Below are 111,792 nucleotides of genomic sequence, written 5' to 3'. Positions count from 1 at the left end.
TGCCGTCGCTGCGCAGTTCCTTGATATAGCCCTTCTCCTGCTTGCCGGAACGCAGGAACTTGAACACTTCGTTCTTGTGGATAAGGCCCCAGTGCTTGTTGTCGATGATCGCCTTGAAGCCCATGGGCGTCTCGCCGGCGACCAGCAGATCGACCTGCTGCCCCACCTTGTAGTTGGCCGGCACCTTGTCCAGGTAACGGTCCAGACGTGAAGTCGCCGTAATGCGGCGGGTGCGTTTGTCCAGGTAGACATGCACCACGCAATAGTCGCCCGCACGCAGTGGATGCTTTTCCTCGGAGTACGGCATCAACAGGTCCTTGGGCAGGCCCCAGTCGAGGAAAATGCCAATGCTGTTGATCTCGACCACCTTCAGGCTGGCAAACTCGCCAACCTGCACCTTGGGCTTCTCGGTGGTGGCGATCAGCTTGTCTTCACTGTCCAGGTAGACGAAGACGTTGAGCCAATCTTCAACTTCAGTGGGCGTGTCCTTGGGGATGTAGCGGTTGGGCAAGAGGATCTCGCCGTCTGCTCCACCGTCCAGGTACAGACCGAAGTCCGTATGTTTTACCACTTGCAAACTGTTGTAACGCCCAACTAAAGCCATGTCCGAAAATCCTCGTTGCGAGGCCGGCATTCTACACCTGAACCGAAGACACCGCCCGGTCACTGAAGGTCTCTTTCAACCGTTCGTACCTGTGGGGTCGGCAAGAGAGCCTGCCTGTTCTATAAAGAAAGGGCATGCCCATGCAAGGATCCGCTCATGTACAGCCGCCTGTCCAAGTACCTGCGCCCTCTCCTGCTAGCGGTTCTCTGTAGTGCCGCACTGATAGCCTGCAACCGGATTGATCTGGCCTACCGCAACCTCGACATCCTCGTGCCCTGGTCGCTGAACGACTACCTGGACATGAACCGCGAACAGAAAACCTGGCTTAAACAGCGCCTCACGACACATTTGAGCTGGCACTGCCGCACCCAACTGCCGGGTTACCTTGAATGGCTCGATCGGGTGAAGGCGATGGTGGCCAGCAATCAGGTGTCCGAGGCGCAATTGCAGGCGCGCACCAACGAAATCAAGCACGCGATCGACAACGTAGCCAGGCAGATCACGCCTTCGGCGGTAGAACTGTTACGCGCCCTGGATGATGATCAGGTACGCGCCATGCGTCTGGCGTTTACCGAAGATACCCGCGAAAAGCAGGAAATTTACGCCAATACACCCTTCGATAAACAGATCGCCCAGCGTACCCGACGCATGGAAAAGCGTCTGACACCCTGGCTGGGTGAGCTCAGCGCGCAACAGCAGTTGCGGATCACCCAGTGGGCACACTCACTGGGCGCTCAGGGTAATGTCTGGATCACCAACCGCGCAGAATGGCAGGCGCAGTTCAGTGCCGCCGTGGAGCAACGGCAGTCTGCAGACTTTCCAGAGCGCCTGGAGCGTTTGCTGATCGACCGGGAACGTCTCTGGACCCCTGCGTACCGCCAGGCCTACCAACAGAACGAAGCCGCTACCCGCAGCCTGTTGGTCGACCTGATGGCTCAAAGCAGCCCCTATCAGCGGCAACACCTGGAGAAAAAGCTGGCACAGGTGCACCAGGATTTCAGCCAGCTCAAATGCCTGAAGGCGGGCGCCTGACTCACGCTTCGCGGCATTTGCGCCGGTACGGGAAGACGTCGATCACCTTGCCCGCACGGATCGCTTCCTGCAGGCCTTTCCAGTAATCGGCATCATAGAGTTCGCCATGCAGTTGGCTGAACAGGCGACGCTGGGCGCTGTCGGCAAACAGGAACGGCGGAAACTCTTCAGGGAATACATCCAGCGGGCCGATGGAATACCAGGGCTCCGAGGCCATCTCATCCTCCGGGAAGCGCGGCGGCGGGATGTAGCGGAAATTGACCTCGGTCAGAAAGCAGATTTCATCGTAGTCGTAGAACACCACCCGACCATGGCGCGTCACGCCAAAGTTTTTCAGCAACATGTCACCTGGAAAAATGTTCGCCGCCGCCAACTGCTTGATGGCCAAGCCGTAATCCTCCAGCGCGTCACGCACCTGGGCATCGTTGGCATTTTCCAGGTAGAGGTTAAGCGGGGTCATGCGTCGCTCAGTCCAGCAGTGGCGAATCAGTACGGTATCACCATGCACCTCGACGGTAGACGGTGCCACCTCCAGCAGTTCGGCCAGGCACTCAGGGTCGAACTTGCTCAGCGGGAAACGAAAGTCGGCAAATTCCTGGGTGTCGGCCATGCGCCCGACGCGATCAACACTCTTCACCAGGCGGTACTTTTCGATCACCGTGGCCCGATCGACACTCTTGGAGGGTGAAAAACGGTCCTTGATGATTTTGAACACTGTATTGAAGCCCGGCAGGGTGAACACGCTCATGACCATGCCACGCACCCCGGGCGCCATGATAAAGCGGTCATCGGTGCTGGCCAGATGGTTGATCAGTGCCCGGTAGAACTCCGACTTGCCATGCTTGTAAAAGCCAATCGAGGTGTACAACTCAGCGATGTGCTTGCCCGGAAGAATACGCTTGAGAAAGCCAACGAACTCGGCGGGCACCGGTACATCCACCATGAAATAGGAACGGGTAAACGAGAAGATGATAGAGACGTCCGCTTCATCGGTAATCAGTGCATCGATCTCGATACCGTGCCCTTCGCGGTGCAGTAGCGGGATCACCAAAGGCCATTGCTCGTCCTGGGTAAAAATCCGCCCGACCAGATAGGCACCCTTGTTGCGGTAGAGCACCGAGGAAAACAACTCGACCTGCAGTTGGGGGTCCTTGCACACCCAGTCCGGCAGGTTTTCTCGAAGTTGCACTTCAAGTCGCGCCAGATCGCCCTGCAAATCGGCATAGGGTACGTCAAACGAATAATCCGCAAAGACCTGCGCAAGCATAGCCGCCAAGTGCCCGTCAGGACGGTAAATGCGCGTTTGCGCGGCTCGCTCGTGACTGCGCAGCGAAGGCCGGGTGGTGTGAATGAACATGCAGCCATCGCTGATCAGGTCATGGCTGAACAGACTGCAGAAAATCGAGTTGTACCAGGTTTCGGAGAGCTCATCGTCCAGTCGTGGATCAATCAGGTCGATATAGGCACTCTTGACCAATGGCCAATAGGCGACATCCAGCAGCACCTCATCGGTAAACGCCTGGTGCAGGCGCTGGCTGACCTCGCTGACCTTGTCTTCGTAAAGGTTGATCCGTGCCGCCGAGGCGCTCTGCGTTTGCTGCCACTGGGCCTGCTCAAAGCGACTACGGGCACCGTCGGTAATACAGCGGAAATGCTCACGGTAGTCGTCGAAACCTTCGAGGATCATCCGGGCAATATCAGCGGCCGGCCATGGCTGGGGCATACAGGGACCTCGGTGTCGTGGATAAAGCCTGAGCTTAGGTCAGTCTCCCACAGGACGAAAAGACTCCTCGCACCGATACTTCGGCCAAAAGCTAGTAAACAGACCTGATTCAGCGCGCCGGTGTACTGCCCATCCCTGCGTATTACCAGATAGCGGACAACGCTACTGCAAGCGGCCCGCGCGAACGACATGATCCTTACTCAGGAAACCAGCGCAAGAAACAGAGCGAGGCGATCAAGCATTTACCGTAAACTCGCGGCCCGCACCAAGGACCGGAGACCCTCGTGAGCCCTATCGCCCTGACCCGCCTGCTGACCCTCGCTGCCGTGTGGGGGGCCAGCTTTCTGTTCATGCGCATTATTGCGCCAGTACTGGGCACTGTGCCCACGGCGTTCTTCCGTGTTTCGATTGCCTGTGCTGGGCTGCTGATGATCCTTGCACTGCTGCGAGTGGACTGGAATTTTCACGGCAAACTCAAGGCGTGCCTTGTGCTGGGCATGGTGAACTCAGGCATTCCGGCAACCCTGTACTCCGTCGCGGCGCAAGTGCTGCCAGCCGGCTACTCGGCCATTTTCAATGCCACCACGCCCTTGATGGGCGTATTGATCGGTGCGCTGTTCTTTCGCGAACCCATGACCCTGAGCAAACTCGCCGGCATTTTTCTCGGCCTGCTCGGCGTCGGCATTCTCAGTGGCGCCGGGCCGGTAGCCTTCAACCTGAACCTGCTGCAAGGCGCCCTGTCCTGCCTGGCGGCAACCACCTGCTATGGCTTCGCGGGTTTTCTTGCCCGACGTTGGCTCGACCACCAGGGCGGGTTGGACAGCCGCCTTTCAGCGCTGGGCAGCATGCTCGGCGCCACCCTGCTGCTGTTGCCCCTGTTCGGCTACAACGTCATGACCCAGCCACCGGCCAGTTGGGGTGGTTGGGAGGTCTGGTTATCGCTACTGGGCCTGGGGCTGGTCTGCACCGCCTTTGCCTACATCGTGTACTTCCGCCTGCTCAGCGAGATCGGCCCGGTCAAGTCGTCAACCGTGACCTTCATGATTCCCGCGTTTGGCGTACTCTGGGGAGCCTGGTTACTGGACGAACCGTTGTCTGCTGCCCACCTGTACGGTGGAGCATTGATTGCGCTGGCCTTGTGGCTGGTGCTCAAGCCCAGCGTGACCAGATAAAGACCTGTACCCGTCGTTGAGCGCATTGCCAGGCGCGGCGTAAGGCTGGCTGCCTGTACGCCGTGCCAGGCTCAGTTACCGCTAGGCCTCTTCAACCCTGCCTGACTGAGGCGCATAGGCCGGCTTGCGGAAGACGAACAGCAAGCCGATAACGATCAGCCCCATGCCCAGTACACTCAGCAATGCCAGTCGGTTGCCAAAGATCAGGTAATCCATGATGGCGGTCACCGCCGGTACCAGGTAGAACAAACTGGTGACATTCACCAGATTGCCCCCGGCAATCAACCGGTAGAGCAGCAAGGTGGCGAACACCGAAACCACTAATCCCATCCATAGCACCGACAGCAGCACGTCACTGCCCGGATCGATATGCAGCGGCTGAAAGGGCGCGAACACCCCACACAGCAGCAACCCTGCCAGGTACTGCAACGGCAGGGTACCCAATGGATTAGCGGTAATACGTTTTTGCATGATCGTGCCCAGGGTCATGCTCGCCAGCGCTAGCAACGCGAAACACATGCCGGCAAACGATACGCCTCCCAAGCCTATGCCCTGATAAACCACCATTACCAGCCCGGCCAGGCCCAGGCACAAACCAAACAGCCGATTCCAGGAGCGCTGACGCTCCATCAGCACGATGGTGAGAATCGGCTGCACGCCCATCACGGTGGCCATAACCCCGGGTGTGACGTGACCGTCCAGGGCCAACAGGTAGAAAATCTGATAAGCGCCAAGCAGCACGCACCCTGTTGAAATCGCCTGCAGCCTCGCGCGCCGGCCTTGCGGCCAACGCAATTTCAACAAGGGGCCAAGCAGCAGTAACGCTGCCAGGGCGATGACAAAACGGATCAGCAAAAAGGCAAAGGGGCTTGCGTGGGCCAGGCCCCACTTGGAAACAATCGCGCCACTGCTCCAGAGCAGGACGAACAGGCTGGTCGTGGCCGCCGCGGCCACGGATTCTTTCGAGATAACAGACATGAAATGCCACCTGTATTCGGGCAAGTAAGCCGAACGGTGCTGCCGCAAAAGGACAGTCAACCGCTTTCAGTAGTGTTCAGGCGTAATCGGGGGATGTCGCAGCACCAGCTGCTCAGCCCACTACGACAACCACGCCTGGGGGTGCTACGACACACCCTGGAACGCCACTGACAGGTGGTGGGTAATGGCTGATCATGGCCGGCTGCTGCGCGCCACGCACGACAACTACCGCGTCGGGCGCGGCAGCGTATGCAGTGACTGGACAGAATGCGGGCATGATCAGTTCTTCAATAGGGGGATTAACGGAAGGCACATGGCCTTACCGGGCCTGACTATAGTCAGCACCCGGTAACAGCGCAAGGGGTCAGAACAACCAGCGGTACAACAGGTAGGCAACTAGCACGGCCAGCACCGGGCGCATGACCCGATAGGCTTTTGGGTTGGCCCGTTTGAACTGCTTGACCTTGTTACTGATGACGTTACTGAAACGCTTGCTCCAGGCATACGCCTGGTTGATACCGCCAACACGCTCGTCATCGGTGTTCTGCGGTGCCGTGGCACGGCCAAGGAACGCACTGACACTGCGGTTGATGCGTGTCATCAGCGGGCTGCTGAGCGGCCGTTCGATATCACAGAACAGGATCACGCGCGTCGTGTCGGTTTCGTTTTTCACCCAATGCACGTACGTCTCATCGAACATCACATCTTCACCGTCGCGCCAGGCATACGCCTGACCATCGACGTAGATCCGGCAGTCGTCCGAGTTGGGCGTCGACAGGCCCAGGTGATAACGCAGGGAACCGGCAAAGGGGTCACGGTGCGGGTTCAGGTGGCTACCACCAGGCAGCAGGGCAAACATGGCGCCCTTGACGTTGGGGATACTGCTGACCAGTTCAACGGTCTTCGGGCAAAGCGCGTTGGCCGACGGCAGCGGCTTGTCGTACCACTTCAGGTAGAAACGCTTCCAGCCCTTCTTGAAGAACGAGCCGAATCCGGCGTCGTTGTCTTTCTCGGCAGCACGAATGTACCCCTCGTCGAAGAGGTGCATGGCCTCCTCACGGATCACTTCCCAGTTGTCCTTGAGCACATCCAGCTCCGGGAAACGGTTGCGGTCCAGGTAGGGCTTGGACGGCACCCCGGAAAACAGGTACATCAAGGCGTTGTAAGGGGCGAACAATGCCGAATGGTTGACGAACTGGCGCAACAGCGGCAAACGCGCCTTGCCGCGCAAATGTACATAGAGCGTGCTGCCGAAAAACAGCAGCAGTACACCTGCCTTGGCGACAAAGGAAAAGGTCATGCAACACTCCTTGGAATTTCGATCAGGCCATCGCTGCCGATTAATCGGCCATGATAAACCGATCCGGCCCTGGTAAAAACAACCAGAGCCGGACAATCACTGTTAAGGATTGTGCAACAAAGCGCGGCAGCGAATATTGCCGCGGATCAGGCAAACCGGCACAGGCAGCGGTATTACTGCTGGTTTTCCTGATCGGTGAACAGGTCACTGAACAACATGCTCGACAGGTAACGTTCACCGGAGTCGGGCAGGATGACCACGATAGTCTTGCCCTGCATTTCCGGTTTTTCGGCCAGGCGTATCGCCGCCGCCATCGCGGCACCACAGGAAATGCCACAGAGGATGCCCTCCTCCTGCATCAAGCGCCGGGCCATGGCCTTGGACTCTTCATCGCTGACCAGCTCGACCTGGTCGACCATCGACAGGTCAAGGTTCTTCGGCACGAAGCCTGCGCCAATACCCTGGATTTTGTGCGGGCTGGGCTTGATCTCTTCACCGGCCAGTGCCTGGGTGATGACCGGCGATACCATGGGTTCCACCGCCACCGACAGAATCGCCTTGCCCTTGGTCTTCTTGATGTAACGCGAAATGCCGGTGATCGTACCGCCTGTACCGACACCCGCTACCAGCACATCCACCGCACCATCTGTATCGTTCCAGATTTCGGGCCCTGTGGTTTTTTCATGAATCGCCGGGTTTGCCGGGTTATCGAACTGCTGTGGCATGAAGTACTGGGCAGGGTCGCTGGCAACAATTTCGTTGGCCTTCTCAATGGCGCCTTTCATCCCCTTGGCAGGTTCGGTCAACACCAGCTCGGCCCCCAGTGCCTTGAGCACCTTGCGACGCTCGATACTCATCGACGCCGGCATGGTCAGCACCAACTTGTAGCCACGGGCCGCCGCGACAAACGCCAGGCCAATACCGGTGTTACCCGAGGTCGGCTCTACGATGGTCATGCCAGGCTTGAGCTTTCCGCTGCCTTCAGCATCCCAAATCATGTTTGCGCCAATTCGGCATTTGACCGAATAGCCAGGGTTACGCCCTTCGATCTTGGCCAGAACGGTCACTCCGCGCGGGGCGATACGGTTGATCTGCACCAGCGGTGTATTACCGATGGAATGCGCGTTGTCAGCAAAAATGCGGCTCATGGCGGGGTCCTTTTGGCACCGTGCGAAAACTTCAAGGGTAAGCCTGCCCCTGAAGTGCGTCCAGCCCTCAAAAGGACAAACATCCGCCACATCAGTCACCAAGTGACGGAGCATTCAGAGACTGAATGCTCCGTCTGCGTTCCCAGCCAAGCGGGCAGCGCGTTATAGTCGGGGATAACCATTTTTCCACCAGGGGCCACGTACCCTTGGGGCTACGTTAGAGGATCGCTACATGAAGTTCGAAGGCACCAGCGCTTATGTCGCCACAGACGACCTGAAACTGGCGGTCAACGCGGCGATTACCCTGGAACGCCCGTTGCTGGTAAAGGGTGAGCCCGGCACCGGCAAGACCATGCTCGCCGAACAACTGGCCCAATCCTTTGGCGCCAAACTGATCACCTGGCACATCAAGTCCACCACCAAGGCCCATCAGGGGCTGTATGAGTATGATGCGGTCAGCCGCCTGCGCGACTCGCAACTGGGTGTGGACAAGGTGCACGACGTGCGCAACTACCTGAAGAAGGGCAAGCTCTGGGAGGCGTTCGAGTCCGAAGAGCGCGTCATTCTACTGATCGACGAAATCGACAAGGCTGACATCGAGTTCCCCAACGACCTGTTGCAGGAACTCGACAAGATGGAGTTCTACGTTTACGAGACCGACGAGACGATCAAGGCCAAGCAGCGTCCGATCATCATCATTACCTCGAACAACGAAAAGGAGCTGCCTGATGCCTTCCTGCGTCGCTGCTTCTTCCACTACATCGCCTTCCCTGACCGCGACACCCTGCAGCAGATCGTCGATGTGCACTACCCCAACATCAAGAAGGACCTGGTCAGCGAAGCACTCGATGTGTTTTTCGACGTGCGCAAGGTACCGGGCCTGAAGAAAAAACCCTCTACCTCTGAACTGGTCGACTGGCTCAAGCTGCTGATGGCCGACAACATCGGTGAAGCCGTGCTGCGCGAGCGCGATCCAACCAAGGCCATTCCGCCGCTGGCTGGCGCCCTGGTCAAGAACGAGCAGGACGTACAACTGCTGGAGCGCCTGGCGTTCATGAGCCGTCGCGGCAATCGCTGATCTGCCACAGACCAATCAGGGGCGACTGCCATGCTGCTCAACCTGTTCAATGAAATGCGCGCGGCAAAGGTACCGGTGTCGGTACGCGAGCTGCTTGATTTGCTCAACGCACTCAAGCAGGGCGTGACCTTTGCCGACATGGACGAGTTCTACTTCCTGTCACGGGCGATTCTGGTCAAGGATGAACGCCACTTCGACAAGTTCGACCGCGCCTTCTCGGCCTACTTCAAAGGCCTGGAAAACCTCGATCAACACCTGGAGGCGCTGATTCCAGAAGACTGGCTGCGCAAGGAATTCGAGCGCTCGCTCAGCGACGAAGAACGCGCACAGATCCAGTCCCTTGGCGGGCTGGACAAGCTGATCGAGGAGTTCAAGAAGCGCCTGGAAGAACAGAAGGAACGCCACGCCGGCGGCAACAAATGGATTGGCACGGGCGGTACCAGCCCCTTCGGCTCCGGCGGTTTCAACCCCGAAGGCATCCGCATCGGCGATGCAGGCAAACGTCAGGGCAAAGCAGTAAAGGTCTGGGATCAGCGCGAATACCGTAACCTCGACGACCAGGTTGAACTGGGCACGCGCAATATCAAGCTGGCCCTGCGCCGGCTGCGCAAGTTCGCCCGCCAGGGGGCGGCCGACGAACTGGACATCGACGGCACCATCGACCATACCGCCCGTGATGCAGGCTTGCTGAATATCCAGATGCGCCCAGAACGACGCAACAGCGTAAAACTGCTGTTGCTGTTCGATATCGGCGGCTCCATGGACGCCCACGTGAAGATCTGCGAGGAACTGTTCTCGGCCTGCAAGACCGAGTTCAAGCACCTTGAGTACTACTACTTCCACAATTTCATCTACGAATCGGTGTGGAAGAACAACCTGCGTCGTACCTCCGAGCGCACCTCCACCATGGACCTGCTGCACAAGTACGGTGCCGACTACAAAGTGGTGTTCGTTGGTGATGCGGCCATGGCGCCCTACGAGATCACCCAGCCCGGTGGCAGCGTCGAGCACTGGAACGAAGAGGCGGGCTACGTCTGGATGCAACGCTTCATGGAGAAGTACAAGAAGCTCATCTGGATCAACCCCTACCCCAAGAACACCTGGGGGTATACGGCCTCGACCAACATTGTCCGCGAGTTGATCGAAGACCGTATGTTTCCGCTTACCCTGCGCGGGCTCGAGGAAGGGATGCGGTTTCTGTCCAAGTAAGAGAACAACGCCCGGAACCACACCTGGCGATGGGCATTCACTCAAACTGACGCAGAAACGCCAGCTGCTGCTCGTATGCCTGTACCTGCAGCACCGGCCTGAAGGTGACGACGTTTTCAGGCAGGCACTGTGCCAGTCGTGCCAACGCCAACGGCGTCAGTGCGCCAAGGCGCGGGTAGCCGCCAATGGTCTGCCGATCGTTGAGCAGCACAATGGGCTGACCGTCCGGTGGTACCTGCACCGCGCCCAAGGGAATGCCCTCGGAAATCATCGGTTCTCCCTGGTACTGCAAGGCTGGGCCAAGCAAGCGAATACCCATCCGATCGGCGCGACGATCAAGTGCCCACGCTGAGTTGAACGCATCGAACAAGCTCTGGCCACTGAAGTCGCCAATCTGTGCGCCCAGCACCATATCCAGCGGCGCATTGCTGCGCAGGTCGGGGCGCTGCTGAACAGGGACTTCCCGCAGGCCTGACGCCACGCCCGTGTAGGTCAGGTACTCGCCCTCGGCCAAGGAAGCCCCAAAACCGTCCAGGCCACCCAAACCTTCACGTACCACGCAAGCACAGCTTCCCAACACCAACGGCGCGACAAAGCCTGCTGGCGCTGCCAGGTAAGCCCGCGCCCCCGACAACGGCTGGTTGAAGCGTAAGCGTTGGCCTTTTCTCATGGTGAAGCTGCGCCATGGCGCCAGCGCTTGCCCGTCGAGCCGCGCATCCAGGTCGGCACCCGCCAGCGCCAGGCAAGCATCCTGTTCTGCAATCAGGCTGAACCCACCCAAGGTAACTTCAACCACCGGGGCATCAAAGGCATTACCCAATAGCCAGTTGGCCCAGCGCATCGAGACCCAATCCAGCGCTCCGCCCTGAGTGACACCCAAATGACGCACGCCAAAACGCCCGGCATCCTGCAAGAGACACAATGGCGTGCTGGCCTCAATGATCAGTCGGCTCATACCTGCACCTCCAATGGCGTATCGTCACCACCCAGGCGCATGAACGTCGCATGATCGACGGACACAAAACGCACCCGATCACCAGGCTGCAACAGGCTGTAGCCCTCGCGATCACGGTCAAACAGCGCGCTTGGCGTACGCCCGATCAGGTTCCAGCCCCCTGGCGATACGGCCGGGTAGGCCGCGGTCTGGCGCTCGGCGATCCCTACACTGCCGGCTGCCACGCGCTTGCGCGGTGTTGCCAGACGCGGGCTCGCCAGGCACTCATCAACCAACCCCATAAAGGCAAAACCCGGCGCAAAGCCCAACGCGAACACCTGATACTCGCGCTCACTGTGCAGGCGAATCACCTCAGCTGGCGACTTGCCAGTGCGCTGAGCCAGCACTGTCAGCTCCGGGCCGACACTGGGGTCATACCACACCGGTATTTCATGACGCCGACCAGCACTGCCGGGGTCAGGCTGCACATGCGCCAGCGCCTGTTCAATGCAGCTGCGCGCCTCAGCGGGGGACATCTGCAGCAGGTCGAACTGCACCATCAACGTGGTGTAGGACGGCACCAGGTCCACAAGACGCCCGCCAAAGGCGGCCTGCAACCGCTGACGTGCCGCCAGCATCCAGGGCATGTTGGCTTCATCAATGACATCGAACAACCGCACCATCAGGCTGTCGACAGCGACCACTTCGATCCGCAGCTTCATGACGTCACCAGCGCATCGAGGGCCTGACGGATCTGCCGTACAGCCGCCACCGAGCTGTCGTTATCGCCATGCACGCAAAGCGTCTGGGCCTTGAGCAGCACCGGGCTGCCATCACTGGCCGTTAGCGCCTCGCCGCGCGCCAGGCGCAGCGCCTGCTCGACAATCCGCGCGGGGTCATGATGCACAGCCCCCGGCAACCGCCGCGACACCAACCGACCGTTTGGGTCGTAAGCCCGATCCGCAAATGCCTCGAACCACAACGTCACACCATACTCGCGGCCCAACGCCATTGCCTCGCTATCATCGGCAGTGGCCATCAGCATCAAGGGCAATTGCTGATCGTAGGCAACGACGGCCTCCAGCACCGCGCGCAACGTTCGCGGATCGGCCATCATGTCGTTGTAGAGCGCCCCGTGGGGCTTGATGTAGGCCACCCGGGTGCCTTGCGCCCGGCAGATCCCCTCCAACGCGCCCATCTGGTAGAGCAGCAGGTCGCGAACTTCCTCGGCGCTACAGGCCATGGAACGGCGACCAAACCCAACTAGGTCTGGATATGCCGGGTGGGCGCCAATGGTCACGCCATGGGCAACGGCCAAGGCCACAGTCTTGCGCATGATTCCTGGGTCACCGGCATGAAAGCCACAGGCGATGTTGGCGCAGTCGATAAAGGGCATGACCTCGGCATCCAGGCCCATGGTCCAGCTACCAAAGCTCTCACCCATGTCGCAATTGAGTAACAGGCGGCTCACACGCGTTGCTCCTTCGTCCATCTCTTCTGGCCCCTACCTTAACGCGCTTCAAGTTCTTTGCCGCGCGTTTCTGGCAAGCTCAATGCTGCCAGGATCACTACGCCATACGACACTGCGGCAAAACCACCAATTCCAAGGCTCAACGGGACTTTCTGGCTAAGCAGGCCGATCAGCAACGGAAAGAATGCCGCCAGCGCCCGACCAATGTTGTAACAGAACCCCTGCCCCGAACCACGAATGCGCGTCGGAAAGAGTTCGGTCAGAAACGCCCCCATACCGCTGAAGATACCTGAAGCGAAGAAACCCAGTGGAAAACCCAGCCAGAGCATCACACCATCACTGACCGGGATCTGGGTGTACAACAGCACGATCACGAACGAGCCGACGGCAAAGAGAATGAAGTTCTTTTTACGCCCCAACAGATCAGTGAGGTATGCGCTGATCACATAGCCGACGTAAGAGCCAAAAATCACCATGGCCAGGTAGCCACCCGTTCCCAGCACGCTCAGGCCGCGTTCGTTCTTGAGGAACGTTGGCAACCACGACGTGATGGCGTAGTAGCCGCCCAGCGCACCGGTGGTCAGCAGCGATGCCCGCAAGGTAATCGAGCGCATGCCCGGAGCAAAAATTTCGTAGAAGTGCGACGGTGCTTCTGCTGATTCAACCGCCTTGGCTGCACGGTAGACCTCAGGGTCCTTGACCAGGCGACGAACGAAAATCACAAACACCGCTGGAACCAGCCCGAGCAGGAACAATGCGCGCCAGGCATCTTCGGCTGGCAGCAACGAGAACAGCACAGCATAGAGGATTGCTGTCAGCCCCCAACCGATGGCCCAACCGGACTGAACCATGCCTACGGCCTTGCCCCGATCCTGGGCACGGATGACCTCACCGATCAGCACCGCCCCAGCAGTCCACTCGCCGCCGAAGCCGAAGCCCATCAAGGTCCGAGCGATCAGCAATTGCTCGTAGTTCTGGGCAAAGCCACATAGAAAGGTGAAGAACGCAAACCAGAGCACCGTCAACTGCAAGGTACGGACCCGGCCAATACGGTCAGAAAGAATCCCGGCAATCCAGCCGCCCAACGCTGACGCGATCAGGGTAGAGGTATGAATCAGGCCCGCCTCGGCAGTGGTGATCCCCCACAGCGCGATCAATGTCGGGATCACGAAGCTGAGCATCTGGGTATCCATGCCATCAAGGCCATAGCCGATCTTGCAGCTCCAGAATGTTCGACGCTCTTGCTTGTTGATGTTGCGGTACCAGGCAAATGGCCCGGCCACATCACTGCATTTGACCTGTTGCTGCACGCCAGATGGGTTCATGCTTGCCTCAGCTTGTTGGTATTGTTTTTAAGGCGACGCTCTGTGTCGCAGCCTGGCGAACATTTTTTGACGTCAGGCAGGTGCCCGTCCAACGAGAAAAAGCTGCGGTCTGGCATAAGAAAAATTTGATTGCCCTGCTTGAGCGAGCCTGCAATGAATCTCAAATTCCTCGAAACCTTCGTCTGGGTGGCCCGCCTGAAGAGCTTTCGCCTGACGGCCGAAAAACTCTTCACCACGCAGGCCTCGATCTCCAGCCGTATTGCTGCACTGGAAGCAGACCTCGGGGTGCGGCTGCTGCTACGTGACTCACGCGGCGTCAGCCTGACGCCCGAAGGCAGTAAGGTGCTGGAATATGCCGAACAGATGCTGGGCACCGCCAAGGCCCTGAGGCAATCGCTGGACAGCGACCGAGCCAAGGTCGGACGCATACGACTGGGGGTGATGGACACGGTCATTCACACCTGGATGAGTACCCTGGTGTCGGAGTTGATGGAGCATTACCCGCAGGTCGAAATCGAGCTGGTCGCCGACACGGCACTCAACCTGCGCGAGCAACTGCAGAAGGGCTTCCTCGATGTCATCCTGCAGACCGACCTGCTCCGCGAAGCCTCAATCCGCAGCCTCGACCTGGCGCGGTATCCCATGGGCTGGATCGTCGCCAGTCAATCGATCTACAACCGGGCATACACCTCACTGGCTGACCTGGCCCGTGAGCGCATCGTCACCTTCTCAAAGAACTCGCGCCCCCATCAGGAAGTCTTGAGCCTGTTGCAGGCGGAAGGCGTCAGTACGCCTCGGCTGAACTGCGTGAACTCCGTGGCCGCCATCACACGCCTGCTGCGCGACGGGTTCGGCATCGGCGCCTTACCGCCGGCACTGGTCAGCGAAGAACTGGCACGGGGCGAACTCAGCCAACTGCACCTTGAGCGACAACCGCCGAGCCTTGAACTGGTGGTAGCCTGGCAAACCGGGGTGCAATGGACGGACGAGGTCGTCGCCCTGTGCCGTAACGTGCTCGAGCGTTACGCCAGCCATGCCGGAGCGCAGCACATCGTGCTGGTTTAACGCCAGCTCGGCTGCACCGGCTTGCGCCGACCACCCAGCAATACCCAGCCGATCAATAACAGGAAACTCTCCAGCAGCAATGCCGGCAACAATGCGCACCCCAGGCCCCAGGCAATCGCCTCGGGAACCAGCAAGACCTGATAGCTGTAGCCCTTCAGCGTTTCGTCGCGCAACTGAGCATCAGCAGCCACCAGCACATGCCAGGTACGGGTCAGCCATGGCTCTTGCAGGATCTGCCATTCGCCCTCGAGCAGGCGGTTGCGGCCGAGCAGGCTATCGATGCTGTCTGCATCACTGTGGAACACCGGGTCGTCACTGGCCCGGTAATGCCGCACCAAGGCCTGCAGATCGCCGTTGAAGAAACGTTGAGCAGTCTGCTCAAAGCCCTTTAGCCCTTCACGCGACTCCAACAGATGGGCCTGCACCCGCTGGCTGTAGTCATTGATCAAACCGGGCACCTGCACACCCAACAGCAAACCGCAGGTGAACAACAACAGCCGCAAGTAGCTCCTGAGCATGATGATCCTTATTCCGTCCGGCCTTGAGCGATACATTCCCCGCGCCGCCAAAGCCCCCACTGCCCGGGCTCATAACGGTGCCAGGTTTCGTTCTCGGTCAGCGCTTCGGTGGCGATGACCGTGACAACATCATTGGGTGTTGTTTCAGCCTGAAAGTCGACGATCATGTCGACATCTTTCAATCGAGCCGGGCCGAAAGGCGCGCGCCGGGTGATATGCACCAGTTTGGTCGAGCAATAGCAGAACAGCCAGTCACCATCGCTGAGCAAGCCATTGAACACGCCCTTGCTGCGATACTCATCGCACGCAGCAACCAGCACCGGCAGCAGTTGCTCGACGTCGACCGGCTCCGGGAACGCCTCGCGCACGCGGTTAAGCAGGTCGCAAAACGCCGCCTCGCTGTCGGTATCACCCACCGGACGGTAGAAGGTCCTCAACGCCTGGAAGCCCGCCAACTGGCCGTTGTGGGCAAAGCACCAGTTGCGCCCCCACAGCTCACGAACGAACGGGTGGGTATTGGACAGGCAAACCTTGCCGACGTTGGCCTGGCGAATATGCCCGATGACCACTTCACTCTTGATCGGGTAGCGCTGTACGAGGTTGGCCACTTCCGACTCACAACTTGCCGCAGGGTCCTGAAACAGGCGCAGGCCGCGGCCCTCGTAAAAACCGATACCCCAGCCATCGCGGTGAGGACCGGTGCGGCCACCGCGCTGCATCAGCCCTGTGAAGCTGAAAACGATATCAGTCGGCACATTGGCGCTCATGCCCAACAATTCACACATGCTCGGTTCTCGCTTCTGAGGCAGGCGTTAGAGGCGTGGTTCAACCCGGACCGAACCACTGCTGGCTGGTGGCTCGTTACGGTAGCGGCCAGGGTCGGAGCTGGTGAACGGTTGGTCCTGCTCTTCAAGCGCGTTGGCACGCTGCTGGGCAGCCGCTTCGGCAGCTTCACGGCGAGCACGGGCGTTACGCTCCAGCGGCCAGCGCACCAGTACGAACAGCAGATAGGCGACAAAGGCAAACATGCCGTACATGGCCAGGTCAGACGCGGCGCGCAGCACATTACTACCCACCTTGAAGGCCAGGTCCAGGGCACTGATGGCAATGGCCGGTGCGAACAGGTCACGGCCAGGATCGACAATGGTCGGGGTGAACAGCAACACCGCGACGGCCACCCGCAGTGGCTCGCGCAGCCAGCGCCACATCCAGCGAGTCAGGCGAAACCAAACCAACAGGCAGCCCAAGGCAGCGAAGGCATAAAGGCCCCAGGCGAGCAGATAATCGTTCTCGGTCATGACGTCCGTGGCAAGCTAGGCAAATAGACGCTTATGATAACGATTTTTCCGCGTGCCGGCGCCCCCTGTCTGAGACGGCCTCGCCGCCGATCTGCCAAGAGAACTTCCAATGCCCACCGTTTCCCCCGTTTCCAACGCCCCCGTGGCCCACAAAGCTGCCGGCAGCGACCCTTATGCCTGGCTGCAGGAACGTGACACGCCTGAGGTCATGGCCTACCTGGAAGCCGAGAATGCCTATCAACAGGCGCAGCTCGCTGACCAGGCCGAACTGCGCGAACAGCTGTTCCAGGAGATCAAGGGCCGGATCAAGGAAACCGATCTGTCGCTGGCCTCGCCATGGGGACCGTACCTTTACTACACCCGCACCACCGCCGGCGACGAGTACCCCCGCCACTACCGCTGCCCACGCCCGGCTGACGACTCGCCGACCGTAGACGAAAGCCGCGAAGAACTGCTGCTCGACCCCAACAGCCTGGCCAATGGCGGTTTCCTGTCGCTGGGTGCGTTCAATGTCAGCCCCGACCACCAACGCCTGGCCTACAGCCTGGATACCAGCGGCGATGAGGTTTACACCCTGTACGTCAAAGAACTGAGCAATGGCGCCGTCCAGGCGCTGCCGTTCGACGACTGTGACGGCAGCATGACCTGGGCCAACGACAGCCAGACACTGTTCTTTGCCGAACTGGACGACACCCACCGCCCCTACAAGCTGCTGCGTCATCGCCTGGGCAGCACTCAGGCCGAAACGGTGTTCGAGGAGGCTGACGGGCGTTTCTTCCTGACCTGCTACCGTTCAAGCTCCGAACGTCAACTGGTCCTGCTGCTCAACAGCAAGACAACCAGCGAAGCCTGGGTGCTGGATGCCGATCACCCGCAAGCGAACTTCACGTGCCTGGCGCCACGCGTCGAAGACCATGAGTACTACCCTGACCACGGCCAACTTGACGGTGAATGGCATTGGTTTATCCGCAGCAACCAGCACGGCATCAATTTTGCGCTGTTCCACGCAGTGGCCGACAGCATCCCGACACGCGACCAGTGGCAGGTGCTGGTACCCCATCGCGAGCAGGTGATGCTCGAAGGTTTCAGCCTTAATGCCAGCGCCCTGACCCTGAGCCTGCGTGAAGGCGGCCTGCCGATCATCGAAGTGCAGCCTCAAGGTCGTGCTGCCTACCGCGTCGAACTGCCCGATGCCGCCTACAGCCTCTACGTGCAGGACAGCCTGGAGTTCACCAGCACACGAGTCCGCCTGCGCTACGAGGCACTCAATCGCCCGGCACAGGTCAGGCAGCTGGAGCTGGCAAACGGTGCGCAACAGGTCCTCAAGCAGACCCCCGTACTGGGCCCGTTCGATGCTGACGACTATGTCAGCCAGCGCCTGTGGGCTACCGCCGCCGACGGTACACGCGTGCCGATCAGCCTGGTTCAACGTCGCCAGGACGTCGGCAAGCCCGTTCCGCTGTACCTGTATGGTTACGGCGCCTACGGCGAAAGCCTCGACCCCTGGTTCTCTCACGCTCGCCTGAGCCTGCTTGAACGCGGCGTGGCCTTTGCCATCGCCCATGTACGTGGCGGCGGCGAGTTGGGCGAAGCCTGGTACCGTGCAGGCAAGCAGGAGCACAAAGGCAATACGTTCAGCGATTTCATCGCCTGTGCCGAGCACTTGATTGCCAGCAACGTCACCCATGCCGAGCAGTTGGTCATCAGTGGTGGCAGTGCTGGCGGCCTGCTGATCGGGGCGGTACTCAACCAGCGCCCGGAACTGTTCAAGGCTGCCATCGCCGAGGTGCCTTTCGTCGACGTACTCAACACCATGCTCGACCCGGATCTGCCATTGACCGTTACCGAGTACGACGAGTGGGGCAACCCTGAAGAGCCAGCCGTCCATGAGCGGATCAAGGCCTACGCACCGTATGAGAACGTCAAGGCTCAGGCCTACCCCGCACTGCTGGTGATTGCAGGCTACAACGACAGCCGCGTGCAGTATTGGGAAGCCGCCAAATGGGTGGCGAAGCTGCGGGCAACCAAGACCGACGACAACCTGCTGCTGCTCAAGACCGACCTGGGCGCAGGCCATGGCGGTATGAGCGGTCGCTACCAAGGGCTGCGCGATGTAGCGCTGGAGTACGGTTTTGTCTTCAAGGTGCTGGGCCTGGCGTAACGCCGTTTTTGACTGCCGCACCACGCCTGAGCAAAGCCGCCCATCGACCTAGTCCTTGGTCGGCTTGTCGACGTCTGGCGCGGGGGTCAGCCCCGGTAGTGGCTGATCTTTCGGCGGGTTCGGCAGCGGCATCGGTGGCAACAAGGGCGAACCGCTGCGGCTATCGCCAGCCTTGGGGATACTTGGTGGTGCCACCTGCGGGTATGGGGTCGGCGTTGGCGTTCCCGGCGCTCCCGGAACGGGCGCGATAGGCCGTGGTTGCAGGTCCTGGGCTGAAGCAGCCCCCAGGGTAGTCAGGACCATTACTGCTGCAATCAGATAGCGCATACCAGTGCTCCTTCGGGCCGTTTGTCTAAAGGCTACGCCTAAGACAGCAAATGCGCCTGCCCGATTCCCTTGGCAAACAGCTAAACTCAAGGGCATAACCGTAACAAGCCCGATAAAAAGGTACCTCCATGAGCTCGGCAACACCCTCCTCAGCCACCGCACGTCTGGACCGCATCCTCGCCGATGCCAAACGCGACCGTGAAATGGGCTATCGCGACAAGGCCCTGAAGATGTACCCACACGTCTGTGGACGCTGTGCCCGTGAGTTCTCCGGCAAGCGCCTGAGCGAGCTGACCGTGCATCACCGCGACCACAACCACGATAACAACCCCCAGGACGGCTCGAACTGGGAGCTGCTGTGCCTGTTCTGCCACGACAACGAACACGCACGCTATACCGACCAGCAGTACTTCAGCGAAGGGTCGACCAGCAGCCCGACGATCGCCAAGGCAACCCATAACCCGTTCGCCGGGCTGGCGAGCTTGCTGAAAAAAGACTGATCGTCCCCGCCTGTGCCGGCAAGCCCGTATAATCGTGTTTTTTCTCAAGGGCCCCGGCACGTGGCGAACAAACGGTACAGCTGCATAGGACTGTTCAACCCCAAATCTGCAGAAAACGTCGGCTCGGTCATGCGCGCGGCAGGCTGCTATGGCGTCAACTCGGTGTTTTACACGGGCAAACGCTATGAACGCGCCCGCGACTTCGTCACCGATACCAAGCGCGTACATTACGACATCCCACTGATCGGCATCGACGATCTGCAGAAAATCATTCCCTTGGGCTGCACGCCCGTTGCGGTGGAGTTGGTCGAGGGCGCCCGCCCGCTGCCGACCTACACCCACCCGGACCGGGCCATCTACATTTTCGGCCCTGAAGACGGCTCCCTCGACCAAAGCGTGCGCGACTGGTGCGAAGAAACCATCTACATACCGACCGAGGGCTGCATGAACCTGGCAGCCACTGTTAACGTGGTGCTCTACGACCGCATGGCCAAAGGCAACAACACCCGGTCCGGGCCGAAATTCAAGTAACGACTAGTCCAGCAATTTGGTTTGCAGCACCTTCGACGAACCACCCAGCACACTCTCGCTGAGCTGAACGAACTCCTGGGTGCTGACGCTGTTCAGGCGCATCATGGCCCGGCTCACGTCATCCAATGAGCGCTGGTTGTGGGTCTGCAAACGGATTTCCCGGTCCAGTGCCTGCAACAGCAGCACGGCGCGTGCAATGGTCGGCCCATCTACCTGGGCACCACGCAGGCTGGTGACCTTGGCTGAGGCCTTGGTCAAGCTGTCCTGCAGCACTTGATAACGGTCATCGGCCAGCCCACCGGAGCGGCGCAGCAATTCAATGCTGTAGTACTCGGCCAGCCCCTCACCTATCCAGTCACTGTGCTGGATGTCGTTGACCCCGGCGAAGGCCCGCACCAGCTCACGCAACAAGGGGCTGCTGCCGTTCTCGCTCACCAACGGCCGGCTGCTGTGTGAGTAGATCGAGTTGTTTGCCGCGCGCGTACCGCGCCAGAGTTGATCATGGCCTCCGACGATCAGCAGTTTGGGCGGATTGCGCGGAAACACGGCTTGCAACTGCGGCCACACGAACGTCAGCAGCGTCAGGGTATCAAGACGGCGCATACCCTGCCCTTTCGGGGCGGCTACCGTGACCTCGGTATCCCCGAGTCGGCTGCGACGGCTACCGATGTCGCCCGCCAACATCCACCCCGTCGGACGGTCAAACAACCTGGAGACCTGGTCGATGCGGAAGCGATTCTTGCCGATGCGTGGCCACGCAGTTTCGACACTCTTCCAGCCGCTGGGCAGTTCAAAGGTCAGACGCGCCACCAATTCGGTACCGTCCTGTTGATCCAGACGTGCGGGCGGTACCAGGTCATCGCCACGAAACAGCGCCCAGTTCGGGGTGATTCGACTGTCGTACATGCCGCCCTTGAGCCGGTGATCCAACTGCACCTTGTAGGTCAGGCTGGACTGGCCCGCCGCCGGCTGCCACAGGCCACGCCGACCGTTATCCTTGAGTTGCCATTGGCCTTCACCCTTGAATTCGCTGTAGTTGCCCAGGGTACCCAGATCGAAATCCAGGCTGCGCACTACGGCCCCATCGGCCAGGGTCAGGCTGACCAACGCCAGACCCGTCTGCGGCAATAATTGAACGTGATAATCCAGATCGACTTTCTTGGCCCAGGCGGGCGCACTCGACAGCAGCAGGGCCAGCAACCACAGGTAACGCAGACGCATAACGACTCCTTGCAACGACACCATGCCGCGCCCCAGCGCGCTTGTACGCCTCAACTGGCGCGAAAGATCAGATAGTCTTCCCAATCATCCTCAGCCACCGTCGTCTCGCTGAGCATTCGGCCAGACTGGGAAATACGCTGTTTATGCACCTGCTCGCGATCACCACACACCAGGTAGTGCCACTGCGGCAAGTCCTGCCCCTCGCTGACCAGGCGATACGCACAGGTTGGCGGTAGCCATTTGAACTGATCGGCCGTTCCCGGCGTGAGTTGGATGCAGTCAGGCACCTGCTCAAAGCGATTCGGGTAGTCGCGGCACTGGCAGCTCTTCAGGTCCAGCAGTTTGCACGCAATACGCGTGTAGTAGACGCTGTTGTCGTCTTCATCTTCGAGCTTTTGCAGGCAACACAGACCACACCCATCGCATAGCGACTCCCACTCCTGGCGGTCAAGTTGCTCGAGGGTTTTGCGCATCCAGAAGGGGGCGGCGTTAACAGCCATCGTGTCAGATTCCTGTTTCAATTCATGTGCAGCGGCGCGGCGGCGCCAGTCTAGGTCGTGTCATCACTCATTGCCAGACCGCTTGTCAGCGCTGACTCGGCACAGTAGCTTGAGCCTACTTGCCATTTCTCAATCCCGTCAGGAACGCCTACATGAGCGCCAATCCCCGTGTTGCCGACTATGCCATCAACGATCAGTTCATCCAGCGCTGGTCGCCACGTGCCTTCACTGCCGAGCCGATCAGCGAAGAAACCCTGCTGAGCTTCCTGGAAGCAGCACGCTGGGCGCCGTCGGCCTACAACTCACAACCTTGGCGGTTCCTTTACGCGCGCCGTGACACGCCAAACTGGGAGCGCTACCTGGGCCTGCTCAACGAATTCAACCGCAGTTGGGCACAACACGCGTCGGCCTTGGTGATTATTGCCTCCAAGACCACCTTCACCGCCCCTGGCGCCAGCGAAGAAACCCCGGCACTTTGGCATACCTTCGACACCGGCTCGGCCTGGGGCCACCTGGCCCTGCAAGCCAGCTTGAGCGGCTGGTACACCCATGGCATGGCCGGTTTCGACCAGGCCCTGACCCGCAAAGAGCTCAAGATCCCTGAAGGCTATGACCTGCATGCCGCCGTGGCGATCGGCAAGCTGGGCGACAAGGCCAGCCTTGCTGAGGGCCTGCAAGCCCGCGAAGTCCCAAGCCCACGCCGCCCGCTGAGCGAGTTGGCCGCCGAAGGCGACTTCAGCCTGTAAACACGGCGCTTGCCAGGTGTTGGGCAACCTTGCTGCCCAACACCTGCAGGACGCGATCCGTCAGTAGCCGCGGTTGAAATCCACTTCGCCGCGCAGCGCCTCACCGGCTCGGTAAGCCTTCAGGTTCTCAACGAACAACTGCACCATCGCCTCTGGCGAGGTCGGTGCCGAACTGTGACCTGTCAGCAACAACCCCAGGGCTGTCCAGAACGGATGGCGCGGCGGCAGAGGCTCCTGGCGACAAACGTCGATGACCGCGCCCGCCAAATGCCCCTTCTCCAACGCCTTGACCAGATCGGCATCCACCACCGCCACACCACGCCCGGCATTGATGAACAATGCATCCGGATTGAACCGGGCAAACAATGCTGCGTTGTAGAGATCATGGGTAGCCGGCGTATCTGGCAACAGGTTGATCACATAGTCAGCCTCGCCAACCAGCCGGCCGAGGTCGTTCAACCCCGCCACCTCGATGAACGGTGCCTGCTCACGCGCCTGGCTGGCAACGCCATATAGCTTGACGCCAAAGGGCAACAGAAACTCCGCAACCCGCTGACCAATGTCACCGGTGCCGACAATCAATACGCGCCGACCTTCCAGCGTACGTCCGGGTCGACCATCCCATTTACGTTCTACCTGGCTGACCAGCCGGGCCAGCACCTCACGTTCATGGACCAGCATGTAGGTCAGCACATACTCAGCCATGACCTGGCCAAAAATCCCTACCGCCCGCGTCAGGCGGTAATGGCGGGGCAGTTCATTGGCGAGCAGTGGCGTAATACCCGCCCAGGTCGACTGCAGCCATTGAGGCTGGTGCCCTTGGCGCAACAGGCTCGCCAACAGATCAGGTTGCCCTAGCCACACGGGGCAATCTGCAGCCTGACGCGCCAGCTCGGCGGAGTCACCACTGGTCAGAACCTCCAGGTCAGGAGCCCTCTCACGCAACAGACGAGCGTAAAGGGCATGATCCTGTTCGGCGATCAGAACACGCATGTTTTATACAACCTTGCAGAAGCGCTGAATGCGGCCATGCACGATGGCATGGGCCGCATTCAGGGGATGTTCAGGGCAGTAATCAGACGGGGTCGTTGCGACGCAGCAACTCTTCGGGCAAGTGCTCGATGTACTCATCTTCTGCGGGCGGCATCTGCAGGTGATAGCCCTGCTGATCGAGGTTTTCCAACACCTTGGCGATGTCCTCACGGGCCAGCTTGCGCTCGGGTGTCAGCACCAGGTCGAAGGCATGCAAAGGGGTTCCAAAAAACGGCAGCAAGCCATCAGGCACGCGCTCCAGGCCATCAGCCTTGAGTACGTAGAGGTACATTTCGTTCTTGCGTGGGCTTTTGTAGATCGAACAGATTCGTTTCATCGTTGTTCTCCGGCACCGGCGAGGCAGTCAAGCAGCGCCTGGCCCATCCGCTCGCGGCGCCAGCCGCGCAGGGAGTCGGGCAGTTGATAAGGGCCATTGGGAAAACCGCTCTTGAGCAGGGCTTCCAGGGTTTTCTTGCGCAGCATCAGCTCTGGGGCAATGCCCAGGCGCTCGGCTTCAGCCTGACCGATGGCACGCAGTTGCTTGAGCACCCCCGAGGCTTCGATTGGCAACGGCTCGGGCAAGGCCGGCGGCCATTCGGCGGGCGCAATGCTCGCGGCCTGTTTGATCAGACCGAGCAGGAACTCGCCATCCTGGCGAATGGTCCGGGGGTGCATATCCTCGATTTTCGCCAACGCCGAGAGGTTGTCAGGCTGGGTCCGGGCAAGCGGCCACAAGGATGGCTCACGCAGAATCCGGTTGCGCGGCAGATCACGCGCTCGCGCCTCTCGCTCACGCCAGGCACACAGCTCACGCATGACCGCCAGTTGCTGGCGAGACAGCTTCCAGGCCAGCTTGGCTTCGCGGTACAACTCGTACGGGTCGGTTTCGCGGCGCATCTGCGCAACCAGCTCCGCACCGTCGTCCAGTACCCAGGCGTACTTGTCATCCGACAACCGCGTACGCAGGCGCTCGTAAAGCTCAGCGAGGTGCACGGCATCTTCGGCCGCATAGCTGACCTGGGTTTCCGACAACGGACGCTGCAACCAGTCGGAGCGGGTTTCACCCTTGGGCAGGTCAATGCCCAACACGTCCTGAACCAGCCGCGAGTAGCCCATGGAGAACCCCAGGTTGAGGTACCCCGCGGCCAACTGCGTGTCGAACAAGGGCGCAGGCAAGCTACCGGTCAAGCGCATCAACACTTCAAGGTCTTCGCTACAGGCATGCAGCACCTTGGTCACCTGCTGATCCTCGAGCAGGCGCGCCAGCGGCTGCCAGTCACCAATCTGTAGGGGATCGATCAAGAAAGCCCGTGCCCCATCACCAACCTGGATCAAACCGGCTTTGGGATAAAAGGTATCAACCCGCATAAACTCGGTATCGAGCGCCACGAAGGGCAGTTGCTGCCACTGCAGGCAGTGCTCGGCCAGGCTGCGGTCGTCGCAAATCCAGTGAATATCGATGGCCACAAGGCTCTCCCACAAACAATGGCCCGCAGTATATACAACGCGGGCCACCGTCGGGAAACGGTACGACCGTCAGCGGCTCGTCACCTGGCGGCAACCGGCAAACAGATCAAGATCCGGCTTGTACACGCCACTTTGGACCTGCAGCAAACCGAGCATCGAATGGAACAGGTTGTCCTGGCTAAGCGGCTGGCTGCTGCTCTTGGCAAGGCAGGCCGTGTCGACAGCGAAACTGTGCTGATAACCCTCGGAGAACCACGCCAGCATCGGCACATGCTTCTGTTGCTCCGGTGCCAGCATATAGGGGGTGCCATGCAGGAACAGGTTGTATTCACCCAGCGATTCACCATGATCGGACAGGTAAATCATTGCGGTATCCACTTTGTCTGACTTGCTGCGCAGGATATCGATCAGCGATGCCAGGACATGGTCGGTATAGACCAACGTGTTGTCATAGGCATTGGTGATGCTTTCACGGCTACAGGTGTTCAGTGCGTTGCTCTGGCACACCGGCGTAAATCGCTCATAGGCCTTGGGATAACGCTTGTAGTATTCAGGCCCGTGGCTGCCCATCTGGTGCAGCACCAGTACGGTGTCCTGCTGCAGATTGTCGAGGGAAGCTTCCAGCCCCTTGAGCAGGATATCGTCATGGCACTCGCTGTCGGCGCACAACGCCGGGTCCTTCAGGTTGCTGACATCCTCGAACATCACCCGATCACAGGCACCTTTACACCCTGACTGGTTGTCACGCCAGCGCACGGCAAGCCCGGCACGCTGAAGCACATCCAGCAGCCCTTCACGGCTCTTGGCCTCACTGGCCGAGTAATCCTTGCGGGTCATTCCCGAGAACATGCAAGGCACCGACACCGCAGTCTCGGTACCACACGAGGTTACATTGTTGAATGCAATCAGGCCGGCCTCATGGCTCAACTGCGGGGTGGTGTCACGCCCATAACCCAGCAGGCCAAAATCTTCCGCACGAGCGCTTTCGCCAACAACCAGCACGGTCAACGACTTGCGTGGATGCTGCTGCCAGGATGATGCCAAATGCGCATCTTCACCATACTTGTGGAATGACTTGACCGCAGAACCTGCGCGCTCCCTCAACAAACCGACCGACGCCCCTACATAGTTGCTGGGCACAATCATCAGGCGCAGTTCATGGTGATTGCGAAACAGCGAAGAAAGGCCCTGATAATTGAGCAACGCAACACCACCGAGCGCCGCAACACAGCCCACGCTGACGACCAGCTTGCTGAGCAACTCACGGTGCCAGGCACGGTACTGAATCGGGGTCTTGATCAGCAGGAATGACGGCACACCGCCCAACAGCAAGACGTATGCAAGCCACTTCAGAGACAGTAGGTCACGTACTTCTGTCGCATTGGTCTCAACAGCGTTGCGCAACATGCCCACATCGATCAGCACACCATACTGATTCATGAAGTAAGCAACGCTGGCACTGATCATGAATAGCACAATCAGTACAGGCTTCAGCACAGCTTTGAAGGCCAGAAACGTCAGGATCAGATTGAAGGCGCACAGCAGCATCAATGCGAAGGCCATGCGCAGCAGCATGCCTTGCCCGTCTCCCTGAATAATCGTGAACAGGTGCTGCCAAAGCGTGAAGTTGAATCCGAACAGCAGATACAAACTAGCGATCAGTGTGACCCATTCTGGACGCAGCGGCTTTACCTTGAACATGAGACTTCGCTTGAAAAGTAATTCGAGAGAGTGCGCGTTGGCACGGCTTTAAAACTGCCGAAACTCTAGGCGCCGCCTCATAAAACTTTCGTGAAAAAGATGGCAACAAAGGGTTTGATGCCTTTTTGCCAGCCAGCCTCATACACGCCGCACTTCCTGCCAAGACAAGGCATTGCAGCGCATCAGGATCGAGAAATACGGCTACAGACCAGCCCTGCCACAGAACCTGGCAAAGACGGCTATCCTCATAACTCAAGCCCTTACTCAGTAGCCCGCAGAGGTGGAGACATGCCGGTTAAGCACGATTTGCTCGCAGACCTTAATCTGACCAAGGAAGCGTTCGATGCCCTCAGGAAAACCGACCCACAACTCGACCGACTGCATGAAAAGTACAATGCCAAGGATGCCGAAGTCGTCGTAGCAGAGGGCAATGGCGCCTCGGATGACCGGGTCACCCAGCTTCGCAAGGAGCGACTGAAACTCAAGGATGAGATTGTTGCTCACGTGCAAAAAGGCAAACCCAACTGAGTACGCAGGAGGGAAAGCCATTGTTCAACGTCGACTGACACCCGCTTTCTGATGGAGCGGCTTGAGGTAAGCCGCTCTCGATACGATTGAGGTCGCCATGCTGGCGACCTCAATCGACACCTTCGCCCCCCTCCTGATGCTGGATGGAGCAACAAGGGGGCTCTCGACCCTCCCCTTAGCGACAGAGGTGCTGCAACACCACCTCCAGAGGATGCCGCAACGTGCGGTCGGCCATGCGCTTGACCTGGCTGCGGCAGGAGTAGCCTGTTGCCAACGCCTCACCCTGCTTGTCCAGTTTACCGGCCCAGGACTGCTCAAAGATCGTCCGCGAGGTTTCCTGGTTACGCGCTTCGTGGCCGTATGTACCCGACATGCCGCAGCAGCCGGTCGCCTCGGTGACCAGTTTCAGCCCCAGACGAGCAAACACCTGCTCCCACTGCCGGGTACTGGCCGGAACGTTGGTCTTCTCAGTGCAGTGAGCCAGCAAGCGGAAGGTCTCCGGGTTGGAAACCGCCCGCTCAGGTAGCGCGTCAATCAACCATTCCTGTGGCAGCGCAACCTTCGGGCACTCACTCAAGCCCGGGACCTTCTGATATTCCTGCCGGTAGACCAGCGTCATGGCCGGGTCCAGGCCGATCAAAGGCACACCGCAATCGGCCAGAACCTTGAGTTGGCTGGCATTGCGAATCGCCGCCTTGGCGAACGCGCCGAGAAAACCCTGAACGTGCAATGGCTTGCCATTGGCACTGTAGGGCGCCAGGAATACCCGATAGCCCAACCGATGAGCCAACTCAATGAAAGACGCCAGCAACGGTGTTTCAAAGTAACGGGTGAAGGCATCCTGCACCAGCACGATACTGCGCTCGCGCTGCGCCGGCGTCAGTTCGCGCAGGGCCGGAACGCTGGCCGGTCGGACATTGCAACGGGTCAGTGTCGCCTGCAGGTTGTAGCGACTGATCAACGGGCTGTCGAGCATGCCGACATGACGCTCCAGCAGTCGGCTGACCCACTGCGAACCCATCACCCAGTTGTACAGCCCTGGCGCATAGGCCATGTACGGGATCGTGAACTCCAGCGAACCAATCAGGTAATCGCGCAGTGGCCGCTGATAGCGACCATGGTAGAGTTCGAGGAAGCGCGAGCGAAACTCCGGCACATTGACCTTGATCGGGCACTGCCCCGCGCAGGACTTGCACGCCAGGCAGCCAGCCATGGCGTCGTAGACCTCATGAGAGAAGTCCGCCTCACCCCGCTGGCGCGCCCGGTTGTTGCGCAGCCGGGCGGGCAACGTCTTGAGCCAGGAAGTTTTCTTTTTCGCTGCCGCCAGCACATCGATGTTGGCCGCCCCCTGCAGGCGCAACCACTCACGAATCAGCGAAGCGCGGCCTTTAGGTGAGTGCTGACGCTCGCGGGTAGCTTTCCAGGACGGGCACATGGCGTCGTTGGGGTCAAAGTTGTAACAGGCGCCATTGCCGTTGCAATGCATGGCGCTGTCGAAGCTCTGCCAGACCCGCTCGTCAATCTGCCGGTCCAGGTCACCGCGCAGTGTCACCTCATCAACCTTGAGCAGGCTCTCGCTGCTGTCCGGCGTACAGATCTTGCCGGGGTTGAGTTGGTTGTACGGGTCAAATGCGCCCTTGAGCGCCTGAAGCGCCGGGTACAGCTCGCCAAAAAAGCTCGGTACGTACTCCGAACGCAAGCCCTTGCCGTGCTCACCCCAGAGCAGGCCACCATAACGCTGGGTCAGCGCCGCCACGGCATCGGAAATCGGCTTGACCAGTGCCGCCTGGACAGGGTCTTTCATGTCCAGCGCCGGTCGAACGTGCAGCACGCCAGCATCGACATGCCCGAACATGCCATAGGCAAGGCCATAGCTGTCCAGCAAGGCGCGGAACTCGGCGATGTAATCGGCCAACTGCTCAGGCGGCACGGCGGTGTCTTCGACAAACGGCTGCGGGCGCACTTCGCCTTCAACGTTGCCAAGCAAACCCACCGAGCGCTTGCGCATGGTATAGACACGGGTCACCGCCTCAGCACCTTCGGCCAGGGTATGGCCCAAACGCTCGATACTGGTGTCAGCCTGCAGGTGTTTGACGAACGCCTGCACCCTGGCGTTCACTTCGCCCGGTTCATCACCACTGAACTCCACCAGGTTGATCCCCAGTGTCGGGCGCTCTGGGTCGGCAGGAAAGTACTCGGCAACGCTGTGCCAGACAATATCCTTCATGGCCAACAGCAACACCTTCGAGTCAACCGTCTCGATGGACAACGGCTTGTGGCTCAGCAACGCGTTTGCATCGCGCAAGGCGTCCATGAAGCTGCTGTAACGCACGTTGACCAGCACCGAATACTTGGGAATCGGCAACACGTTCAACTTGGCCTCTACCACGTAGCCCAAGGAACCTTCGGCGCCGCAGAGCACGCTATTGAGGTTGAAGCGTCCCTGCTCGTCGCGCAGGTGTGCCAGGTCGTAGCCTGTCAGGCAACGGTTGAGCTTGGGGAAGGTCGACTCGATCAATTCAGCCTGGGTTTCATGGATCTGTCGGGCCATACGGTAAACCTCACCGCTGCGCCCGGCCTGTGCGCAGGCCTGGTCCAACGCCTCATCATCGATGGGCCTGGTGTGCAATAGCTCGCCACCCAACAGCACGCTATGCAGCTCAAGTACGTGATCGCGAGTCTTGCCGTAGGTGCAACTGCCCTGCCCGCTGGCATCCGTATTGATCATGCCGCCCACGGTCGCACGGTTGGAGGTGGACAGCTCTGGCGCAAAAAACAGCCCATGGGGCTTGAGGGCGGCGTTGAGCTGGTCCTTGACCACCCCCGCCTGAACCCGCACCCAGCGTTGCTCGACATTGATTTCGAGAATGTTGTTCATGTGCCGCGACAAGTCGACAACGATGCCATCGGTCAACGACTGGCCGTTGGTGCCGGTGCCGCCGCCACGTGGCGTCAGCTTGACCTGCCGAAAGCGCGGCTCGGCCATCAACGCGGCGAAACGCGCCACGTCCTCGGCATCCTGCGGGAATACCGCCGCCTGAGGTAAACGCTGATAGATCGAGTTGTCGGTTGCCAGTACCGTACGGGTGGCGTAGTCGGCACTGATCTGGCCACGGAAGCCGGCAGCGCGCAACGCATCAAGGAAATCGGCATACAGGGTGGCCGGCGTGACACCAGTCAATCGGGCGATCATTGGGGATGGCCTCTTTTATATCGGTTTAATCATGAATACCTGCTAAAACGGTATGGCTGGCACACCATCAGGTAGGGGATGATGACCATGATCCCGGAGCTTCAAGCCAGACACAAACGGATACTCACGCAGCCTTCGATGACTTTTACGAATGAATTACCGCAACCTCACCCCATCCATGTCCCTGCTGCTGGCCTTTGAGGCCGCTGCCCGCCACGAGAGCTACACCCGCGCAGCCGCAGAACTGTCGCTGACCCAGAGCGCCGTCAGCCGCCAGGTCCAGATCCTGGAACGCCAATTGGGGGTGACACTGTTCCGTCGTGAAGGCCGCGCCGTCCAGCTCACCGATGTCGGGCGCCTGTACCAGCGAGAAATCAGCGAAGCACTGGGCCGTGTGCGCAGCGCCACTCTGCACGCGATTGCCCATCAAGCCGGCGGCGGCAGCCTGCGCCTGGCGACCCTGCCAACCTTTGGCTCCAAATGGCTGCTTCCGCGCCTGCATGAGTTCTACCGCAGCCACCCCGAGGTACTGGTGCATATCAATTCGCGGATCGAACCCATCGACTTTGCGACCAGCGGCATCGACGCTGCCATCGTAGTGGCGGCCAGCGACCTGCCGGGGCTGATCTGCCACCGTTTGCATGCCGAAGAACTGATGGTGATCCTTTCGCCAACCCTGGCCGCCACACGGCCCTGCTGGACACCCGAAGACATCAGCAAACAGGTGCTGCTCAGCGTTGCAAACAACCTCAACGCCTGGGGCGAGTGGTTCATCCACCATGGCCTGACGCATCAGGCCATGCGCCTGGGGCCGAGCTTCGAACTGACCTCGCACCTTATCCAGGCCGTGCGCGCCGACATCGGTATCGGCCTGGTACCCAGGATCCTGATTACCGACGAACTGGCCCGTGGCGAGCTGAGCAGCCCGGCACTGCCCTACGCCAGCTCGCGCAGCTATTACCTGGTGTACCCGCCGCGCAACAAGGCCCTGCCCGCGCTACAGGCGTTCAGGGACTGGCTGCTGGATAACGCCGACATGCAGCTTCAATAGATCGCGGGCAACCCGCCACCCTGGCCGTTGTCAGCTCCAGTTCTGGCAACTCATCGCACGCAACGGGTGACTCGGGCGCATATCAGCCTGTCCCAAGAACAGCAGCAGATTGATGCGCTGAAAGCAGCTACGCATCCATCCTCAGCCGGATCATTGCTAACGAGCGATGACGCCAAGGGCGCGAAGTGCAGGTGCGTGAGCAGAACCTGACACAAGCACTGGCCACCTTCGTCATCGGCATCATCGAAAGCGCCAAGAACAATTCCAAGATGGCTTGAACGACATGCACCCGCAAAGAAAGACCCTGCACAATGAGTTGCACGCCCGTCCGTCCCTGTATTTCGACGAGCCCGCGAACGTCTACCACCTGGCATTCCTCACCCACGAGGTGCCGTGCGACACCCTCCTGAGCAGCTTCTGCCGCGACCCCATCGATCCCGATACTGTTCAGGGCATCACCCAGCTAGAAGGTCACGCATTGAAATGGGAGCGGCACGCCGAGTTTCTGACCCTGACAGTGGTGGTCACCTCGTCCGACCCCGAGCCTGGCTGGAGCCCGCCGCCAAAGGCCCTCATGGACCGGGTTGCGCCTTACTTGCAGCACATGATCAACGCCGTACAAATTGTGGTACGCGCCGATACGTCCTTTAACGGTGACCTTTCCAGCTTCGGTTTCAAAGACCCCTGCGGCTCTTGCATAGGTGGCGGCGATGCGGTGGTGTGGAGCGACTTCCGCTTGAGCGAAGATGGCACCAATCGCTTTCTGTTCGTGAACAAACGCCTGAATGCGTACCGTCAAGGGCGCATGATCCGACGCCTGCTGGAAATCGAGACCTACCGCATGATGGCCTCGCTTTCACTCACCACCGCGAAAAACCTGAGCACTCAACTCAATACCTTCGACAGAACGCTGGTCAACCTCTCAGAGCGCAACGCCGGCGCCGAGACTGGCGATGCCAAGGCGCTGCTGGCCGACATCGCCAACCTGTCGGCACAAGTGGTCAGCAGTACCGCGAAAACCCGGCACCGCTTCAGCGCCACACAAGCCTATGCCCAACTGGTATTTGAGCGTTTGAGCGAACTACGGGAAAGCCATGTCGGAGACTGCCAGCGGCTCGGTATCTTCATCGAAAGACGATTCAAGCCCACCGTCAGATACTGCGCCGTCACCGAACAACGCCTGGATCAACTGGCCAAAAGCGTCGCCAACCTCGGCGACCTGCTGCAGGCGCGCGTACAAGTCGAAATGGAAGAGCAGAACGCGGAAATCCTCAAGAGCCTGAGCAATCGCGCGGATACTCAAATAAAGATCCAACGCGCGGTAGAAGGCCTGTCGATCATCGCCATCACCTACTACCTGCTGAGTCTGCTCAAGCTGCTCTACTCGGGCGCACACACCCTGGGGCTGGAGATGTCCCCGAAAGAAGCCATGCTGGCCATGAGCCCACTGGCCATCAGCATTCTCCTGCTCATCCTGATCCGGATAAAAAGAGCGAAGAGCGAGCATTGAAACCGCAGAAGGCCGTTGCACCGCAGCGGCCTGAAAAACCGATACCCAAAAGCACAAAACCCCTGAAAGCGTTAACGCTTTCAGGGGTTTTATGTACTTCATGTATGGCGGAGAGATAGGGATTTGAACCCTAGGTACTGTTGCCAGTACAACGGATTTCGAATCCGTCCCGTTCGGCCACTCCGGCATCTCTCCAGTGGCGCGCATGATACCAGCAGTTTGCCAAAAGGCAAAGCGCCTTGCGAAAAAAATTCGCGTGGTATCAGGCGCTTGCGTTAAAACGCCAGCTTACAGCGGTACGCCCAGGCGCTTGGCCACTTCTTCGTACGCTTCGATGACGTCACCGAGGCCCTGACGGAAGCGGTCCTTGTCCATCTTCTTGCGGGTTTCCTTGTCCCACAGGCGGCAGCCGTCCGGACTGAACTCGTCACCCAGCACGATTTCGCCGTGGAATACGCCGAACTCCAGCTTGAAGTCCACCAGCAGCAGGCCAGCGTCGTCGAACAGCTTGGTCAGTACTTCATTGACCTTCAGCGACAGCGCTTTCATTTTCGCCAGTTGCTCGGCAGTGCCCCAACCAAACGCAACAACGTGGGATTCGTTGATGAACGGATCACCCTTTTCGTCGTTCTTCAGGAACAGTTCGAAGGTCGAAGGCTCCAGCTTGATGCCTTCCTCAACACCCAGGCGCTTGACCAGGCTGCCAGCAGCATAGTTACGCACGACGCACTCGACCGGAATCATGTCGAGTTTTTTGACCAGGCACTCGTTGTCACCCAGCAGTTTGTCGAACTGAGTCGGGATACCCGCTTCTTCGAGTTTCTGCATGATGAAGGCATTGAACTTGTTGTTCACCATGCCTTTGCGGTCGAGCTGTTCGATACGCTTGCCGTCGAACGCCGAAGTGTCGTTGCGAAACAGCAGGATCAAGCGGTCAGCGTCATCGGTCTTGTAAACCGACTTGGCTTTGCCGCGGTAGAGTTCTTCACGTTTTTCCATGATGGGCTCCGCTTGCTAAGTTAGATGGGCCGGGCGATTTCGCGCCAGTCGAGCCCTGAATCCTGATTGGCCACCTGTAGCCAGCCCGGGTCACACCCCAAGGCGTCGACAAAACACTGCCGGGCCAGCTGTGGCTGGTTGTTCTTGCTACTGAGGTGGGCCAGCACCAGATGCTGCAGCTTGTGCCAACCCAACTCGGCCACCAGGCGCGCGGCCTGATGGTTGTTCAAATGTCCTAGATCACCACCCACCCGCTGCTTGAGGAAATAGGGGTAATGCCCTCTCGCCAGCAGATCACGGCAGTGATTGGCCTCGATCAACAAGGCGTCCAGATCCTGATAGTGAGTCAACAGCCGATCATCATACGAACCCAGGTCGGTCAGCACACCCAATCGCCGATGACCGTCACTGAACACATACTGCAGTGGCTCCAGCGCATCGTGCGCCACAGCAACAGCGGTAATACTCAAGTTTCCCACCTGCAACCGCTCGTCACCGGCCAGGAAGCCTGCGACCTCGACGGGCTTGCGCATCCCACGCAGCGTCCCACGGCTGAGGTAGACCGGTAGATTGTAGCGCCGCGCCAGCAAACCAACGCCATGAACATGGTCGGCATGTTCATGGGTAACGACGATGGCATTCAATTGATCTGGCGCTACGCCGAGCAGCGCCAGGCGCCGCTCGGTTTCCCGCAGGGAAAAGCCACAATCGACCAGCACACAGGTGTCGTCACTGGCGATCAGCGTACCATTGCCCTGGCTACCGCTTCCTAGTACGGCGAAGCGCACTTAACCCAGGTTGTCCTGAATGACACTCAACACACGACGAGCGACATCAGCTGGCGCGACGGTGTTGATGTTTTTCTCGACCGTAACCTGGACGCTGTCACCCACCTTGCTCAGGCGAACCTGATAACGCTCGGCACGAGCTTCACGCTCTTCCTTGCTCGGCTCGCTGCCCAACAGCTTGCCGAAGAAACCAGGCTCCTGGTCGTGCTTCTCGGCTTTCTCGGCCAGGTTGATGTAGTAAAGGCCCAGGCTGCGGTTGATGTCTTCGACACGCCACTCACCGTGTTCCAAGGCGCGGCCCACACTGGACCAGGCACGATCAAGGTCGGCGCCCAGGTTCAATACCGGGTTGCCGCTGCCGTCTTCGCTCAGGCTGACACGGCTAGGGGCATCGAAATCACGAGCAGCAAGCAGCGAGACGGAACCGCCCTTCTCGGCGCTACGGGTCATGCTGGCGAGCATTTCATCGACCAGCAGGGCATCAGCGGCGGTATTGACGGAACGCGCCGGGAAATCAACCTCGGCGGTGCTGCCGGCCGGACGCTCAGCAGTCACCACATAGACTTCACTGGTGCCCCGCTGCACACCCGGTTCGATGCGTACACGCGCACGCATTTCACTGTCACCGCTGGTGGCGGTGCTTGCCAAGCGTTTTGCCATGGCGGCCGACAGCTCGTCGGAACGCTGCCAGGTGGTCGTGAACTCACCGGTTTGCGGACGCTCTTCGGCAATACGGAAACCGTTGTCTTCAAAGAACTGACGAGCCACTGGCCAGACTTCAGCCGGTGCACGCTGGGCCAGTACCCAACGCGAGTTACCACTCTTCTGCAGGCTGAAGTCGCTGGCTTCACCCGCCGCCGACAACGGCAGCGGACGCGGCACGTCGAACTCGCCCTTGGTACTGCTGTCCGCGACGTTACGCGGGATCGGCAGCAGCGGGTCGAGACGCTTGGCACTACTGACATCCGGTGGCAGTTGCATCGGCGGCTTCTGGGTAGCCTCCAGATAGTCGCTGCCACGGTCACGGAAGTAACCGTCTTCACCCCACAGCCAGCCGCACCCGCTGGTGCTGGAGATAATCAAGGCAAGGGCGGAAAGACCAGCCAATCGCTTCATGCGGTGTACTTCCTCAGTTAAACCAGTACGCCGGACTGGCGCATGGCCTGCCGCAGCGTTTCATGACAAGGTTCGCTCAGCCAGGTCAGCGGCAGGCGAATGCCTTTGTGCATCAGGCCCATTTCCACCAACGCCCACTTCACCGGGATCGGGTTGGCTTCGATGAACAGGTCCCTGTGCAGCGGCATCAGTTTTTCGTTGATGGCACGGGCCGTTTCGGCATCGCCCTTGAGGGCGGCTTCACACAGGTCGGCCATTTCGCGTGGCGCAACGTTGGCGGTTACCGAGATATTGCCCTTGCCGCCCATCAGGATCAGCTCAACGGCGGTTGGATCGTCGCCGGACAGGACGATGAAGTCCTTGCTGACGCCATCCAGGATGGCCTTGGCGCGCTTCAGGTCGCCTGTGGCTTCCTTGATACCGATGATGTTCGGTACGGTCGACAGACGAATGACGGTCTCTGCCTGCATGTCGCAGGAAGTACGGCCGGGCACGTTGTAGAGAATCTGCGGGATGTCTACGGCTTCAGCGATATGCTTGAAGTGCTGGTACAAGCCTTCCTGGGTAGGCTTGTTGTAGTACGGCACCACCAGCAGGCAGGCATCAGCCCCGGCGTTCTTGGCGTTGCGGGTCAGCTCGACCGCTTCACGCGTGGAGTTGGCGCCGGTGCCAGCGATCACCGGGATACGCCCGTTGACCTGTTTGACTACAGCCTCGATGACTTTGATGTGTTCTTCGACATCAAGGGTCGCAGACTCGCCGGTCGTACCGACGGCAACGATGGCATGAGTACCGTTTTTCAGGTGAAAGTCCACGAGTTTGCTGAGGCTGTCCCAGTCAAGACGCCCTTGTGCATCCATGGGTGTGACCAATGCCACCATACTGCCCGCAATCATGAAACTGCTCCTGCCGGAAAAAGAGAGCGGTAATGGTACTGGCGCCATCGGGCTTGCACAAGCGAAGCAGGTGGCCGGAGCATTCCCCTCGGCAGCAGTTTTCGCTACCCTTCCCTCTTTGATCGGTACGCAGCAGCCCCCTGGCTTGCTGATGATGCACCTCGGCTGCGCCCTGACCCTCGATTCTGAGCGGCGGAACGGTATAAAGCACAGCCTCTTGCCACGTCACGTACCGACCGCTCATCGCTTTAGGAATGCTGCATGTCCACCCCCACCGTTCGCGAACAATTCCTTGTCATCAGCGCCCTGGGCCCCAATCCCATGGAGCTGACCAACATCCTGTGCCGCACCAGCAACGACAACCGTTGCTCTGTCGTAACCTCGCGCCTGACACGCCACGGGGAATGCAGCGCACTGGTGCTCCAGGTATCGGGCAGCTGGGACGCACTGGCGCGGCTCGAGGCTGCACTCCCAAGCCTGGCCAAGAAGCACAGTTTCACGGTCAATGTCGTGCGCAGCGCAGGCCTGGAGGTTCGCCCACTATCCTTGCCGTACGTCGCCTACATCAGCGCCGCCTATCGGCCCGATATCATCAATGAGCTGTGCCAGTTCTTCCTCGACCACCGGGTAGAGCTGGAGAACCTGACCTGCGATACCTATCAGGCACCGCAAACCGGCGGCACCATGCTCAACGCCACGTTCACCGTGACGCTGCCTGCGGGCACACAGATCAGCTGGCTGCGCGACCAGTTCCTGGACTTCGCCGACGCACTCAACCTGGATGCGCTGATCGAACCCTGGCGCCCACAAAACCCCATGTAAGGAATGCACCATGGCTGTTGAACTCGATCAATCGGTACCCGCTTTCCAGGCCGAGGCCACCAGCGGCAAGCAGATCAACCTGGAAGCCATGAAAGGCCGTCAGGTCGTGCTGTACTTCTACCCCAAGGACAGCACCCCGGGCTGCACCACCGAAGGCCAGGGTTTTCGGGATCACTACGCGGCCTTCCAGGCGGCCGACACCGAGGTGTTCGGCGTTTCCCGCGACAGCCTCAAATCGCACGAGAACTTCAAGTGTAAGCAGGCGTTCCCGTTTGAGCTGATCAGCGACAAGGACGAGGCGTTGTGCCAGTTGTTCGACGTGATCAAGCTGAAGAAGCTCTATGGCAAGGAATACCTGGGCGTAGACCGCAGCACCTTCCTGATCGACAAGGATGGTGTACTGCGCCAGGAGTGGCGTGGCGTGAAAGTACCGGGCCACGTTGAAGCCGTGCTGGCCCAAGCGCAGGCGCTGAACAAGGCCTGAAGCGCTATCGTCGGCAAGGCCGGCTCCTGCTGGAGCTGGCCTTGCCGGTGATCAACCCCGCCTGGCGTTACAGCAATGGCGCCACAGGCGGCTCCCGGCGAGGCCAGGCATCCAGCACCGCCTTGAACAGGGTCGCCAACGGAATCGCAAAGAAGATCCCCCAGAACCCCCACAGCCCGCCGAACAACAGCACGGCGCAGATGATTGCGACCGGGTGCAGGCTGACGGCTTCGGAGAACAACAACGGCACCAACACGTTGCCGTCCAGCGCCTGAATGATCGCGTACACCGCCATCAGGTAAATGAACTGGTCTCCCCAGCCCCACTGGAACAAGGCGATCAATGTCACCGGCACGGTCACCACCACCGCCCCGACATAGGGCACTACCACCGACAGACCGACCAGCAGTGCCAGCAGCGCCGCGTAGTTCAGCCCAAGGGCGACAAAGGCGATGTAGGTCGCGACCCCGCAAATCAGGATCTCGATACCTTTACCGCGAATGTAGTTGGCGATCTGCCGGTTCATGTCCTCGGCCACACGGGTCATCAAGGCCCGCTCACGCGGAAGGTATCCACTGACCCAGCGCGCGATGAGTTCACGGTCCTTGAGGAAAAAGAACACCAGGATCGGTACCAGCACCAGGTAGATCATGACGTTGACCAACAGTGGCAGGCTGGACAACGAGAAGGTCAGCGCCCACTGGCCGAACTTGCCGATCTCGCCACGCATCACTTCAATGGCCTGCAAGACCTGTTCGTCCGAGACCAGGTGCGGATAACGCTCCGGCAGCAGCAACAACAGCGACTGCCATTTGCCAAGCATGCCAGGCAGTTCGTTGAACAAGGTGATCAACTGATGCCACAGCAGCGGCACCAGCACCAACAGGAACACCGCCAGCGCCCCCATGAACAGTGTGAACACCAGTGCCACGGCAATCTTGCTGGGAACCTTGAAACGCTCCAGGGCATTGACCAGGCCTTGCATGAGAAACGCCAGGACCATGCCTGCCAACACGGGCGCGAGCATCCCGCCAAGGGTCAATATCGCGGCAAACGCCAGGAACAGCAGCACCGCCAGCACCACTGCCTCCTCATCGGAGAAATAGCGCTGCATCCAGTCGCGAAGCACTTTGAACATCAACAATCCTTAAATACGGGGGAAGACTCAGGCTTTCTTCAGCCAGTAGCTGAAAACCCCGGCCTCGGCCTTTTCGAGTAGCAGCGTGTGACCTGCCAATTGAGCAAAAGTGCGAAAATCACGTTGCGAACCCGCGTCGGTGGCGATCACCTTGAGCACCGCGCCACTGGCAAGCCGATTCAGCTCCAGCTTGGCCTTGAGCAGAGGCAGCGGGCAATTCAGGCCACTGGCATCGAGCTCGGCGTCACAGGGCAGGCTATCGGTCATCGGTTCTCTCCTGGCAGGCGCCCGGTCAAGGGCATTGATACAAAGCAAGCCCGGTAGAATACCGCCTCTGGTCGCAGACGTGCGAGCGGGCTACAGTAAGGTCTTTGTCGACCAGAGCTTCGTGCATGAATTTTTTGCGCCCTACCTTGCTGACGCTGGCCTGCCTGTTGGCGCTACCGAGCCATGCCGACGACCTTCCGTCACTCGGCGACGCCAGTTCGGCCATTGTCTCGCCGCAACAGGAGCACCAACTGGGCCGCGCCTGGCTCAGCCTGTTGCGGGGCAATGTCGGCCAACTGTCCGACCCCCAGCTCAAGGATTATGTCGAGACCAGCGTCTACCGGCTTGCCGAAACCAGCCAACTGCAGGACCGACGCCTGGAGTTCATCCTGATCGACAGCAAAGAGCTGAACGCCTTTGCTGCGCCCGGCGGCATTGTCGGGGTCAACGGAGGGCTGTTCCTCAACGCCCAGAATGAAGGCGAATATGCCTCGGTACTCGCCCACGAACTGGCGCACTTGTCGCAGCGCCACTTTGCCCGTGGGGTTGAAGCCCAGCAACGCATGCAACTGCCGATGATGGCGGCCCTGCTGGCGGGGATCGTGGTTGCAGCTTCCGGTGCCGGGGATGCCGGTATTGCCGCCATCGCCGGCTCCCAGGCTGCCGCGATCCAGGAGCAACGGCGTTTCTCCCGGCAGAACGAGCAGGAAGCCGACCGTATCGGCATCATCAACCTGGAAAAGGCTGGCTACGACCCACGGAACATGCCCAGCATGTTCGAGCGTTTGATGCGCCAGTACCGTTTCGACGCCAAGCCGCCAGAATTCCTGCTGACTCACCCGGTGACCGAGTCGCGTATTGCCGACACCCGCAACCGTGCCGAACAGGCACCTGCCGGCGGCACCGAAGACAGCCTGCGCTACCAATTGATGCGTTCTCGGGTGCAATTGACCTACGAGGGCACCCCCGGCCTTGCGGCCAAACGCTTCCGCGCCATGCTCGAGGAAAACCCCACACTCGATGCCGCGCGCTATGGCCTGGCCATCGCCCAAACCAAGGGCGGCCAACTGAACGAAGCCCGCGAAAACCTCAAGCCACTGCTGGCCAAGGCACCGAACGACATCACCTACAACCTGGCGCAAATCGACCTGGACATTACCAATAATCGACTGGCCGACGCCGAACAACGGGTGGCGAAGATGCTCACCCTCTACCCCGGCAGCTACCCACTGCAGCAGGCCCGGGCCGATGTATTGCTGAAACTGAATCGCCCAGCCGAAGCGGAAAAGGCGCTGGACGGTTTGCTGAAGAACCGCCCAGACGATCCGGATGTCTGGTATGAAGTGGCCGAGGCACGCGGCCTGTCAGGCAACACGATAGGCCTGCACCAGGCTCGCGCAGAGTACTTTGCCCTGGTCGGCGACTACGACCAGGCAATTCAGCAGCTTGATTACGCCAAGCGCCGTGCCGGCAACAACTTCCAGTTGGCGTCGCGCCTCGATGCACGGCAACGGGAAATGCTTGAGCAGCAACGCATGGTCAAGGAAATGATGCGCTAACCCACGCACGGCAGCAGCCCCACAGCATATGGGGCTGCCCTGCCGTCGCAGGATTCGGCGTGTATCAGGCGTTACCGGACAACTTCATCCGCGCGGCATGGGTGAAATCCAGCATGCGTTTGAGCGGGCGAATGGCCTGCGGAATCAACGCAGCGTCCACAAAAATCTCGTTACTGCCCTCACGCAGGCACTGCAGGGTGCGCTCCAGCGTGTTCATGGCCATCCATGGGCAATGGGCGCAACTGCGGCATGCGGCACCGTTACCTGCGGTAGGCGCTTCGACAAAGACCTTGTCCGGGCACAGCTGCTGCATCTTGTAGAAAATGCCGCGATCGGTGGCGACGATAAAGGTTTTGTTCGGCATGCTTTGCGCAGCGGCAATCAACTGGCTGGTGGAACCCACCGCATCGGCCAGCTCGATCACTGCCTCAGGGGATTCAGGGTGAACCAGAATCGCCGCATCGGGGTACAGCGCTTTCATGTCCGCCAATTGTCGCGACTTGAACTCTTCGTGAACAATGCACGCGCCGTCCCAGAGCAGCATGTCGGCGCCGGTCTGTTTCTGGATATAACGCCCCAGATGCTGGTCCGGCCCCCAGATAATGGTCTCGCCGTTATCCATGAGGCTTTCAACGATTTCCAGTGCACAACTGGAGGTTACCACCCAGTCAGCCCGCGCCTTGACCGCTGCCGACGTATTGGCATAAACCACTACGGTACGCTCAGGGTGCTTGTCGCAGAACGCCGAGAACTCGTCCACCGGGCAACCCAGGTCGAGCGAGCAGGTCGCTTCAAGCGTTGGCATCAGCACACGCTTCTCAGGGTTGAGGATCTTGGCGGTTTCGCCCATGAAGCGAACACCGGCAACGACGACCGTCTTGGCCGGGTGCTTGTTACCAAAGCGAGCCATTTCCAGCGAGTCAGACACGCAGCCGCCCGTCTCCTCGGCAAGTGCCTGGATGACCGGGTCACAGTAATAGTGCGCCACCAGGACCGCATCCTGCGCCTTGAGCTCAGCAGCGATGGCGGCACGGTAATGGGCTTCTTCTTCCGGTGTCAGTGGCTTGGGTTGCTTGGCATCCAAGTGAGCTTGAACCAGAAGGCGTTCGGAGATATGCGTCATGTTCGGCAAGACCTGCAGGCGCTGATACGCGTAAGTCGAGTGTATCACCGAGCCCCGGCAAATCGGCTACAGGTTCCGTCGGCAAGTGCCCGAACGGCAATTGCGGCAGGACCGTAAAGCCTCTGCGGCCTCGGCTTCATAGGAGGCCGAAGGCTACAGATAATCAGATGAATTCTAAAGGCTTTTTTGGCCTGAAGCGGCCAAGGACAGGCAACCTTAGCCTCGGCTGCCCGCCCCTTGCATCACATCAACCGCCGATTTGACCCATGGCACCGAGGTTGGCCATGACCAGCCCGGCGAACTCTTCAAGGGTCATTTTCTGCCCATTGAACTCCACCTGGCCATCGACATAGTTCAAGTTGGCAACGACATCACTGCCCTGCAGCTTGGCCAACTGCGTCTGCAGCGCCATCTGCCCGACCATTTCACTGGTCATGGACGCCTGCTGGGCAATCGCCTGGGTGTCGGTTTCACCCTGGAAGGCAGCCTGCAGAACCGCCAGATCAACGATCATCGGCTTGGACAGCGTCAGGTTGCTCTTGAGCTGGGAGATCAATTGGCGACCCAACTGATCAGGCGGCAACTCCAACGAGGTCGGCTTGTTCAGCTCAACCGCCAGGCTGAAACGGCTTTCACCGTTGGCGGTCTTGAACGACAAGTCTTCCAGCGCGACCTGCGGCTTGGCCGCGAGCATCTTCAGGATATCCTCGCGTACCTTCGCCTCTTCTTCAGGGCTCATCGCCAACTGCGGCATGGACCGCCCCTCGGCGGCGGCCTGCTGAATCTCGGGCAGATGGCTTTCATACCAGCTCATCAACGACTGGAGCGCCGGAATATCCAGGCTCTTCACGCTCATGACCATCTGCGCACTGCCGACCGACTTGCCCTCGTAGCTGATGTCGCCGACCTTGTAGGTCAGGCGGCCCGACATTTTGTCGCCCTCAGCGCGGTAATCGTTGCGCTGCTCAAGCGCCTTGAGCAGCAACGTCGACTGCTGATCACCGAACACGAACTGGCTGCTGGCCAACCCGAAGTCAACCTGCCCCACATAGAAGCCATAGGTGGTCTTGGTCAGGTCGCCAGTAATATTCATGCCATTGAGGTCGATCTTGACCGGCGCAGTGTCAGGCGACACCAGCGACATGGCGAGGCTGCCCATGGTGCCATTGACCTTGACCTTCTCGGCATCGGCACTGCTGTCGACATCCAGGTTGAAGCCGGAGAATTTCACCACCGAGCCGTCGTCACCGGTAACGTCCAGCGGCAACAGTTTCATGCTGCCCTGTACCGAACGGTCATAACCCAGGCTGACCTGACCCTGCAGCGGCGCAACTTCCTTGGCCGCGGCAAACCACTTGGCGGTACCTTCAGTCTTCTCCAGCGCATAGTTGCTGGTTGCCATGACCGGCATCAGCTTGAACGCCTTCAAGCGCGACCATGGCAGCGGGCCGTGCTCGATGCGATCAACGAAGTTCAACTCGAGGCTCACCGACTCGTCACCGGCATCCAGGTTTGCAACCTTCACACGGTAATGGGCGGTACTGGTGTAGAAGTGCTGCTCCAGCGAAACCAACTCGACGCTGGCACTGGCGCCCGTGCCAAGCAATGCCTTCTGGGCCTGCTCGTTACTTTGCGCAATAGAGGCCTTCAAGGCGTCAGGCAACTGCTTGCCGGTGTACCAGGTACCTGCACTCGTCAAGGCCGCGAGTACCGCAAGACCGGAAAGTACGCCTACTGATTTCTTCATGAACTGACCCGAACGATATCCATAATGGGGGAAGTATGACTGTTCAGCCAAACCGGCATGCCGCGACGACACGGGTTGACCGAAGGCGCGAAGAATATCACTTTGCCCGCCCTTTCCCCCAGTACTTCACCAGGATCATGAGGCGCTTCACACTATGCGGGGTCGGTACTGTTCAACACGCCCTTGCGGCCATCCGGGCTTTCCACAAGCCACTTCTCGAGCAACCCACTCAGGCTCATGCCATTGCCCTCGGCCTGATGAGTAATGTAGTTGAAACCGCTGTCAATCCATCCCTGTAATTGGCTCACATAGGTATCGGGGTACTGCGCCTGCTCGATGGCAGGTAGCCCCTCATAATGCTCAAGCACTTCCATGAAAAAGCCCGTGAGCTTGCCGGTGCTGTTGTATTCAACATCCGACTTTGCCAGCACCATCCGGCGCCAAGCTTCCTCCTGCTCATGCGCCTCGTAAAAGGCTGCGCGCCGCTCATTGACCGTGAAAGCACCGCTATCGTCATAGGCAATCAGAGCCAGTTGATCTCGTGACATGCCCGCGAAAGGATTCTTGCCGACGATGTTGGAGCCTGGGTAACGACTGTTGACGAAATCGGTTGCCTGCCTGGCCCGCTCCAGCAGTTCTGGGTCATCACTGTTCGGCAGCTCCGCATCGTGCCGAGCCTTGTTGAGTGTATAGCTATCACCCGATATTTGATTCAACAGCACTTTTGCCGCCTCACCCAACGCCTTGTAATCAAGCCCAGCATCGCGCGCCTCGGCGCGAGCAGCCGCCTCGCTGAGCTGCCGAGCCAGCGTAGACACCGTACTTGCATCACTCGCTGCCGGGATTACTGCAGCGGAGCACGCTGTGTCGTCGGTACTAACGGGCAAGCTTGGGCTGGCCCGGGTCAGCGCACTGGTACCGGAAAAAGATGTATAGCCTGTAACGCCAACCATGGCGGCCCTCCCTGCGTATTTATTTAACGCGAAGCATTCCAGCGACACAGACATGCCTTCGGCTTATCACACTTGCAATACGCACTTGAAACAAGCCAACCACACTCCAACCTCACTTCATCACGCCGCTCACAACCGTAAATAACGTTGCCACAACTGCTGTTAGCAGTGTAACCGGCTGCAATTCTTAGTCGGCACGATAAATAACGTCAACCCTTTTCACGAACAACACCCTTTCATAACCAAAGCAAATTCTCGAACATCAGAATATTCATACAAACAACCAGGCATAAAATAAACAGCCAACACCTAGCAAAACCAAGACAGCACGCATCGACAATTAAACCTGCGCCAGCCTTCTGAATAACTCTACCCACCACTCATCAACACCTTGTTTATTGCCTGACTCACAAAAACCATAGAAAACTAGATAAATACTTTGGAGCAGGCCGTGCCGAACAACGGAAACAACCACACAACCGCCTCGCCAGGCGAAAAGCTTCTACAGCTGGAAAGTATCGGCCACACCTACTCAACAGCGGCCGGGCTTCGGCCAACACTTCACAACGTGTCGCTGTCCATCATGCGAGGACAAAGCTGCGCAATCGTCGGCGCTTCCGGTTCAGGGAAAAGCACGCTGCTCAATATCATTGGCCTGCTTGACCAGCCCACATCCGGTCGCCTGTTACTCGACGGGCACGACATGACCCGCGCCAAGGCGCACATACGTGCCCAAACACGCAACCAGCGCATCGGGTTCGTATTCCAGAGCTTCAACCTGCTCCCTCGCCTTAGCGCACTGGAAAACGTGGCACTGCCCCTGCGCTATCGAGGGTACGGGCACGCAGAGGCACAGCGCCTCGCCTTACAGGAGGTCACGCGTGTCGACCTGGCCAATCGCGCCCATCATCGCCCGGCAGAGCTGTCCGGCGGACAACGCCAGCGCATTGCCATTGCTCGGGCCCTGGTCGGCCGCCCCGACCTATCGGCACCTCCCACGAACTGGAAGGTGTATTGGGCCTGCTGCTCAGTCACGGTAGATTCCTCTCCCCTTACGATCAGCAGAGCACCTACGCGCCTCCTAGGCGACGGTGGTTGGAGCCGGAACCTGCTGCTGAGGAACCGGCAGATTGTGCGACTCACCACGGCCCATCGGGAAGTAGGTGAAGCCTGCACGTGCCATGCGCTCAATGTCGTAGAGGTTGCGACCGTCAAAAATCACCGGTGCCTTCAGACGCGATTTGATGGCATTGAAGTCAGGAGCCTTGAACTGTTGCCATTCGGTGCACACGATCAGGGCGTCGGCACCGGCCAGGGCTGACTCCGGGGTCCCCATCAGCGACAGGTTAGGCTGGTCCGGATAAAGGCGCTGGGTTTCCTGCATGGCTTCAGGGTCGAAGGCCCGCACCTGTGCACCGGCCGCCCACAGGGCTTCCATCAGCACCCGGCTTGGTGCATAGCGCATGTCATCGGTGTTAGGTTTGAAGGCCAGCCCCCACAGGGCAAAGGTCTTGCCGCGCAGGTCGCCCTTGTAGAACGCATTGATACGCTCGAACAGCTTGTGCTTCTGCCGCTGGTTGATGGCCTCGACCGCTTGCAACAGGTCACTGGAGCAGTTGGCCAACTGAGCACTGTGGATCAGCGCGCGCATGTCCTTGGGGAAGCACGAACCGCCATAGCCACAGCCTGGGTAGATGAAGTGGTAACCAATGCGCGGATCGGCACCAATGCCCATACGTACGGCTTCAATGTCGGCGCCCAGATGTTCGGCCAGCTCGGCGATCTGGTTGATGAAACTGATCTTGGTGGCCAGCATGCAGTTGGCGGCGTACTTGGTCAGTTCGGCGCTGCGCAGGTCCATGAAAATGGTGCGGTCGTGGTTGCGGTTGAATGGTGCATAAAGTTCACGCATGACCTCGCGCACTTCTTCACGGTCGCAACCGATCACAATGCGGTCTGGACGACGGCAGTCGCTGACGGCCGAGCCCTCCTTGAGGAATTCGGGGTTGGAAACAATGTCGAACTCAAGGCTGCGTCCGGCCTTGCCCAAGGCCTCTTCGATGTGGGCGCGCAAGGTGTCGCCGGTGCCAACCGGCACGGTGGACTTCTCCACCAGGATCAATGGCTCGACCCGGTAGCGGGCCACTACATCGCCCACCGACAATACGTACTTGAGGTCAGCCGAACCGTCTTCATCCGACGGCGTCCCGACAGCAATGAACAGCACCTGACCATGCTGGATAGCCATTTTCTGATCACTGGTGAACTGCAGGCGACCGCTGTCCAGGTTGTCCCGCACCATGCTCTCAAGACCGGGCTCGAAGATCGTGACATGGCCCTTTTGCAGCATCTTGATCTTGTGCTTATCGACGTCCATGCACACAACATCGTGACCCACTTCAGCCAGGACAGTTGCTTGAACCAGGCCTACATAACCACTACCAATTACGCTGATTTTCATACGGAGTCTCGAGGACGAGTTACACGTGACGAGTTAATGGTAATGACCCCCAGCACGACGAATGCCACACCCAGGGTTTTGAACAAACTGAACTGTTCGTTGAACAACGGCAAGCTGGCTGCCAGCAGGTACACCAGCGCGTAGCTGATGCTCAACAGCGAATAGGCTCGGGCCAAAGGCAAGTCCCGCAGGGCCGCCAGCCAGCACAGCATCGACAGCGCGTAGGCGAAGATCGACAACATGACCACGCCCAGTGCCAGCCCATCCACCGTGTCGTTGCCCAACGCCATCAACCATTGATCCGGTTGCGGCAGGTGACTCATGCCCCAACGCATGCCCAACTGGGCGCCACTGACCAGCAACACGCTGCCCATGGCAAAAGCGACTCCACGCCCCTGACTCATGCGTGCTGCCCCAGCAACACGACGCCGGCAATCACCAGTACCATACCGATCCCATGACGACGATCGATAGTCTCGTGAAACACGAAACGGGCGGCCAAGGTAATCAGTACAAAGTTGAGACTGAGCATCGGATAGGCGATACCGACTTCCAGACGCTGCAACACCAGCAGCCACACCAGCAAGCCAGCACCCAGGCAGGCCAGCGCCAGCCATAACCAGGGCGAGAGCAGTTTCTCGCCCAGGCCCGACTCGACGCCGCGCCAGCTTTCCACGGCATATTTCTGGGCGATCTGGCCCACGCAGGTCAGCAGGCATGCCCCCAACAGCAAGGCCCAGGTCATGGCGCACTCTGCGGGATTATCAAAATGATGATGCTGCCGCGCTCGTAACGCTTGCCCTCTTTAGGCAGCAATTCGGCTTCACGCACTTCATCCTCACCCTTGACCCGCATCACCACACCCACCGGGCCGATCTTGCGAGCCTCGCTCATCCACTGTTGTACTTGGTCGACGTCGACCCGACGTGTGGCAGCATCCGGGTACTGCAGGCCATACTTCACTTCGCCGATGGTGTTGTACAACGCAACGTCCGGGCGTTGTAGACGCCAAGCCAGGGCCGAAGCCGCCCCCAGGTCGTTGCTCAACAGATGCTTGGTCTGGCTCAACTCTTCGAGGTGTTCCAGGACGAACTGGTCTGGCGTCTTACTGTAGACCACTGAGTGCGGTAACGCGGCCGGCAAGATAGCCACCAGCAAAAGGCTGCCAATGGCCGGCGCAGCCCAGGTGCTCAAAGGTCGGACGATTTGCATCAGGTTGGCCAGGACCCAGGCCAGAATCACAATGAACACCAGAGGACCAGGTTGTTCATCTCATCGACGTACACCGGCTTTTTCAGTTGCAGGTAGACAATCGCCAACAACGTCAGCAGGCCGATGGCCAGATTCAGCACGCCATTGACCTTGAACAGGCGGCTTTGCCCCTGTTTCAGACGGTCCACCAGCGTGTTGGCCATCAACAGTGCCAGTGGCAACAGGCACGGCAAGATATAGGTCGGCAGCTTGCCCTTGCTCAGGCTGAAGAAAGCCAACGGCAGGACCAACCATAGCAACAGGAAACCGGTGCCTGCCTGACGCCGGGTGCTCCAGGCTTGCTGGAGCGAGGCTGGCAGGAACGCCCCCCATGGCAAGCTGAAGGCCACCAGCAACGGTAGATAGAACCACCACGGCGAGGCGTGCTGGGCGTCATCGGCAGAGAAACGACGAATGTGCTCATTCCAGAAGAAGAACCGCCAATAGTCCGGCTCTTGACCATGCACTGCCAGCGCCCACGGCAAACTGACAACAATCGCTACAGCGATGGCTATCGGCCCGTAGACCAACAGCTCGCGCCAGCGCTTCTGCCAGATCATGTAGGGCAGCGCGATCAGCACCGGCAGCAACCAGGCAAGAAACCCCTTCGTCATGAAGCCCATGCCGCAGGCCAGCCCTAGCACGGCCCAGCCAATCAAGCGTGAACCACGGGATGCCGTGTCGAGGGCAAACCACAGGGCCACCAGGCTCAGGTTGACCCAGAAGGTGAATTGCGGATCGAGGTTGGCATAGCCACCTTGCCCCGCCACCACCACAAAGCTCATGTAGAGCAGAGCACTGGCAACGCTCTTGCGCGGGTCGTTCCACAAGCGGCGGGCAATGATGTAAGTCAGGACAACGCTCAGGCCTGTGGTGAGGGCTGAGGCAATGCGCACACCGAACAAGTTATCACCGAACACCGCCTGGCCGATGGCGATCATCCAGTAGCCGGCAATCGGCTTCTCGAAATAGCGCAGCCCCAAGAAATGCGGCGACACCCAGTTACCGCTCAGGAGCATTTCCTGACTGATCTGGGCGTAACGGGTTTCATCCGGGATCCATAGGCCATGGGTGCCCAGCGGCACCAGGTAGGCCAAGACGAATGCAATCAACAATAGGGGCAGGGCCCAACGTTTGCTCATGCCCCTTGCACCCCCAGCCAGCCTTCACGCCCCTCAAGGGTTCCGCGCAGCACACGGCCCTGAGGCAGGCTGCTCGGGTCGACGGGCAGCAGGTTACCCAGGGGCTGGAACCGGATCTCATGCGAGCGTGCAGCAATCAGCAGTTGACGGAAATGGTCGGCCATCAGAATACCTTCGACTTCAGCATGGATGGTGTAGACGTTCAGCGCCGAGGGGCTGAACCGACCAAGAATGAAGGCGTTGAAAGCCTCGGCAGAGACGACCGGCCCTACCACCTCATCGTAGGTTGGCAAGTCGACCGGAATTTGCGGCGTGCCGGGTTTACCATCTGTCAGCCGTGGCCGAAACAGGCTTTGCCCACGGCAGTCGCTGTTGTAACGAAAGCCGAAGCGCTCCTTGACCTCAATGACGCGCTCGTCCGCCCGCCATCCAGCAGACGCCGAACAGTTGACGGGCTGGCCGAGAATATCGCTGAGGGTTTCTACGCCGCGGCGAATCTGCTCGGTCAATTGGGCATCGCTCCAGCGTCCGACATTGGCCTGCCAGCCATAGTGATCCCACGCGTGCAAGCCGACTTCGTGGCCAGCCGCTGCGGCCTGACGCATCAAGTGCCCCAGGTCACGGCCAATAGGCTTGCCCGGCCAAGCGGTACCGGCCAGCAAAATGTCCCACCCGTACAAGCCTGGAGCGTTGGAACGGAGCATTTTCCAGAGAAATTGAGGGCGGATCAGGCGCCACACATGGCGCCCCATATTGTCCGGGCCAACGCTGAAAAAAAACGTTGCCTTGACCTGCTCCTCATCGAGTATTTCCAACAGCCGAGGCACCCCCTCACGCGTGCCTCGATACGTGTCTACATCGATTCGAAGAGCTGCCTGCATCAGCGCTTATCCGCAATTTCGAGCATGGCTTCGCGCAGGAAGAAGTCCAGCGTGTTGCCGATCGTCTCGCTCATTTCAACGGTTGGTTCCCAGTTCAGCAGGCGCTTGGCGTTCTGGATGCTTGGCTTGCGGTGCACCACGTCCTGGTAGCCGGCACCATAGAAGGCCTTGCTCTCTACATCGCGGAAACCGGCGAACGGAGGGAAGTTGGCGCGCAACGGATGAGCTTCGAACTGACGCAGCAGTTCTTCGCCCAACTGACGGATGCTGGCTTCGTTGTCCGGGTTGCCGATGTTGATGATCTGGCCGTTGCAGACGTCGTTTTCGTTGTCGACGATGCGTGCCAAGGCTTCGACACCGTCGGCGATGTCGGTGAAGCAGCGCTTCTGTTCACCCCCATCAAACAGCCGGATCGGCGTGCCTTCCACCAGGTTGAGAATCAGTTGGGTAATGGCTCGCGAACTGCCGATACGTGCCGAGCCCAGGCGGTCCAGCCGCGGCCCGATCCAGTTGAACGGACGGAACAGGGTGAAATTCAGGCCCTTGGCGCCGTAGGCCCAGATCACGCGGTCCAGCAGTTGCTTGGAAATCGAGTAGATCCAGCGTTGCTTGTTGATCGGGCCGACGACCAGGTTGGAGGTGTCTTCGTCGAAGTTCCGATCCTGGCACATACCATAGACTTCGGAGGTCGACGGGAAGATCACACGCTTGTTGTACTTGACGCAGTAGCGAACCAGTTTCAGGTTCTCTTCAAAGTCCAACTCGAACACACGAAGCGGGTTACGGGTGTATTCGATTGGCGTGGCAATGGCCACCAGCGGCAAGACCACATCGCATTTCTTGACGTGGTACTCGATCCACTCGGAGTGGATGCTGATATCGCCCTCGACGTAGTGGAAGTTCGGGTGGCTGCGCAGACGCTCAATGGCGTCGGAGCCGATGTCCAGGCCATAGACGTCATACTTGCCGTCGCGCAGCAGGCGTTCGGACAGGTGATTGCCAATGAAGCCGTTGACCCCCAGGATCAGCACACGGGTACGACGTGGTGCGCGGCCCGATTCGGCACCACGCAGTACCGAGCCGTCGACCAGGCCCAGTTCGGCAGCCAGTTGCGCGCCGCTGAGAAACAGACCGTTATCGTTGCGCTGGCCCGAGGTGATCACCAGCGAGTCTTCGCCACAGGCAATGCGCAACGGATCGATACTGATCACGCGACCAGGGGCCTGCCCCTCATTGCCCTTGACTACCTCTGCGCTCCAGACGATCAGCTTGTGCTCCCCCACTGCACAGAAGGCACCTGGGTAGGGCTGGGTCACGGCGCGAACCAGGTTGAACAGCGTTTCCGCCGGTTTGTCCCAAAGCAGCTTGCCATCGGCGGCAGTGCGACGACCAAAGACGGTGGCCTTGGACTCGTCCTGGGCGGTCTCGTTGATCTTGCCCTGGATAAGTTGCGGTAGTGTGTCGCGCAGCAGACTGGAAGCGGCCTCGCGCAGCTTGCCGTGCAGGGTAAGCGCAGTATCGGAACGCTCGATGGCCACGCGTTGCTGGGCGACGATGGCACCGGCATCGGCACGCTTGACCATGCGGTGCAGGGTCACACCGGTTTCTTTCTCACCGTTGACCAGCACCCAGTTGGCCGGAGCACGCCCCCGGTAAGTCGGCAGCAGCGAACCGTGCAGGTTGAACGCACCTTTACGGGCCACGGCCAGCAGCGGTTCAGCCAGCAGGTTGCGGTAGTAGAACGAGAACAGATGGTCGGGGTTGAGCTTGGCGATACGCTCGATCCACAGCGGGTGATTGACGTCTTCCGGTGCATGCACCGCAATGCCTTTACGGGCGCAGAGTTGAGCGACCGAGCCGTAGAAGATGTTTTCCTTCGGATCGTCGGCGTGAGTAAACACGGCAGCAATCTCAATACCCGCATCAAGCAGTGCTTCGATGCCTGCACAGCCAATATCGTGATAAGCGAAGACAACGGCATTTGAACTCATGACGAAACCTGGTCAGTAGGAGTGGGAGTCAGTCCATCGACAGTTGCGACAGGAGCAGGCGATGCGGTTTGGTTACGTAAGACTTTTTCGATGAAAAACCGTGGACGGGCCCTGACATCGCCGTACATACGCCCCAGGTACTCGCCTAGCAGGCCCATACCGATGAACTGGCCACCGGTGAACACGAACAGCACCGCAAACAACACAAAGGTCCCGCCGCCGGCCCACTGCGCACCAAAGGCCAGACGCAGGATGATCAGCAGCACGGCGAACAGCATGCCCAGTACCGCCATGCCAAAGCCGATGATGCTCAGCAGGCGCAACGGGGTAGTGGTCATGCAGGTGATCAAGTCAAACATCAGGTTGATCAGGCGCATCGGGCTGTATTTCGAGTCACCGTGCTCGCGCTCGGCGTGCTGTACCAGGATCTCGGTGGTATGGCGTGCGAAGCTATTGGCCAGAATCGGGATGAAGGTACTGCGCTCGCGGCAAGCCAGCATCGCGTCGACCACCGTGCGGCGATACGCCCGCAACATGCAGCCGTAGTCGCTCATCGCCACGCCGGTGGAACGCTTCACGGCCAGGTTGATCAGCTTCGACGGGTAGCGACGCAGGGCGGAGTCCTGGCGATTGTTGCGCACGGTGGCGACCACGTCGTAGCCCAGTTCAGCCTGTTCTACCAGCCGCGGAATTTCTTCCGGCGGGTTCTGCAGATCGGCATCGAGCGTAATCACCAGGTCGCCCCTGCATTGCTCGAAGCCGGCCATGATCGCCGCGTGCTGGCCATAGTTGCGGTTAAGGATGACCGCAACGATTTGGCTGCCCTCGCGCTGCGCCGCGTCTTCAAGTTGCTCGGCCGAACTGTCACGACTCCCGTCGTCCACCAAGACGATTTCATACGCCTGCTTGAGCTGCTTGCAGGCCGCTTCGGTACGACGCAGTAGTTCAGGCAGGCTTTCTTCTTCGTTGTAGACCGGTATGACGACCGACACGCAATTAATTGGATAGGGCTTCAATGGACTAGGGCCAGGCTAGTTTCAATGGCACCGACAACGCGCTCGACGTCATCGGGGGTCATGTCAGGGAACAGCGGTATCGAACACAGGCGCGCCGAGTTCCACTCGGTATTTGGCAAGTGGACGCCCGGGAAGCGTTGGCGGTAATAGGTATGCAGGTGCGTGGCAATAAAATGAATGCCCGTGCCGATGTTCTGCTCCTGCAAGGCTTTCATGAATGCCTCGCGGTCCATGCCGCAGCGCTCGGGATCGATACGCAGGATAAACAGGTGCCAGGCGTGCTGTTGCGGGTAGGTCGGCATGCTCAGCGGCTGCACCGGCAGGCCTTCCAGGCGTTGCAGGTAGGCCTGGGCCAATTCAGTGCGTTTGGCATTGATTGCGTCCAGGCGCTGCAGTTGCACCAGGGCAATGGCGGCATTGATGTCGGCCAGGTTGTACTTGAAACCAGGCTCGATCACTTGGGCCTGAGGCTTGCGGCCACCAGTCAGGCGGTCGTAGGCGTCGACACCCAAGCCATGGAACTTGAGCATGCGTACCCGGTCCGCCAGTTTCTGGTCGTCGGTGACGAACATCGCACCTTCAGCACAGGTCATGTTCTTGATCGCGTGGAACGAGAAGATCGCCGTGCCCTGGGCTCCGATGGCTCGCCCACGATAACGGGTGCCAGCGGAGTGGGCGGCGTCTTCGATAACGGCAATGCCGTGCTTGTCGGCCAGGGCATACAGCGGATCAAGGTCAAACGCGGCGCCGGCATAATGTACCGGGATGATTGCTTTGGTGCGCGGGGTGATGGCGGCTTCAATCGCCACAGCGTCGGTCATCAGGGTGTCGCGGTCGACATCAACGAATACCGGCGTGGCCCCTAGCAGGCAGATCATGTTGGCGGTGGAAACCCACGTCTGGGAGGGTGTGATCACTTCATCTCCTGGGCCAATACCCAGTGCCAGTAGCGCGATGTGCATACCGCCGGTAGCCGAAGACAGCGCTACGGCATGCTTGCAACCCACATAGGCGGCGAACTGCTGCTCCAACTCCTGGTTTTTCGGTCCGGTAGTAATCCAGCCAGAGCGCAGTACTTGCTCTACAGCAGCAACCTCTTCGTCGCCAATGCTGGGACGCGAGAACGGGAGAAAAGCCTGATTCATGTGTACCTCGGGTCAGTAAACAACAGCAGCCGTCACCCCCCTCGAATCAACACGACAACTGCACCAGCGATGCATCATCCATGACAGCGTAGTTCAAGAAATGAAAACCCTATCAACCGCTTAGCCAGCGGCAATAGAAAAACTCATTCATTGATGTTAGTAGACGGGACCGACGGGTGGGAATAGTTCAGCGACTCAATGCAAGCCGAGTGAAGCGTAAGCACGAAAATATGAAAGAGAGATGAAAAGCCAGTGTTGGAAACGTCAGGGTTCCAGCTCAAAGCAAGTATTCATGTTGGAACTGCGGCACAGGAACGCTCAAATAGATCCTGCATGTACGCTGAAAGCCCTTCACGCACACGGCCTTGTTTACTCGCGCCGCATTCAATCAAACTTCAATTGAAGACTGATCTGCAGAGCCACTTTGATTAAACAAATCTTAAAAAATCTCATAGGCCTGGTGAGTTACATCGGACGACCTAGGCAAAACTGAAAGGGATTTTTCCTGGGTGAACTTGCTCAGGCCACCGTGCACTCCCGGTGCCTCTCAACGCCCGTCATGTGCAGAAGAACGTTGCCAGATGAACGCCTCAAGGCGAGCTGGGCGCCAGCGATAACATCAACATCGGAGGGGGAAGGTAAATACGCGACGAGAAACCGTGGCGCTCTGGCAGGCAGATCGCTCCTGCATATGCAAAAGGCTACTGAGATCCGGAAACGAAAAAGCCCGCTCCTTTTAAGGAAGCGGGCTTTTCGTGCCTGACCAGTTAAACCAATAATTGGATTTAACATATCAGACTGTATGTGGTGGGTCGTGTAGGATTCGAACCTACGACCAATTGGTTAAAAGCCAACTGCTCTACCAACTGAGCTAACGACCCGTTGGATGAGGCGTATAATACTGATTTCTAACGAGAAATCAACACCTCATGTAAAAAAAATCAAAAATAATGCGTTGGGTCTGCTACACCGGCAGCCTTGAAGCCTTCGGCGCGCAGGCGGCAGCTGTCACATTTTCCACAGGCACGCCCCTGCTCATCGGCTTGATAGCAAGAAACGGTAAGGCTGTAGTCGACACCCCGGGCAATACCGGCCTGGACGATCTGCGCCTTGCTCAAGTTCTGCAGCGGCGCTTGAATTCTAAAGCCCTGACCTTCAACACCGGCCTTGGTCGCCAGGTTGGCCATGCGCTCGAACGCCTCAATAAACTCGGGCCGGCAATCCGGATAGCCGGAGTAATCCACCGCGTTGACGCCAATGAAGATATCCCGCGCCTCCAGCACCTCGGCCCAGCCCAGTGCAAGCGACAAGAATACGGTATTGCGCGCCGGCACATAGGTCACCGGGATACCTTCACTCGGCGCCTCAGGTACGTCGATGCTGCTGTCGGTCAGGGCCGAGCCCCCAATACCGTTGAGGTTCAGGCCGATCACCTTGTGCTCGACCACTCCCAGATCACGGGCAACCCGTGCCGCCGCATCAAGCTCGGCGCGATGGCGCTGACCGTAGTCGAAACTCATGGTGTAGCAGCTGTAGCCTTCTGCCTTGGCCATCGCGACCACCGTGGCAGAATCCAGGCCGCCGGACAATAGAATTACCGCACGTTTCTCAGTCATTGCATTACTCCCCTGTCAGCGTCCGGGCTCGTCATTCCAGAGCAGTTTGTGCAGCTGCAACTGGAGACGTACCGGCAGATTGTCAGCCACGATCCAGTCGGCCAGATCAGTCGCCCGCACCTGATGATGGCTTGGCGAAAACAGCACTTCACCCGCCCGTTGATCAAGACCGTACTGAATGAGCTTGGAAACGGCCCAATCGTAGTCTTCGCGCGAACAGATCACGAACTTGACCTGATCGTTGGCCGTCAGCAGTTCGATGTTCTCGTAGCGGTTGCGCGCCACTTCCATGGAGCCAGGGGTTTTCAGGTCAAGGACGCGGCTAACCCGCGGGTCGACGGCTGAAATGTCCAGTGCACCACTGGTCTCCAGGGAGACCTCGTAGCCGGCATCGCAGAGTTTTTGTAGCAACGGGATGGCATTCGGTTGCGCTAACGGCTCACCGCCAGTAACGCAGACATAGCGCGGACGAAAGCCGGCAACCTGCTCGAGAATGGAGTCCAGGGTACGCAACATGCCGCCACTGAAGGCATAGGCACTGTCACAGTACTGGCAGCGCAAAGGGCAGCCGGTGAGACGAACAAACACCGTGGGCAGGCCAGCGGTACGCGTTTCACCCTGCAACGAGTAAAAAACTTCGGTAATACGTAGTGTGTCTTGCATAGTCGCCACGGGCGTAACAGCTAAACAGGCTGTCCGCCTCCGTCAGGCACCGCTACGAACCCGTCATCGCGTAGTTCGCAGCAGCGTATTCAAATAAAGGGCGCAAATTCTAACGAAAAAACCCGCGACAAGCGCGGGTTTTCTTTTAAGCCGTTGACTTAGAGCTTCTGCAGGTCACGCTGGGCCAGTTGTGCGGCCGAGGTACCAGGGTATTGATTGACCACTTGCTGCAGAATGCCCTTGACGCGATCGGTATGCCCCAGTCGACGCTCTACGTCGGCCAGTTTATACAGTGAATCCGGCACCTTGTTGTGCTTCGGATACAGCTGGCTGACCTTTGCAAAGGCCTGACCTGCACCTTGCAGGTCGCCCTTGGCAAGGTTGACTTCACCCAACCAGTACTGGGCATTGCCGGCATACTGACTATTCGGGTATTTGCGCAGGAAGGCATTGAATGCCTGGCTGGCCTTGTCGAAGTCCTTGGCCTTGATCAGGTCGAAGGCAGCGTCGTAGTACAGCTTCTCCTTCGCCGGATCACCCGGCTCGGAGCTGGCAGCAGGCTGAGAAGCCGGCGCTGCGCTATTGTCGACGGCGGCGCTGGCGCCACCGGCAGCAGAATTCTCAGGAGTCGCGGCAGGTGCAGCACCGCTTCCAATACGTCGATCCAGGTCCTGGTAACGCTCCAGGCCTTCCTGTTTCAAACGCGCTACTTCATTTTGCAGAATCTCGATACTGTTCTGCTGACGCTCTATCTGCTCCTGCATCTGCTGCAGTTGCATGAAGAGCTGACCCTGTGCCGAGGCAGGGGCCGAAACCCCTCCCCCGGCATAGGCGCCGTTCGTACCATAACCCGCGGGCGGATAACTGCTTGCGCCGTTATAGCCAGCGTTGTCATCAACAACAGGAACCTCACCCCAGGCCAGCAAAGGCAGGGAGAGAGCCAGGACGGTTACAGCACGACGGCACGTACGCATATCGAATTACTTACGCAGTTCGACGCGACGGTTTTGAGCCCAGGACTGCTCGTCGTTGCCGGTAGCAACTGGACGCTCTTCGCCGTAGGAAACCAGTTCCAGTTGGGCTGGGGAAACGCCTTGCAGTACCAGGTAGCGCTGAACGGCTTTCGCACGACGCTCGCCCAGAGCCATGTTGTATTCGCGAGTACCACGCTCGTCGGTGTTGCCTTCCAGAACGACGCGAGCGCCGTTGCCTTTCAGGTCTTTGGCATGAACGTCCAGAGCGCGCATGGCTTCTGGCTTCAGGTCCGAGCTGTCGTATTCGAAGTAGAAGGTGGTGATTGCGCGCAGAGCAGCTTCTTCGCTCAGGCTGCCGTCAACAGCACCAGTGTTGGCACCGTAGCCAGCGTTTGGATCGACAGCGCCTTCGCCAGCGTTGTCGCCGCCTTTCGAGGAGCAACCTACAGCTACGGCCATGGCCAGAGCCAGCGCAGCAAACTTACCAAACTTCAACATTTCCATCGTGAAACTCCTAATGAACCCCAATGTGTTAAGTACAACGTAAAGCGCCGCGTCAGTTCAGGTAAGGGGACCAGGACGGTTCTCTAACTTCGCCTTGAGCGGTAGGAAGCGGGAGCCTCACGCGGCCATTTAGCGACACGAGCATCAAGACTCCCCGGCCCTGCTGGCGGGTGGCGTAGATTAGCATGGTGCCGTTAGGCGCAACAGTAGGAGACTCATCAAGACTGGTCTCTGAGAGGATTTTTACGCTACCGCGCTGCAAATCCTGAGCCGCCACCTTGAAATTGGTGAAACCATCTTGACGATGAATCATCACCAATGTCTTTTCATCAGCCGACAACTTAGGGTTGGCGTTGTAGTTACCGATGAATGTCACACGCTCGGCGCCACCGCTGCCGATAGAGGTTTTATAGATCTGTGGCTTGCCGCCACGATCGGAGGTGAAGTACAGGGTCGAACCGTCTTTACCGAAGAAAGGTTCGGTATCGATGGCCGGGCTGTTGGTCACGCGGGTCAGCTGACGCGAACCCAGGTTCATCACATAGATCTCCGGGTTGCCGTCACGGGACAGCACGAAGGCCAGGCGAGAGCCATCGGGCGACCAGGCTGGTGCACCGTTGAGGCCTTCGAAGTTGGTGATCTGCTCACGACGACCAGTGTCGATGTGCTGAACGAAGATGCGCGGACGCTTCTGTTCGAACGACACATAGGCAATGCGCTTGCCATCTGGCGCGAAACGCGGCGACAGAATCGGCTCACGCGATTGCAACAGGGTCACCGCGCGGGCACCGTCATAGTCCGAACGCTGCAGGGTGTAGCGGGTGTTGTTGGTCGAGAAGCGTTCGGCCGTCACGTAGAGCATGCGCGTCGAGAAGGCACCCTTGATACCGGTGAGTTTCTCGAACGACTGATCGGCGATGTAGTGCGACATGTCACGCAACTGGTCGACGCTGCCCGAAACGCTGCCGGTCAGCACTTGCTGCTCGGTGGCGACGTTGAACAGCGCGTACTGTACCTGCAGGCGACCACCGGACGGCACGATGCTGCCGACCATGATGTACTGGGCACCCAGCGCTTTCCAGTCACGGTAGATCACTTCACCGGCCTGGGTCGGCAGGCTGATCATGTTCTGACGTGGAATCGGCGAGTAGTAGCCGGAGTTGCGCAGGTCGTTGCCAATGATGTCGGCCATGTCCTCGGGCAGCACACTGCCACCCTGCAGACCGAACGGTACGACGGCGATTGGCGTGGCACGGTCGCTGCCACTGGTGACCATGATGTTCTTTTCCTCTGCAACGGCCATTCCCGCCGCACAGCAGAGAACGACCAGCAGTCCTCTAAGAAGGTTAATCACAAGGCTAGATCCTCAGGTGTGAATGTCATCTTGAATGAACGATAGGGATTGAATTCGCTCGGTTTCAAGCCCTGCATTTCGGTTAAGCGACCAATGTTCTTGACCGCCGCCACAGCCGAGTTGTCAAAAGGTGCATCACCACTGGAACGAGAAACACTCACAGAGGTAATGGTACCGTCCGGCAACATGCCGATCTGCAGGACCACCGTCATGTTCTTGCGAGCAGAAGGCGGACGCGCCCATCCCTCGGCCGCACGGGCACGGATCAGGTCATCGAAGCTACCGGCTACCTGGTCACCCTGCTCATCGGCCAGCGCCTGCTGCCGCTCGGTGGTATCGGACAACAGCTCGGCCAACGCCTGAGCCTTCTTGTCTTCTGCCGCCTTGCGAGCTGCTTCCACTGCTTTCTTCTTGGCCGCATCAGCTGCGGCTTTCTTTTTGGCCTCTTCAGCTGCCTTTTTCTTCGCCTCTTCGGCGGCAGCGGCTTTCTTGGCGTCTTCGGCTGCCTTTTTCTTGGCATCCTCAGCCGCTTTTTTCTTGGCTTCTTCAGCCGCCTGTTTCTTGGCCTCTTCTTCAGCCTTTTTCTTGGCTTCTTCTTCGGCTTTTTTCTTGGCGACATCAGCCAACTGCTTTTCTTCGGCTTTCTTCGCCTCGGCGGCCTTCTTGGCCTCATCGGCTTTCTTCGACTCGGCCGCCTTCGCAGCTTCCTCGGCTTTCTTCGCCTCAGCCGCTTCACGGGCCGCTTCAGCCTTCTGAGCAGCTTCTTCTTTCTTTTGTTCCGCAGCCTTCACCGCTTCCTGCTTTTGCTGCTCGACCTTTTTCTGCTCCATCTGCTCGACTTCGGTCTGGCGCGAAGCGGTTTTCTTCGCTTCCCCGGCAATCTTCTGATTGGTCTGGGTGGTCGCCTGACTCTTGGACTTGAGCTGGTACAGGGTTGCCTGGACGATAGGCTTGGCCGGCGGCAGCTCCGGGGTCATGGCAAAACTGACAAACAGCATGCCGAACACCAGAACGTGCAGCGCGATGGCCCATACACTGGGCCAGAAATAGCTTTCCGAGGCGGATGGCTCTCGCTGTTGCATCAGGGCGCCTCGGTAATCAGGCCAACGTTACCGACACCCGCTTTCTGCAACCCGCCCATGGCGCCCATGACCGCGCCGTAATCGACGGACTTGTCGCCACGGATGAAGACCTGGGTCTGTTTCCCCTGGTCACGTCCGGCAGCGATGATCTTGGTCACCGCGTCGGTCATTTGCGGCAAGGTCATTGCCTTGTCCATCTGCTTGTCGGTGTCGACTTCACTGCCAAGGTTCCAGTAATAGGTCTTGTCAGCCTTGATCGATATGGTCAGGACCTGGACATTGTTGTCCTGCGGCAAGGCTTCACTGGAAACCTTGGGCAGATCGACCTTCACGCCCTGGTTGAGCATCGGTGCGGTGACCATGAAGATGACCAGCAGTACCAACATCACGTCGATGTATGGCACCACGTTCATCTCGGCGACCGGCTTGCGTTTATGACGAACTCGGGCCATTGGTTTTTACCTGATCACTCTTCGCTGGTATGCACTTTACGGTGCAGGATGGCCTGGAACTCGTCGGCAAATGTGTAGTAACGACCGATCAACACTTCGCTGCGCGCAGCGAAACGGTTGTAGGCGATAACCGCCGGGATCGCAGCAAACAGGCCGATCGCGGTTGCGATCAGTGCTTCGGCGATACCTGGCGCAACGGTTGCCAGTGTGGCTTGCTGAGCGGAAGCCAGACCGCGGAAGGAGTTCATGATCCCCCAGACCGTACCAAACAGGCCGACGTAAGGACTGGTGGAACCCACGGTTGCAAGGAACGGCAGGCTTTGCTCGAGCTTTTCCTCTTCACGGGAGATGGCGACGCGCATGGCACGACCCACACCTTCCATGACCGCATCAGGATCGACACCCGGCTGCTGACGCAGACGCGAGAATTCCTTGAAGCCGGCACGGAAAACCTGCTCTACGCCGGAGTCCGGATCCGGGTTGCTACCAGCCTGGCGGTACAGCTTGGACAGGTCGATACCTGACCAGAAGCGCTCCTCGAAGTTTTCCAGCGCACGGCGACCGGCACGCAGCATGGTGCTGCGTTGAAAAATCATGATCCATGAGGTTACCGATGCGGCCACCAAAGCCAGCATGACCAGCTGTACAACGATGCTGGCATTGCTGACCAGGCTCCACATGGAGGTATGGTCGACGACGTTAGCTTCCACGCTTAATCTCCTGCATTTGAATGTGTACCCGGGCCGCCCGCTTCGACAAATGCCGCTCGCAGCTCGGAGGGAATGGCCCTGGGTTTGAACGTATCGGCGCGCACACAGGCCACCAGAAACTGCCCTTCGCAGAGCAGCGTATTATCGTTTTCGCGCCAGACTTGCTGCACGAAGCGCAAGCTGGCTCGATTCAGCTCGAGCACCTGCGCCGTCACCCGCAATTCATCGTCCAGACGCGCTGGCGCGTGATAACGCGCCTCGCTGGAATGCACGACAAACAACATGTTCTGTGTCGCCAACTCCGACTGGGCAAACCCCAGGTCACGCAACCGCTCAGTGCGGGCACGCTCCATGAACTTCAGATAGTTGACGTAATACACCACGCCACCCGCATCGGTGTCCTCGTAATAGACGCGACAGCGATGTGCGAATGGCTCAACCCCATTTTGCGCGCGCATACTCTAGTGCTTACTCCTGAACTTGCCAATCCGCGCCGGCAACTGTTTTTCATCGAATATGTCGTATTGCCAGCTCAACCCTTCCATGCCTGGCAATAGGACCACGAAAACGCGAGATAAATCTGTCACTCGTCAGCCGGAGCGGCGAAACCGTCGTCACGACCCGCCTCACCCGCACGAGCCGGAATGTTGAGGCCAAAGTGCAAGTAAGCATGCCGGGTCACCACCCGCCCACGCGGCGTTCGCATGATATAGCCCTGCTGAATCAGATATGGCTCCAGCACATCCTCGATAGTATGCCGCTCTTCACTGATCGCCGCGGCAAGGCTGTCGACACCGACTGGCCCACCATCAAACTTTTCGATCATGGTCAGCAGTAGACGACGGTCTTGATGATCAAAGCCACGTTCGTCGACATCCAGCAGGTTCAAGGCCATATCCGCGACAGGCTTGGTGATATGCCCCTTGCCACGTACTTCGGCATAGTCACGCACCCGACGCAACAGCCTGTTGGCAATCCGCGGGGTACCACGCGCGCGCCGAGCGATTTCGAATGCGCCTTCGTCCTCGATTGGCAAACCCAGAATGCCACCGGAGCGGCTGACGATCGTCGCCAGGTCCTCCGTACTGTAAAACTCCAGGCGCTGCACAATACCGAAACGATCACGCAACGGGTTGGTCAACATCCCCGCACGCGTGGTAGCGCCAACCAGCGTAAACGGCGGCAGATCGAGCTTGATCGAGCGAGCAGCCGGCCCCTCACCGATCATGATATCCAGCTGGAAGTCTTCCATTGCCGGATACAACACCTCCTCCACGATCGGCGACAACCGATGAATCTCATCGATAAACAGCACATCATGCGGCTCAAGGTTGGTCAGCAGCGCCGCGAGGTCGCCGGGGCGCTCCAGAATCGGGCCCGAGGTGCTTTTGATCGAAACCCCCATTTCTTGGGCAATGATATTGGCCAATGTGGTTTTACCCAGCCCTGGCGGGCCGAATATCAGGGTATGGTCCAGCGACTCATTGCGCCCACGAGCAGCTTGAATGAACAGGCTCATTTGCTCGCGCACAACCGGCTGACCGATGTACTCGGCCAGGCGCAATGGACGGATAGCCCGATCCTGAACTTCTTCTCGATCACGCCCGGTGGCTGCAATCAAACGGTCTGCTTCGATCACTTAGATCATTCCCTTCAGGCTGCGGCGGATCAGTTCTTCACTGCTCAGTCCCTTGGCGTCCACAGCGGCCACCGCCCGACTGGCCTCCTGCGGCTTGTAACCCAAGGAAATCAGCGCACTGACAGCATCCGACTCGGCACTGGAGACTGGCGCAACCGGCAGCGGGCCATTGGGCACCAAGGCGAACAGGCTCGGCGCGGTTTCCCAGGCCTTGAAGCGGTCCTTGAGCTCAACCAGCAAGCGCTCGGCCGTCTTCTTGCCAACCCCAGGGACCTTGACCAGCGCTGAAGCATCCTGCGCCTGAACACAGCGTACCAGTTCATCGACATCCAGCCCTGACATCAGTGCCAACGCCAACTTGGGCCCCACACCATTGAGCCGGATAAGCTCGCGAAACAACTCGCGCTCACGCTTTTCATGGAACCCATAGAGCAGATGAGCGTCCTCTCGCACCACCAGATGGGTGTGCAAGGTCACCGCCTCACCCACCTTGGGCAGGCGATACAAGGTCGTCATTGGCACTTCCAGCTCATAGCCAAGGCCGTTGACGTCAATAATCAAGTGCGGAGGCTGCTTTTCAGCCAACGTCCCGCGCAAACGTCCAATCACGTTTCGATCCTTTCCAAGGGTGACAGCAACACGCCGCTCACCTTACCAGCACAGACAGCAGCACGGGGCACCGCACCGGCAAAATCTACCTGAACCCATGTGGCGTTCAGAGCCTCAGACGCCCGCTGCGGCTTCGGGCGCTACCCAACCCATGCGGCACCAGACTGGATCGGGTGTGCGCATGGCACAGTGCAATTGCCAAGGCGTCGGAGGCATCGATCTGTGGCTTTTGGGTCAGTTTGAGCAGGTGCATGACCATCATCTGCACCTGTTCCTTGTTCGCCCCGCCCGTACCGGCAACCGCCTGCTTGACCTGAGTCGCCGTGTACTCGGCAATCTCCAGCCCCTCCTCGGCGGCGGCGACAATGGCCGCGCCACGCGCCTGGCCAAGCTTTAGCGCCGAGTCGGCATTGCGTGCCATGAATACGCGCTCAATACCCATCGTTACCGGCCCATGCGCCTGGATAATCTCGCGAACGCCGCGATAAACGATGTGCAAGCGCTCATGCAGCTCTCCATTGCCAGTGCGAATGCAACCCGAGGCGACATACTCACAGCCACGCCCGGTATGTCTCACCACACCGTAGCCGGTAATCCGCGAACCTGGGTCGATACCAAGAATCAGAGTCATAACGCCCGCATGCACAATGACGCCTTGATGCGCCGGTCAAAAGACAGAAGCCGGACCGCAGCCAGTGCAAGGCAATGGCTGCGGTCCGGCTTCGAACAAAGCTCGTAACAAAAGACTCAGGCGAGCTGTTCCATGATCTCGTCAGGAATTTCCGCATTGGAATAGACGTTCTGCACGTCATCCAGGTCTTCCAGCATATCAATCAGCTTCAACACCTTCTGCGCGCCATCCAGATCCAGCTCGGCACTGGTAGTCGGCTGCATCACGATTTCCGCATCTGCGGCCTTGAAGCCCGCCGCTTCAAGCGCACTGCGCACAGCATAGAAGCTGGCGAAGGAGGTAAAGACATCGAAGGAACCATCGCCGTTGTCGACCACATCATCGGCGTCGGCCTCCATGGCCGCCTCCATCAGCGCGTCTTCATCGACACCGGCAGCGAAGGATATCTGCCCTTTGCGCTCAAACAGGTAGGCCACAGAACCATCAGTGCCCAAGTTGCCGCCACACTTGCTGAAGGCATGACGCACTGCTGCAGCCGTACGATTACGGTTATCGGTCATGGCCTCGACCATGATCGCCACGCCACCCGGACCGTAGCCTTCGTAACTGAGCTCTTCAACGTTGTCGGCCTCAGTGGCACCGGCACCCCGCGCAATGGCGCGGTCGATGATGTCACGGCTCATGTTGGCACCGAGCGCCTTGTCCAGTGCCAGACGCAAACGCGGGTTTGACCCCGGATCGCCACCGCCTTGTTTGGCAGCAACCGTCAGCTCACGAATCCACTTGGTGAAAATCTTGCCTCTCTTGGCATCCTGGCGCTCTTTGCGGTGCTTGATGTTCGCCCACTTGGAATGACCTGCCATAACGCAACTCCGAATTCTGCTTGAAACACTTACCGGGCATGCCCAGCAGCTTTGTTACTACCGAAACGCAAGGGCGCATCCGAAGATGCGCCCTGTTTTCGCCTTACTCAGCCTTCTGCTGTTCGCGCAGTCGGATGTGCAGTTCGCGCAGGGCCTTGGCATCGACCACGCCAGGCGCCTGGGTCATGACGCAGGCCGCACTCTGCGTTTTCGGGAAGGCGATCACTTCACGAATCGACTGGGCGCCGGTCATCAGCATCACCAGACGGTCCAGGCCGAAGGCCAGGCCACCGTGTGGCGGTGCACCGAACTTCAGTGCATCAAGCAGGAAGCCAAACTTCTCTTCCTGTTCCGCCGCCTCGATACCCAGCAGACGGAAGACCGCCTGTTGCATTTCCTTGCGGTGGATACGAATCGAACCACCGCCCAGTTCGGTACCGTTCAGGACCATGTCGTAGGCACGCGACAGCGCAGTCGCCGGGTTCGCCTCAAGCTCCTCAGGGGTGCATTTAGGCGCGGTGAACGGGTGGTGCAGCGCGCTGAAGCTACCGTCTTCGTTTTCCTCGAACATCGGGAAATCGACAACCCACATAGGTGCCCAATCGCAGGTGTGCAGGTTGAAATCGTTACCGACGCGGATACGCAGGGCACCCAGCGCTTCACTGACCACCTTGGCCTTGTCCGCACCGAAGAAGACGATATCGCCATCGACCGCACCGACGCGATCGAGGATCACGTTCAGGTTGGCTTCCGGGATGTTCTTGACGATCGGCGACTGCAGGCCCTCGACACCCTTGGCGCGCTCGTTGACCTTGATGTAGGCCAGGCCCTTGGCGCCGTAGATACCGACAAACTTGGTGTACTCGTCGATACGGCTACGCGGCATGCTCGCGCCACCTGGGACACGCAGCGCGGCAACGCGGCTCTTCGGATCGTTGGCCGGGCCACTGAACACTTTGAAATCGACTTCCTTGAGTTGGTCGGCAACATCGACCAGCTCCAGGGGAATACGCAGGTCTGGCTTGTCCGAACCGTAACGACGCATGGCCTCTTCGAAGGTCATGTGCGGGAACTCACCGAACTCCAGGTCCAGCACTTCCTTGAACAGCTTGCGGATCATGCTCTCGGTCAGGCCCATGATCTCGGACTCATCGAGGAAGCTGGTCTCGATGTCGATCTGGGTGAATTCCGGCTGACGGTCGGCACGCAGGTCTTCGTCACGGAAGCACTTGGCGATCTGGTAGTAGCGGTCGAAACCCGCCACCATCAGCAGCTGCTTGAACAGTTGTGGCGATTGCGGCAGGGCAAAGAAGCTGCCTGCATGCGTACGGCTTGGCACCAGGTAATCACGCGCACCCTCAGGGGTGGCACGGGTCAGGATTGGCGTTTCGACGTCAAGGAAACCGTTTTCATCAAGGAAACGGCGGATGCTGGACGTGATGCGCGAACGCAGACGCAGCTTGTCGGCCATTTCCGGACGACGCAGGTCGATAAAGCGATAACGCAGGCGCGTCTCTTCACCAACATCGGAATACTCGTTGAGCGGGAACGGCGGGGTTTCCGCTTCGTTCAGCACGGTCAGTTCGTAACCCAGTACTTCGATGGCACCGGAGGCCATGTTTGGGTTGACCGCTCCGGCCGGGCGCGGACGTACCTTGCCGGTAATCTGCACCACGTACTCGCTGCGCACGCGATCGGCGGCAGCAAAGCTGTCTGCGCGATCCGGGTCGAACACGACCTGGGCCATGCCTTCGCGATCACGGATATCGAGGAAAATCACCCCGCCGTGGTCGCGGCGACGATGGACCCAGCCGCAAAGGGTAATTTCCTGACCTTCCAGGCTCTCGTTCAGTTGGCCGCAATAATGGCTGCGCATCATGATGGTGGTTTCGCTTCTCGTCATTCGAAAATTCAGTGGAGGTCTTGGCGCCGCAAGGGGCTAATAGTGCAAGACCCTGCCGGTGCAGTTCAACTCAGTCAGCCTTGTCGCCGCCTGCAAGATTCTTTTTCGCGCCGGTCTTGAAATCGGTTTCGTACCAACCGGTACCGCTCAGGCGAAAGCCTGGCACGGACAGCAGCTTTTTCAGCGCTGGCGCCTGACAGGCCGGACAGTCGGTCAGTGGGGCAGCGCTGATCTTCTGAAGCACTTCCATCTGATGATTGCAGGAAGCACATTGATAGTCGTACAGGGGCATGAGGACGTCTCGCTAACTACGCTGCGGGCCTACGCCTCGCAGTAAAAAGCGCGATTATATATGGTTAAGGAAGGCTGTGCAGCCCGCCAGCATCCCACTGGGCGAATGATTCTAGGCCTCGGCAGCCCTGCCAAGCAGGTAGACCACGCAAATGACCCGCACCAGACCGCTGAAATTTTTCACGCCACCATGGCGCAGGTGCACCTCCCGGTCCACATAAGAGAGCACGCAATTGACCGTGCAACCATTGGCAACCGCAATACGCTCAAGAATCTTCCAGTAGACCTCCTCCAGTCGCAGGCAGGTCGCAAAGCCATTCAAGCGCACCGAGCGCGACAGCGGTTGTGCCAGATTCATATTGAAATCCGCTTCGAACGGATCAACGGTCACGCCGTGAAAGCCAAGTGCTCCTCGAGCATCGCGACTCAACATTCGAGACATATCAGTACCACGCTTTATAAATAAGAGAACAAATAAGCGACTAACGCCGCACGCCCTCTTATAAAGCGCCCAACATAATTTTCATTCTAGAAGAACAAAACGCTATTGCCGTAGGAGCAATCCGCCAGACACGAGATAAAAATTCTACCGACGAAACACTTCCCTGCGCGCCGACAACAGCGTTATAAATAAAAAAGCCTGACCCCTAAAGGGCCAGGCTTTTTTAATCAGACAAGGAAATATTGCCTGATTAACACCCAAACATTACTTATCCAACAACACGCGCAACATCCAGGCGGTCTTTTCATGCACCTGCATACGCTGAGTCAGCAGGTCGGCGGTCGGCTCATCACTGACCTTGTCGAGCAGCGGAAAGAGGCCGCGCGCGGTCCGCACGACCGCCTCCTGGCCTTCCACCAGCTGACGAATCATTTCTTCAGCCGACGGCACGCCTTCCTCTTCCTTGATGGAAGAAAGGCGCGCATAGGTGGAATAAGTTCCCGGTGCAGGAAAGCCCAACGCACGAATACGCTCGGCAATTAAGTCCACGGCCAGGGCCAATTCGTTATACTGCTCTTCAAACATCAGGTGTAGCGTACGAAACATTGGACCACTGACATTCCAATGAAAGTTATGCGTTTTCAGATACAAGACATACGTATCCGACAACAGACGGGACAAACCTTCCACGATAGATTTGCGGTCTTCTTCACTGATACCGATATCAATTGCCATGTCATTCCCCTTCCTATGGTGCCTGCTCATCAAGCAGGTATGTTTGCCACTCTACCAAGACTCGCCTACCCCTGCAGCCTTCCCGGCAGCCCTGCGACAGATTGCAGCGGCAGAATCAGCCAAACCTCATGCCATATGAGCCGCCGCCGACCGCCGATTTGAGAACCCCCAAGCTTTGCTGTTAAATAGGTAGCGTGTTGTCATTACCAATCATCCAGGCCATGACGCATAGGCTGCTCCTCCATGTTTTTGCGCCCTAATGTGCACCTGCGCGCCATGGAGCCAGCTCTTCCTGTGATCCTCCTTATACAATGTGAGCCAACCACCATGTTCAAGATCGTCCACATCCTGACGGGCGCAGCCGCTTTGCTGCTGTCCTTAATACCCAGCCTGAGAGCCGATGCGGCACCTTTCCTGCAGCAACCGGACGCCGTCTACCTGGCACTCTTCGGCCTGCTCAACCTGACCCTGGCTCCAGTGGCAACACTGCCGCGTCCTCGTCAGCACCTGCAACAACTGGCAAGCGCACTGCTGGTACTGGCAGTGGTTCTGCAAACCATCACCCTGCTTGCCCGCCAGGACATGGGAAGCCTGCCCGCCCTGATCTGCGCAGTGCTTGCGGTCATTACCCACCTGATCGCAAACCTGGTAAAAACCCGCCCCCTTCACAATCAAGCCCCCAACTACGACATGAGCAATCGTGATACAGGCACCGTGAAGTGGTTCAACACCTCCAAAGGCTTCGGCTTCATTTCCCGCGACTCTGGCGATGACATCTTCGTTCACTTTCGCGCCATTCGCGGGGAAGGCCACCGAGTACTGGTCGAAGGCCAGCGTGTTGAGTTCTCGGTCATGAACCGCGACAAGGGCCTCCAGGCAGAGGACGTGATTGCCGCACCACGCCGCTGATTGCACACAATAAAAAACCGCGACAGCCCGGCTGATCGCGGTTTTTTTGTACCCGTTGAACGGTGCTCTCAATAATGCGGAGGCGGCGCTTCCTCTTCAGCGCTCTGGTACTGACCTACCATCTCCTCATAGCGCTTGAGCAACGCCGACATTTGCAACTGCAGGCGCTCAACCACACGTTGCTGCTCGACCAGCACATCATTCAATGCCTGAACGGTGTCGTCCTGAAATGCCAGGCGGCTCTCCAGCTCCATGATTCTTAACTCAAGCGACATGGCTCAACCCTCCACGACTTGAAAATCATCATCCAGCGCCATCTTCAGGCGCTGGCGAATTTCGGCAAGCTGCTCTGCCGTGTACTGACTGGCAGGCGAATGCCCCCACACCGGCGAAGGCCAGGCCAGATCACTCCGACGCCGAACAATGACATGCATGTGTAACTGACTGACCACATTCCCCAGCGTTGCCACATTCATCTTGTCTGCGGCAAAGCTGTCTTTGAGGGTTTCAGCCAGCTCGGTTGTTTCTTTCCAGAGCTGCTGCTGATCACCACCATCAAGCTGAAACAACTCACTGATTTCAGCACGGCGAGGCACCAGGATAAACCAAGGGTAGTTCGCATCCTTACTCAGTAACAGACGGCAGAGCGGAAAATCACCCAGCACATACGTATCCTGTTCAAGGCGCGGATCCAGAACAAACACGGCACATCTCCCGACAGTCGATAACCCGTCTCACTTGCATTGACACCAAGCAGACCACTACACGCAGAATACCGCTGTTCACCCGACAGAGCACGACCGATCAAGACACACACGCATCAGCAGCGCCAATTTATTGAAACAAAAGCCCCTTAGTTACGTAGCTAACAATCTAACGGTAACAGAAGCGCTACTTTTCGCACCAAAATGACGCCGCCCGCTCCAGCCGAATGCAGCGAGTATCCAAAATCTACCCAACACCCGTTGCTGCGACAGTAACGCCCACGTGAAAACCCGAAAAAAGCCTTATGTCATTAGTGCAGAACCGATCAAACCAAGCGATCTTAGCCCCCCGCGTTTTCGGCATTTGCAGGCGTTTTCGTAAAAAAAGGTGAAAAATTTGTGAGGCCGGCACTGCTTTGTGCACGCTTGTTGCATCCATTCCTGACCATAGTCGACACAGCACCAGCCTGCACACGGTGAGTGCGACAGATAACAACAGCTGCATGGGTAACCAGGGAGTTGCTGGCGCCTAGGGTTAGATTATTTTTACCTATCCTTAAGCCGCCCAAAACAGCGCTGGAGTTCTACGCCCCGTAAAACCGGGACGTGATTTGCGACAGGGACAACACTGTTTGCGACATGACCGTAAAGTTACCGAAAGGTTCATTTCGCAAGTATCGCCAACATGCGTCAGCGTGATATACATTCCGCCGACGCAAAAAAAGAAAGAGCCGCCCGCATAAAAAAACCAGTTGGGCTGGCAGCAACTCTTCCTAAAAACCAAAGGAGCAAGTCACGATGCGCGTGATGAAGTGGAGCATTATCGCCCTGGCCGTAGCCGCGGGTACCTCACAACTGGCAATGGCATCTTCCCAGGATGAATCCAAGGGTTTTGTTGAAGACAGCGCGCTGAACGTCAAACTTCGCAACCTGTATTTCAGCCGTGACTTCCGCAATAACGACAGCGGCCAGAGCCGCCGCGAAGAGTGGGGCCAAGGCTTCATCGGCACCTTTGAATCGGGCTTCACCCAAGGCACCGTTGGTTTCGGCGTAGACGCCATTGGCTTGCTGGGTCTGAAACTGGACAGCGGCAAAGGCCGTGCAGGCACCGGCTTGTTCCCGACTGGCTCTGATGGTCGCTCGCAAGACGACTACTCCGAGGGTGGTGGCGCAGTCAAACTCCGCATCTCTGACACCGTTCTGAAAGTCGGCGACCAGTTCACCGCGCTGCCGGTTCTCGCTACCGACGACAGCCGTTTGCTGCCTGAAGTCGCAGAAGGCGCACTGATCACCAGTAAAGAAATCAAAGGCCTGACCCTGCACGCCGGTCACTTCACGGGTATCAACGCCCAAGATCAAACCGACCGTGACAGCCTGCACCTGAAACAAGCCGATGTTTTCGGCGGCACCTATGCCTTCACCGACACGCTGAGCACCAGCCTGTACTACTCGAAGGTTGAAGACTACTGGCGCAAGTACTACGCCAACATCAACTGGGCCCTGCCAATCAGCGACGACCAAGGCTTGGTGTTCGACCTCAACTTCTATGACACCAAGAGCGACGGAAAAGGCCTGCAACGCGCAGAAAAAGACGGCACCACCGAGCTCGACAACAAGGCTTACAGCCTCTCTGCTGCCTATAACCTCGGCGCTCACACCTTCACCGTTGCCTACCAGGCTGTAACGGGTGACGGCGACTACGGTTACGGTGTCGACGGCGGCGGTACCATCTTCCTGGCCAACTCCATTCAGCGCTCTGACTTCAACGCCGAAGACGAGAAATCCTGGCAGGCCCGCTACGACCTGAACATGGCCACCTATGGCGTTCCAGGCCTGAGCTTCATGGCTCGCTACGTAACAGGTGACGATGCCAACACTGGCACCACCAACAACGGCAAAGAGTGGGAACGCAACCTCGAAGCCAAGTACGTCCTGCAGGAAGGCCCAGCAAAAGACCTGAGCTTCCGTGTTCGCCAGGCGACCTACCGCTCCGCAGACGGCGTTTACTACGGTTCGCCATCCATCGACGAAGTACGCGTGATCGTCGAGTACCCGCTGAGCATCCTGTAAGCCCTTCGGCTACCGGTAATCAGTACGAAAAAGCCCGGCATTGCCGGGCTTTTTCTTTTGTTGCAAACAGATAGCAGCAGTTTCAGCCGCCACCATCCTGTACGTCACCGAATCCCGCCCGTACAATGCGGGTCATTTCAGTTAAGCAACCGACAACGGCCTACCATGCGCACCAGTCAATATTTGCTCGCCACCCAGAAAGAAACCCCTTCCGATGCAGTCGTCATCAGCCACCAACTGATGCTGCGTGCAGGCATGATCCGCAAGCTGGCATCCGGCCTTTATACCTGGCTGCCGATGGGCCTGCGGGTAATGCGCAAGGTCGAAGCCGTGGTGCGCGAGGAAATGAACGCTGCCGGAGCCCTGGAAGTGCTGATGCCAAGCATCCAGCCTGCCGAATTGTGGCAGGAGTCTGGCCGCTGGGAGCAATACGGCCCAGAGCTGCTTCGCCTGAAGGATCGACACAACCGTGAGTTCTGCGTCGGCCCAACCCACGAAGAAGTCATCACCGATCTGGCCCGCAACGAGCTGAACAGCTACAAACAGCTGCCACTGAACCTGTATCAGATCCAGACCAAATTCCGTGATGAGATCCGCCCACGCTTCGGCCTGATGCGTGGCCGTGAGTTCATCATGAAGGACGCCTACTCCTTCCATACTGACCAGGCCTCCCTGCAGCAAACCTACGACCGCATGCACCAGGCCTACTGCAATATCTTTACTCGCCTGGGCCTGAACTTCCGCCCAGTAGAAGCCGATACCGGCTCCATCGGCGGCTCCTACTCCCACGAGTTCCACGTACTGGCCGAGTCGGGCGAAGACGATGTGATCTTCAGCGACAGCTCCGACTACGCAGCGAACATCGAAAAAGCCGAGGCAATTCCACGGGAAACAGCTCGCCCTGCCCCTACCGAGGAACTGCGCCTGGTCGATACGCCAGATACCAAGACCATCGCCCAACTGGTCGAAGGGCACGGACTGCCGATTGAGCGCACCATCAAGACCCTGATCGTTCATGGCGCCGAAGAAGGCAAGCTGGTTGCTCTGGTTGTACGAGGCGACCACGAACTGAACGAAATCAAGGCCGCCAAACTTGAGCAGGTCGCTGACCCGCTGGTCATGGCCAGCGACGCCGAACTGCGCGACGCCATCGGTGCTGGCGCCGGCTCCCTGGGCCCGCTGAACCTGCCACTGGAGTGCATTATCGACCGCTCCGTAGCCCTGATGAGCGATTTTGCCATCGGCGCCAACATCGACGACAAGCACTACTTCGGCGTGAACTGGGAGCGCGATCTGCCGGTTCCGCAGATCGCTGACCTGCGCAACGTCGTGGAAGGCGACCCAAGCCCTGACGGCAAAGGCACTCTGGTAATCAAGCGCGGCATCGAAGTCGGGCATATCTTCCAACTCGGCACCAAGTACAGCGAAGCCCTGAAGTGCCAGGTGCTGGGCGAGAACGGCAAGCCTGTAACCCTGACGATGGGCTGCTACGGCATTGGCGTATCCCGTGTCGTTGCGGCTGCAATCGAGCAGAATTATGACGAAAACGGCATTATCTGGAGCGATACCCTGGCACCGTTCCAGATCGCCCTGGTACCGCTGCGCTATGAGACTGAGCAGGTTCGTGAAGCAACCGACAAACTGTATGCTGACCTGACCGCTGCCGGCTTCGAGGTCCTGCTGGACGATCGTGACAAGAAGACCAGCCCAGGCATCAAGTTTGCCGATATGGAACTCATCGGTATCCCGCACCGGATCGTAATCAGTGATCGCGGCCTGGCCGAAGGCAACCTGGAGTACAAGCACCGCACCGAACGCGAAGCTCAGCCTCTGGCGCTGGCCGATGCCCTGTCGTTCCTGCAAGCTCGTATCCGTCGCTGACAGCCAACGCAAGAGTAATCATGTTCAAGCGAAGTACCTTTACCTTGGGGGGCACCGCACTGTGCGGTGCCCTGCTCCTCAGCGGCTGCGCCAATCAGATGTCCCAGCGTAGCGAGCACGAGGAGCGCATCGAGCGCAAATTGCTCGAGCATAGCCTGCAGATTGATGTCGGGGAGCCCAAGGTGCTTGAGCTGCCACAACGCCGCGTGCGCATTCAAGAGCAGAAAAACTTCGAAGTCACCGAGTTTGAAGTGACGCGTCGTTACGATCGCTACACCCCCTATCAGCCCTGGCGGGAAAATCTATGAGATCCCGCTGGGTGCGGTCGCGGTGGTAGCCGGTGCAGGCGCTAACATCGTCAACGTCTTCACACTGGGCAATCTGCCAGACAGCGTTACTCACGACTGGCTCAGCTATGGCTTCGCTGGCCTGAACCCATTCATGAACACACAATCCAACGGTCGCGCCCAGCAGAATCTGGCCGCTATCGATGAGGTTCAGAAGGACAAGCGCCAGGAAAAAACCAGCCTGCCCTGGAGCGAACGCCCCGTGGAGATCAAGGCAGGCAAGCTGACACACGAGCTGACTACCGACCGTAACGGTATTCTGCGCCTGAACCTGCTTGACGACCCCTTCACCGACCAAAACCTCAGCCATGTCGGCACCTTGCATCTGCAAGTAAGCGATGAGGAAAACAACGTCCGTGCCGATGCCAGCCTGCTGCTCAGCAGTACGCTGCGTGGCAAATTGGTAGAAGCCCACGACCTGATTTTCGACGACCTGGAAGACGATGAAGTCAGCCAATGGGTTCATCGCGTCAAGCGTCTTTCAGAACTGGGCATGGAAGAAGAGGCGAGCGAACTGGAGCAGAGCCTGATCGAGCTGACCCGCAACGATCCGGAACTGCAGCAGGAATTCCTCAAGTCACTGACCACAGAAGCCGGCCGTCTGGTTGCCGATCCTGGCGCTCACTGATTACCTGACCGATGAGCAGTGGGCACGTGCCTGACGTGCCCCACCTCAATCCAGCGAAAACAGCTCTAGTTGCTCATGCGCCCCGCGCAAATCCTGCAAGCGCACCCCAATCCCAAGCAGCCTCACAGGCTTGCCGCCACGGGCAAATGCCTGGCTCATCAGTTGCTGATAGCTTTCCAAGTCGCGGCTTGCCCCCGCCTGCTCCAGCGTGGTCTGGGTAAAGTCATGGAACTTGACCTTGACGAACGGTTTACCCGGCCGATAACTGCTATCGATACGCGCCATGCGACCTGCCAGTGCATCCAGCAATGCGGGTAATTTATCCAGACAACTTGCCAGATCGGGCAAGTCGGTATCATAGGTGTTCTCAACACTGACCGACTGACGCCGACAATCATTCTGCACGGCGCGCTCATCAATGCCCCGCGCCAGGTTGAACAGTCGCTCGCCAAAACTGCCAAACTCGCGCACCAGCGCCAAGCGACTCCAATCGCGCAACTCCAGGCAATTGACAACGCCCAGCCGACCGAGCTTGTCCGCCGTTACCTTGCCGACACCATGCAGCTTGCTCACCGGCAACACCGCGACAAATTCCTCAACCTGCGCAGGCGTAATCACAAACAAACCGTTGGGTTTGCGCCAGTCACTGGCGATCTTGGCCAAAAACTTGTTGGGCGCCACTCCCGCCGAGACCGTGATGTGCAAACGCTGGGAAACCCGCCGACGGATATCTTCGGCAATGCGCGTGGCGCTACCGGAAAAGTGCGGGCTGTCTGACACATCCAGGTAAGCCTCATCCAGAGACAGGGGCTCGATGAGATCGGTGTAGTCGCGGAAGATGTTTTGTATCTCACGCGATGCTTCTTTATAAGCATCCATGCGCGGCTTGACGATCAACAGGTCTGGACACAGCTTTAGCGCATGCCGTGATGACATGGCAGAGCGCACACCGAAGGCCCGGGCCTCATAGTTACAGGTCGCAATGACCCCTCGCCGCTCGGCAGCGCCGCCGACCGCCATAGGCCGACCCGCCAAGCGGGGGTCATCGCGCATTTCGATGGCGGCATAAAAGCAATCGCAGTCGATATGGATGATCTTGCGTTGAGGCATGATTGGCCAAGCAACCCGTAAAAAGAGTGCTCGCAGTATCTCACCCTGTTGCCGAGCCGTGCACCCGACAGGATGCAAAACCCGGCACAGGCCATGGCCCGCCTGCCTCGCAGGGCATTACAGGCTGGCTAAATAGTTGAACGAAAAGGTTTTTTTCCACATCGCTATTGACAGCATCGCGCAAAACTGTAGAATCTCATTCCACAGGCGCGGGATGGAGCAGCCTGGTAGCTCGTCGGGCTCATAACCCGAAGGTCGTCGGTTCAAATCCGGCTCCCGCAACCAGATTAAGAAAAGGCCACTCGAAAGAGTGGCCTTTTTCTTTGCGCCGAAAAAAGCCCCACAGGGTTTTCCATTGAAATTCAATAATTAAGCATTGACAGCAATAGCCAACGCTGTAGAATGCGCCCCACAGACGCGGGATGGAGCAGCCTGGTAGCTCGTCGGGCTCATAACCCGAAGGTCGTCGGTTCAAATCCGGCTCCCGCAACCAAACGTCTGAAAAAGGCCACTTTGAAAAAAGTGGCCTTTTTTTTTGCGCTCCTCATACGCAACCCTTCTCCGCCCTACTCCAGGGCAGCATGAAACTTCTTTAACCAACCCGGTGCATCGCATAAGCGTCATCACAGGGTAATATTCTGTAAATCTATTCCACAGGGATTGGTAACTTGACTGGGTACTTCCATCCTGTCGCGCACAATCCAATAGGTGATTGATGCGCACTCACACCACTGACGTCGAGACTTCGGTAACTGCAGCCCAGCCAATTGCGCCGCAGCGCTTGCGCTGGCTTGAGCGGGTCAGCAAGTACCGCCAGCCCATTGGCCTGACCGTAACCTTGCTGCTGTTCGGCATTGCCCTGGTGGCCTGTCGGCACATGCTCAATGAGCTGGATATCTATTCGCTGCACGACTCACTGCTGAGTGTTCCATTGCCATCACTTGGTGGCGCACTGCTGGCCACCCTGATCGGCTTTATCATCCTGCTCGGTTATGAGTGGTCGGCCAGCCGCTATGCAAATGTGAAGCTCGCCCCCCAAACCCTGGTACTGGGCGGTTTTACTGCATTCGCCATTGGCAACGCCATTGGCCTGTCGCTGCTGTCTGGTGGCTCCGTGCGCTATCGCCTCTATGCGCGGCATGGTCTGGGAGCGTCCGAGGTGGCGCGCATGACCTTGTTCGCCAGCCTCTCCCTGGGTTGCGCGCTACCGCCGCTGGCCGCGCTCGCGACCCTTAGCGACCTGCACGCTGCGTCTACGGCGCTGCGCCTGCCAGCGAGCCTGCTGGCGAGCCTTGCGGTACTGGTTCTCGCGCTAAGCGCGCTCCTTGCGTTTGGCCTTTACCGTCGACGCCTGCCCGAACAGCCCATTACCGATAACCTGCTGGTTCAGATTGGTCGACGCACCTTGCGCCTGCCTGGCGTTCGACTGACCGCACTGCAACTGGTCATTACTGCACTGGATGTCGCCGCTGCAGCCACAGTGCTTTATCTGCTCCTGCCAGAAGCACCGCCCTTTGGTGCCTTCCTGCTGGTTTACCTCATCGCACTGGCTGCTGGTGTATTGAGTCATGTTCCCGGCGGCGTTGGTGTATTTGAGGCCATTCTGCTGGCAGCCTTCGCCAACCAATTGGGTGCTGCCCCACTGGCTGCAGCACTGCTGCTTTACCGACTGATCTATGTAGTGCTTCCTCTGCTGCTGGCTTGCGTAGCGCTGCTGGCCACCGAGGCGAGACGCTTTCTTTTTGCCCGTCAAGCCATGCGGGCGGCCTCCGGCCTTGCCGCGCCAGTACTGGCGGTTCTGGTGTTCCTTTCCGGTGTGGTCCTGCTGTTTTCGGGTGCTACCCCTGAGATTGACACCCGCCTGGAACACATGGGCTTCCTGGTACCCCATCGGCTAATCGACGCATCTCACTTCGGTGCCAGTTTGGTTGGCGTACTCTGCCTACTGCTGGCCCAAGGGTTGCGTCGGCGCCTTTCGGCAGCCTGGATGCTAACCACCATCCTGCTGCTGGTGGGCGCTTTGCTGTCCTTGCTCAAGGGTTTCGACTGGGAAGAGGCCAGCATTCTGATCCTCACCGCATGCCTGCTGGCGCTGTTTCGTCGCTCGTTCTATCGCCCCAGTCGCCTTCTGGAGTTACCGTTTTCACCTGTCTACGTTGTCGCCAGCGCCTGCGTACTGGGCGCCTCGATCTGGCTTCTGCTATTCGCCTATCAGGACGTTCCTTACAGCCATCAACTGTGGTGGCAATTCACCCTGGATGCTGATGCACCGCGAGGCCTGCGCTCGGCGCTGGGCAGCGCAGTACTGCTGGTGATCGTGGCACTCACGTGGCTACTGCGCACCGCCAGGCCTGTCATTCACCTGCCAAACGACGACGAACTGCAGCGCGCCAAGCACATCCTGCTCGCCTCGGACCAGCCCGACGGTGGCCTGGCCCTGACCGGCGACAAGGCCCTGCTGTTTCACCCCGATAACAATGCCTTCCTCATGTATGCACGTCGCGGCCGCAGCCTGGTCGCCTTGTATGACCCCATCGGCCCTGCTCAACAACGTGCCGAGATGATCTGGCAGTTCCGCGACCTCTGCGATGTTCACCACGCCCGTCCAGTGTTCTATCAGGTACGCGCGGAGAACCTGCCGTTCTATATGGACATCGGCCTGACCGCACTCAAGCTGGGCGAAGAAGCACGCGTCGACCTCAAGCGCTTCGACCTTGAAGCCAAGGGCAAGGAAATGAAGGATCTGCGCTACACCTGGAACCGCGGCGGTCGGGACGGCCTGACCCTGGAAATTCATGAACCAGGAGAAGCACCGCTGGAAGAACTGAAGGTCATATCCGATGCGTGGCTGACCGGTAAGAACGTACGTGAGAAAGGCTTCTCACTGGGCCGCTTCAGCGCCGATTACCTGCAGCACTTTCGCATTGCCTTGATCCGGTTCGAAGGCCGTCCGGTGGCGTTCGCCAACCTGCTGGAAACCCACAGCCATGAACTGGCCAGCCTTGACCTGATGCGCGCACACCCAGAAGCACCGAAGCTGACCATGGAGTTCATGATGATCGGCCTGATCCAACACTATAAAAAACATGACTACGCTCGTTTCAGCCTGGGCATGGTGCCCTTGTCCGGGCTGCAACCACGGCGTGGCGCACCACTGACTCAACGATTGGGCTCATTGGTTTTTCAGCGCGGCGAACAACTCTACAACTTTCAGGGCCTGCGCCGCTTCAAAGACAAGTTCCAGCCCGACTGGGAACCCCGTTACATGGCCGTACCCGCAGGACTTGATCCGCTGGTAGCGCTGGCCGACACTGCCGCCCTGATCGCCGGCGGCCTGACTGGATTGGTGAAACGCTAATGATTCGACGCTATTGGCTGTACGCACTGACAACCTTGGTGGCAGCCCTGATTGCCGCCGCCTTGGGCTTCTGGCTCTGGACACGACCAGCACCACAGGCACAACTGGAACACCTGTCACTGCAGGACGGTAGCCCCGTGACCCGTACAACGCCTGGCACCCAAGCCAAGGCCCGCGTGCTCGTAGCCGTCCCTCAGGATCAAACCCTGAGTGATAAACAACTGCTCGACCTGAGCCAGAGTGGCAGCGCCCAACTCGTTCAAGTAATCCTACCGGTCACCGACTGCGCTAAACAGCAGCAGGTTGTGCAGGAGGCGCTCAAGCAACTTCAGGGCGACGCCACTCTGGTTGCGGGCATCGGCCCTGGCGCCGCACAGGCATGGCGCTGGCTGTCCGAACAGACAAACGACAAGGCTCAGGCGATTTCGGTCGATTTCACCCTTGAGCAGGCAGGCTGCCCTGCCCCTCTGCCGAAGTCAGCCGCGCACGGCCACTGGAGCGTGGCCTGGAACGACAATCCGGATGACGCCAGTGCGGCCTTCGTCCGTGATCAGCAAAATGCAGAAACCAGCATCAGCGACTACGACGTCCACTTGCCTCAAGTACTCAAGGCTCAACTGACCCAAGCACTGATTGGTCAGGACGGCAACGCCATGAGCATCCCGGTTGTTGAAGTACCTGCCGGGCAAACGGCTGACACCGTAACGCTGTTCCTCTCCGGTGACGGCGGCTGGCGCGACCTGGACCGGGACGTCGCGGGTGAAATGGCCAAACTGGGGTACCCGGTGGTAGGTATCGATACCCTGCGTTACTACTGGCAGCACAAAACTCCAGAGCAAAGCGCCGTCGACCTGTCCGAGTTGATGCAACACTATCGCCAGAAATGGGGCACCAAGCGCTTCGTACTGACGGGCTACTCCTTCGGCGCCGACGTGCTGCCGGCAATCTACAACCGCTTACCCAGCGAAGATCAAAAGCGCATTGACGCAGTGATTTTGCTGGCCTTTGCCCGCAGCGGCAGCTTTGAAATCGAAGTCGAAGGCTGGCTGGGCAATGCTGGCAAAGAGGCGCCAACCGGCCCGGAAATGGCCAAATTGCCCGCAGCCAAGGTGCTTTGTGTCTATGGCTTGGAGGAAACCGACGAAAGTGGCTGTACCGAAAGTACGGCCGTCGGCGAGCGGCTCAAGCTGCCGGGCGGCCATCACTTCGACGAGAACTACCCGGCCCTGGCCAAACGCCTGATCGACGGCATCGAAAACCGTCAAGGTAAAACCAGCGTCGCCGAACAACAGTAAGTCGACTGTGCAAACGGGCTCCCAGCGGAGCCCGTTTTTTTTGCCCGTTACATTTCGACCTGGGTTCCCAGTTCAATCACACGGTTAAGCGGCAGGTTGAAGAAGCGCAAGTTACTGTTGGCATTCTTCAGCAGGAACGCGAACACCGTCGCACGCCACCGCGCCATCCCCACAAGACGCGAAGCGATAACGGTCTCCCGGCTGAGGAAGTAGGTGGTGCGCATTGGGCTGAAGTCCAGTTCCTCGAGATGACACAACTTCAGTGCTGCAGGCACATCTGGCTCGTCCATGAAGCCGAAGTGCAGAATGACCCGGTAGAAGCCCTCACCGTAGGCCTCGACCTCAAAGCGCTGCTGGGCAGGCACGCGCGGCGCATCCTCGTTGACTACGGTCAGCAGCACGACCTGTTTATGCAACACCTGGTTGTGCAACATGTTATGCAGCAGCGCATGGGGCACGGCATCCGCCCGTGCAGTGAGGAACACTGCAGTACCTTCAACCCGATGGGGCGGCTGCACGCGGATACTGCTGATAAAGATCGGCAGCGGCAGGCTTCCTTCATCCAGCCGTTCAACCAGAATCTGTTTACCGCGCTTCCATGTGGTCATCAACATGAACAGGGCAATACCCGCCAGGACCGGAAATGCGCCACCCTGGAAAATTTTCGGCACGTTGGCGGCAAAGAACAGCCCATCGACCAAGAGAAAGCCGACCAATACCGGTACAGCCAGAACCGGTGGCCACTTCCACAACAGCAACATGACAGCAGAAACCAGCAAGGTCGTGATCAGCATGGTCCCGGTCACGGCTACACCGTAAGCGGAGGCCAGGGCACCCGAGGACTCGAAACCGAGCACCAGCAAAATCACCCCGACCATCAGCGACCAGTTCACGGCGCCGATATAGATCTGCCCTTGCTCGTCACTGGAGGTGTGCTGGATGTGCATACGCGGCACATAGCCAAGCTGGATCGCCTGGCGAGTCAGGGAAAATGCCCCGGAAATCACCGCTTGGGAGGCAATGACCGTCGCCAGCGTCGCCAAACCGACCAGAGGTATCAGTGCCCAGTCCGGTGCCAACAGATAGAACGGATTGCGTGCGGCATCCGGCGTCTCCAGGATCAAGGCACCCTGACCAAAGTAATTGAGCACCAGCGCTGGCAACACCAGGGCAAACCAGGCCCGTGCAATGGGCTTGCGACCAAAATGCCCCATGTCGGCATACAGCGCTTCAGCGCCCGTCAACGCCAACACCACCGCCCCAAGAATCGCTACGCCCATACCGGGATGCACAATGAAGAAGCGTATCGCCCACAGGGGATTGAGCGCCTGAAGCACTTCAGGCCGCTGAACAATGCCATGCACGCCAAGCGCAGCCAGTACCAGAAACCAGGCAACCATCACAGGACCGAACAAAATGCCGATTCGCGCCGTGCCATGCCGCTGAATAAGGAAAAGCCCCACCAGAACGATCAGCGCCACAGGAATGACCCAATGACCGATGCCCTCGAAGGCCAACTCCATCCCCTCGACAGCCGACAGTACCGAGATTGCTGGGGTGATCATGCTGTCGCCGTAGAACAGCGCCGCACCGAACAAACCAAATACCACCAGTAACGTGCGCAGTTTCGGATACGGAGACGCTGCTCGTCGGGCCAGCGCCGTCAGCGCCATGATCCCGCCTTCACCCTGGTTATCAGCCCTCAGGATGAACAGCACGTACTTGATGGACACAACCCAAATCAGCGACCAGAAGATCAATGACAGAATACCCAGTACTCCATCATGGTTGACCGGCACCCCATAGCCGCCGGAAAAGACTTCCTTGAGGGTGTACAAAGGGCTGGTCCCGATATCACCGTAAACCACCCCGACCGCTGCCACCAGCAGGCTTAGCGGTTTTGCCGCCGACTGCCCGGTATCGGCATGACTGCTTGCCTGAACCATCAACCACTCCCGCAACCAAGACCCTGAAGCCTGAGAAATTCGCGCCAGATGCTAGCATTTACGCAATCCGCGAACGGTGACCCGCAGCAACTGACATCAACGCTGGCACAACGCCGCGAAGCATAGCGCAGCGTTCGTCGTATTTCTGCTGGTCAAGTAGGATTACGCTCGCTAGAATTGCGCACTTTTTGATCAGAGGCGCCCAAACGCCCGCCAAGGTTGTCGCGCCATTCGGCCTGGCAACCTCTTCAACACCGAGGTTAGTCATGTCCACCACCCCTACGCCCACCACGCCCAAGGTTGGCTTTGTTTCCCTGGGTTGCCCCAAGGCCCTGGTCGATTCCGAGCGCATCCTGACCCAACTGCGCATGGAAGGCTACGAAGTCGTGCCCACCTATCAGGATGCCGATGTGGTAGTGGTCAACACCTGTGGTTTCATCGATTCGGCCAAGGCCGAGTCGCTGGAAGTGATCGGTGAAGCCATTGCCGAAAACGGCAAGGTGATCGTCACCGGCTGCATGGGTGTCGAAGAAGGCGCCATTCGCGACGTACACCCAAGCGTACTGGCCGTGACCGGTCCGCAACAATATGAACAAGTGGTCAACGCCGTCCACGAAGTGATTCCGCCCAAGCAGGACCACAACCCGTTGATCGACCTGGTGCCACCACAAGGCATCAAACTGACGCCCCGCCACTACGCCTACCTGAAGATTTCCGAAGGCTGCAACCACAGCTGCAGCTTCTGCATCATCCCGTCGATGCGTGGCAAGCTGGTCAGCCGCCCGGTGGGCGAAGTGCTGAGCGAGGCAGAGCGCCTGGTCAAAGCCGGCGTCAAGGAGCTGCTGGTGATCTCTCAGGACACCAGCGCCTACGGCGTCGACGTCAAGTACAAAACCGATTTCTGGAACGGTCGTCCGGTCAAGACCCGCATGCTCGAACTGTGCGAAGCACTGAGCAGCCTTGGCGTCTGGGTGCGCTTGCACTACGTCTACCCGTATCCAAACGTCGACGACGTGATCCCACTGATGGCCGAGGGCAAAATCCTGCCGTACCTGGACATTCCGTTCCAGCACGCCAGCCCGAAAGTGCTCAAATCGATGAAGCGGCCGGCCTTCGAAGACAAGACCCTGGCACGCATCAAGAAATGGCGCGAGCAGTGCCCAGAGCTGATTATTCGCTCGACCTTCATCGTTGGCTTCCCGGGTGAAACCGAGGAAGACTTCCAGTACCTACTCGACTGGCTCAGCGAGGCACAGCTTGACCGTGTCGGCTGCTTCCAGTACTCGCCCGTCGAAGGCGCACCGGCCAATGACCTGGGCCTTGAAGTCGTACCAGACGACGTCAAGCAGGATCGCTGGGACCGCTTCATGGCCCACCAACAGCAAATCAGTGCCGCACGCCTGCAATTGCGAGTTGGCAAGGAAATCGAAGTGCTCATCGATGAAGTCGACGAGCAAGGCGCCATTGGCCGCAGTTTCTTCGATGCGCCAGAGATCGACGGTGTGGTCTATGTCGAAAGCGACCGCGACCTCAAGCCTGGTGACAAAGTGCTGTGCCGCGTAACCGAAGCCGACGAATACGATCTGTGGGCCGAAACCCTCTGATCAACCGCGTCTGAAAAAGCCCTGCCAGCGATGGCGGGGCTTTTTTACGGCTATGGTTTCCTCATCCCACAGAGGAGACCCTTGAAATGCCTCAGCTTCATCGGGTTCAAACCCCCAGCTTCAACGACTACCCAGAACTGATCCGCGTCTGGGAAGCCTCGGTGCGCGCCACCCACGACTTTCTGCCGGATGACTATATCTGCCTGCTGCGCGAGCAGATGCGCAAACAGTATCTCGACGCCGTCATGCTGATCTGCTGCAAAGACCGCCATCAGCGTATCAGCGGTTTTGCCGGGGTTGCCGCCGGACGCGTGGAAATGCTTTTCGTTGATCCGGAGTACCGTAGCCAGGGCGTGGGCAAACAGCTATTGCGCTACGCCATCGAGCACCTGAATGCCGAGCAACTGGATGTCAATGAACAAAACCCCCAGGCGCTAGGCTTCTATCTCAAACAAGGCTTTGAAATCATCGGCCGGTCAGAAACCGACGGCATGGGACAACCTTACCCCCTACTCCACTTAAGGCTTGTTCATACACTGCCTTTAACTTCAGGCTGACAGCCAACGTAGTACTACTCCGAAATAGGGCAAAACCGCGCTATCGACGAATGTTGCCGGGATTAACCGGGGCCAGCCGGGTACAATGGTGGCCTTTCCCTGTGCCACGGCTGTCGTCATGTCTGAACCCATTCGTCTTTCCAAACGCCTTATCGAAGTTGTCGGCTGCTCCCGACGCGAGGCAGAGCTGTTCATTGAGGGTGGCTGGGTCACAGTGGACGGCCAGATCGTCGACGAACCACAGCACAAGGTCAGCAGCGAGCAGGTCGAACTGTTGCCCGGCGCCAAGGCCGAAGCACTGGAACCGGTCACCCTGTTGCTCAATCAACAGCCCGAAGACACCCTCGACAGCGCATTGGCCAGTATCAATGCGCTCAGCCTGTCCGAACTGCACCGTTACGGTAAGCGCCCACTCAAGGGCCACTTCAGCCGCCTGACGAGTGCCGCGCTGCTTCAGGAAGGTGCCAGCGGGTTGCAGGTGTTCAGCCAGGACTGGCGGGTATTGCGCAAGCTCACCCAGGACATTGCCAAGCTTGAGCAGGAGTATGTCGTCGAAGTCAGTGGCGAGATCATCGCCCACGGCCTTGAACGACTGAACCGCGGGGTGATCTGGCAAGGCAATACACTGCCGCCGGTCAAGGCCAGCTGGCAGAACGAAACGCGCCTGCGCATCGCACTGAAAAACCCGGCACCCGGCGTCATCGTGCAGTTGTGCAAAAGTGTCGGCCTGAGCGTTGTCAGCATGCGCAGGCTACGCCTCGGCGGCGTAGCCATGGGCAAGTTGCCTCTGGGCCAATGGCGCTATCTGGCGGCTCAGGAAAAGTTCTAGCACCACAGGCGCTACCACTCGGGTGGCGCCCCCGATCAGGATTGTTCTCATGATTCACAACGATGTACTGCGCAGCCTGCGCTACCTGCTGGAAATCAACGACGCCAAGCTGATTGAACTCATCAAGCTGGGCGGGTTGGACGTCAGCAAGGCCGACATCGCCACCTACCTGAAAAAAGAGGATGAAGAAGGCTTCGTCCGCTGCCCGGACGAAGTCCTGGCGCATTGCCTTGACGGTCTGGTGTACTTCAAGCGCGGCAAGGACGAGAGCCGCCCGGCCCTGCCGATCGAGCTTCCGGTGACCAACAACATCGTCATGAAGAAATTGCGTGTCGCCTTTGAGCTCAAGGAAGAAGACCTGCACGCGATTCTCAAGGCCGTCGACTTCCCGGTTTCCAAGCCAGAGCTCAGCGCACTGTTCCGCAAGGTCGGGCACAGTAACTACCGCCCCTGTGGCGACCAGTTGCTGCGCAACTTCCTCAAGGGCCTGACCCTGCGGGTACGTGGTTGAGGCGCCGATGAACTACAGTGTCGCCCCCGTCGGCATCCTGCACTCCTGCTTCAAGGAAAAGTTTGCCATCCCGCGTCAACCCCAACTGGCGCCAGCCGCGCGCGGGGTGCTCGAACTGCTACCGCCGTTCGATCAGGGCGATGCAGTCGCCGGTCTTGAGCAGGTCAGCCACGTCTGGCTGCTGTTCCTGTTCCATCAGGCATTGGAGGACAAACCTCGGCTGAAGGTGCGTCCACCACGCCTGGGGGGCAACAAGTCCATGGGGGTGTTCGCAACGCGCGCCACCCACCGCCCTAACGGCATCGGTCAGTCGGTTGTCAGGCTGGAGAAGGTTGAACCGGGTCGGTTGTTCCTCTCCGGTATCGACCTGCTGGACGGCACCCCCGTGCTGGATATCAAGCCGTACGTTCCCTATGCCGACAGCCTTGGCGATGCGGTGAATACGATGGCCAGCGCCCCGCCCGCACCGATCCAGGTGCAGTGGAGCGATCAAGCATTGCATCAGGCACAAGCGCACGCCTTGCGCCTCAGCGAGCCGCTGGCAGAGCTGATCGAGCAATGCCTGGCGCAAGACCCGCGCCCGGCGTACCAGGTTCCCCCCGCCGAGCGAATCTACGGCGTAAAGTTCTGGGATGTGCAAGTGCGCTGGCATTATCCGCACCCGGACATGATCCGGGTGCTGGAAGTGGTGCGCGAGCCATAGTTCCGAACCAGCAGGGTGTCAAAACGAAAAAAGCAGGCCGAAGCCTGCTTTTTTTCGTTCAAACCGCGAGATTACTTCTCGACGAATGCACGCTCAATCAGATAGTCGCCCGGCTCGCGCATACGTGGCGAGACCTTCAGACCGAAGCTGTCGAGCACTTCACTGGTTTCATCCAGCATGCTCGGGCTACCGCAGATCATCGCGCGGTCATCTTCCGGGTTGATCGGCGGCAGACCAATGTCGCTGAACAGCTTGCCGCTGCGCATCAGATCAGTCAGACGCCCCTGGTTCTCGAATGGCTCACGGGTTACGGTTGGGTAGTAGATCAGCTTGTCACGCAGCGCCTCGCCGAAGAACTCATTCTGTGGCAGGTGCTCGGTGATGAACTCGCGGTAGGCGACTTCGTTCACATAGCGCACGCCATGAACCAGAATGACTTTCTCGAAGCGCTCGTAGGTTTCCGGGTCCTGGATGACGCTCATGAACGGCGCCAGGCCGGTACCCGTGCTCAGCAGGTACAAGTGCTTGCCCGGCTTCAGGTCGTCAAGGACCAGCGTGCCGGTAGGCTTCTTGCTGATGATGATCTCATCGCCTTCCTTGAGGTGCTGCAACTGCGAGGTCAGCGGGCCGTCCGGCACCTTGATGCTGAAGAACTCCAGATGCTCTTCCCAGTTTGGGCTGGCAATAGAATAGGCGCGCATGAGCGGACGGCCATTAGGTTGTTGCAGGCCGATCATCACGAACTGACCGTTCTCGAAGCGCAGGCCCGGATCGCGGGTGCACTTGAAGCTGAACAGGGTGTCGTTCCAGTGATGGACACTGAGAACACGTTCGTGGTTCATGTTGCTCATGTATAGGGCTCCTGAAGAAAAACGCGGCGCTAACCGTGAGCGCGATTGCGCAATAGTTTAGTGGCAGCGACAATATCTGTTAAATGAATTATCAAGATATGTCTTATCGGTTATATAGATATGCGATTTACGCTTCGTCAGCTTCAAGTCTTCGTCGCCGTAGCCCAGTACCAGAGCGTCTCACGCGCCGCTGGCATACTGGCGTTGTCGCAATCCGCCGCCAGCACGTCAATCACAGAGCTTGAACGTCAATCCAGTTGCCAGCTCTTCGACCGTGCCGGCAAGCGCCTTAGCCTCAACGCACTGGGTCAGCAACTGCTGCCTCAGGCCGTCGCACTGCTCGACCAGGCCAAGGAAATTGAGGACCTGCTCAATGGTAAGTCCGGGTTTGGCTCCTTGGCTGTCGGCGCTACGCTGACGATCGGAAACTACCTCGCTACGCTGCTGATCGGCAGCTTCATGCAGGTTCACCCTGAAAGCCAGGTCAAACTGCACGTGCAGAACACGGCGCATATCGTGCATCAGGTAGCGCATTACGAAATTGACCTGGGTCTAATCGAAGGCGACTGCAACCACCCGGACCTGGAAGTTCAGCCTTGGGTCGAGGACGAACTGGTAGTGTTCTGCGCCCCCCAGCACCCCTTGGCGCAGCGCGGCCAGGCCAGCCTTGACGAGCTGACACGGGAGGCATGGATTCTGCGCGAGCAAGGCTCAGGCACTCGCCTGACCTTCGATCAAGCGATGCGCCACCACCGCTCGGCACTTAATATCCGCCTTGAACTGGAACATACCGAAGCAATCAAACGTGCAGTGGAATCAGGGCTGGGCATCGGCTGCATTTCCCGCCTTGCCCTGCGAGACGCCTTTCGCCGAGGCAGCCTGGTAGCCTTGGAAACCCCCGAGCTTGACCTCGCCCGACAGTTCTACTTCATCTGGCATAAACAGAAGTACCAGACCTCGGCGATGCGCGAATTCCTGGAGCTATGCAGAACCTTCACGGCCGGGGTGCAGCGCAGCGACGAAATCGTGCTACCCCGCATTCCTTAAAGCAGGATTACCGCCCAGACCAGGCCGACCATGCTCAAGGCCACCAACTGAGCAGCACTGCCCATGTCCTTGGCGTTCTTCGACAGTGGGTGGCGCTCAAGCGAGATACGGTCGATTGCTGCTTCCACCGCCGAGTTCAGCAACTCGACGATCAGGCCAAGCAGGCAGACAGCGATCAGAATCGCCCGCTCGGCACGGCTGACCTGAAGCCAGAACGCCAACGGGATCAACACGACATTGAGCAATACCAACTGGCGAAAGGCTGCTTCGCCGGTGAAGGCAGCACGCAAGCCATCGAACGAATAACCAGCAGCATTGAAAATACGCTTGAGGCCTGTTTGGCCCTTGAATGGCGACATAAAAAACCACTTCATCCTTAAAAACGCTGAAGGCTAGTTCAGCTCGGGTCAAAAAAGCGTGAAGGCAGACGGCTTTAGCTACCCGAAACTGACTCAAGTTGTTGCAGCAGCAAGGCCGCCTGAGTGCGAGTGCGCACACCCAGCTTGCGGAAAATCGCCGTGACGTGCGCTTTGATGGTCGCCTCGGAAACACTCAATTCATAGGCGATCTGCTTGTTCAGCAAACCTTCGCAGACCATGGTCAGCACCCGGAATTGCTGTGGCGTCAAACTGGCAAGCCCTTCACTGGCAGCCTTGGCTTCAGCTGAAACATCAACTTTCTCGAACGCCTGAGGCGGCCACCAGACATCACCATCCAGAACCTTGCGCACGGCATCCTGAATCGTCTCCAGCGGGCTCGACTTCGGAATAAAGCCGCTAGCACCGAATTCACGAGACTTCACTACCACCGATGCCTCTTCCTGAGCGGAAACCATCACCACAGGAATCTGCGGGTACTGCCCGCGTAGCAGGACCAAACCGGAGAATCCGTAGGCGCCCGGCATATTGAGGTCCAGCAACACCAGATCCCAGTCGGCCTTTTCAGTCAATCGGGTTTCCAGTTCGGCGATGCTCGCCACTTCCACCAGCCGCACGTCCGGGCCAAGGCCCAACGTCACGGCCTGGCGCATCGCACTGCGAAAAAGTGGGTGGTCATCGGCAATCAGGATTTCGTACGTGGCCATCGATCTAATGATCCTGTTCTATGCAGGCGCGCTAAAGACCGGACGCCTGGCGGGGAGCAACTCAAGGCTTGGGAGGCAGTACCACATGCCAAAATGGCGTAACGAGGCGATAAAAGTGTTTCAAGCTTCGTCACAACTGAATCGGCGCCAAGGATGCCGAGCTCAGACCGGGTGGTCAAGTTCGGCACCTTGCGGCGCTGCCTGCGTGCTCATTATGAACCGAACACACTGTGGACGCCCTTGTACTATAGGAAGGGCTGCAGCCGTTGATGCACGTCATCCTGTTCATCGACAGGACGGTGGAACTTGGCGCCCAGGTAGTGCGCACTGAAGACATCCAGATAGGCATCAAGCGCCTCGGCAGCTCGCTGATCGGCGGCCAACTCCAGACACATGGCTGCCACTTCGGCGGTACAAAAATGATCATCGCGCTTGGACCGACGCAGACGATAGCGTGACAGTTGCTCAGGTTGCAGGCTCAGTACAGGGAAGCGGTCCAGGTACGGGCTTTTGCGAAACATTTTTCGCGCCTCGGTCCAGGTCGCATCCAGCAAGATGAATAGCGGCCGCTTGCCAGGCTCACGAACAACCTCGGTCACCACCCGTTGCGGCTCGACAAACTCCCCTGGGAACACAATGTAAGGCTGCCAGTGAGGCTGCTCCAGCAGTGCCAGCAACTGCTCATCCACTGAGGTGCGCTGCCAGCCAAAAGCCGTCGTGTCGGCAATGATGTCGGCAATCAGCCATCCCGTATTGGTCGGTTTCAGTGGCTCGGTATCATGCATCAACAGGCACATGGCCGACTCGGCGGCAACCCGTGGCTTCCACGCACACAGGCAATGGCTGTCAATGACTCGACAGCCTGGGCAACGAGGCGCACGCGAACCACGTGCAACAAAAGGTTTGACGCTGCGGGCCAGTCGATCGGCTCGCAGACGGGAGACAGCATGGGTCATGGATGGCACAACGAAGGCAGGAGACAATTGACGCAGTTTACCAGAGGCCGTCAGCCACCGAGTGTTTTTGCCATGGAGCCGGGCTCTGTGCTCCCCTATAATCGCCAGCCTATCGATGCGCGCTGGCGCAAACAGGCCTGCCGATGGTGGAACGCAACGCCAGAGCGCAGGTCCAACCGCCAGTTACCGAACCAGGAGAAATTCATGCTGCGCTTTATCGCCCCAACCCTCGGCCTGTTGCTGGCTCTGCCTCTGGCGGCAAATGCTGCTTCGCTGCAGGACTATGAGCTTGGCAAAATGCTGGACAAGGTTGCCAAGGAAAGCAGTGTTGGCACACCTCGGGCGATCAACGAGGACATTCTCGACCAGGGTTATACCGTTGACGGCAAGGAGCTGATCAACCATTTGAGCGTACGTGAAAGCCATGCGCAGCAAATGCGAGCGAATCCGGATATGGTTCGTGGCCAGTTGGGCGCCAGCGTCTGTCGTAACACGGGCTACCGTCAGCTACTGGCGCGCGGTGCGGTTCTGCGCTACGAGTTTACCGAGTACAAAACCAATCGCCCGGTAGCCGTACAGCGCTTCAGCGCCTCCGACTGCGGCCTGAACCAGAAAAAGAAATAATCAGGTTACCCCTCACTGGCGCGCCGCTGCTCTTCATCGGCACGCAACTCGGACACGAGTGCCTGGATGTAACGCGAACGACACTCTCCCCCTTCGAGACGTCGCAGGCACTCCTCCTCAAGGCTCAGGTCACCGGCCTGCGCTGCGCTTTGCAGCGACGCATACAACTGTGTATCCACATCCAGAATCAACCGACGCATAGGTTATGCCTCCCTGCACTCAAACACTGTGATCGTCCTTGAAGTTAATCAGATTGTCCTGCTAATTGGATCCGATCAGATGAGCGGTCGACATCTGCACCTGAAACGGCATGAATCCATGATCGTTATGCTATGAAGAACAGGCCATCACGACAGCATGAACACCCGACAGGGTCTAGATTAATAACCAACCACCACTTTTATTTCGGGCACAACAAGGAGGCGTATCCACACCCGGTACACTACTGCCTCTGGCGGCAACAATAGCCATACCGATAATCAGTGCTGCCAGTAGGCCCAGAGAGCCTATCGAGATGCCGACCTCGCAAATCGGACTGAAGCAGCCAGCAACACATGAGTGTTGCAGCCAGATCGAAATACGCGTTCTGGCCAGCAGTTTTGCTGCAAAAGGAGAAGTTGAATGCCTAACAAACCGAATGAGCTTCTTGCGAACTACTTCAAGAACAACGGAATCAACCTCGACAACGTCGACGAACAACTGAAGCTGGTCGCCCCCAACAGCCCCAACTTGTCGCTCTACCGGGACATGATGCTGACCGTCCTGCGGATGGCGCATGACGACAGCAACCGCTGGAATGCGAAGATCACCCTCCAGGCCCTGCGCGAACTGGATCATGCCTTCCGCGTGCTGGAACAGTACAAAGGCCAGCGCAAGGTAACGGTCTTCGGCTCGGCCCGAACCCCGATCGAACACCCCATGTATGGCCTGGCAAAAGAACTGGGCGCCACCCTGGCGCGCTCGGACATGATGGTCATCACAGGTGCTGGTGGTGGCATCATGGCTGCCGCCCATGAAGGCGCTGGCGTGGAACATAGCCTGGGTTTCAATATCACCCTGCCATTCGAGCAACACGCCAACGCAACAGTCGAAGGCACAGACAAGCTGCTGCCGTTCCACTTCTTCTTCATCCGCAAACTCTTCTTCGTGAAAGAGGCCGATGCGCTGGTGCTATGCCCTGGTGGCTTTGGCACGCTGGATGAAGCACTGGAGGTCCTGACCCTTATCCAGACGGGCAAGAGCCCGTTGGTACCCGTGGTACTGCTGGATGCCCCTGGCGGCTCATTCTGGCAGGACGCCCTGAAATTCATTACCCATCAGCTGGAAGAAAACCGCTACATCCTGCCAAGCGACATGAAGTTGCTGCGCCTGGTGCACAGCACAGAGGAAGCGGTCGAAGAGATCAACCAGTTCTACAGTAACTACCACTCCAGTCGCTGGATGAAGAACCAGTTCATCATTCGCATGCATCATCGCCTCAGCGACGCAGCGATGCTCGATATTGCAGAAGTGTTTGCAGATCTACGCCAGCATGGTCATTTCCATCAACACACCCACAGCTGTGTGGAACTTGACGACCCGCAATTCAGCCACTTGCATCGGTTGGCATTCGCCTTCAATGGTCGCGATTACGGTCGCCTGCGCGAACTGGTGGACTTCATCAACCATCCGGAAAACTGGGCCAAACCCCAACCCATGCACACCACACAGCATGCACGGGAAGCGCTGAAGGTCACGTGAAGCTATGTGATCGAGGCTGAATACCCGGAACGTTAGTCATCCAGACCTCGGCCGCTCAGCAAGCGGCCGACCAAGTCCATGGGGAAGCCCCGGTAAACCAGAAAGCGGGTTTGCTGGGCGCGACCGCGAGGATCGCTTGGCAATTGCCCTGCGAACTTGCGCTGCCAGACATCGAGCAATTGCGCCTGCCAGTCTACCCCTGACTCACGCAGGGCCTGCTCGATATCCGAGCGCTGCAAACCGCGCTGGCTCAACTCCTCTCGTATGCGAGCAGGGCCATAGCCGGAGCGAGAGCGGTAACTGATGAAGCTTTCCAGGTAGCGAGCCTCACTGAGCAGCCCCTCGTCCGTCAAACGGTCAAGTTCCTGTTCGATCATCTCGGGAGATGCGCCGCGCTGACGCAACTTGCGCGTCAGCTCGACACGACCATGCTCGCGGCGCGCGAGCAGGTCCATGGCTGTCCGCCTTACGGCGACGGGGGTATCGAGTACGACGGACATGGGCGGGATCAGAAGTCAGCGTCAGCGTCGACCAGATCGTCTTCAGGAGCGGCATCGGCGACCGCAGCCTTGCCAGCAGCCTCTACCGCACCCGGGTTCAGGAGCTTGTCGCGGATCTGCTTCTCAAGGGTGGCAGCGATCTCCGGGTTGTCCTGCAGGAACTTGGCCGAGTTGGCCTTGCCTTGACCAATCTTGCTGCCCTGATAGCTGTACCAGGCGCCCGATTTTTCCAGCAGACCGTGCTGCACACCCAGGTCAATGATCTCGCCGTTGAGGTAGATGCCCTTACCGTAGAGGATCTGGAACTCGGCCTGGCGGAATGGCGGGGCCACCTTGTTCTTGACGATCTTGACGCGGGTTTCGCTACCGACCACTTCGTCGCCTTCCTTGACCGCGCCGGTACGGCGGATGTCCAGACGAACCGAGGCGTAGAATTTCAGCGCGTTACCACCGGTGGTGGTTTCCGGGCTACCGAACATCACACCGATCTTCATGCGGATCTGGTTGATGAAGATCACCAGGCAGTTGGCGTTCTTGATGTTGCCGGTAATCTTACGCAGTGCCTGGGACATGAGGCGAGCCTGGAGGCCCACGTGCATGTCGCCCATTTCACCTTCGATTTCGGCCTTTGGCACCAATGCGGCAACGGAGTCGACGATGATCACGTCAACTGCATTGGAACGCACCAGCATGTCGGTGATTTCCAGTGCCTGCTCACCCGTGTCAGGCTGCGAAACCAGCAGGTCGTCGACATTGACGCCCAGCTTGCCAGCGTATTCCGGGTCGAGTGCGTGTTCGGCGTCGACGAAAGCGCAAGTAGCACCCATTTTCTGGGCCTGAGCGATCACCGACAGGGTCAGCGTGGTTTTACCGGACGACTCAGGACCGTAGATCTCGACAATACGGCCTTTTGGCAGACCGCCAATACCCAGGGCAATGTCCAGCCCCAGCGAGCCAGTGGAGATGGCCGGGATCGCCTGGCGCTCATGGTCACCCATGCGCATGACCGCGCCTTTACCGAATTGACGTTCGATTTGACCCAGGGCCGCAGCCAAGGCACGCTTCTTGTTGTCGTCCATTGAAGTCCTCACGTAATCGATAGGCCCTGACGGCCAGAACACCTGTATAAGTAGCCAGTATTATTTCACAGGGTTTTGTTTCCGCCTACCCCCGAATAGCGATTTACTCCGCCCCAAGCTGTAACAAGCCGTCTAGCGCGGCGATTACCGCTTGTCGGCGAACTGCCTCGCGGTCACCCTCGAAGTGCCTGCGCTCGGCCGTCACCTGCTCGCCGTCGGCCCACGCCAGCCATACAGTGCCCACCGGCTTGGCAGCAGAACCACCCTCCGGGCCGGCCACACCACTGACTGCCACGGCAAAACGTGCCCCACTGGCGGCCTGCGCACCTCGCACCATGGCCTCGACAACCTCCTGACTGACTGCACCAACCTGGCCGAACAACGCCGCAGGAACCCCGAGTTGGCGGGTCTTCTGTGCATTGGAATAGGTCACATAACCGGCCTCGAACCAGGCAGAGCTGCCAGGAATTCGGGTAATCGCCTCGGCAATGCCGCCCCCCGTGCAGGACTCGGCGGTGGTCACATGAGCCTTGAAGCGACGCAGATGCTCACCCAGCCGGGCAGCAAGAACGGTAATCGGGTCCATGGCAAGCTCCTTGAAAGTCTGCACTACCCTACACCAAGCATCGTTTGGCAGAAACGCTCGCGACAGGTCGCGCGACTACTGCTCCGCCCTTGCGGTATCGAGTGTCGCAGCGCGCAGCAGTTTCAAAGACATCCACGGCCGACTGCGCTAAGCAATGAATGCAGCCGAACGAACTTAAAATGCATGAGCATAAAGAGCGTCCAACTCACTGACCCAGCATGCAATTGACATTACCCAAGCGCCAGCAATGCAGAAAAAATCCCTGTAGTATTAGACGATTCGCAATTGTCCAAAAGACTGCTCGCTGTAAGGCCTTGAATGTCTGATCTTTCCGCACACACTCCGATGATGCAGCAATACTGGAAGCTGAAGAACCAGCACCCAGATCAGCTGATGTTCTACCGCATGGGCGACTTCTACGAAATCTTCTACGAAGATGCGAAGAAAGCCGCAAAACTCCTGGACATTACCCTGACTGCCCGTGGGCAGTCCGCGGGCCAGTCGATCCCCATGTGCGGTATCCCCTTCCATGCAGCTGAAGGCTACCTGGCCAAGCTGGTGAAACTGGGAGAGTCGGTGGTGATCTGCGAGCAGATCGGCGATCCGGCAACCAGCAAAGGGCCGGTCGAGCGCCAGGTCGTACGTATTATCACCCCAGGCACGGTCAGCGATGAGGCGTTGCTTGATGAACGCCGTGACAACCTGATCGCTGCCGTACTGGGCGATGAACGCCTCTTTGGCCTTGCAGTACTGGACATCACCAGCGGCAACTTCACCGTTCAGGAGCTCAAGGGCTGGGAGAACCTGCTGGCCGAGCTGGAGCGAATCAACCCGGTGGAACTGCTGATCCCGGATGATTGGCCACAAGGCTTGCCAGCCGAGAAGCGTCGTGGCGCCAGACGCCGGGCACCCTGGGACTTCGACCGTGACTCAGCCCGCAAGAGCCTGTGCCAGCAGTTCGCAACCCAAGACCTTAAAGGTTTTGGCTGCGAGAAGCTGACCCTGGCCATCGGTGCTGCCGGTTGCCTGCTGGGCTACGCCAAGGAAACCCAGCGTACCGCCCTGCCCCATCTTCGCAGCCTCAAACACGAACGGCTTGACGATACTGTCGTACTCGACGGTGCCAGCCGCCGCAACCTTGAGCTGGACGTCAACCTCGCAGGCGGTCGCGACAATACCCTGCAATCGGTCATCGACCGCTGCCAGACCGCCATGGGCAGCCGTTTGCTGACCCGTTGGCTGAACCGCCCCCTGCGCGACCTGAAGGTGCTGCTGGCACGCCAGAGCTCCATTCGCTGCCTCCTCGATGGCTACCGCTTTGAAAAGCTGCAGCCACAGCTGAAGGAAATTGGCGACATCGAACGGATCCTGGCCCGGATTGGCCTGCGTAATGCCCGCCCTCGCGACCTGGCTCGCCTGCGCGATGCACTGGGTGCATTGCCTGAGCTGCAAAACGCAATGGCCGAGCTGGAGGCACCGCACCTGGCACGCCTGGCGGCTATCGCCGGCACCTACCCGGAACTGGCTGACCTGCTGCAAAAAGCGATCATCGACAATCCGCCTGCGGTGATCCGCGACGGCGGCGTCCTCAAGACGGGCTATGACAGCGAGCTGGACGAGCTGCTGTCGATGAGCGAAAACGCCGGCCAGTTCCTGATTGACCTGGAGGCTCGCGAGAAAGCTCGTACCGGCCTGGCCAACCTCAAGGTCGGCTACAACCGTGTCCACGGCTACTTTATCGAACTGCCCAGCAAGCAGGCTGAACAGGCACCTGCCGACTACATCCGTCGCCAGACCCTCAAAGGTGCCGAGCGCTTTATCACGCCTGAGCTGAAAACCTTCGAAGACAAGGCGCTGTCGGCTAAAAGCCGCGCATTGGCGCGGGAGAAAATGCTCTATGAAGCGCTGCTGGAAAACCTGATCAGCCATCTGCCGCCCTTGCAGGACACTGCCGCGGCACTGGCAGAGCTGGACGTCCTGAGCAACCTGGCAGAGCGCGCGCTGAACCTCGATCTGAACTGCCCAACGTTCGTCGACGAGCCGTGCATGCGGATCAGCCAGGGGCGCCACCCGGTGGTCGAGCAGGTACTGACCACCCCGTTCGTGGCCAACGACCTGGCACTCGATGACAACACCCGCATGCTGGTGATAACCGGTCCGAACATGGGCGGTAAATCCACCTACATGCGCCAGACCGCATTGATCGTGCTCATGGCACACATCGGCAGCTTCGTACCGGCGGCCAGTTGCGAGCTGTCGCTGGTTGACCGCATCTTCACCCGGATCGGCTCCAGCGATGACCTGGCCGGCGGCCGCTCGACCTTCATGGTCGAGATGAGCGAAACCGCCAACATCCTGCATAACGCTACCGAACGCAGCCTGGTGCTGATGGATGAAGTGGGGCGCGGCACCAGTACCTTTGACGGCCTGTCGCTGGCCTGGGCCGCAGCCGAGCGCTTGGCGCAACTGCGCGCCTATACGCTGTTCGCCACGCACTACTTCGAGTTGACCGTACTACCCGAGAGCGAACCGCTGGTAGCCAACGTGCACCTCAATGCCACCGAACACAACGAACGTATCGTGTTCCTGCACCATGTACTGCCTGGCCCGGCCAGCCAGAGCTACGGCCTCGCGGTTGCCCAACTGGCCGGCGTACCTGGCCCGGTTATTCAGCGTGCCCGCGAACACCTGAGCCGCCTGGAAACCGCGAGCCTGCCGCATGACGCAGCGCCTGTAGCCGACAGAGGCGCGCCAGCGGTGCCGCACCAGAGCGATCTGTTCGCCAGCCTGCCGCACCCGGTGCTGGAGGAAATCAGCAAAACCGATATTGATAACCTGACACCTCGTCAGGCGCTCGAAATGCTCTATACACTAAAGACTCTGATCTAACGCACCGTCCCACAAGCTGATAGAATCCCGCGCGGTTTGGCGACACTGCAGATTACTAGCCTGGTCTGCAGCCATCTACCAAACCCCGCGGCCCTGTCTGGAAGGGCTGTGCTGCCGTCGCCTGAGGAGAAAATTAGAAATGACCTTCGTCGTCACCGACAACTGCATCAAGTGCAAGTACACCGACTGCGTAGAAGTCTGTCCGGTGGACTGCTTCTACGAAGGCCCGAACTTCCTGGTCATTCACCCGGATGAGTGCATCGACTGTGCGCTGTGCGAGCCTGAATGCCCGGCACAAGCCATTTTCTCTGAGGACGAAGTGCCTGAGGATATGCAGGAGTTCATCCAGCTGAACGTTGAGCTGGCTGAGATCTGGCCAAACATCACCGAGAAGAAAGATGCACTGCCCGATGCCGAGGAATTCGACGGTGTCAAAGGCAAGATCAAGGATCTGGAGCGCTAAACGCTCTCGTTCTACGCAAAAGGCCCCTACAGGGGCCTTTTCTTTTTTGCGGACAAAAAAAAGGGGCGGTTTGACCCGCCCACATTTTTCCGTAGTCCCTTTATTCCCTTTCATCATCCTGATGAATCGCATCCTGCGATGTCCTTGACCCTCATCCTTGAAGGCCTGTGTCCAAATCCGTGGACACAGGGCAGATAGTAATCGCTGGAGCGCCTGGAGCAACTGGCAAAACCTCTCAAAAAAAGACCTGAGGGTTACCCAAGCAAAAATAAAAATCTTTATTTATCAAACAGATAAACAAATACCGACTGTGAAAGCGGCAACGATTTACTCGCGCCTACAGCTTTGGCTTACGCACACTGTAAGTGATCACTTACAACAGCATGCACAGTAACAACACACGGGTAGTCTTTGGCTCATACCAACATGTTTCAGCCCCGGGCGACCCGGCGCTAGCTCAACACAAACAAAAACACCCCGAACCAGTCGGGGTGTTTTTCACTGCATCGGCGTTACTGGAACAGCGACTCGCTGGACAGACCGTTCTTCTCCAGAATCTCGCGCAGGCGCTTTAACCCCTCAACCTGGATCTGGCGAACCCGCTCCCGGGTCAGACCGATCTCCAGGCCAACATCCTCAAGGGTACTGCTCTCATGGCCGCGCAAGCCGAAACGGCGAATCACCACCTCACGTTGCTTGTCAGTCAACTCACTGAGCCACTGGTCGATGCTCTGGGACAGATCATCATCCTGAAGCAACTCGCAGGGGTCAGTCGGTCGATCGTCAGTGAGGGTATCAAGCAGGGTCTTGTCAGAATCAGGCCCCAGCGAAACATCGACTGAAGACACGCGCTCGTTAAGGCCCAGCATGCGCTTGACCTCACCAACAGGTTTCTCCAGCAAGCTGGCAATCTCTTCCGGCGACGGTTCGTGATCGAGCTTCTGGGTCAGTTCCCGAGCAGCACGCAGGTAAACGTTCAGCTCCTTGACCACATGGATCGGCAAGCGGATGGTACGGGTCTGGTTCATGATCGCCCGTTCGATGGTCTGCCGGATCCACCAGGTGGCATAGGTAGAGAAACGGAAACCACGTTCAGGATCGAACTTCTCGACAGCACGGATCAACCCCAGGTTGCCTTCCTCGATGAGGTCAAGCAGCGAAAGCCCCCGATTCACATAGCGCCGGGCAATTTTTACCACCAGACGCAAGTTGCTCTCGATCATGCGCTTACGCCCAGCAGGATCACCACTTTGCGACAGCCGCGCAAAATGAACTTCTTCCTCAGGCGAAAGCAGGGGTGAGAATCCGATTTCATTCAGGTAAAGCTGAGTAGCATCAAGTGCTCGGGTGTAGTCGATGTACTTGTGCTGTTTGAGTGACGAGCCGTGTTTGGCTTTGGTCCGAACCGAAGATACAGCAGGTTCGTCTGACACCACATCCGTTTCCAAAACGATACCGGTCTCCATCAGGAGAACCTCATCGTCGATGTCAAACTCCGGCACTTCTTTACTGAGAGCCATTGTTATAGTCCTTTGCTGAGTTCGAACTCAGACTCGAGCGTCACCTGATCCTTGGTAGCGCTGGAGCCTGTCCCCACTACGCGAAGGAACAGGCAAGGCACAAGCGGTCAACGACGCGGCAGGAATTGCAACGGATCTACGGGTTTCCCCTGACGGCGAATCTCAAAATGAAGCTTCACCCGGTCAGTACCCGTGGACCCCATCTCGGCAATTGTCTGCCCTGCCTTGACCTGCTGCCCCTCCCGAACCAACAGCCTACGGTTATGACCGTAAGCACTGACGTAGGTGTCGCTGTGCTTGATAATTACCAACTCGCCGTAGCCCCGCAAGCCACTTCCGGCGTACACCACTGAACCATCAGACGCAGCAAAAACAGGCTGTCCCAAATCACCGGCGATATCAATGCCTTTATTCAAACTACCGTTTGAAGCAAATTTACCAATTAACACACCACTCGCAGGCCACGCCCAGCCCCCCACTGCACGCTCCGATGCCGGCACCTGAACGGGCGCAGGCGCGCTGCTGGCGGCACTCGACGAGGTGCTTGTGGAAGGCGCTGGGGTACCCACCGGGCGCCGGGTAACCGTAGTTTTACTTGACGACGAGGAGCTGCTGACCACGGTCTGGGAGGGAGTACCCGACGCACCACCGGAACGGCCATCGAAACGAATAGCCTGCCCAGGACGAATGGTATAGGGCGGCGCAATATTGTTGCGCGCAGCCAACGCCTTGTAGTCCCAACCGTATCGGAAAGCGATGGAGAACAGGGTATCACCTGGACGTACGACGTACTGCCCTGTGGTCACGGCAGGACGCTTGGGCGCCGCATTATTGCGGTCCACCACGCCAACGCTGCTCGAAGAAGTGCTGGAACAACCCGTAACCAGCGTACCAAAGGCAAGTGCAATCACCAGAAGCCTGAAGCTCGATAGACCCATACGCTGCCGAATGACTGTGTGACTCACCCGCCGCTCCCTCTAATGGTGACCGATAAGGAAAATGAAATAATGTTGCAATTATAACTGAGCGTGCGCCTATTGCGGCGGGCTCACGCAGCACAAATTTACTCAGGATGTTTGCTCAGGCCTGGCAAATAGACCTGCAGCCTGCAGCAGAATTCGCTCACGCAGAAAAAAGCCTGGCTCAAGCCACCGGGCCGTTGAGCAATGGCACAAAACGCACCGCCCCCATCGCACGCTGGGAGAAACCGTTCTCCTCACGAACGATCAACATCAACTGCTGCAACTCTCCTGTAGCGCCCACCGGAATGACCATGCGCCCACCGGGCGCAAGCTGATCAAGCAAGGCTTGCGGAACCTCGGGAGCAACCGCAGTGACGATGATCCCATTGTAAGGGGCCAGGGCTGGCCAACCTTCACAGCCATCGCCCCAACGGAACACCACGTTACGCAGATTGAGTTCGAGCAAACGCTCCTTGGCCCGGTCTTGCAGCACCTTGATGCGTTCAACCGAAAACACTCGCTCAACCAACTGCGACAGAATCGCGGTCTGGTAACCAGAACCCGTGCCAATCTCCAGCACTTTGTCCAACGGACCCGCTTCGAGCAACAACTCACTCATGTGCGCCACAATAAAGGGCTGGGAGATGGTCTGGTTGTTACCAATCGGCAGCGCTGTATCCTCGTAGGCGCGGTGCGCCAGCGCTTCGTCGACGAACAGATGGCGTGGCGTGCGGCGAATGACCTCCAACACCTGCGGATTGGAGATCCCCTCTTCACACAACCGCTGGATCAGTCGCTCACGGGTTCGCTGAGAGGTCATGCCAATACCGCGGCGCACCAGATCGTCCTCACGCATCAGAGCACACCCTCCAACCAACCATCGAGTTGTTCAAACGCCTCATTGAAGGTGCGATCGAGCTGCAGCGGGGTAATCGATACATAGCCCTGCATCACCGCGTGAAAATCGGTGCCCGGGCCGCCGTCCTCAGCATCGCCAGCCACCGCGATCCAATAGCCTTCCTTACCGCGCGGGTTAACCACCTTGGTCGGCGCAGCTGCACGCGCACGGTGACCGAGACGCGTCAGCTGGATACCACGGATGTGCTCCAGCGGGAGGTTCGGAATATTGACGTTAAGCACTGTGCGTGGGGGCAATGTCAGGCGGCTCTGCGCCTCGACCAGCCTGCGGGCAATATAGGCAGCCGCTGGCAGATTGTCGGGAAGACGCGACAACAGCGAAAACGCAAACGAGGTTCCACCGAGGAAGCGCCCTTCCAGTGCGGCAGCGACCGTACCCGAATACAACACATCATCGCCCAGGTTGGCGCCCAGGTTGATGCCCGAAACCACCATGTCGGGGGTATACGGCAACAGACCATTAAGGCCCAGGTGCACGCAGTCGGTGGGTGTGCCATTGAGGCTGATGTAACCGTTGGCCAGGGTCTGCGGGTGCAGCGGCCGGTCAAGGGTCAGCGAGCTGCTCGCGCCGCTTTTGTCTTGATCCGGGGCAATCACCACACACTCGGCATAATCCGCCAACGCAGCGTGCAGTGCGGCAAGTCCGGGGGCAGTAACCCCATCATCGTTTGAAATCAGAATACGCATGGGCTGTCCGTCTGCCCTGCCGGCGCCAGGTCGATGAGTTCACGCACCACAACGGTGGCGAAGCATCCGGCCGGAAGGACGAATTCCAGTTGCAGGATATCAGGCTCGGGATAATGCCACGTCAGACCGCCAATGGGCAGCCGCAGAATGCGTCGCTCGTGACTCATGCCGGCCTTGCTCAACCATTGGCACAACGCCGCCTCTTCTTCGCCGATGCGCTGCTCCAACTCAGCAACAGCACCACCTGTGGCAGAGTGCCCCTCACCCCACAGTGGACCGGTTGGATGCAGGTCAAGTATCGAAAGACGTGGATCTTGGCACTCAGCCTCCCCTGCCGGGAAAAAACTGCGGCTGTCGGTGAAGGCCAGCAAGTCACCGACCTGCGCCTGGTTCCAGGTGCCATTGGCAACGCGGGCCGCCAGCACCCGGTTGAACAGGTAGCTGCGCGCAGCCGAAAGCAGCCGCGACCGCACATTGCGTTGCTCCGGCAAGGCCTGGCGGGCCGCCCAGTCACGGGCATCAACAATGTTCCCACCGTTATGACCGAAGCGCTGCGTGCCGAAGTAGTTGGGAACACCCTCACTGCGCAACTGCTCCAGGCGAGACTGGAGAGCAGCGGGGTCTGCAGACAGTTGAGTCAGGCGCAAGGTGAAGCCGTTGGCAGAGTGCGCACCGCGCTGCAGTTTGCGCTTATGCCGGGCACGCTTGAGGATTCGCAGGGTTTCGTTTTCTGCGCCAGACAGGTCCGGATCGGCCTTGCCCGGCAGGTGCAGACTGAACCATTGGCGCGTCAGGGCCTGACGATCCTTGAGGCCGGCATAACTGATGTTACGCACCGGCACGCCGGCTGCACGAGCCAGACGGCGGGCAGCTTCCTCGGTGTTGAGGTCGCGTTTCTCGACCCACAGCCACAGGTGCTCGCCGTCACCGGAGAGCGGGATATCGAGTACTTCGTCGACCTGAAAATCTTCCGCGGTCGCCTTGAGCACGGCATGCCCCAAGGATGGACCCGATGCGCACGGGCCAAGCAATTCAAGTTCGGTCATGCTGACAGCAACAAGGCAACAGCGTGAACGGCAATGCCTTCTTCACGCCCGGTGAAACCGAGCTTCTCGGTGGTGGTGGCCTTGACGTTGACCTGGTCGATATCGACCTGCAGGTCTTCAGCAATCAGGGCGCGCATGGTTTCGATATGGGGCGCCATTTTCGGAGCCTGGGCAACGATGGTTGCGTCGACATTCCCGACTTTCCACCCCTTGGCCTGGACCTTGGCCAGCACATGACGCAACAGCACGCGGCTGTCTGCGCCCTTGAACTGCGGGTCCGTATCGGGAAAGTGCCGGCCGATATCGCCCAATGCTGCCGCACCAAGCAAGGCGTCGCTCAGGGCATGCAGCAGCACGTCGCCGTCGGAGTGAGCCAACAGCCCGGAAGAGTGGGCAATGCGCACACCGCCCAAGGTAATAAAATCGCCCTGTGCGAAGCGATGTACATCGTAGCCGTGGCCAATACGCATAGAAAAACGCCCTGATTGAGTCAGGGCGTGATTCTACCTGCTTTACCCGGGCTTGGGCTTGATTTGTCCGCAGCCCCTAGCGCAACGCAGCGGCATGATGACGCAGATGGTCATCGATGAAGCTGGCGATGAAGTAGTAGCTGTGGTCATACCCCGGCTGCAGGCGCAACGTCAGGGGATGATCCGCAGCACGCGCAGCCTGGGCCAAAACTTCCGGCTTGAGCTGAGTGACCAGGAAATCGTCACGATCACCCTGATCGACCAGCAATGGCAGCCGCTCGCTCGCCTCGGCAATCAAGACGCTGGCATCCCACTCACGCCAACGCGCGCGCTCCTCTCCCAGGTAACGGGAAAACGCCTTCTGCCCCCAAGGGCAATCCATCGGGTTGCTGATCGGGGCAAACGCCGAGACCGAGCGATAACGACCCGGATTGCGCAAGGCGCAAACCAATGCCCCGTGCCCTCCCATGGAGTGACCGCTGACACCGCGCTTGTCGGAGGCGGGAAAATGCGCTTCGACCAGTGCGGGCAGCTCCTCGACCACATAGTCGTGCATGCGGTAGTGCTCCGCCCACGGCTGCTCGGTGGCGTTGAGGTAGAAGCCCGCGCCAAGACCGAAGTCCCAGGCGCCGTCCGGATCACCCGGTACCTTCGGCCCTCGCGGGCTGGTGTCTGGGGCAACGATAATCAGCCCTAGTTCCGCAGCCAGCTTGTGCGCACCGGCTTTCTGCATGAAATTCTCGTCCGTGCAGGTCAAGCCGCTCAGCCAGTACAACACTGGCAGCTTGCCGCCCTGCTCCGCTTGTGGCGGCAGGTAGACCGCAAAGACCATGTCACACCCCAGCACCTCAGAGCGGTGCCGATAACGCTTGTGCCAGCCACCAAAGCTCTTTTGGCAGGATAGGTTTTCCAGGCTCATGGCTGACCTCAGAAATGGATGACGCTGCGAATGCTCTTGCCTTCATGCATCAGGTCGAAAGCCTTGTTGATGTCTTCAAGCCCCATGGTATGGGTGATGAAGGTATCGAGCGGGATTTCGCCCTTTTCAGCCATCTCGACATAGCTTGGCAGTTCGCTACGGCCACGCACGCCACCGAAGGCCGAGCCGCGCCAGACGCGACCGGTGACCAGTTGGAACGGACGCGTCGAGATTTCCTGACCTGCACCGGCCACACCGATGATCACGGATTCGCCCCAACCCTTGTGGCAACACTCCAGCGCTGCACGCATCAGTTGCACGTTGCCAACACACTCGAAGGAGAAGTCCACACCACCATCTGTCAGGTCAACGATGACCTCCTGAATCGGGCGGTCATAGTCTTTCGGGTTGACGCAATCGGTCGCGCCCAACTGACGGGCGATCTCGAACTTGGCCGGGTTGATGTCCACTGCAATGATGCGCGAAGCCTTGGCCTTGACTGCACCAATGATCGCCGACAGGCCGATGCCACCGAGGCCGAAAACCGCGACGGTGTCGCCTGGCTTGACCTTGGCAGTGTTGAGCACTGCACCAATACCAGTAGTGACACCGCAGCCCAGCAGGCAGACTTTTTCCAGCGGTGCTTCCTTCTGGATTTTGGCCACGGAGATTTCCGGCAGTACGGTGTACTCGGAGAACGTCGAGGTGCCCATGTAGTGGAACAGTTGCTGGCCCTTGTAGGAGAAGCGCGTGGTGCCGTCAGGCATCAGGCCCTTGCCCTGAGTGGCACGAATGGCCTGGCACAGGTTGGTCTTGCCAGAGAGGCAGAATTTGCACTTGCCACACTCCGGGGTGTACAGCGGGATCACGTGGTCACCTACAGCGACCGAGGTGACACCCTCACCGATGGCTTCGACGATAGCACCGCCTTCATGGCCAAGAATCGAGGGGAAGATACCTTCCGGATCGGCGCCGGACAGGGTGTAGGCATCCGTGTGGCAGACACCACTCGCCACTACGCGTAGCAGCACTTCGCCCGCCTTGGGCATGGCCACATCGACCTCAACGATCTCCAGTGGTTTCTTGGCCTCGAAGGCAACGGCGGCACGGGACTTGATCATGAATCTTCTCCAGCAAAGGTTCGGTTTCCAGCCTTGAAGTGTAATTCATCAACATTTGATGAATAATCCAGGCAAACGCAAAACATTAATGCTGAGCAGGGATAATCGATGGCAAGCAGTCACTGGGAAGGCTTCGATGAGTTCGTCGCCGTCGCCGAATCAGGGCAGTTCACCGCAGCAGCAGAGCGCCTTGGGGTTTCGTCTTCCCATATCAGCCGCCAAATTGCCCGCCTCGAAGAACGCCTGCAGACCCGCCTGCTATATCGCAGCACCCGAAGGGTCAGCCTGACGGAGGCAGGACAGACGTTCCTGCAACATTGCCAGCGTTTGCAAGATGGCCGGGACGAAGCGCTGCGAGCCATGGGCGACCTTGGCAGCGAACCCAAGGGGCTGCTGCGCATGACCTGCGCAGTGGCCTATGGCGAGCGTTTCATTGTGCCGCTGGTGACCCGCTTCATGGCCCTTTACCCGCAATTGCGGGTGGATATCGAACTGACCAACCGTACACTGGACCTGCTGCATGAAGGCATGGACATGGCCATTCGACTGGGGCGCCTGCAGGACTCGCGACTGGTGGCCAGCCGCCTGGCGCCCCGGCGCATGTACCTCTGCGCCTCGCCCGCGTATCTGGAGCGCTATGGTCGCCCGCACAGCCTTTCGGAACTGGCGCGACACAACTGCTTGATCGGCAGTACGGACAGCTGGCCTTTGCAGCAGGATGGGCGTGAAATCGCACAGCGCGTACAGGGCAACTGGCGCTGCAACAGCGGCCAGGCGGTGCTCGATGCAGCACTGCAAGGCGTAGGCTTGTGCCAACTACCGGACTACTACGTGCAAGAGCACCTGCGCAGCGGTGCGCTGGTTTCGCTGCTTGAAGCGCACCAACCCCCCAACACCGCCGTGTGGGCGCTGTATCCACAGCAACGGCATCTGTCGCCCAAGGTGCGTCAATTGGTGGATTACTTACGAGAAGGATTGGCAAATCTGCCGGAGTACCGCACCCCGTAGAAGCCAGCCTGGTTGGCGGTTGGCAGTCAGCCGCGCAGCGCCCAGCGCTGACGCAGCCACTCAAGGTCTTCTGGGCGAGTGACCTTGATATTGTCACTACGTCCTTCGATCAGTCGCGGTGCCTGCCCCGACCATTCGATAGCAGAGGCTTCATCAGTGATCGCCACGTCCGCCACCAGGCTGTCGGCCAGCGCACGGTGCAGGGCACCCAGGCGAAACATCTGCGGTGTATAGGCCTGCCAGACCGTACTGCGGTCGATGGTTGCGGCCACCCGGCCCTGAGCATCTGCACGCTTAAGCGTGTCTCGCGCAGGTACGGCCAGCAATCCACCCACAGGATCATCGGCAAGTTCGGCCAGTAGCCGATCCAGGTCGGTACGTGCCAGGTTCGGTCGCGCAGCGTCATGCACCAGCACCCAGTCGGCGTCGTCAGCCCCCTGAGCATGCAACAACAGCAACGCATTGAGCACCGAGTCGGCCCGCTCACGACCACCGGCTGCACGCTGGATACGAGCATCAACGGCGCAGCGAAGACCTGGCCAATAAGGATCGTCAGCGGCGAGGCTGACAACCACGCCCTTGAGGCAGGGGTGGTCTAGAAAACAGTCGAGGCTATGCTCGAGGATTGTCCGGCCGCCCAACTGCAAGTACTGCTTGGGGCGATCGGCTGCCATTCGGGCACCAACGCCCGCAGCAGGTATCACTGCCCAGAAGGCAGGCAGGGACTGGCTCATTGCGGTAACTGGTAGAGGGTTTCGCCCTCTTTGACCATACCCAGTTCGTGGCGCGCCCGTTCTTCGACGGTCTCCATACCTTTTTTCAACTCCAGCACTTCAGCATCGAGCACGCGATTACGCTCCAGCAACCGTTCATTCTCGGCGTGCTGATCAGCGATCTGCTGCTTGAGCTCAGTGACCTGCGCCAGGCTGCCATTACCCACCCACAGACGATACTGCAGGCCGGCAAGCAACAAGAGCAGAACGAGGAACAACCAATAGGGACTGCGCATCGAGGTATCCAGTGGAAAAGACCGCTGCTTAATGCAGGTTGCTGATGGCACGAAGCCTGGCCGAAGCCAGGCTTTGTGGGCAATTGCCTGCAACAAGCATGTTGCTGTCGATCAGTATGACCGATCGGCGGCACACTGCTGTCTTTTTACCATTTCTTGCTTAGCCACGAAACTCGGCACGGCCGCGGTATACCGCTTTGGCGCCCAGTTGCTCTTCGATACGCAGCAGTTGGTTGTACTTGGAGACGCGATCGGAACGGCACAGCGAACCGGTCTTGATCTGACCCGCAGCAGTACCCACAGCCAGGTCGGCAATGGTCGAGTCTTCAGTTTCACCGGAGCGGTGCGAAATCACGGCGGTGTAGCCTGCAGCCTTGGCCATCTGGATGGCTTCCAGGGTCTCGGTCAGCGTGCCGATCTGGTTGAACTTGATCAGGATGGAGTTGGCGATCTTCTTGTCGATGCCTTCCTTCAGGATCTTGGTGTTGGTAACGAACAGATCGTCACCGACCAGTTGTACCTTCTCACCAATCTTGTCGGTCAGGGCTTTCCAGCCAGCCCAGTCGGACTCGTCCATGCCGTCTTCGATGGAGATGATCGGGAAGCGCTCGGTCAGGCCTTTCAGGTAGTCGGCGAAACCGTTGGCGTCGAACGACTTGCCTTCACCCGACAGGTTGTACTTGCCGTCTTCGAAGAATTCGCTGGAAGCGCAGTCCAGTGCCAGGGTCACGTCGGTGCCCAGTTTGTAGCCTGCATTGGCCACAGCTTCGGCGATAGCCGACAGTGCATCTTCGTTGGACGCCAGGTTTGGTGCGAAACCGCCTTCGTCACCTACCGCAGTGTTCAGGCCACGGGCCTTCAGCACGGCTTTGAGGTGGTGGAAGATCTCGGTGCCCATGCGCAGTGCGTCGGAGAAGGTCTTGGCGCCAACCGGCTGAACCATGAACTCCTGGATGTCGACGTTGTTATCCGCGTGCTCGCCACCGTTGATGATGTTCATCATTGGCACAGGCATGGAGTACTGGCCTGGGGTACCGTTCAGGTTGGCGATGTGCGCGTACAGCGGCAGATCCTGGTCCTGAGCAGCGGCCTTGGCGGCAGCCAGGGAGACAGCCAGGATGGCGTTGGCGCCCAGCTTGGCCTTGTTCTCGGTACCGTCCAGCTCGATCATCGCGTGGTCGAGGGCTTTCTGGTCGCTTGGGTCTTTGCCCAGCAGCAGGTCGCGGATCGGGCCATTGATGTTGGCAACGGCTTTCAGCACGCCCTTGCCCATGTAACGGCTCTTGTCGCCATCACGCAGCTCGAGCGCTTCACGCGAGCCAGTGGAAGCACCGGACGGCGCACAGGCACTGCCGATGATGCCGTTGTCGAGCAGTACGTCCGCTTCGACGGTGGGGTTACCACGCGAATCGAGAACTTCACGACCTTTGATGTCGACGATCTTTGCCATTGTTGTAAGCACTCCAAAATTGACGAAAACAACGCAGCTGAGAAAAATCTTTGCCCGCCGCCAGACAAGGAAAAACAGGCAAGGCAAGCCTGGCGGGGAGAGAACCCTGACCGGTTGGTCAGGGGTTGAGCGTGCGGTACTTTACCGGAGAAATGAGGATTACGCGGTTTCTACCGTCGGAAAACTCTTAACCAGATCATCCAGTTGCTTAAGCTGGGCCAGGAATGGCTCCAGTTTGTCCAGGCGCAGGGCGCATGGACCATCGCACTTGGCGTTGTCCGGATCCGGATGGGCCTCCAGGAACAGACCTGCCAGGCCTTGGCTGATGCCAGCCTTGGCGAGGTCGGTGACCTGGGCACGACGACCACCGGCCGAATCGGCTCGGCCGCCCGGCATTTGCAGGGCGTGGGTGACGTCGAAGAACACCGGGTATTCAAACTGCTTCATGATACCGAAGCCCAGCATGTCCACCACCAGGTTGTTATAGCCGAAGCTGGAACCACGCTCGCAGAGGATCAACTGATCGTTACCGGCCTCCTCGCACTTGGTCAGGATGTGCTTCATCTCCTGCGGTGCGAGGAACTGGGCTTTCTTGATATTGATCACAGCGCCGGTCTTGGCCATGGCCACGACCAGATCGGTCTGACGCGACAGAAAGGCCGGCAACTGGATGATGTCGCAGACCTTGGCCACCGTGGCAGCCTGGTCCGGCTCATGCACGTCAGTGATAACGGGCACGCCGAACGCTTTCTTCACGTCCTCGAAAATCCGCATGCCCTCTTCCAGGCCCGGCCCACGATACGAATTGATCGAAGAACGGTTGGCCTTGTCGAAGCTGGCC

108 protein-coding genes, 4 tRNA genes and 3 pseudogenes (2 of these 115 only partly in view) are annotated in these 111,792 nt (G+C 58.9%); 35 read left to right on the top strand and 80 right to left on the bottom strand.

Annotated features, from left to right (window positions below; translation table 11 throughout):
- On the bottom strand, positions 1-604 hold the 5' portion of the coding sequence (locus ACZ9H3_RS21400; protein WP_065761668.1) for a CvfB family protein. 233 nt of this gene lie to the left of the window's left edge; the window shows 604 of its 837 coding nt (coding positions 1-604); it begins with the start codon at positions 602-604; its stop codon lies off the left edge, out of view.
- Between the two features lie 156 nt (positions 605-760).
- Between ACZ9H3_RS21400 and ACZ9H3_RS21395 the strand changes: the two genes are divergently transcribed.
- A complete protein-coding gene (locus ACZ9H3_RS21395; protein ID WP_476222424.1) occupies positions 761-1,636 on the top strand; it encodes a DUF6279 family lipoprotein in 876 nt (291 codons plus the stop codon).
- Between the two features lies 1 nt (position 1,637).
- Here the strand turns inward: ACZ9H3_RS21395 and aceK are convergent, their stop codons facing one another.
- Positions 1,638-3,359: a bifunctional isocitrate dehydrogenase kinase/phosphatase gene (gene aceK / locus ACZ9H3_RS21390; RefSeq protein WP_330522145.1), complete on the bottom strand. Its 1,722-nt coding sequence runs from the start codon at positions 3,357-3,359 to the stop codon at positions 1,638-1,640.
- Between the two features lie 284 nt (positions 3,360-3,643).
- Between aceK and ACZ9H3_RS21385 the strand changes: the two genes are divergently transcribed.
- Positions 3,644-4,531, top strand: coding sequence for a DMT family transporter (locus ACZ9H3_RS21385; protein WP_476222422.1), 888 nt, complete (start codon positions 3,644-3,646; stop codon positions 4,529-4,531).
- 81 nt (positions 4,532-4,612) lie between these two features.
- Here the strand turns inward: ACZ9H3_RS21385 and ACZ9H3_RS21380 are convergent, their stop codons facing one another.
- The 3 genes from ACZ9H3_RS21380 to cysK form a co-directional block, all read right to left on the bottom strand.
- Positions 4,613-5,509 carry a DMT family transporter gene (locus tag ACZ9H3_RS21380; protein ID WP_476222420.1) on the bottom strand — a complete coding sequence of 299 codons (897 nt, stop codon included), beginning with the start codon at positions 5,507-5,509 and terminating at the stop codon, positions 4,613-4,615.
- A 364-nt stretch (positions 5,510-5,873) separates the two neighbouring features.
- Positions 5,874-6,809 carry an aspartyl/asparaginyl beta-hydroxylase domain-containing protein gene (locus tag ACZ9H3_RS21375; protein ID WP_330522140.1) on the bottom strand — a complete coding sequence of 312 codons (936 nt, stop codon included), beginning with the start codon at positions 6,807-6,809 and terminating at the stop codon, positions 5,874-5,876.
- A 173-nt stretch (positions 6,810-6,982) separates the two neighbouring features.
- Positions 6,983-7,957 (bottom strand): cysteine synthase A, encoded by a 975-nt coding sequence (gene cysK / locus ACZ9H3_RS21370; protein ID WP_099773833.1) that lies wholly within the window; start codon positions 7,955-7,957, stop codon positions 6,983-6,985.
- Between the two features lie 232 nt (positions 7,958-8,189).
- On the opposite strand from cysK, the gene ACZ9H3_RS21365 reads away from it, so the two are divergent.
- Together ACZ9H3_RS21365 and ACZ9H3_RS21360 are read left to right on the top strand one after the other, a co-directional pair.
- A complete protein-coding gene (locus tag ACZ9H3_RS21365; RefSeq protein WP_065761662.1) occupies positions 8,190-9,035 on the top strand; it encodes an AAA family ATPase in 846 nt (281 codons plus the stop codon).
- 30 nt (positions 9,036-9,065) lie between these two features.
- Positions 9,066-10,244: a vWA domain-containing protein gene (locus ACZ9H3_RS21360; RefSeq protein WP_102053294.1), complete on the top strand. Its 1,179-nt coding sequence runs from the start codon at positions 9,066-9,068 to the stop codon at positions 10,242-10,244.
- A 37-nt stretch (positions 10,245-10,281) separates the two neighbouring features.
- Here the strand turns inward: ACZ9H3_RS21360 and ACZ9H3_RS21355 are convergent, their stop codons facing one another.
- Genes ACZ9H3_RS21355 through ACZ9H3_RS21340 form a run of 4 tightly spaced genes read right to left on the bottom strand, consistent with a single transcriptional unit; the run spans position 10,282 to position 13,974 of the window.
- The gene (locus ACZ9H3_RS21355) at positions 10,282-11,199 is read right to left on the bottom strand and encodes a 5-oxoprolinase subunit C family protein (RefSeq protein WP_476222416.1); all 918 of its coding nucleotides are present in this window, start codon (positions 11,197-11,199) and stop codon (positions 10,282-10,284) included.
- Complete coding sequence (gene pxpB / locus ACZ9H3_RS21350; protein WP_476222414.1) at positions 11,196-11,900, bottom strand: 5-oxoprolinase subunit PxpB; 705 nt, start codon at positions 11,898-11,900, stop codon at positions 11,196-11,198. Before pxpB ends, ACZ9H3_RS21355 begins: the two co-directional genes overlap by 4 nt.
- Positions 11,897-12,670, bottom strand: coding sequence for a 5-oxoprolinase subunit PxpA (locus ACZ9H3_RS21345; protein WP_476222412.1), 774 nt, complete (start codon positions 12,668-12,670; stop codon positions 11,897-11,899). Before ACZ9H3_RS21345 ends, pxpB begins: the two co-directional genes overlap by 4 nt.
- A gap of 17 nt (positions 12,671-12,687) precedes the next feature.
- Positions 12,688-13,974: an MFS transporter gene (locus ACZ9H3_RS21340; protein WP_102053297.1), complete on the bottom strand. Its 1,287-nt coding sequence runs from the start codon at positions 13,972-13,974 to the stop codon at positions 12,688-12,690.
- A gap of 153 nt (positions 13,975-14,127) precedes the next feature.
- Here ACZ9H3_RS21340 and ACZ9H3_RS21335 point away from each other — a divergent pair, with 153 nt between their 5' ends.
- Positions 14,128-15,039, top strand: coding sequence for a LysR family transcriptional regulator (locus tag ACZ9H3_RS21335; RefSeq protein ID WP_065759265.1), 912 nt, complete (start codon positions 14,128-14,130; stop codon positions 15,037-15,039).
- Here ACZ9H3_RS21335 and ACZ9H3_RS21330 read toward each other — a convergent pair.
- The 3 genes from ACZ9H3_RS21330 to ACZ9H3_RS21320 are packed head-to-tail and all read right to left on the bottom strand — an operon-like array spanning position 15,036 to position 16,855.
- Positions 15,036-15,557 carry a DUF2937 family protein gene (locus tag ACZ9H3_RS21330; RefSeq protein WP_476222409.1) on the bottom strand — a complete coding sequence of 174 codons (522 nt, stop codon included), beginning with the start codon at positions 15,555-15,557 and terminating at the stop codon, positions 15,036-15,038. The two genes, ACZ9H3_RS21335 and ACZ9H3_RS21330, sit on opposite strands and share 4 nt — an antisense overlap.
- 8 nt (positions 15,558-15,565) lie before the next feature.
- Positions 15,566-16,342, bottom strand: a complete 777-nt coding sequence (locus tag ACZ9H3_RS21325; protein WP_065759263.1) for a class II glutamine amidotransferase — start codon at positions 16,340-16,342, stop codon at positions 15,566-15,568.
- Between the two features lie 27 nt (positions 16,343-16,369).
- Positions 16,370-16,855, bottom strand: a complete 486-nt coding sequence (locus ACZ9H3_RS21320) for an MFS transporter (RefSeq protein ID WP_476222407.1) — start codon at positions 16,853-16,855, stop codon at positions 16,370-16,372.
- Positions 16,856-16,964: 109 nt separating this feature from the next.
- Here ACZ9H3_RS21320 and ACZ9H3_RS21315 point away from each other — a divergent pair, with 109 nt between their 5' ends.
- Positions 16,965-19,016, top strand: a complete 2,052-nt coding sequence (locus ACZ9H3_RS21315) for a S9 family peptidase (protein ID WP_476222405.1) — start codon at positions 16,965-16,967, stop codon at positions 19,014-19,016.
- Between the two features lie 48 nt (positions 19,017-19,064).
- Here the strand turns inward: ACZ9H3_RS21315 and ACZ9H3_RS21310 are convergent, their stop codons facing one another.
- Entirely contained in the window at positions 19,065-19,343 is a 279-nt protein-coding gene (locus tag ACZ9H3_RS21310) for a hypothetical protein (protein ID WP_065759260.1), read from the bottom strand.
- Positions 19,344-19,471: 128 nt separating this feature from the next.
- Here ACZ9H3_RS21310 and ACZ9H3_RS21305 point away from each other — a divergent pair, with 128 nt between their 5' ends.
- Positions 19,472-19,843 carry a YajD family HNH nuclease gene (locus tag ACZ9H3_RS21305; RefSeq protein WP_065759259.1) on the top strand — a complete coding sequence of 124 codons (372 nt, stop codon included), beginning with the start codon at positions 19,472-19,474 and terminating at the stop codon, positions 19,841-19,843.
- Positions 19,844-19,903: 60 nt separating this feature from the next.
- Positions 19,904-20,374, top strand: coding sequence for an RNA methyltransferase (locus tag ACZ9H3_RS21300; RefSeq protein WP_065759258.1), 471 nt, complete (start codon positions 19,904-19,906; stop codon positions 20,372-20,374).
- A 3-nt stretch (positions 20,375-20,377) separates the two neighbouring features.
- Here ACZ9H3_RS21300 and ACZ9H3_RS21295 read toward each other — a convergent pair whose 3' ends face one another.
- Both ACZ9H3_RS21295 and ACZ9H3_RS21290 read right to left on the bottom strand, forming a co-directional pair.
- Positions 20,378-21,595, bottom strand: a complete 1,218-nt coding sequence (locus ACZ9H3_RS21295; protein WP_476222401.1) for a hypothetical protein — start codon at positions 21,593-21,595, stop codon at positions 20,378-20,380.
- Between the two features lie 50 nt (positions 21,596-21,645).
- Positions 21,646-22,095 carry a YcgN family cysteine cluster protein gene (locus tag ACZ9H3_RS21290; RefSeq protein WP_065759256.1) on the bottom strand — a complete coding sequence of 150 codons (450 nt, stop codon included), beginning with the start codon at positions 22,093-22,095 and terminating at the stop codon, positions 21,646-21,648.
- A gap of 152 nt (positions 22,096-22,247) precedes the next feature.
- Between ACZ9H3_RS21290 and ACZ9H3_RS21285 the strand changes: the two genes are divergently transcribed.
- Entirely contained in the window at positions 22,248-22,841 is a 594-nt protein-coding gene (locus ACZ9H3_RS21285; protein WP_099773824.1) for a nitroreductase family protein, read from the top strand.
- A gap of 60 nt (positions 22,842-22,901) precedes the next feature.
- On the opposite strand, the gene ACZ9H3_RS21280 is transcribed toward ACZ9H3_RS21285, so the two are convergent.
- From ACZ9H3_RS21280 to ACZ9H3_RS21265, 4 genes are all read right to left on the bottom strand, one after another.
- On the bottom strand, positions 22,902-23,834 hold the full coding sequence (locus tag ACZ9H3_RS21280) for a D-2-hydroxyacid dehydrogenase (RefSeq protein WP_476222398.1): 933 nt from the start codon (positions 23,832-23,834) through the stop codon (positions 22,902-22,904).
- An 82-nt stretch (positions 23,835-23,916) separates the two neighbouring features.
- Positions 23,917-24,210 (bottom strand): YcgL domain-containing protein, encoded by a 294-nt coding sequence (locus ACZ9H3_RS21275; protein ID WP_476222396.1) that lies wholly within the window; start codon positions 24,208-24,210, stop codon positions 23,917-23,919.
- Positions 24,207-25,340 (bottom strand): ribonuclease D, encoded by a 1,134-nt coding sequence (gene rnd, locus ACZ9H3_RS21270; RefSeq protein ID WP_476222395.1) that lies wholly within the window; start codon positions 25,338-25,340, stop codon positions 24,207-24,209. The genes ACZ9H3_RS21275 and rnd overlap by 4 nt, the downstream gene beginning before the upstream one ends.
- Before the next feature lie 69 nt (positions 25,341-25,409).
- Complete coding sequence (locus ACZ9H3_RS21265; protein WP_099773821.1) at positions 25,410-27,041, bottom strand: phosphoethanolamine transferase; 1,632 nt, start codon at positions 27,039-27,041, stop codon at positions 25,410-25,412.
- Positions 27,042-27,329: 288 nt separating this feature from the next.
- Here ACZ9H3_RS21265 and ACZ9H3_RS21260 point away from each other — a divergent pair, with 288 nt between their 5' ends.
- Entirely contained in the window at positions 27,330-27,569 is a 240-nt protein-coding gene (locus ACZ9H3_RS21260) for an HP1242/YdcH family protein (RefSeq protein ID WP_330522126.1), read from the top strand.
- 175 nt (positions 27,570-27,744) lie between these two features.
- On the opposite strand, the gene ydiJ is transcribed toward ACZ9H3_RS21260, so the two are convergent.
- A complete protein-coding gene (ydiJ, locus tag ACZ9H3_RS21255) occupies positions 27,745-30,762 on the bottom strand; it encodes a D-2-hydroxyglutarate dehydrogenase YdiJ (RefSeq protein WP_476222392.1) in 3,018 nt (1,005 codons plus the stop codon).
- Positions 30,763-30,913: 151 nt separating this feature from the next.
- Between ydiJ and ACZ9H3_RS21250 the strand changes: the two genes are divergently transcribed.
- Positions 30,914-31,813 carry a LysR substrate-binding domain-containing protein gene (locus ACZ9H3_RS21250; protein ID WP_065759248.1) on the top strand — a complete coding sequence of 300 codons (900 nt, stop codon included), beginning with the start codon at positions 30,914-30,916 and terminating at the stop codon, positions 31,811-31,813.
- A 283-nt stretch (positions 31,814-32,096) separates the two neighbouring features.
- Complete coding sequence (locus ACZ9H3_RS21245) at positions 32,097-33,323, top strand: DUF3422 domain-containing protein (RefSeq protein WP_476222390.1); 1,227 nt, start codon at positions 32,097-32,099, stop codon at positions 33,321-33,323.
- A 105-nt stretch (positions 33,324-33,428) separates the two neighbouring features.
- Here the strand turns inward: ACZ9H3_RS21245 and ACZ9H3_RS21240 are convergent.
- From ACZ9H3_RS21240 to dapA, 5 genes are all read right to left on the bottom strand, one after another.
- Positions 33,429-33,518: transfer RNA gene (locus ACZ9H3_RS21240), tRNA-Ser, on the bottom strand.
- 93 nt (positions 33,519-33,611) lie between these two features.
- Complete coding sequence (purC, locus tag ACZ9H3_RS21235; RefSeq protein WP_009399599.1) at positions 33,612-34,322, bottom strand: phosphoribosylaminoimidazolesuccinocarboxamide synthase; 711 nt, start codon at positions 34,320-34,322, stop codon at positions 33,612-33,614.
- A 20-nt stretch (positions 34,323-34,342) separates the two neighbouring features.
- Positions 34,343-35,110: an MBL fold metallo-hydrolase gene (locus ACZ9H3_RS21230; protein ID WP_476222387.1), complete on the bottom strand. Its 768-nt coding sequence runs from the start codon at positions 35,108-35,110 to the stop codon at positions 34,343-34,345.
- A complete protein-coding gene (gene bamC, locus ACZ9H3_RS21225; RefSeq protein ID WP_330522123.1) occupies positions 35,111-36,226 on the bottom strand; it encodes an outer membrane protein assembly factor BamC in 1,116 nt (371 codons plus the stop codon).
- Positions 36,227-36,243: 17 nt separating this feature from the next.
- The gene (dapA, locus tag ACZ9H3_RS21220; RefSeq protein ID WP_065759616.1) at positions 36,244-37,122 is read right to left on the bottom strand and encodes a 4-hydroxy-tetrahydrodipicolinate synthase; all 879 of its coding nucleotides are present in this window, start codon (positions 37,120-37,122) and stop codon (positions 36,244-36,246) included.
- A 261-nt stretch (positions 37,123-37,383) separates the two neighbouring features.
- Between dapA and ACZ9H3_RS21215 the strand changes: the two genes are divergently transcribed.
- Together ACZ9H3_RS21215 and ACZ9H3_RS21210 are read left to right on the top strand one after the other, a co-directional pair.
- The gene (locus tag ACZ9H3_RS21215) at positions 37,384-37,944 is read left to right on the top strand and encodes a glycine cleavage system transcriptional repressor (protein WP_065759617.1); all 561 of its coding nucleotides are present in this window, start codon (positions 37,384-37,386) and stop codon (positions 37,942-37,944) included.
- A gap of 10 nt (positions 37,945-37,954) precedes the next feature.
- Complete coding sequence (locus ACZ9H3_RS21210; protein WP_476222384.1) at positions 37,955-38,428, top strand: peroxiredoxin; 474 nt, start codon at positions 37,955-37,957, stop codon at positions 38,426-38,428.
- Between the two features lie 67 nt (positions 38,429-38,495).
- Here ACZ9H3_RS21210 and ACZ9H3_RS21205 read toward each other — a convergent pair whose 3' ends face one another.
- On the bottom strand, positions 38,496-39,566 hold the full coding sequence (locus ACZ9H3_RS21205) for an AI-2E family transporter (RefSeq protein ID WP_065759619.1): 1,071 nt from the start codon (positions 39,564-39,566) through the stop codon (positions 38,496-38,498).
- A 27-nt stretch (positions 39,567-39,593) separates the two neighbouring features.
- Positions 39,594-39,833 (bottom strand): sulfurtransferase TusA family protein, encoded by a 240-nt coding sequence (locus ACZ9H3_RS21200; RefSeq protein ID WP_065759620.1) that lies wholly within the window; start codon positions 39,831-39,833, stop codon positions 39,594-39,596.
- Between the two features lie 125 nt (positions 39,834-39,958).
- Between ACZ9H3_RS21200 and ACZ9H3_RS21195 the strand changes: the two genes are divergently transcribed.
- Positions 39,959-41,392 (top strand): M48 family metalloprotease, encoded by a 1,434-nt coding sequence (locus tag ACZ9H3_RS21195; protein ID WP_330522122.1) that lies wholly within the window; start codon positions 39,959-39,961, stop codon positions 41,390-41,392.
- A gap of 64 nt (positions 41,393-41,456) precedes the next feature.
- Here the strand turns inward: ACZ9H3_RS21195 and nadA are convergent, their stop codons facing one another.
- The 3 genes from nadA to ACZ9H3_RS21180 all read right to left on the bottom strand — a co-directional run bounded on the left by nadA (position 41,457) and on the right by ACZ9H3_RS21180 (position 45,269).
- Positions 41,457-42,515: a quinolinate synthase NadA gene (gene nadA / locus ACZ9H3_RS21190; RefSeq protein WP_065759622.1), complete on the bottom strand. Its 1,059-nt coding sequence runs from the start codon at positions 42,513-42,515 to the stop codon at positions 41,457-41,459.
- 247 nt (positions 42,516-42,762) lie between these two features.
- Positions 42,763-44,262, bottom strand: a complete 1,500-nt coding sequence (locus ACZ9H3_RS21185) for a YdgA family protein (protein WP_065759623.1) — start codon at positions 44,260-44,262, stop codon at positions 42,763-42,765.
- 152 nt (positions 44,263-44,414) lie between these two features.
- Positions 44,415-45,269 carry a hypothetical protein gene (locus tag ACZ9H3_RS21180; RefSeq protein ID WP_476222381.1) on the bottom strand — a complete coding sequence of 285 codons (855 nt, stop codon included), beginning with the start codon at positions 45,267-45,269 and terminating at the stop codon, positions 44,415-44,417.
- Between the two features lie 397 nt (positions 45,270-45,666).
- Here ACZ9H3_RS21180 and ACZ9H3_RS21175 point away from each other — a divergent pair.
- Positions 45,667-46,200: pseudogene (locus ACZ9H3_RS21175) on the top strand (ABC transporter ATP-binding protein); the annotation flags it as partial.
- A 96-nt stretch (positions 46,201-46,296) separates the two neighbouring features.
- On the opposite strand, the gene ACZ9H3_RS21170 reads toward ACZ9H3_RS21175, so the two are convergent.
- The 26 genes and pseudogenes from ACZ9H3_RS21170 to ACZ9H3_RS21045 form a co-directional block, all read right to left on the bottom strand.
- A complete protein-coding gene (locus ACZ9H3_RS21170) occupies positions 46,297-47,676 on the bottom strand; it encodes a UDP-glucose dehydrogenase family protein (protein WP_476222380.1) in 1,380 nt (459 codons plus the stop codon).
- On the bottom strand, positions 47,673-48,080 hold the full coding sequence (arnF, locus tag ACZ9H3_RS21165) for a 4-amino-4-deoxy-L-arabinose-phosphoundecaprenol flippase subunit ArnF (protein WP_330522113.1): 408 nt from the start codon (positions 48,078-48,080) through the stop codon (positions 47,673-47,675). Before arnF ends, ACZ9H3_RS21170 begins: the two co-directional genes overlap by 4 nt.
- Positions 48,077-48,421 carry a 4-amino-4-deoxy-L-arabinose-phosphoundecaprenol flippase subunit ArnE gene (gene arnE, locus ACZ9H3_RS21160; protein ID WP_476222379.1) on the bottom strand — a complete coding sequence of 115 codons (345 nt, stop codon included), beginning with the start codon at positions 48,419-48,421 and terminating at the stop codon, positions 48,077-48,079. Before arnE ends, arnF begins: the two co-directional genes overlap by 4 nt.
- Positions 48,418-50,069: pseudogene (gene arnT / locus ACZ9H3_RS21155) on the bottom strand (lipid IV(A) 4-amino-4-deoxy-L-arabinosyltransferase). The gene arnE and the pseudogene arnT overlap by 4 nt, the downstream one beginning before the upstream one ends.
- Entirely contained in the window at positions 50,066-50,950 is an 885-nt protein-coding gene (gene arnD / locus ACZ9H3_RS21150; RefSeq protein ID WP_476222378.1) for a 4-deoxy-4-formamido-L-arabinose-phosphoundecaprenol deformylase, read from the bottom strand. Before arnD ends, arnT begins: the two are co-directional and overlap by 4 nt.
- Positions 50,950-52,941, bottom strand: a complete 1,992-nt coding sequence (gene arnA, locus ACZ9H3_RS21145; RefSeq protein ID WP_476222376.1) for a bifunctional UDP-4-amino-4-deoxy-L-arabinose formyltransferase/UDP-glucuronic acid oxidase ArnA — start codon at positions 52,939-52,941, stop codon at positions 50,950-50,952. The genes arnD and arnA overlap by 1 nt, the downstream gene beginning before the upstream one ends.
- Positions 52,938-53,957, bottom strand: coding sequence for an undecaprenyl-phosphate 4-deoxy-4-formamido-L-arabinose transferase (arnC, locus tag ACZ9H3_RS21140; protein WP_476222374.1), 1,020 nt, complete (start codon positions 53,955-53,957; stop codon positions 52,938-52,940). Before arnC ends, arnA begins: the two co-directional genes overlap by 4 nt.
- Positions 53,954-55,102: a UDP-4-amino-4-deoxy-L-arabinose aminotransferase gene (arnB, locus tag ACZ9H3_RS21135; RefSeq protein WP_476222372.1), complete on the bottom strand. Its 1,149-nt coding sequence runs from the start codon at positions 55,100-55,102 to the stop codon at positions 53,954-53,956. The genes arnC and arnB overlap by 4 nt, the downstream gene beginning before the upstream one ends.
- An 805-nt stretch (positions 55,103-55,907) precedes the next feature.
- A tRNA-Lys gene (locus ACZ9H3_RS21130) sits at positions 55,908-55,983 on the bottom strand.
- A 60-nt stretch (positions 55,984-56,043) separates the two neighbouring features.
- Entirely contained in the window at positions 56,044-56,718 is a 675-nt protein-coding gene (gene queC / locus ACZ9H3_RS21125) for a 7-cyano-7-deazaguanine synthase QueC (protein ID WP_065759639.1), read from the bottom strand.
- Between the two features lie 15 nt (positions 56,719-56,733).
- Positions 56,734-57,381, bottom strand: a complete 648-nt coding sequence (gene queE / locus ACZ9H3_RS21120; RefSeq protein ID WP_476222370.1) for a 7-carboxy-7-deazaguanine synthase QueE — start codon at positions 57,379-57,381, stop codon at positions 56,734-56,736.
- A 158-nt stretch (positions 57,382-57,539) separates the two neighbouring features.
- Positions 57,540-58,355: a tol-pal system protein YbgF gene (gene ybgF / locus ACZ9H3_RS21115; RefSeq protein ID WP_330522106.1), complete on the bottom strand. Its 816-nt coding sequence runs from the start codon at positions 58,353-58,355 to the stop codon at positions 57,540-57,542.
- Positions 58,356-58,361: 6 nt separating this feature from the next.
- Complete coding sequence (pal, locus tag ACZ9H3_RS21110) at positions 58,362-58,859, bottom strand: peptidoglycan-associated lipoprotein Pal (RefSeq protein ID WP_042121796.1); 498 nt, start codon at positions 58,857-58,859, stop codon at positions 58,362-58,364.
- A gap of 52 nt (positions 58,860-58,911) precedes the next feature.
- Entirely contained in the window at positions 58,912-60,162 is a 1,251-nt protein-coding gene (gene tolB, locus ACZ9H3_RS21105; protein ID WP_330522165.1) for a Tol-Pal system beta propeller repeat protein TolB, read from the bottom strand.
- 47 nt (positions 60,163-60,209) lie between these two features.
- Positions 60,210-61,295 carry a cell envelope integrity protein TolA gene (tolA, locus tag ACZ9H3_RS21100; protein ID WP_102053492.1) on the bottom strand — a complete coding sequence of 362 codons (1,086 nt, stop codon included), beginning with the start codon at positions 61,293-61,295 and terminating at the stop codon, positions 60,210-60,212.
- Complete coding sequence (tolR, locus tag ACZ9H3_RS21095; RefSeq protein WP_065761580.1) at positions 61,295-61,747, bottom strand: protein TolR; 453 nt, start codon at positions 61,745-61,747, stop codon at positions 61,295-61,297. The genes tolA and tolR overlap by 1 nt, the downstream gene beginning before the upstream one ends.
- 14 nt (positions 61,748-61,761) lie before the next feature.
- Positions 61,762-62,457, bottom strand: coding sequence for a protein TolQ (tolQ, locus tag ACZ9H3_RS21090; RefSeq protein WP_065761581.1), 696 nt, complete (start codon positions 62,455-62,457; stop codon positions 61,762-61,764).
- Positions 62,458-62,459: 2 nt separating this feature from the next.
- Positions 62,460-62,915: a tol-pal system-associated acyl-CoA thioesterase gene (gene ybgC / locus ACZ9H3_RS21085; RefSeq protein ID WP_065761582.1), complete on the bottom strand. Its 456-nt coding sequence runs from the start codon at positions 62,913-62,915 to the stop codon at positions 62,460-62,462.
- A 125-nt stretch (positions 62,916-63,040) separates the two neighbouring features.
- Positions 63,041-64,096: a Holliday junction branch migration DNA helicase RuvB gene (ruvB, locus tag ACZ9H3_RS21080; protein WP_065761583.1), complete on the bottom strand. Its 1,056-nt coding sequence runs from the start codon at positions 64,094-64,096 to the stop codon at positions 63,041-63,043.
- A complete protein-coding gene (ruvA, locus tag ACZ9H3_RS21075) occupies positions 64,097-64,705 on the bottom strand; it encodes a Holliday junction branch migration protein RuvA (protein ID WP_099773800.1) in 609 nt (202 codons plus the stop codon).
- A 106-nt stretch (positions 64,706-64,811) separates the two neighbouring features.
- Positions 64,812-65,336, bottom strand: a complete 525-nt coding sequence (ruvC, locus tag ACZ9H3_RS21070) for a crossover junction endodeoxyribonuclease RuvC (protein ID WP_065761585.1) — start codon at positions 65,334-65,336, stop codon at positions 64,812-64,814.
- Between the two features lie 116 nt (positions 65,337-65,452).
- Positions 65,453-66,199: a YebC/PmpR family DNA-binding transcriptional regulator gene (locus ACZ9H3_RS21065; RefSeq protein WP_065761586.1), complete on the bottom strand. Its 747-nt coding sequence runs from the start codon at positions 66,197-66,199 to the stop codon at positions 65,453-65,455.
- 103 nt (positions 66,200-66,302) lie between these two features.
- On the bottom strand, positions 66,303-68,078 hold the full coding sequence (gene aspS / locus ACZ9H3_RS21060; RefSeq protein WP_476222807.1) for an aspartate--tRNA ligase: 1,776 nt from the start codon (positions 68,076-68,078) through the stop codon (positions 66,303-66,305).
- Between the two features lie 94 nt (positions 68,079-68,172).
- Positions 68,173-68,394, bottom strand: a complete 222-nt coding sequence (locus tag ACZ9H3_RS21055; protein ID WP_065761587.1) for an FmdB family zinc ribbon protein — start codon at positions 68,392-68,394, stop codon at positions 68,173-68,175.
- A 111-nt stretch (positions 68,395-68,505) separates the two neighbouring features.
- Positions 68,506-68,835 carry a ribbon-helix-helix domain-containing protein gene (locus ACZ9H3_RS21050; RefSeq protein WP_476222361.1) on the bottom strand — a complete coding sequence of 110 codons (330 nt, stop codon included), beginning with the start codon at positions 68,833-68,835 and terminating at the stop codon, positions 68,506-68,508.
- Between the two features lie 264 nt (positions 68,836-69,099).
- Positions 69,100-69,570, bottom strand: a complete 471-nt coding sequence (locus ACZ9H3_RS21045; RefSeq protein WP_065761589.1) for a Dps family protein — start codon at positions 69,568-69,570, stop codon at positions 69,100-69,102.
- Positions 69,571-69,897: 327 nt separating this feature from the next.
- Between ACZ9H3_RS21045 and ACZ9H3_RS21040 the strand changes: the two genes are divergently transcribed.
- On the top strand, positions 69,898-70,479 hold the full coding sequence (locus tag ACZ9H3_RS21040; RefSeq protein ID WP_099773799.1) for a cold-shock protein: 582 nt from the start codon (positions 69,898-69,900) through the stop codon (positions 70,477-70,479).
- A 68-nt stretch (positions 70,480-70,547) separates the two neighbouring features.
- Here ACZ9H3_RS21040 and ACZ9H3_RS21035 read toward each other — a convergent pair whose 3' ends face one another.
- Together ACZ9H3_RS21035 and ACZ9H3_RS21030 are read right to left on the bottom strand one after the other, a co-directional pair.
- Positions 70,548-70,754 (bottom strand): SlyX family protein, encoded by a 207-nt coding sequence (locus ACZ9H3_RS21035; protein WP_065761591.1) that lies wholly within the window; start codon positions 70,752-70,754, stop codon positions 70,548-70,550.
- A gap of 3 nt (positions 70,755-70,757) precedes the next feature.
- Complete coding sequence (locus ACZ9H3_RS21030) at positions 70,758-71,183, bottom strand: HIT family protein (RefSeq protein ID WP_476222357.1); 426 nt, start codon at positions 71,181-71,183, stop codon at positions 70,758-70,760.
- Between the two features lie 798 nt (positions 71,184-71,981).
- Between ACZ9H3_RS21030 and ACZ9H3_RS21025 the strand changes: the two genes are divergently transcribed.
- From ACZ9H3_RS21025 to ACZ9H3_RS21015, 3 genes and pseudogenes are all read left to right on the top strand, one after another.
- Positions 71,982-73,253: an OprD family porin gene (locus tag ACZ9H3_RS21025; RefSeq protein WP_476222355.1), complete on the top strand. Its 1,272-nt coding sequence runs from the start codon at positions 71,982-71,984 to the stop codon at positions 73,251-73,253.
- Between the two features lie 165 nt (positions 73,254-73,418).
- Positions 73,419-75,134: a proline--tRNA ligase gene (locus ACZ9H3_RS21020; protein WP_476222353.1), complete on the top strand. Its 1,716-nt coding sequence runs from the start codon at positions 73,419-73,421 to the stop codon at positions 75,132-75,134.
- A gap of 20 nt (positions 75,135-75,154) precedes the next feature.
- Positions 75,155-76,109: pseudogene (locus tag ACZ9H3_RS21015) on the top strand (hypothetical protein).
- A gap of 45 nt (positions 76,110-76,154) precedes the next feature.
- Here ACZ9H3_RS21015 and dinB read toward each other — a convergent pair.
- Complete coding sequence (dinB, locus tag ACZ9H3_RS21010; protein WP_476222351.1) at positions 76,155-77,219, bottom strand: DNA polymerase IV; 1,065 nt, start codon at positions 77,217-77,219, stop codon at positions 76,155-76,157.
- A 208-nt stretch (positions 77,220-77,427) separates the two neighbouring features.
- Here dinB and ACZ9H3_RS21005 point away from each other — a divergent pair.
- The 4 genes from ACZ9H3_RS21005 (at position 77,428) to ACZ9H3_RS20990 (ending at position 81,872) form a co-directional block, all read left to right on the top strand.
- Positions 77,428-77,504: transfer RNA gene (locus ACZ9H3_RS21005), tRNA-Met, on the top strand.
- 131 nt (positions 77,505-77,635) lie between these two features.
- A tRNA-Met gene (locus ACZ9H3_RS21000) sits at positions 77,636-77,712 on the top strand.
- Positions 77,713-77,934: 222 nt separating this feature from the next.
- The gene (gene mprF / locus ACZ9H3_RS20995; protein ID WP_476222350.1) at positions 77,935-80,577 is read left to right on the top strand and encodes a bifunctional lysylphosphatidylglycerol flippase/synthetase MprF; all 2,643 of its coding nucleotides are present in this window, start codon (positions 77,935-77,937) and stop codon (positions 80,575-80,577) included.
- Entirely contained in the window at positions 80,577-81,872 is a 1,296-nt protein-coding gene (locus ACZ9H3_RS20990; protein ID WP_454240919.1) for a virulence factor family protein, read from the top strand. The genes mprF and ACZ9H3_RS20990 overlap by 1 nt, the downstream gene beginning before the upstream one ends.
- A 47-nt stretch (positions 81,873-81,919) precedes the next feature.
- On the opposite strand, the gene ACZ9H3_RS20985 is transcribed toward ACZ9H3_RS20990, so the two are convergent.
- A complete protein-coding gene (locus ACZ9H3_RS20985) occupies positions 81,920-83,818 on the bottom strand; it encodes a potassium transporter Kup (RefSeq protein ID WP_476222348.1) in 1,899 nt (632 codons plus the stop codon).
- Positions 83,819-84,084: 266 nt separating this feature from the next.
- On the opposite strand from ACZ9H3_RS20985, the gene rimO reads away from it, so the two are divergent.
- The 5 genes from rimO (at position 84,085) to tsaA (ending at position 88,022) form a co-directional block, all read left to right on the top strand.
- Complete coding sequence (gene rimO / locus ACZ9H3_RS20980) at positions 84,085-85,422, top strand: 30S ribosomal protein S12 methylthiotransferase RimO (RefSeq protein WP_102053498.1); 1,338 nt, start codon at positions 84,085-84,087, stop codon at positions 85,420-85,422.
- 86 nt (positions 85,423-85,508) lie between these two features.
- The gene (locus tag ACZ9H3_RS20975; protein ID WP_476222345.1) at positions 85,509-85,979 is read left to right on the top strand and encodes a GNAT family N-acetyltransferase; all 471 of its coding nucleotides are present in this window, start codon (positions 85,509-85,511) and stop codon (positions 85,977-85,979) included.
- 118 nt (positions 85,980-86,097) lie between these two features.
- Positions 86,098-86,808 (top strand): rRNA pseudouridine synthase, encoded by a 711-nt coding sequence (locus ACZ9H3_RS20970; RefSeq protein ID WP_099776560.1) that lies wholly within the window; start codon positions 86,098-86,100, stop codon positions 86,806-86,808.
- A gap of 49 nt (positions 86,809-86,857) precedes the next feature.
- Positions 86,858-87,319 (top strand): YehS family protein, encoded by a 462-nt coding sequence (locus ACZ9H3_RS20965; RefSeq protein WP_065760803.1) that lies wholly within the window; start codon positions 86,858-86,860, stop codon positions 87,317-87,319.
- A 7-nt stretch (positions 87,320-87,326) separates the two neighbouring features.
- Positions 87,327-88,022, top strand: coding sequence for a tRNA (N6-threonylcarbamoyladenosine(37)-N6)-methyltransferase TrmO (gene tsaA, locus ACZ9H3_RS20960; RefSeq protein WP_476222343.1), 696 nt, complete (start codon positions 87,327-87,329; stop codon positions 88,020-88,022).
- Positions 88,023-88,093: 71 nt separating this feature from the next.
- Here tsaA and fpr read toward each other — a convergent pair whose 3' ends face one another.
- The gene (gene fpr / locus ACZ9H3_RS20955) at positions 88,094-88,873 is read right to left on the bottom strand and encodes a ferredoxin-NADP reductase (protein ID WP_065760805.1); all 780 of its coding nucleotides are present in this window, start codon (positions 88,871-88,873) and stop codon (positions 88,094-88,096) included.
- A 120-nt stretch (positions 88,874-88,993) separates the two neighbouring features.
- Between fpr and ACZ9H3_RS20950 the strand changes: the two genes are divergently transcribed.
- The gene (locus ACZ9H3_RS20950; protein WP_065760806.1) at positions 88,994-89,920 is read left to right on the top strand and encodes a LysR family transcriptional regulator; all 927 of its coding nucleotides are present in this window, start codon (positions 88,994-88,996) and stop codon (positions 89,918-89,920) included.
- Here ACZ9H3_RS20950 and ACZ9H3_RS20945 read toward each other — a convergent pair.
- The 3 genes from ACZ9H3_RS20945 to ACZ9H3_RS20935 form a co-directional block, all read right to left on the bottom strand.
- The gene (locus ACZ9H3_RS20945; RefSeq protein WP_065760807.1) at positions 89,917-90,279 is read right to left on the bottom strand and encodes a diacylglycerol kinase; all 363 of its coding nucleotides are present in this window, start codon (positions 90,277-90,279) and stop codon (positions 89,917-89,919) included. The two genes, ACZ9H3_RS20950 and ACZ9H3_RS20945, sit on opposite strands and share 4 nt — an antisense overlap.
- Positions 90,280-90,353: 74 nt before the next feature.
- On the bottom strand, positions 90,354-91,004 hold the full coding sequence (gene erdR, locus ACZ9H3_RS20940; RefSeq protein WP_065760808.1) for a response regulator transcription factor ErdR: 651 nt from the start codon (positions 91,002-91,004) through the stop codon (positions 90,354-90,356).
- A 245-nt stretch (positions 91,005-91,249) separates the two neighbouring features.
- On the bottom strand, positions 91,250-91,960 hold the full coding sequence (locus ACZ9H3_RS20935) for a tRNA-uridine aminocarboxypropyltransferase (RefSeq protein WP_163931816.1): 711 nt from the start codon (positions 91,958-91,960) through the stop codon (positions 91,250-91,252).
- Between the two features lie 204 nt (positions 91,961-92,164).
- Here ACZ9H3_RS20935 and ACZ9H3_RS20930 point away from each other — a divergent pair, with 204 nt between their 5' ends.
- A complete protein-coding gene (locus ACZ9H3_RS20930) occupies positions 92,165-92,584 on the top strand; it encodes a quorum-sensing-regulated virulence factor family protein (protein ID WP_330522094.1) in 420 nt (139 codons plus the stop codon).
- 5 nt (positions 92,585-92,589) lie between these two features.
- Here the strand turns inward: ACZ9H3_RS20930 and ACZ9H3_RS20925 are convergent, their stop codons facing one another.
- Positions 92,590-92,784, bottom strand: a complete 195-nt coding sequence (locus ACZ9H3_RS20925; protein WP_330522093.1) for a hypothetical protein — start codon at positions 92,782-92,784, stop codon at positions 92,590-92,592.
- Between the two features lie 421 nt (positions 92,785-93,205).
- On the opposite strand from ACZ9H3_RS20925, the gene ACZ9H3_RS20920 reads away from it, so the two are divergent.
- Complete coding sequence (locus tag ACZ9H3_RS20920; protein WP_330522092.1) at positions 93,206-94,324, top strand: LOG family protein; 1,119 nt, start codon at positions 93,206-93,208, stop codon at positions 94,322-94,324.
- A gap of 32 nt (positions 94,325-94,356) precedes the next feature.
- Here ACZ9H3_RS20920 and recX read toward each other — a convergent pair whose 3' ends face one another.
- From recX to ACZ9H3_RS20905, 3 genes are all read right to left on the bottom strand, one after another.
- Positions 94,357-94,824: a recombination regulator RecX gene (recX, locus tag ACZ9H3_RS20915; RefSeq protein ID WP_065760813.1), complete on the bottom strand. Its 468-nt coding sequence runs from the start codon at positions 94,822-94,824 to the stop codon at positions 94,357-94,359.
- Positions 94,825-94,832: 8 nt separating this feature from the next.
- Entirely contained in the window at positions 94,833-95,903 is a 1,071-nt protein-coding gene (gene recA / locus ACZ9H3_RS20910) for a recombinase RecA (RefSeq protein ID WP_065760814.1), read from the bottom strand.
- 103 nt (positions 95,904-96,006) lie between these two features.
- Entirely contained in the window at positions 96,007-96,489 is a 483-nt protein-coding gene (locus tag ACZ9H3_RS20905) for a CinA family protein (RefSeq protein WP_065760815.1), read from the bottom strand.
- A gap of 318 nt (positions 96,490-96,807) precedes the next feature.
- Between ACZ9H3_RS20905 and mutS the strand changes: the two genes are divergently transcribed.
- Both mutS and fdxA read left to right on the top strand, forming a co-directional pair.
- Positions 96,808-99,378 carry a DNA mismatch repair protein MutS gene (gene mutS / locus ACZ9H3_RS20900; RefSeq protein ID WP_476222336.1) on the top strand — a complete coding sequence of 857 codons (2,571 nt, stop codon included), beginning with the start codon at positions 96,808-96,810 and terminating at the stop codon, positions 99,376-99,378.
- 139 nt (positions 99,379-99,517) lie between these two features.
- Positions 99,518-99,841: a ferredoxin FdxA gene (gene fdxA, locus ACZ9H3_RS20895; protein WP_065760817.1), complete on the top strand. Its 324-nt coding sequence runs from the start codon at positions 99,518-99,520 to the stop codon at positions 99,839-99,841.
- Between the two features lie 512 nt (positions 99,842-100,353).
- On the opposite strand, the gene rpoS is transcribed toward fdxA, so the two are convergent.
- From rpoS to ACZ9H3_RS20855, 8 genes are all read right to left on the bottom strand, one after another.
- On the bottom strand, positions 100,354-101,361 hold the full coding sequence (rpoS, locus tag ACZ9H3_RS20890; protein ID WP_099773745.1) for an RNA polymerase sigma factor RpoS: 1,008 nt from the start codon (positions 101,359-101,361) through the stop codon (positions 100,354-100,356).
- 107 nt (positions 101,362-101,468) lie between these two features.
- Positions 101,469-102,326 (bottom strand): peptidoglycan DD-metalloendopeptidase family protein, encoded by an 858-nt coding sequence (locus tag ACZ9H3_RS20885; RefSeq protein ID WP_099773744.1) that lies wholly within the window; start codon positions 102,324-102,326, stop codon positions 101,469-101,471.
- Positions 102,327-102,504: 178 nt separating this feature from the next.
- A complete protein-coding gene (locus tag ACZ9H3_RS20880; protein WP_177442435.1) occupies positions 102,505-103,143 on the bottom strand; it encodes a protein-L-isoaspartate(D-aspartate) O-methyltransferase in 639 nt (212 codons plus the stop codon).
- Positions 103,144-103,178: 35 nt separating this feature from the next.
- Positions 103,179-103,928, bottom strand: a complete 750-nt coding sequence (gene surE, locus ACZ9H3_RS20875; RefSeq protein ID WP_099773742.1) for a 5'/3'-nucleotidase SurE — start codon at positions 103,926-103,928, stop codon at positions 103,179-103,181.
- Complete coding sequence (gene truD, locus ACZ9H3_RS20870) at positions 103,916-104,974, bottom strand: tRNA pseudouridine(13) synthase TruD (RefSeq protein WP_476222332.1); 1,059 nt, start codon at positions 104,972-104,974, stop codon at positions 103,916-103,918. The genes surE and truD overlap by 13 nt, the downstream gene beginning before the upstream one ends.
- On the bottom strand, positions 104,971-105,444 hold the full coding sequence (gene ispF, locus ACZ9H3_RS20865; protein WP_099773740.1) for a 2-C-methyl-D-erythritol 2,4-cyclodiphosphate synthase: 474 nt from the start codon (positions 105,442-105,444) through the stop codon (positions 104,971-104,973). Before ispF ends, truD begins: the two co-directional genes overlap by 4 nt.
- A gap of 76 nt (positions 105,445-105,520) precedes the next feature.
- Positions 105,521-106,363, bottom strand: a complete 843-nt coding sequence (gene fghA, locus ACZ9H3_RS20860) for an S-formylglutathione hydrolase (RefSeq protein ID WP_099773739.1) — start codon at positions 106,361-106,363, stop codon at positions 105,521-105,523.
- A gap of 8 nt (positions 106,364-106,371) precedes the next feature.
- The gene (locus tag ACZ9H3_RS20855; RefSeq protein ID WP_099773738.1) at positions 106,372-107,484 is read right to left on the bottom strand and encodes an S-(hydroxymethyl)glutathione dehydrogenase/class III alcohol dehydrogenase; all 1,113 of its coding nucleotides are present in this window, start codon (positions 107,482-107,484) and stop codon (positions 106,372-106,374) included.
- Between the two features lie 108 nt (positions 107,485-107,592).
- On the opposite strand from ACZ9H3_RS20855, the gene ACZ9H3_RS20850 reads away from it, so the two are divergent.
- On the top strand, positions 107,593-108,492 hold the full coding sequence (locus ACZ9H3_RS20850; RefSeq protein WP_099773737.1) for a LysR substrate-binding domain-containing protein: 900 nt from the start codon (positions 107,593-107,595) through the stop codon (positions 108,490-108,492).
- 26 nt (positions 108,493-108,518) lie between these two features.
- Here ACZ9H3_RS20850 and ispD read toward each other — a convergent pair whose 3' ends face one another.
- From ispD to kdsA, 4 genes are all read right to left on the bottom strand, one after another.
- Positions 108,519-109,226 (bottom strand): 2-C-methyl-D-erythritol 4-phosphate cytidylyltransferase, encoded by a 708-nt coding sequence (gene ispD / locus ACZ9H3_RS20845; RefSeq protein WP_099773736.1) that lies wholly within the window; start codon positions 109,224-109,226, stop codon positions 108,519-108,521.
- Positions 109,223-109,501 carry a cell division protein FtsB gene (ftsB, locus tag ACZ9H3_RS20840; protein ID WP_099773735.1) on the bottom strand — a complete coding sequence of 93 codons (279 nt, stop codon included), beginning with the start codon at positions 109,499-109,501 and terminating at the stop codon, positions 109,223-109,225. The genes ispD and ftsB overlap by 4 nt, the downstream gene beginning before the upstream one ends.
- A gap of 160 nt (positions 109,502-109,661) precedes the next feature.
- A complete protein-coding gene (gene eno / locus ACZ9H3_RS20835) occupies positions 109,662-110,951 on the bottom strand; it encodes a phosphopyruvate hydratase (protein ID WP_099773734.1) in 1,290 nt (429 codons plus the stop codon).
- A gap of 159 nt (positions 110,952-111,110) precedes the next feature.
- Positions 111,111-111,792 carry the 3' portion of a 3-deoxy-8-phosphooctulonate synthase gene (gene kdsA / locus ACZ9H3_RS20830; protein WP_099773733.1) on the bottom strand. It continues 164 nt past the right edge of the window, so the window shows 682 of its 846 coding nt (coding positions 165-846); its start codon lies beyond the right edge, outside the window — the gene reads right to left on this strand; it ends in the stop codon at positions 111,111-111,113.

The organism is Pseudomonas sp. TE3910, assembly GCF_056279025.1.
Note: the sequence above shows the minus strand (reverse complement) of the source record. Positions and strands in the feature narration are given on the sequence as shown.

What these genes read in the sequence shown, in the direction of transcription:
- ybgF (WP_330522106.1), bottom strand. Translation starts at nt 58,355, where the DNA reads ATGCGTACGTGCCGTCGTGCTGTAACCGTCCTGGCTCTCTCCCTGCCT.
- queC (WP_065759639.1), bottom strand. Translation starts at nt 56,718, where the DNA reads ATGACTGAGAAACGTGCGGTAATTCTATTGTCCGGCGGCCTGGATTCT.
- ACZ9H3_RS20850 (WP_099773737.1), top strand. Translation starts at nt 107,593, where the DNA reads ATGGCAAGCAGTCACTGGGAAGGCTTCGATGAGTTCGTCGCCGTCGCC.
- ACZ9H3_RS20935 (WP_163931816.1), bottom strand. Translation starts at nt 91,960, where the DNA reads ATGACCCATGCTGTCTCCCGTCTGCGAGCCGATCGACTGGCCCGCAGC.
- recX (WP_065760813.1), bottom strand. Translation starts at nt 94,824, where the DNA reads ATGTCCGTCGTACTCGATACCCCCGTCGCCGTAAGGCGGACAGCCATG.
- tolB (WP_330522165.1), bottom strand. Translation starts at nt 60,162, where the DNA reads ATGGCCGTTGCAGAGGAAAAGAACATCATGGTCACCAGTGGCAGCGAC.
- ACZ9H3_RS20975 (WP_476222345.1), top strand. Translation starts at nt 85,509, where the DNA reads ATGCCTCAGCTTCATCGGGTTCAAACCCCCAGCTTCAACGACTACCCA.
- ispD (WP_099773736.1), bottom strand. Translation starts at nt 109,226, where the DNA reads ATGAGCCAGTCCCTGCCTGCCTTCTGGGCAGTGATACCTGCTGCGGGC.
- ACZ9H3_RS21180 (WP_476222381.1), bottom strand. Translation starts at nt 45,269, where the DNA reads ATGTCTGTGTCGCTGGAATGCTTCGCGTTAAATAAATACGCAGGGAGG.
- ACZ9H3_RS21205 (WP_065759619.1), bottom strand. Translation starts at nt 39,566, where the DNA reads ATGTTCAAAGTGCTTCGCGACTGGATGCAGCGCTATTTCTCCGATGAG.
- dinB (WP_476222351.1), bottom strand. Translation starts at nt 77,219, where the DNA reads ATGCCTCAACGCAAGATCATCCATATCGACTGCGATTGCTTTTATGCC.
- ACZ9H3_RS21315 (WP_476222405.1), top strand. Translation starts at nt 16,965, where the DNA reads ATGCCCACCGTTTCCCCCGTTTCCAACGCCCCCGTGGCCCACAAAGCT.
- arnE (WP_476222379.1), bottom strand. Translation starts at nt 48,421, where the DNA reads ATGACCTGGGCCTTGCTGTTGGGGGCATGCCTGCTGACCTGCGTGGGC.
- ACZ9H3_RS21055 (WP_065761587.1), bottom strand. Translation starts at nt 68,394, where the DNA reads ATGCCCCTGTACGACTATCAATGTGCTTCCTGCAATCATCAGATGGAA.
- eno (WP_099773734.1), bottom strand. Translation starts at nt 110,951, where the DNA reads ATGGCAAAGATCGTCGACATCAAAGGTCGTGAAGTTCTCGATTCGCGT.
- tolR (WP_065761580.1), bottom strand. Translation starts at nt 61,747, where the DNA reads ATGGCCCGAGTTCGTCATAAACGCAAGCCGGTCGCCGAGATGAACGTG.
- ACZ9H3_RS20985 (WP_476222348.1), bottom strand. Translation starts at nt 83,818, where the DNA reads ATGGTTCAGGCAAGCAGTCATGCCGATACCGGGCAGTCGGCGGCAAAA.
- ACZ9H3_RS21065 (WP_065761586.1), bottom strand. Translation starts at nt 66,199, where the DNA reads ATGGCAGGTCATTCCAAGTGGGCGAACATCAAGCACCGCAAAGAGCGC.
- ispF (WP_099773740.1), bottom strand. Translation starts at nt 105,444, where the DNA reads ATGCGTATTGGCCACGGCTACGATGTACATCGCTTCGCACAGGGCGAT.
- ACZ9H3_RS21265 (WP_099773821.1), bottom strand. Translation starts at nt 27,041, where the DNA reads ATGTTCAAGGTAAAGCCGCTGCGTCCAGAATGGGTCACACTGATCGCT.
- ACZ9H3_RS21050 (WP_476222361.1), bottom strand. Translation starts at nt 68,835, where the DNA reads ATGTCTCGAATGTTGAGTCGCGATGCTCGAGGAGCACTTGGCTTTCAC.
- ACZ9H3_RS21040 (WP_099773799.1), top strand. Translation starts at nt 69,898, where the DNA reads ATGTTCAAGATCGTCCACATCCTGACGGGCGCAGCCGCTTTGCTGCTG.
- ACZ9H3_RS21365 (WP_065761662.1), top strand. Translation starts at nt 8,190, where the DNA reads ATGAAGTTCGAAGGCACCAGCGCTTATGTCGCCACAGACGACCTGAAA.
- fpr (WP_065760805.1), bottom strand. Translation starts at nt 88,873, where the DNA reads ATGAGCAACATGAACCACGAACGTGTTCTCAGTGTCCATCACTGGAAC.
- surE (WP_099773742.1), bottom strand. Translation starts at nt 103,928, where the DNA reads ATGCGTATTCTGATTTCAAACGATGATGGGGTTACTGCCCCCGGACTT.
- ACZ9H3_RS21245 (WP_476222390.1), top strand. Translation starts at nt 32,097, where the DNA reads ATGCACCCGCAAAGAAAGACCCTGCACAATGAGTTGCACGCCCGTCCG.
- ACZ9H3_RS21020 (WP_476222353.1), top strand. Translation starts at nt 73,419, where the DNA reads ATGCGCACCAGTCAATATTTGCTCGCCACCCAGAAAGAAACCCCTTCC.
- ACZ9H3_RS21210 (WP_476222384.1), top strand. Translation starts at nt 37,955, where the DNA reads ATGGCTGTTGAACTCGATCAATCGGTACCCGCTTTCCAGGCCGAGGCC.
- recA (WP_065760814.1), bottom strand. Translation starts at nt 95,903, where the DNA reads ATGGACGACAACAAGAAGCGTGCCTTGGCTGCGGCCCTGGGTCAAATC.
- aspS (WP_476222807.1), bottom strand. Translation starts at nt 68,078, where the DNA reads ATGATGCGCAGCCATTATTGCGGCCAACTGAACGAGAGCCTGGAAGGT.
- ACZ9H3_RS21325 (WP_065759263.1), bottom strand. Translation starts at nt 16,342, where the DNA reads ATGTGTGAATTGTTGGGCATGAGCGCCAATGTGCCGACTGATATCGTT.
- aceK (WP_330522145.1), bottom strand. Translation starts at nt 3,359, where the DNA reads ATGCCCCAGCCATGGCCGGCCGCTGATATTGCCCGGATGATCCTCGAA.
- ACZ9H3_RS21215 (WP_065759617.1), top strand. Translation starts at nt 37,384, where the DNA reads ATGTCCACCCCCACCGTTCGCGAACAATTCCTTGTCATCAGCGCCCTG.
- ACZ9H3_RS20920 (WP_330522092.1), top strand. Translation starts at nt 93,206, where the DNA reads ATGCCTAACAAACCGAATGAGCTTCTTGCGAACTACTTCAAGAACAAC.
- ACZ9H3_RS21330 (WP_476222409.1), bottom strand. Translation starts at nt 15,557, where the DNA reads ATGCTCAGGAGCTACTTGCGGCTGTTGTTGTTCACCTGCGGTTTGCTG.
- mprF (WP_476222350.1), top strand. Translation starts at nt 77,935, where the DNA reads ATGCGCACTCACACCACTGACGTCGAGACTTCGGTAACTGCAGCCCAG.
- ACZ9H3_RS21295 (WP_476222401.1), bottom strand. Translation starts at nt 21,595, where the DNA reads ATGCGTCTGCGTTACCTGTGGTTGCTGGCCCTGCTGCTGTCGAGTGCG.
- truD (WP_476222332.1), bottom strand. Translation starts at nt 104,974, where the DNA reads ATGACCGAACTTGAATTGCTTGGCCCGTGCGCATCGGGTCCATCCTTG.
- rimO (WP_102053498.1), top strand. Translation starts at nt 84,085, where the DNA reads ATGTCCACCACCCCTACGCCCACCACGCCCAAGGTTGGCTTTGTTTCC.
- ACZ9H3_RS21045 (WP_065761589.1), bottom strand. Translation starts at nt 69,570, where the DNA reads ATGGCAATTGATATCGGTATCAGTGAAGAAGACCGCAAATCTATCGTG.
- ACZ9H3_RS21375 (WP_330522140.1), bottom strand. Translation starts at nt 6,809, where the DNA reads ATGACCTTTTCCTTTGTCGCCAAGGCAGGTGTACTGCTGCTGTTTTTC.
- queE (WP_476222370.1), bottom strand. Translation starts at nt 57,381, where the DNA reads ATGCAAGACACACTACGTATTACCGAAGTTTTTTACTCGTTGCAGGGT.
- pal (WP_042121796.1), bottom strand. Translation starts at nt 58,859, where the DNA reads ATGGAAATGTTGAAGTTTGGTAAGTTTGCTGCGCTGGCTCTGGCCATG.
- erdR (WP_065760808.1), bottom strand. Translation starts at nt 91,004, where the DNA reads ATGGCCACGTACGAAATCCTGATTGCCGATGACCACCCACTTTTTCGC.
- mutS (WP_476222336.1), top strand. Translation starts at nt 96,808, where the DNA reads ATGTCTGATCTTTCCGCACACACTCCGATGATGCAGCAATACTGGAAG.
- ACZ9H3_RS21380 (WP_476222420.1), bottom strand. Translation starts at nt 5,509, where the DNA reads ATGTCTGTTATCTCGAAAGAATCCGTGGCCGCGGCGGCCACGACCAGC.
- ACZ9H3_RS21340 (WP_102053297.1), bottom strand. Translation starts at nt 13,974, where the DNA reads ATGAACCCATCTGGCGTGCAGCAACAGGTCAAATGCAGTGATGTGGCC.
- ACZ9H3_RS20880 (WP_177442435.1), bottom strand. Translation starts at nt 103,143, where the DNA reads ATGACCTCTCAGCGAACCCGTGAGCGACTGATCCAGCGGTTGTGTGAA.
- ybgC (WP_065761582.1), bottom strand. Translation starts at nt 62,915, where the DNA reads ATGCGCGCGCAAAATGGGGTTGAGCCATTCGCACATCGCTGTCGCGTC.
- rpoS (WP_099773745.1), bottom strand. Translation starts at nt 101,361, where the DNA reads ATGGCTCTCAGTAAAGAAGTGCCGGAGTTTGACATCGACGATGAGGTT.
- cysK (WP_099773833.1), bottom strand. Translation starts at nt 7,957, where the DNA reads ATGAGCCGCATTTTTGCTGACAACGCGCATTCCATCGGTAATACACCG.
- ACZ9H3_RS20990 (WP_454240919.1), top strand. Translation starts at nt 80,577, where the DNA reads ATGATTCGACGCTATTGGCTGTACGCACTGACAACCTTGGTGGCAGCC.
- ACZ9H3_RS21345 (WP_476222412.1), bottom strand. Translation starts at nt 12,670, where the DNA reads ATGGACGAAGGAGCAACGCGTGTGAGCCGCCTGTTACTCAATTGCGAC.
- ACZ9H3_RS20945 (WP_065760807.1), bottom strand. Translation starts at nt 90,279, where the DNA reads ATGTCGCCATTCAAGGGCCAAACAGGCCTCAAGCGTATTTTCAATGCT.
- ACZ9H3_RS21320 (WP_476222407.1), bottom strand. Translation starts at nt 16,855, where the DNA reads ATGACCGAGAACGATTATCTGCTCGCCTGGGGCCTTTATGCCTTCGCT.
- dapA (WP_065759616.1), bottom strand. Translation starts at nt 37,122, where the DNA reads ATGATTGCGGGCAGTATGGTGGCATTGGTCACACCCATGGATGCACAA.
- ACZ9H3_RS21395 (WP_476222424.1), top strand. Translation starts at nt 761, where the DNA reads ATGTACAGCCGCCTGTCCAAGTACCTGCGCCCTCTCCTGCTAGCGGTT.
- tolA (WP_102053492.1), bottom strand. Translation starts at nt 61,295, where the DNA reads ATGCAACAGCGAGAGCCATCCGCCTCGGAAAGCTATTTCTGGCCCAGT.
- nadA (WP_065759622.1), bottom strand. Translation starts at nt 42,515, where the DNA reads ATGACGCATATCTCCGAACGCCTTCTGGTTCAAGCTCACTTGGATGCC.
- ACZ9H3_RS21280 (WP_476222398.1), bottom strand. Translation starts at nt 23,834, where the DNA reads ATGCGTGTTCTGATCGCCGAACAGGATCATGCCCTTTACGCTCGTCTG.
- ACZ9H3_RS21285 (WP_099773824.1), top strand. Translation starts at nt 22,248, where the DNA reads ATGAGCGCCAATCCCCGTGTTGCCGACTATGCCATCAACGATCAGTTC.
- ACZ9H3_RS21035 (WP_065761591.1), bottom strand. Translation starts at nt 70,754, where the DNA reads ATGTCGCTTGAGTTAAGAATCATGGAGCTGGAGAGCCGCCTGGCATTT.
- ACZ9H3_RS20930 (WP_330522094.1), top strand. Translation starts at nt 92,165, where the DNA reads ATGCTGCGCTTTATCGCCCCAACCCTCGGCCTGTTGCTGGCTCTGCCT.
- ACZ9H3_RS21360 (WP_102053294.1), top strand. Translation starts at nt 9,066, where the DNA reads ATGCTGCTCAACCTGTTCAATGAAATGCGCGCGGCAAAGGTACCGGTG.
- ACZ9H3_RS21195 (WP_330522122.1), top strand. Translation starts at nt 39,959, where the DNA reads ATGAATTTTTTGCGCCCTACCTTGCTGACGCTGGCCTGCCTGTTGGCG.
- ydiJ (WP_476222392.1), bottom strand. Translation starts at nt 30,762, where the DNA reads ATGATCGCCCGATTGACTGGTGTCACGCCGGCCACCCTGTATGCCGAT.
- fghA (WP_099773739.1), bottom strand. Translation starts at nt 106,363, where the DNA reads ATGAGCCTGGAAAACCTATCCTGCCAAAAGAGCTTTGGTGGCTGGCAC.
- ACZ9H3_RS20950 (WP_065760806.1), top strand. Translation starts at nt 88,994, where the DNA reads ATGCGATTTACGCTTCGTCAGCTTCAAGTCTTCGTCGCCGTAGCCCAG.
- arnA (WP_476222376.1), bottom strand. Translation starts at nt 52,941, where the DNA reads ATGAGTTCAAATGCCGTTGTCTTCGCTTATCACGATATTGGCTGTGCA.
- ACZ9H3_RS21335 (WP_065759265.1), top strand. Translation starts at nt 14,128, where the DNA reads ATGAATCTCAAATTCCTCGAAACCTTCGTCTGGGTGGCCCGCCTGAAG.
- bamC (WP_330522123.1), bottom strand. Translation starts at nt 36,226, where the DNA reads ATGAAGCGATTGGCTGGTCTTTCCGCCCTTGCCTTGATTATCTCCAGC.
- ACZ9H3_RS21200 (WP_065759620.1), bottom strand. Translation starts at nt 39,833, where the DNA reads ATGACCGATAGCCTGCCCTGTGACGCCGAGCTCGATGCCAGTGGCCTG.
- ACZ9H3_RS21025 (WP_476222355.1), top strand. Translation starts at nt 71,982, where the DNA reads ATGCGCGTGATGAAGTGGAGCATTATCGCCCTGGCCGTAGCCGCGGGT.
- ruvC (WP_065761585.1), bottom strand. Translation starts at nt 65,336, where the DNA reads ATGACTCTGATTCTTGGTATCGACCCAGGTTCGCGGATTACCGGCTAC.
- ACZ9H3_RS21185 (WP_065759623.1), bottom strand. Translation starts at nt 44,262, where the DNA reads ATGAAGAAATCAGTAGGCGTACTTTCCGGTCTTGCGGTACTCGCGGCC.
- fdxA (WP_065760817.1), top strand. Translation starts at nt 99,518, where the DNA reads ATGACCTTCGTCGTCACCGACAACTGCATCAAGTGCAAGTACACCGAC.
- ACZ9H3_RS21355 (WP_476222416.1), bottom strand. Translation starts at nt 11,199, where the DNA reads ATGAGCCGACTGATCATTGAGGCCAGCACGCCATTGTGTCTCTTGCAG.
- ftsB (WP_099773735.1), bottom strand. Translation starts at nt 109,501, where the DNA reads ATGCGCAGTCCCTATTGGTTGTTCCTCGTTCTGCTCTTGTTGCTTGCC.
- ACZ9H3_RS21310 (WP_065759260.1), bottom strand. Translation starts at nt 19,343, where the DNA reads ATGCGCTATCTGATTGCAGCAGTAATGGTCCTGACTACCCTGGGGGCT.
- ACZ9H3_RS21305 (WP_065759259.1), top strand. Translation starts at nt 19,472, where the DNA reads ATGAGCTCGGCAACACCCTCCTCAGCCACCGCACGTCTGGACCGCATC.
- pxpB (WP_476222414.1), bottom strand. Translation starts at nt 11,900, where the DNA reads ATGAAGCTGCGGATCGAAGTGGTCGCTGTCGACAGCCTGATGGTGCGG.
- purC (WP_009399599.1), bottom strand. Translation starts at nt 34,322, where the DNA reads ATGGAAAAACGTGAAGAACTCTACCGCGGCAAAGCCAAGTCGGTTTAC.
- ACZ9H3_RS20855 (WP_099773738.1), bottom strand. Translation starts at nt 107,484, where the DNA reads ATGATCAAGTCCCGTGCCGCCGTTGCCTTCGAGGCCAAGAAACCACTG.
- ACZ9H3_RS20970 (WP_099776560.1), top strand. Translation starts at nt 86,098, where the DNA reads ATGTCTGAACCCATTCGTCTTTCCAAACGCCTTATCGAAGTTGTCGGC.
- tsaA (WP_476222343.1), top strand. Translation starts at nt 87,327, where the DNA reads ATGAACTACAGTGTCGCCCCCGTCGGCATCCTGCACTCCTGCTTCAAG.
- ACZ9H3_RS21170 (WP_476222380.1), bottom strand. Translation starts at nt 47,676, where the DNA reads ATGAAAATCAGCGTAATTGGTAGTGGTTATGTAGGCCTGGTTCAAGCA.
- ACZ9H3_RS20905 (WP_065760815.1), bottom strand. Translation starts at nt 96,489, where the DNA reads ATGGACCCGATTACCGTTCTTGCTGCCCGGCTGGGTGAGCATCTGCGT.
- arnB (WP_476222372.1), bottom strand. Translation starts at nt 55,102, where the DNA reads ATGAATCAGGCTTTTCTCCCGTTCTCGCGTCCCAGCATTGGCGACGAA.
- ACZ9H3_RS21260 (WP_330522126.1), top strand. Translation starts at nt 27,330, where the DNA reads ATGCCGGTTAAGCACGATTTGCTCGCAGACCTTAATCTGACCAAGGAA.
- arnD (WP_476222378.1), bottom strand. Translation starts at nt 50,950, where the DNA reads ATGCAGGCAGCTCTTCGAATCGATGTAGACACGTATCGAGGCACGCGT.
- ACZ9H3_RS20925 (WP_330522093.1), bottom strand. Translation starts at nt 92,784, where the DNA reads ATGCGTCGGTTGATTCTGGATGTGGATACACAGTTGTATGCGTCGCTG.
- ACZ9H3_RS21290 (WP_065759256.1), bottom strand. Translation starts at nt 22,095, where the DNA reads ATGGCTGTTAACGCCGCCCCCTTCTGGATGCGCAAAACCCTCGAGCAA.
- ACZ9H3_RS21275 (WP_476222396.1), bottom strand. Translation starts at nt 24,210, where the DNA reads ATGAAACGAATCTGTTCGATCTACAAAAGCCCACGCAAGAACGAAATG.
- arnF (WP_330522113.1), bottom strand. Translation starts at nt 48,080, where the DNA reads ATGAGTCAGGGGCGTGGAGTCGCTTTTGCCATGGGCAGCGTGTTGCTG.
- ACZ9H3_RS20965 (WP_065760803.1), top strand. Translation starts at nt 86,858, where the DNA reads ATGATTCACAACGATGTACTGCGCAGCCTGCGCTACCTGCTGGAAATC.
- ACZ9H3_RS21250 (WP_065759248.1), top strand. Translation starts at nt 30,914, where the DNA reads ATGAATTACCGCAACCTCACCCCATCCATGTCCCTGCTGCTGGCCTTT.